We start from the raw sequence: 115,343 nt of genomic DNA on the forward strand, positions 1-115,343 counted from the left end.
GCGGTGGTCAGCTTGTCCTGGATGCCGTTCCACTCCTGGACCTCGTACTTGACGGTGACGCCCTCGTTCGCCCCCTCGAACTCCTTGTTCAGTGCGTCGGTGAGGGTCTCGGGAGCCGAGCCGTTCATCAGCCAGACCGTCAGTGTGCGCGGGCCGCCGCTGCTCTCTTCGCTGCCGCCGCCCCCCGAGCCGGCACAGCCGGCCGTGGCTAACGCGATGGCCGCGGCACCGGCCATCACCTTCGTCAAGCGCTTCACGATCTTGTCCTTCCATGCGCTGGCCGCGCGATCATTCCCAGTGGTTCAGACCTACTGGTATAGACCTAGTGGTTTAGACCAATGGGTGAACTTTGGGCGCACGGCGGCGCTGTGTCAAGACAATCCTGGAAGACGTTGCCGGTCTGTTTTGGTTACGAGGCAACGAGGTGCGCGATTGGTGCGAGAACTACTCACGTATCGGGCGCTGACGAGCGGCGGGGCCGCGTGTGGGAGGCGGCGGACGTAAGTCGCACACCTACCGGGCGGACGGTACGGAAATCGGACACGACTCGGACAGGAAGTCGGGCACGACCCGGGCAGCAAGTCGGGCCCGAATCGGGCGGGAAGTTGGGCCCGGCTCGGGCGGGAAGTCGGGCACGGTCCGGGCACGATGCGGGCAGGGCGAGTGGCCTCCGGCCCCCGGTTCCCAGCCTACGGGCGAGGGCCGACAGGGCCGCCGTGCGCGAGGCCGGGCTGTGGACAACCCACCCGGCTGTGGACAACTCGCCCCGAGGACGATCTCGCTGGTCAGGAGTGTCGGTGCCGTGCCGTAGCGTGGTTCGAGGGGGCCGGCGGCCACGGCCGGTACCCACCCCCGGCGAAGACCCGCCCGGTTCGCCTAGGGTTGGGTCGTGAGTACACATTTCAATGTCGTGGTTCTCGGGGCCGGACCCGGTGGGTACGTGGCCGCGGTGCGGGCGTCGCAGCTGGGACTCTCGACCGCCGTCATCGAGGAGAAGTACTGGGGCGGTGTCTGCCTGAACGTGGGCTGCATCCCGTCCAAGGCGCTCCTGCGCAACGCGGAGCTCGCGCACATCTTCACCACCGAACAGAAGACGTTCGGCATCGAGGTCGACGGCACCGTCCGATTCGACTTCGGGGTGGCGCACGCGCGCAGCCGCACCGTCGCCGACGGGCGGGTCAAGGGTGTGCACTACCTGATGAAGAAGAACGGCATCACGGAGTTCACCGGCCGTGGCACGTTCACCGGGCCGAACGCGATCGAGGTCAACGGCGAGACCGTGACCTTCGACAACTGCATCATCGCCGCGGGTGCGTCGGCCAAGCTGCTGCCCGGCACCTCGCTGTCCGAGCGGGTCGTGACGTACGAGGAGCAGATCCTCACCGACGAGCTGCCCGGCAGCATCATCATCGCCGGCGCGGGCGCGATCGGCGTCGAGTTCGCGTACGTGCTCGCCAACTACGGCGTCGACGTGACGATCGTCGAGTTCCTCGACCGGATGGTGCCGCTCGAGGACGCCGAGGTGTCCAAGGAGCTGGCGCGCCAGTACCGCAAGCTCGGCGTCACCGTGCTGACCGGCACGAAGGTCGAGTCGATCGACGACTCCGGTGACCAGGTCACCGTCGAGGTCTCGACCAAGGGCGAGAAGAAGACGCTCAAGGCCGACAAGGTCATGCAGGCCATCGGGTTCCAGCCGAACATCGAGGGCTACGGCCTGGAGAACACCGGCGTGCGCACCACCGAGCGCGGCGCCATCGACGTGGACGAGTACTGCCGCACCAGCGTCGAGCACATCTTCGCGATCGGTGACGTCACCGCGAAGCTCATGCTCGCCCACAACGCCGAGGCCATGGGCATCGTCGCGGCCGAGACCATCGGCGGCGCCGAGACCATGCCGATCGACTACCGCATGGTCCCGCGGGCCACGTTCTGCCAGCCGCAGATCGCGAGCTTCGGCCTCACCGAGGAGCAGGCCCGCGACGCGGGCTACGACGTGCAGGTCGCGAAGTTCCCGTTCACCGCGAACGGCAAGTCCCACGGCCTCGGCGACACCCGCGGGTTCGTCAAGCTGCTGTCGGACAAGAAGTACGGCGAGCTGCTCGGCGGCCACCTCATCGGCCCGGACGTGACCGAGCTGCTGCCCGAGCTGACCCTGGCCCAGCAGTGGGACCTCACCGTCCACGAGGTCGCGCGCAACATCCACGCGCACCCGACGCTGAGCGAGGCCGTCAAGGAGGCCGTCCACGGCCTCGCCGGCCACATGATCAACCTGTGACACGAGGTCGCCGCCGCGCCGACGCGCGGCGGCGACCGCCGTCCTAGACCGCGCGCCAGGCGTTGGTCGTGCAGTGCACCTCGCCGCCGCCGAGGTGCGCCCAGCCGAGGTCCTCGACCCAGTGCACGTCCACGCCGCGCAGGGCGCGTTCGGTCACCGTTTTGAAGAGGTCGCGGCCGTGCACCACCGGTGCGTGCGGGTCGGGTGCCGCGAACGTGCGGGCGTCGACCGACAGGCCGTTCGGGATGCCCGGGGTCGCGGCCACGAACAGGCCGCCGAGCTGCTCCGGCGCCGTGAACAGCACCGGCACGCGAACCAGTTCGCCCACCCGCAGCCCGGTCTCGGCGAGCAGCACCGACAGCTGGTCGTCGATGTGCCGCGCGGCCGTCTCGTTGTCGGCCAGCGCCTTCGGATCCGCCAGGACCTCGTCGATCGTGCTGTTCTCCCGGGCGCCGGTGAACCGCGCGGCGCCGTGCCCGTCCGCCTTGGCCGACCGCAGCGTCGCCAGCGCCAGCCGAGGGTCGGCGACCATGATCGTCCAGCCGCGTGCGTTGCGGGCCCGCACGACGTGCGTCGTCTCGTCGGCGTGGCCCACCATCAGCCAGGACGTGTCGACCACGACGGGCGGTTGCTGTCCCTGGCTGGTGAGGAGCCCGATGAACGCCGGGTCCGGCGTCATGACGCCGCTCGGGTCCGAGCCGTAGACGAGGCGCCCCTTCGGGTAACCCCGGTACGGCGGCAGCGACTCGATGTTGCCGGTCGCGTTGCGAAGGTCTTCCAGTGCGTCCCGGCCGTCGTCCACCAGCTCCTGCACGACCGCGACATCCGGTCCACGCAGGTCGCGGAACACGGCCCTGGCCGCGGGACGCGGCGTGCGGACCCCGGCGACGTCCCAGATGTTCGCCGAGCGGATCGCGAACCGCATGGTCTGGCCGTCCGCCTTGGCGTAGGCGGGTTCGAACAGGTCCTGCCACCAGACGTCCTGCCACCACGTGCCGGTGCCGGTGACGTACCGCAACGGCGCGCCCGCGGCGTCGAGGCCGCCGCTGAACGACGTCCAGTCGTGCGGTTCCCAGCCACCCGGCCATTCCCAGCCCGCCGGCCGCCCAGGGCCGTCGCCGGGCCGGGCGGCGAACACCGTGGTCGCGCGCTGGAGGTCGTGCTGCAGCAACAGGGGTGCGACGGTGAGCCGGTGGCTGACCGACCGGCCGCCTGCCGTGAGCGTCACGGTCACCCGCCCGTCCCAGTCCGGGCGGCGCACGTCGGTCGCCTCGACACCCAGGTCGACACCGCGCCGCAGCTCGGCCTGCGACAGCTCCGCCGCGGGCTCCCACACACCGCCGCGCCGGACGAACACGTGCGCCCGGCCCTCGACCGTGACCCGGCCGGACGTGGCCGCGTGCGCTCGCAGCCGCGCGAGGTCCTCCTCGTCGGCGCGCCCGTTCACCACCTCGTCCGCCGCGTCGTGGCACGCGGCCAGCTCGGCGTCGGCCGCCGCGCCCAGCGCGTCCATCTGTTCGTCCGTGACGTGGCAGCGCCTGCTGTCGTCGTCCAGGTTCGGCAGGACGACGCTCGCGCCACTCAACGCGGCCGCTGTGGCACTCGCGGCGGGCACGTGGACCAGCCCGCTCGCGAGCGCCAGCAACGCCGCGACCCCCTTGTACCGCAACGGTTCCTCCCCGGGTCGGCGTAGTACCGAACCTAGGGAGGCCGCGCGGATCCGTCGTCCCCCTTTGTGTGGAGGCGGGGTCAGCCCTTCTGGTCATCGGGCGGCCGGTTCGCGACGATGTCCCCGTCGTTCCACAGGCCGGGGCCCTCGGCCCGGTCGGGTCCGCGCCGAACTCGCCGGTGATACCGACGTCGGCGATGATGTCGCCGTCGTGGGTGGAGCGCAGGCCCTCCTGGACCGGTTGAGGTCCGCCGCGGCATCGTTCGGTGCGGGGAGCAAGGGCGGGCTCCAGCGAGTTCGGCGTGTCGTAGCCGAGCCACCCGATGACCGCCGTGTTGCCGGGCCCGGCCGAGTTCCGGGTTCCCGCTGGCGACCACCGCGCCGCGTCCTCGAACCGCTTTCCCGCGGGGGCGATCGGGCGGGCGCTGACCGGTACCTGTCAGTCGACGCCGCGCAGGATCGGGCGCAGCGCGTCCAGCACGCCCGGGTCCTCGATGGTCGACGGGACCGGTTCGTCGCGGCCGTTGGCGATGCCGCGCATGGTCTTGCGCAGGATCTTGCCCGAGCGGGTCTTCGGGAGCCCCTCGACGACCGACACGTCGCGGAACGCCGCCACCGGGCCGATCTCCCTGCGCACCGCGGCGACCAGCTCCGCGCGCAGCGTCTCCTCGTCGATGTCCGCGCCCGCCTTCAGCACCACGAACCCGCGCGGCAGCTGCCCCTTCAGCGAGTCCGCGACGCCGATCACCGCGCACTCCGCCACCGCCGGGTGGGACGCCAGCACCGCCTCCATCGACCCGGTCGACAGGCGGTGGCCGGCCACGTTGATCACGTCGTCGGTGCGGCCCATGACGAACACGTACCCGTCCTCGTCGACGAAGCCGCCGTCGCCGGTGAGGTAGTAGCCGTCGAACCGCGACAGGTACGACTCGACGTAGCGGTCGTCGTCGCCCCACAGGGTCGGCAGCGTGCCGGGCGGCAGCGGCAACCTGATGGCGATCGCGCCCTCCTGGCCGCGCGGCATCTCAGCACCGGAACCATCGAGGATGCGCACGTCGTAGCCAGGGACCGGGACCGAAGGGGAGCCCGGCTTGATCGGCATCGGCTCCAGGCCGCGCAGGTTGCCGACGATCGGCCAGCCCGTCTCCGTCTGCCACCAGTGGTCGACCACCGGCACGCCCAGCTTCTCGCTGGCCCAGTGGTAGGTCTCCGGGTCGAGCCGCTCACCGGCCAGGAACAGGGTCCTGAAGGCGGACAGGTCGTACTTCTCCAGCTCGGCGGCGGACGGGTCGACGCGCTTGATCGCGCGGAACGCCGTCGGCGCGGTGAACAGGGCCTTCGCCCTGTGCTCTGCGATGACCCGCCAGAACGCGCCCGCGTCCGGGGTGCCGACCGGCTTGCCCTCGTACAGCACGGTGGTCGCGCCGATGAGCAGCGGCGCGTACACGATGTAGGAGTGGCCGACCACCCAGCCGACGTCCGAAGCGGTCCACCACACCTCGCCCGGGTGGAGGTCGTAGATGTTCGGCAGTGACCACGCCAGCGCCACCGCGTGCCCGCCGTTGTCGCGGACCACGCCCTTCGGCTTACCGGTCGTGCCGGACGTGTACAGGATGTAGAGCGGGTCGGTCGCCGCCACCGGCACGCACTCGGCAGGCGACGCCTTCGCGACCGCCTCGTCCCAGTCCACGTCCCGGTCGCCGAGCGTGGCCCTGGCCTGTTCCCGCTGCAGGACGACCACCGCGTCCGGCTGGTGCGCGGTCGTCGTCAGGGCCTCGTCGATGATGGGCTTGTACTCGACGACCCTGGTCGGCTCGATGCCGCAGGACGCCGCCACGATCACCTTCGGCGTCGCGTCCTCGACGCGGGTCGCGAGCTCCTTGGGCGCGAACCCGCCGAACACCACCGAATGCACCGCGCCGAGCCGGGCACAGGCGAGCATCGCGACGACCGCCCGTGGGACCATCGGCATGTAGATGATCACGCGGTCGCCCTTGCCGACTCCGAGGTCGCGGAGGGCGCCGGCGAAGACGGCGACCTCGTCGCGCAGCTCACGGTAGGTGAACGACGCTTTGCTGCCTGTCACGGGGGAGTCGTAGATGAGGGCGGTCTGGTCGGCGCGGCCACCGTCGACGTGCCGGTCGAGCGCGTTGTGGCAGGTGTTCAGCACGCCGCCGGGGAACCAGCGGTACAGCGGTGCCGTCTTGTCGTCGAGGGCTCGTTCCGGCGGGGTTTCCCAGTCGATCGACTCGGCGGCCGCCAGCCAGAAGGCTTCCGGGTCCGCGAGGCTCCGTTGGTACGCGTCCTGGTAGCTACCCATGGAATGTGAACTTAGCGCTCTGCGGCAACCTGGTCACTGTCGTCAGCGTCGCTTACCAAGGAGGCCGAAAGTGGGCGAACCTGGCCAGCCTGCGGCCGAACAACGTTTCGCTTTCGGCCGGATTGGTATCTACGGGCGCAGTACAGGTCGACATAGGGTGGATCCACGAACGTGTTCTTCTGGTCTCATGGACGAAGGGGAGGGGAGGGACTGTGAATCTGCTCGTCGAGATGGGTAGTTCGCTGATCTCTCTCGCCCACGACCTCTTCCAGCCCAATTTCTGCCCGGGTGAATGGGTGTGGGCGACGGTCATGGCGGGTTTCCTGGTCGGGCTGCTGCCCGCGCTGGGCGCCGTGCTGATCGCGCTCGTCCGCAAGGGCACGGGCAACACCTACAACCCCGTGACACTGACGGTGTTCGGCCTGATCGGCGGCGTGTTCGCGTTCCTGCTGCCGTGGCTGTACACGATGGGGACGTCCGAGACGTTCCTGACCGTGTACGGCAACGGGCAGGTCGACGTCAGGCGCAACGCGGGCACCGGGCTCACGATCCCCGAGGCCGACTCGATGGGGCGCGGCGTCTGCGGGTGGGTGGACCGGCAGGACTACTTCCTCGGCGGCAGGCCGACGGTGTACGAGGTGCTGTTCCACCCGTTCGAGAGCGGCCCGATGGTGCTGCTGCGGTACGCGATGCTGCTCGTGGTGCCGGGCATCGCGCTGCTGTTCGTGTGGCTGCAGGCGCGCCTGGCGTTCCGGCGCGGCTCGAAGTGGCCCGGCCGGTTCTTCTGGGTGCCGTTCCTGGCCGCGCTGCTGCTGAGCGCCGCGGTGAAGGTCAACGTCGCCACGTACATGTGGATCGGGTTGCTGCTGGCCAGCGTCCTCGGGTTGCTGCCGCTGCTGGTGGTGGGCCCGCCGAGCTGGTCGGTGATCGAGCGGCGGCAGAAGGCCGCCGGCGCGGCCGAGCAGCGGCGAGCGGACCAGCAGCGCGCCGCGCAGCAGCCGCCACCGCCGCAGCAGCAACAGGTGCGGCAGCAGCAGAAGCCGCCGCCGTACGTGCCGCCGTCGCCACCCCCGCCGTACGTGCCGCCCTCGCACGCGCAGCCCGCGCGGACGCCACCGCCGACGAAGGTGGCGCCGCAGCTGCCGGAACCGGAGCCGGACCGGCAGGCGCTCGCCGCGCTGGCCGCCGACCCCGGCCCGCTGCCGTTCGCCTCGGAGAAGCCGACGACGGTGCTCAAGCCGTCCAACGGCCGGTTCCAGCGGCTGCGCCAGCTCGGCACCGGCGGGTTCGGGACGGTCTGGCTGGCGAAGGACACGCAGCTCAACCGCACCGTCGCCATCAAGATGGCGCACGCACCGGACGCCGAGACCGAGGAACGCATGCTGCGGGAGGCGCGGGCGCTGGCCGCCGTGCACCACCCGAACTGCGTGCGCGTGTACGACATCGTGTCCGAGGCCGACGGGCTCGGGCTGATCATGGAGTACATCGAGGGCGACCAGCTCGCGGAGGTCGTGCACGGTCAGGGCACCCTGTCCGACCTGCAGGCCGCCCGGCTGTGGCTGACGATGGCAGGCGCGCTGACGGCGGCGCACGCGAAGGGCGTGCTGCACCGGGACGTGAAGCCGGCGAACGTGATCGTCGACCCGGACGGCAACCCGCACCTGATCGACTTCGGCATCGCGAGGTCCAAGGGCGACCAGACGCTGACCGCCGCCGGGATGATGGTCGGCACGCCGGACTTCCTGGCGCCGGAGACGGCCACTGGCGCGACGGCCACCCCGGCGTCGGACGCGTGGCAGCTCGCGGCGACGGTGAGCTTCGCGCTGGCGGGCAACCCGCCGCGGGGCGTGCGCGAGAACGCGATGGCAGCGCTCATGGCGGCGGCGAAGGCCGAGCCGCTGTCACACCTGCCGCAGCGGAGCACGCACCTGCGGCTGCTGGCCGCGTCCCTGGACAAGGACCCGGCGCGCCGGCCCACACTGGCCGCCGTGCAGCGGGAGATGACCGCGTGGATCGCCCGCGCGGGCCAGGAGACGGCGGGCCCGGTGACGCAGGTGGTGCCCCGCGCCCACATCAACCCGAGCTGACCGGCACCCACGCGAGCGGACCGGCACCCCGCGCGAGTCTCCCGTTCATGGGCTCGCGCGGGGTCAGCGCCAGCTGGGGAGCCACAGCTCGGACTGCCAGCGGCCTTCCGTGATCGAGTCGCCGTTCAGGATGGGCCACAGCCACACGAAGTTGGCCACCACCAAGCCCACGTACAGGGCGACCACGAGCATGCCGGTGCCGCGCCGTTCGTAGCCGTCTCTGACCGTGCCCATGATCTGGCCCAGCACCAGCACGATCCCCAGCACCAGGAAGGCGGCCATCGGGGTCGCGTAGAAGAAGTACATCTGGCGGTCGAGGTTGGTGAACCACGGCAGCAGGCAGGTCAGGTACGCGACCACGACCCCCGCGAAGCGCCAGTCCAGGCGGCCGATCATCCGCCACAGACCCCAGCCCAGCACCGGTAGCGACACCCACCACATCGCGGGGGTGCCGATCAGCATGGTGGCGCTGACGCACCGCTCCTCACCACAGGAGACGGTGCCGCTGTCGTAGTAGTACAGCATCGGGCGCAGGCCCATCGGCCAAGTCCACGGCTTCGACTCCCACGGGTGCTGGCCCGTCGCCGGTGTCTTCAGGTTCTCGTGGAAGTCCAGGACGTTGCCCGAGTACTGCCACAGCGACCGCAGGGCCGTGGGCAGGAAGTCGTACCAGCCGTGGTGGTTCGCCTGGTCCGCGAGATGGCGGTCGACGCCCGTCTCGGACATGAACCAGCCCCACCACGTCGCCAGGTACACCAGCAGCGCCACCCCGACGATCGCCCACAGGCCCGGCAGCACGTCCCGCATGATCGAGCCGGCCCACGGCCGCGCCACCCCCGCCGAGCGGCGGGCCGTCGCGTCCCAGAAGACCATCAGCAGGCCGAACGCCATGATGAAGAAGACGCCGGACCACTTCGACCCGCACGCCAGCCCCAGCGACACCCCGGCCAGGAAGCGCCACCAGCGGAAGCCCAGCCACGGCCCGTAGGCCGTCTCGGTCGCCCAGCCCTCGCGGACCGCCACGGCGAGCCGTTGCCGCACCTGGTCGCGGTCGAGCAGGAGGCAGCCGAACGCGAGCAGGACGAAGAACGCCAGGTAGATGTCGAGCATGCCCATGCGGCTCTGCACGTGGGACACACCGTCGCAGATCAGGAGCACACCCGCGATGCCGCCGAGCAGCGTCGAGCGGGTCAGCCGCCGCGCGATGCGGATGGTCAGCAGGATCATCAGGGCGCCCGCGAGCGCGGCGGTGAACCGCCAGCCCCAGCCGTTGTAGCCGAACAGGAACTCGCCGACCGCGAGCAGCTGCTTGCCGAACGGCGGGTGGACGGTCAGCTCGTAGGCCGGGTTGTCCTCGTACCCGCCGTTGCGCAGCATCTCCCACGCCTGCGGCACGTAGTGCTTCTCGTCGAAGACCGGCGTGCCCTTGTCGGTGGGGAAGCCCAGGTTCTGGAACCGCACGAACCCGCCGAAGATCGCCAGGAAGCCCGCGACCAGCCAGCCACGCAGGCGGTCGGTCGGCATGGGCTTGCCGATCAGGTGGATCTCGGCGATGTCACCTTCGGACAGGGGTCTCCCGCCCGCACCACCCATGTTGGGTGACACCGCTGCCTGGCGGGTGACGGTAAGACTCACGGGCAGAGATCGTAGGCGGCCGGATGTGGCATCCGCGTCGGGATGGCCGAGTCCGGGCGTGTTGACTGTCGGTGATGGCTGAGAACAACGGCAGACTGGTGCTCGCGGCGACCCCGCTGGGGGACTCCCGGGACGCGTCCCCGCGTCTCGTCGAGGCCCTGACGAGCGCGGACGTCATCGCCGCCGAGGACACCCGCAGGACCCGCGCGCTCGCGTCCGCGCTCGGCGCCACGCCCGGCGGCAGGGTGGTGAGCTTCTACGACGCGGTCGAGACGAGCCGGATCGGCGGGCTGGTCGCGGCCGTCGAGCAGGGGCAGACCGTCCTGCTCGTCACCGACGCGGGCATGCCCAGCGTGTCCGACCCGGGATTCCGCCTGGTCGCGGCCTGCGTGGAGAAGGACCTGACCGTTACGTGCCTGCCGGGACCGTCGGCGGTGACGACCGCGCTCGCGTTGTCGGGGCTGCCGTGCGAGCGGTTCTGCTTCGAGGGCTTCGCGCCCCGCAAGGACGGGGAGCGGCGCCGGTTCTTCGCGGCGCTCGCGGAGGAGCCGCGGACCGCTGTGTTCTTCGAGTCGCCGCACCGCATCGCCGCGACCCTGGAGGTCGCCGCCGAGGTGCTGGGCGCGGACCGGCGCGCGGCGGTGTGCCGGGAGCTGACGAAGACGTACGAGGAGGTCCGCCGCGGCGGCCTCGGTGAGCTGGCCGCATGGGCCGCCGACGGCGTGCGCGGCGAGATCACGGTCGTGGTCGAGGGCGCCGCGCCCCGGCGGCGGGAGGTCGGCGACCTGGTCGAGGAGGTCCGCGCGCTCGCCGACGGGGGTATGCGGCTCAAGGACGCCGCCGCGCACGTGGCCACCACGCACGGTGTGAGCAAGAAGGCGCTGTACGACGCGGCGATTTCCGTTTGACCTGGAGTGTGCTCCAGGGTGTTGGGTGGATGCCGAGACCAACACCGAGGAGTGATTCGTGGACAAGCGCATGCTCGGCGACCTGGAGGTTTCGGCGCTCGGGCTCGGCTGCATGGGGATGTCACAGGTCTACGGGCCCGCCGACGACACCGAGTCGATCGGGGTGATCCACCGCGCGATCGAGCTGGGCGTGACCTTCCTGGACACGGCCGACGTCTACGGCCAGGGCCACAACGAGGAGCTGGTGGGCCGCGCCATCGCGGACCGCCGCGACCGGGTGGTCCTCGCCACGAAGTTCGGCATCCGCCGCGTCGTGGGCGGCGGGGTGGTGGAGGTCGACGGCAGCCCCGCGTATGTCCGCGACGCCATCGACCGGTCGCTGAAGCGGCTCGGTGTCGACGTGATCGACCTCTACTACCTGCACCGCCGCGACCCGGACGTGCCGATCGAGGACACGGTCGGCGCGATGGCGGAGCTGGTGACCGCGGGCAAGGTGCGGCACCTCGGCCTGTCCGAGGTGAGTGCCGAGACCCTGCGCGCGGCGCACGCGGTGCACCCGATCAGCGCGCTGCAGTCGGAGTACTCGCTGTTCAACCGCGACCTGGCGAACACGGTCCTGCCGACCGCGCTCGAACTGGGTGTGGGCGTGGTCCCGTACTCGCCGGTGGGCCGCGGCATGCTGACCGGCGACCTCGACACGATGCGCAACCTCCCGGACGACGACTTCCGCCGCGGCCTGCCCCAGTTCCAGGGTGAGAACCTGGGCCGCAACATCGCGCTGGCGGAACGCGTCCACGGCCTGGCGACGACTCTCGGTGTGACGCCGGTGCAAGTGGCGCTCGCGTGGCTGCTCGCGCAGAACGAGCACATCGCCCCGATCCCCGGCACCAAGCGCGTGAAGTACCTGGAGGAGAACGCGGGCGCGGCGGCCGTGCGGCTCACCGAGGACCAGCTGGCGGAGATCACGTCGGCGGTCCCGGCGGAGGCGGTGTCCGGCGCCCGCTACACCCCGGAGGGCCTGCAGGCCGTCAACCGCTGACCAGTCCGCCTCCCCGGAACCAAAGTGTTGGTTCCGACCCAGCGGCACCGGTGGACCGCAGGCGGTTGAGGGGGCACCTCGATGGCAACATCACGAGGTGCCCCTCGTGGCGTCTAGGCGTTCTCCTTCTGGAACGTGCGCGCGCCCCACCACACGGCGAGCACGGTGATCACGAGCAGCACCACGCTCCCCGTCAGCAGCCCGTCCACCGAGAAGTCACCACGGAACGACGCCCGCTCCGCGTCCATGACATGCGCGAACGGGTTGATCCGCGACAGCACGTACAGCCACCGTGGCGCCAGGTCCGTCGTGATCGGGATGAGAATCCCGGTCAACAGCAGCAACGGCACCGAGATAGTGGTCAGCAGCGCCGGGAACGCCTCCTCGCTGCGCACCAGCAACGCCATCGCGTACGACGCCGACGACAGCGTGACCGCCAGCAGCATCACCATGATCAGGCACAGCAGCACCCCGGCGACCGGCGCGCGCATCCCGAACACGAGGTACGCCACCAGCAACAGCAGCAGTGCCTGCACCAGCAGCTGGACGGTGTCGTGCAGGACGCGGCCCAGCAGCAGCGCCAGCCGCGACACCGGCGTCACCCGCAGCCGCTCGACCACCCCGTTGCGCAGGTCGCCGAGCAACGCGAAGCCGGCGAACATGCTGCCGAACAACCCCAGCTGCACCAGCAGCGCGGGCGCGAGGATCTGCCAGCTGTCACCGGGCGGGAAGCCCGGTGTCGACGACACGATCTTCTCCATCAGCGGACCGAACAGCAGCAGGTACAGCAGCGGCTGCATGATCCCGATCAGCACCCACGCCGGGTTGCGCAGTGAGATCGCCATGTGCCGCCGGAACACCAGCCAGGTGTCACGCAACATCGGAGCCCTCCCCAGGAGTCTCGGCGTCCCGCAGGGTTCGTCCCGTCATCGACAGGAACACGTCGTCCAGCGACGGCCGCTGCACCTGCAGCGAGGTCAGCGGGATGCCCTTGCCGTCGAGTGCGCGCAGCAGCTCGGGCAGTGCGGTGTCACCTCTCGGCACGCGGAAGCGCACGGTGTTCTCCACGGTGGTCACGTCGGTGGCGCCGGGCAGCCGGGCCGCGACCTCGGCCGCGTCGCCCACCGACTCCGCGGGCACGTCGACCGTGATCCCGTCGCCGGAGACCTGGGCCTTCAGGTCGTCCGGGGTGCCCTCGGCGACGATCTCGCCGTTGTCGATCACGAGGATGCGGTCGCAGAGCGAGTCGGCCTCCTCGAGGTAGTGCGTGGTCAGGAAGACCGTCACGCCGTGCTCGGCACGCAGCGACCGGATGTGCTCCCACAGGTTCGCGCGGCTCTGCGGGTCGAGACCCGTCGTCGGCTCGTCGAGGAACACCAGACCGGGGGAGTGGATCAGGCCGAGCGCGATGTCGAGGCGCCGCTTCTGGCCGCCGGACAGCGTGCGCACGAGCCGCTGCTCCAGGCCCGCGATGTCGAGCTGCTCGGACAGCTCCGCGCCACGGCGGACCGCGTCGGCCTTGGACAGGCCGTAGAACCGGCCCTGGATCTCGATCTCCTCGATGACCCGGCACTCGGGCGCGGTGCCGCCGCCCTGGGCGACGTAGCCGATCTTCTTGCGCACCCCGACCGGGTCGGCGAGCAGGTCGGCACCGCCGACCGTCGCGGTCCCCGCGGTGGGGCGCAGGAGGGTGGTGAGCATGCGCAGTGTGGTGGTCTTGCCCGCCCCGTTGGGGCCGAGGAACCCGACCAGCTCACCGGCATGGACGTCGAGGTCGACCCCTCGTACGGCCTCGACAGAACGGCCCCGGGACCTGAAGGTCCGCGCGAGACCGCGTGCTTCGATCATGTCCATCCTTTCGTAGTCAAGTTTGACTAGAGCGTGGACAGCATGGCCCTTCGGCTCGGACTAGTCAAACTTGATCAGCGGGGGTGCCGAAGGCGGCCTCGCCGTCGTCGGCCATCACGTAACCGCCGGACTCCAGCCGCGCCACCAGCCCGCGCAACCACCCGTCCGTCGCGTCCATCGACGCCAGCCACAGCCGGTACAGCTCCCCGACGTGCTCCGGCTGACCCCAGTCCGACCCGTTCTCCAGCAGGTCCCGCGCGCTCGCCCGCTGCCCGTCGAGCTGCGTGATGCGGTGGCGCAACAGCGAGAGCGCCTTCGCCCTCGGCAGCGCGGGCAGGAACGTCACGGCCGCGGCGAGCCGGTACGCGCCCGGCGCCGAGTCGTCGCTCTCCGCCAGGTACTTGGCGAGCAGCAGCTGGAACTCGGTCTCCCCGTCCTCGGTGAGCCGGTACGCGGTGCGGTCCGGGCCATGCCCCGCGTCCGACCCGGCCTCGGCGAGCAGCGACTCGGCCGTCATCTTCTTCAGCGCGTGGTAGATCGAGCCGGGCGCGACGTTCGCCCACTTGTCCGCGGACCAGGTCAGCAGCTCGCGCCGCACCTGGTACCCGTGCGCGTGGCCGTACATGCGCACGACCCCGAGCACCAAGAGCCGCGTGGCCGACAACCCTGCCTCCTCGTGAGAACCGGTTCGAATCCGGTGGACCCAGCTCCGTAGGCTATTCCGACATGAGCAACCCCGTGCTGACAGCGGTGGCCTGGCCTTACGCCAACGGCCCCCGCCACATCGGTCATGTGTCCGGATTCGGAGTCCCGTCCGACGTCTTCTCCCGGTACATGCGCATGGCCGGGCACAAGGTGCTCATGGTGTCGGGCACCGACGAGCACGGCACGCCGATCCAGGTCCAGGCGGACAAGGAGAACGCGACGCCGCAGGCGACCGTCGACAAGTACGCCCGCCAGATCGGCGGCGACCTGCAGGGCCTCGGGCTGTCCTACGACCTGTTCACCCGCACCACGACGGGCAACCACTACAAGGTCGTGCAGGACCTGTTCTCCGCGCTGTGGCGCAACGGGTACGTCGTCCCGAAGACGCAGCTGGGCGCCATCAGCCCGTCCACGGGCCGCACGCTGCCGGACCGCTACATCGAGGGCACCTGCCCGATCTGCGGTTACGAGAGCGCCCGCGGCGACCAGTGCGACAACTGCGGCAACCAGCTCGACCCAGCCGACCTGAAGAACCCGCGATCGAAGATCAACGGCGAGGTGCCGGAGTTCGTCGAGACCGAGCACCTGTTCCTCGACCTGCCCTCCTTCGCGGGCGCGCTGGGGACCTTCCTCGGCAGCAGGCAGGAATGGCGGCCGAACGTGCTCAAGTTCAGCCAGAACCTCCTCGACGACCTCAAGCCGCGCGCCATCACCCGCGACCTCGACTGGGGCGTGCCGATCCCGCTCGACGGCTGGCGCGACAAGCCCATGAAGCGGTTCTACGTGTGGTTCGACGCGGTCATCGGCTACCTGTCCGCGTCGGTCGAGTGGGCGCGGCGGTCCGGGAACGACGACGCGTGGCGGGAGTTCTGGACCAACCCGGACGCCCAGGGCTACTACTTCATGGGCAAGGACAACATCGTCTTCCACTCGCTGATCTGGCCGTCGCTGCTGCTCGGCCAGAACGGTGCCGGCGACAAGGGCGGCGAGCCGGGCGCGTTCGGCACGCTGAACCTGCCGACCGAGGTCGTGTCGAGCGAGTTCCTCAAGATGAGCGGCGCGAAGTTCTCGACCTCGCGCGGCACCGTCATCTACGTGCACGACTTCCTGCGCGAGTTCGGGCCGGACAGCCTGCGCTACTTCATCTCGGTGGCCGGCCCCGAGACCCAGGACGTCGACTTCACGTGGGAGGAGTTCGTCCGCCGCACGAACTTCGAGCTGGCCAACGAGTGGGGCAACCTCGTCAACCGGTCGATCTCGATGGCGCACAAGAACGTCGGCGCCATCCCCAACCCGACCGCGCTGACCGCCGACGACGAGGCGCTCAAGGCCCAGTCCCGCGCCGCGTTCGACACGGTCGGCGGCCTCCTGCGCCACTCGCGGTTCAAGCAGGCCGCGTCGGAGGCCATGCGCGTGGTCAGCGCCGCGAACAAGTACATCTCCGACCAGGAGCCGTGGAAGCGCAAGGACGACCCGGCGCGGCGCGACACGATCCTGCACACCGCGCTGCAGGTCGTGCAGGACGCGAACACGATGCTCACGCCGTTCCTGCCGCACGCCTCGCAGAAGATCCACGAGGCGCTCGGCGGCACCGGGGTGTGGGCGGCGCAGCCCGAGCAGCAGGACGTCGAGGACCTCGACCGGCCTGGTCAGATCAACCCGATCCTGACCGGTGACTACGCCGGTGAGCAGGCGAAGTGGGAGTCCACGCCGATCGAGGTCGGGCGACCGATCGAGAAGCCGTCGCCGCTGTTCACCAAGCTCGACCCGAAGCTCGGCGAGACCGGCCCGGAGTGGGCTCCGGTCATCGACTGATGGGCAAGCGTGCAGGGGAGCGTCCTCCGATCCCGGAGGCGCTCCCCGTTCCCATTGTCGACGCGCACACCCACCTCGACGCCTGTGGCGCCAAGGACGCCGCCGGCGTGACCGAGATGGTCGACCGGGCCGCGTCGGCGGGCGTCACGCGGGTCGTGACCGTCGCCGACGACCTCGCCGCCGCCCGCTGGGCCGCCACGGCGGCCACGTGGGACGAGCGGGTCTGGGCGGCGGTCGCGGTCCACCCGACGCGCACCGCGTCGTTCACCGACGCGGACCGTGCCGAGATCGAGGCGCTGGTCCGGCAGCCACGCGTGGTGGCCGTGGGGGAGACCGGTCTCGACTACTACTGGGACTACTCGCCGCCCGTCGCGCAGCAGGAGGCGTTCCGCTGGCACATCGACCTCGCCAAGCGGGTCGGCAAGCCGCTGATGATCCACGACCGGGACGCGCACGAGGACATCTACCGCGTCCTGGAAGAGGAAGGCGCGCCGGAGAAGGTGGTTTTCCACTGCTTCTCCGGGGACGCGGAGTTCGCCCGCCGCTGCGCCGACAAGGGGTACGTGCTGTCGTTCGCCGGAACCGTGACATTTCGCAACGCACACGCCCAACGTGATGCAGCCGCACTCATTCCCAGTTGCCAGATCCTCGTCGAGACCGACGCGCCGTTCCTGACGCCGCATCCCTTCCGCGGCAGGCCGAACGAGCCGTACTGCGCCGCCTACACGCTCCGCGCTCTTGCGCAGCTCAGGAAGGTCGATCCGGCGGAGCTCGCCGCCGAGGTCGGCGCGAACGCGGAGCGCATGTTCGATCTCCCTCGGACTACGCCCCGTGAGGTCGGCGGTAGCGAGCGGTGAGGACTGCGATGATCGGGCGACCCGCGCTACTCCATCCGTGCAGTGGCCAGCATCACAAGACTCGCGGATGTGTTTGCGCAACCTGCCCGTCGCCGTTACTGTCCCGTGACCGTACCCAGGACGAGGTTGTTCAGGGACACCCGCGGTGAGGCCGGACAGGTCGGGGACCGGTGGCCAGCCGAGGGACGTCGTAACAAACGAAAGCGCGTAAGCCGCGCAGTAGATGGGCACGGCTACGGCCTTCTGGAGGTATCGACCCAGTGACTGGATCCGGAAACAGACCGGTTGGTGACAGCTTCGGCGACACCGATTGGTTCACCCCGGTCGAAGCCGGAGCGGCGGTTACCCACACCGCGGTCCTCGACGAGGACTTCCGCGCGTGGCGCTCCGAGTTCCCCGACTTCTACGACCTGCCGGACGCCGACGAGAGCGCCTACTCCGGCACCCTCGCGATCACGGACCACGACGTCCGGGTCGCCCTCGGCCCCCAGGCCGACGAGCTCATGGCGGCGGCGGACGTCGACGTCGACGAGCTCATCCGGCTGATCAACGCCGAGACCACCGTCCTCCCCGTCATCCCGGACGAGACGTCCGGTGGACGTGCGTACGCGCTGCCGCTGACCGAGACCGACGAGGCTCCGCCCGAGGTCGTCACCGGTATCAGGCGCTGGAAGAAGACGGTCCTCAAGGCCACCATCGCCTCGATCCTGGTGTCGCTGATCGGCGGCGGCGCCGCGGCGATCGCGATGAACAAGTCCGTCACGGTCGACATCGACGGTGAGGCCCACCAGGTCAGCACGTACGCCGACACCGTCGGCGAGGTGCTCGAGGACGAGGGCATCGCCGTCGGTGCCCACGACGCGCTCTCCCCGTCCCCCGCGGCCGCGATCAACGACGACGGCAAGATCGTCCTCCAGCGCGGCCGCCAGCTCCACCTGACGATCGACGGCGAGAAGCGGGACCTGTGGGTCCGCTCCACCACGGTCGGCGAGGCGCTGCAGCAGCTGAACCTGTCGACCGAGGGCGCGAAGCTCTCGCACGACGAGAACCACGAGATCCCCCTCAACGGGATGGCGCTCGAGGTCAAGACCCTCAAGAACATCACGCTCTTCGACGGCGGCAACGCCCCGAAGGCGATGAAGACCACCGCCGTCACCGCCGGTGAGCTGCTGGCCGACCTGAAGCTGTCGCTCGGTCCCGAGGACACGATCACCCCGACGTCCGACCTGAAGATCACCGATGGTGCCGAGGTCCGGATCACCCGGAACGGCGTCACGGTCATCAACCAGACCGAGAAGGTCGAGCCGCCGGTCCAGGAGATCGAGGACCCGAACGCCGACGAGGGCACCGAGGTCGTCGTCGAGCCGGGCGTCGCCGGTGAGCGCATCGCCACCTACCGCATCACCGTCAAGAACGGCAAAGAGGTAGGCCGCGAGGAGATCGGCTCCAAGGTCACCAAGGAAGCCAAGCCGAAGGTCGTCCGCGTCGGCACCAAGGAGCCCCCGGTCCCGGTGATTCCGGACGGCGAGGTGTGGGACCGGCTCGCGCAATGCGAGTCGACCGGCAACTGGGCCATCAACACCGGCAACGGCTACTACGGCGGCCTGCAGTTCAGCAAGGGCACGTGGGACTCCAACGGCGGCCAGATGTACGCCGAGTACCCGCACCAGGCCACCCGCGAACAGCAGATCGCGATCGCGACCAAGCTCCGCGACGCCGCCGGTGGCTACGGCGCCTGGCCGCACTGCTCCAGCAAGCTCGGCCTGCCGAAGTAAGCACCCCTGTTCCCTCGGCCGTGGGCCGGTTCCCGTGTGGGACCGGCCCACGGTCGTGTTCGGGGTCTGGCCTGCGGCCCACGGTCGTATTCCGGGTCCGGCCTCCGGCCCCCGGTCACCACGCTACGGCAGGGGGCCGACAGTTTCGGGCCCGCGAACCCGGCGCTGTGGACAACCACCTCGGCTGTGGACAACTCCGCCCTGCCGCCCCTGAAATGTCGGCCCCCACTGGAAGAATGGATACCGGGGGCCGGAGGCCGCCCCCTGCCTGCGACCGCGCGCCTCGGGCCCGCTGACACCGGCGCCGAGGTCGGCTGAGCCGGTCCGCACACGGCGCGCGACCGGGGGATGGCTACGCTCGCCAGGTGACTGAGGCTGACGTGAGTGCCCTCCTCGGCCCCGCCGACATCCGGCGGCTGGCCGCGGAGCTCGACGTCCGCCCCACGAAGAAGCTCGGCCAGAACTTCGTCCACGACCCCAACACCGTGCGCCGCATCGTGGCCGCCGCCGGGGTGGACGACACCGACACCGTCCTCGAGGTCGGCCCGGGCCTCGGGTCGCTCACCCTGGCCCTCCTCCCCGCCGTCCGCGAGGTCGTCGCCGTCGAGATCGACGACGTGCTCGCCGGCCGCCTCCCGAGGACCGTCGCCGAACGCGCGCCCGCGCTCGCCGACCGGCTCACCGTCGTCAACGCCGACGCGCTCCGGGCCACCGGGGACCAGCTCCACGAGCCGACCGCGCTCGTGGCGAACCTGCCCTACAACGTCTCCGTACCCGTCGTGCTGCACCTGCTCGCCGAGCTGCCGACGATGCGGCGCGCGCTGGTCATGGTCCAGGCCGAGGTCGCCGACCGCATGGCCGCCGGGCCTGGCTCCAAGGTCTACGGCATCCCGAGCGTCAAGATCGCCTGGTACGCCGAGGCGCGCCGGGTCGCGACCGTGCCGCGCAGTGTCTTCTGGCCCGTCCCGAACGTCGACTCCGCACTCGTCCTCCTCACCAGGCGCGAGCAGCAGCAGGGCGACCGGAACGCGGTGTTCACCCTGGTGGACGCGGCTTTCGCCCAGCGTCGCAAGACCCTCCGCGCGGCCCTCGCGGGCTGGGCAGGCACGGCCGACCGAGCCGAGGACATCCTCACCCGAGCGGGTGTCGATCCGGCCGCCCGCGGAGAAACGATCACCGTCGGTGACTACGCCGCGATCGCCCGAATGGCCGGTAAGGGACAGCCGTAAGGGATGTGATTCTCCGGATATCGGGACTCAATTCGGGGGCCCGCGGGTTGCAATCACATGGGTTCTTCGGGTCTACTACTTGCGGAGATTCCATCCCGAGCGGCCGAGAGACCTGGCTCTGAGACGCCGCAGCAACCACCCGTCGCGGGCAGGTGCTACCGCCAGGAGCGATGGAGGAGTGAGAACGGTGCAGATCCTCACCACCAGGCGAGTCATCGACCAGTGCAGGCGCACGGTCACGGGCTGTCGTCGCATGTGCTCATCGAACTGAAGCTGATTCGAGCCATCCGACTTCCCTGAGCCTCATCGAACGAGGCCATTCACCACACGCGCGAGGTCCTGACCCGCGCGCGCCTGGACTGGAGCACATCGTGATCACCGTTGAGAACCTGACCAAGTCGTTCCGAAGTACAACCGGCGCCGTTGTCGCGCTGAATGACGTCAGCCTGGACGTGCAAGCCGGTGTGATCGCCGGCGTCGTGGGCCCCGCAAGGGCCGGCAAGTCGACCCTGGCCCGTGTGCTCGCCCTCCGCGAGCGGCCCGACAGCGGCACGTTCCGCCTCGACGGTCTCAACACCGCCGCGCTCGACCAGCGCAGCCTCCGCGCCGCCCGCGCCCGCATCGGCGTCGTGCCTGCCGGCGAGTCGCTCCTCGCGCAGCGCACCGCGGCGGGCAACATCGCGCTCCCGCTCGAGCAGGCCGGTGTGGACGGTCCCCGCCGCCGCGAGAAGGTCGGCAAGCTGCTCGACCTCATCGGCCTCACCAACCAGGCCGCCACCTACCCCGACCAGCTCTCCGCGGGCCAGCGGCAGCGGGTCGCGATCGCGCGTGCGCTCGTCGGCGAGCCGACCGTCGTGCTGGCCGACGACCCGACCGGTGGTCTGGACGCGACCGGTTCCGCCGGTGTGCTGGCGGTGCTCGACCGCGCCCGTGCCGAGCTGGGCGCGACCGTGCTGGTCGCCACCCCGGACGCCAGCGTGGTGCGCAAGATCGCCGACGACGTCGCGTTCCTCGAGGACGGGCGCATCGTCGAGCACGGCAGGCTGCTGGACCTCGTGCAGGACCCGGGAAGCCGGGTCGCGCAGTCGGTGCTGCCCGCGATCGAGACGAGCGCGCCGGGGGTCGCCGACATCGTGCTGGTGGGTTTCGCGTCGATCGGCGGGCTGCTGCCGGAGGCCGCGAGCCGGTTCGGCGCCGAGATCGCGGTGTCGGGCGGCGGTGTGACCAAGATCGGTGAGACGCCGGTGGCGCGGTTCCGGATCGGCATCACCGGTGACCAGGTCGACGTGGTGCTGGGCTGGCTGTCCGTGCGGGGCGCGCACGTGCAGCGTGCGCTCGGCCGCCCGCTGGCGGTGGCGGCCGCGTAACAGCCGGTCCGGGCGTGGGTCGGCGGGGGCCGTACGCTTGGCCGCGTGCTTGCGGTTGTGCCCCGCCCGGTGACCGTCCGGGTGCCGTCGAAGGTGAATCTGCACCTCGCGGTGGGTGATCTGCGCAGGGACGGTTTCCACGAGCTGACGACCGTCTTCCAGTCGCTGTCGCTCACCGACGAGGTGACCGTCGCCGTCGCCGACGATCCCGGTGTCGAGGTCCAGGGCGAGGGCGCGTCGGCCGTGCCGACCAACGGCGCGAACCTGGCGTGGCGCGCGGTGGAGGAGCTGGCCCGCCACGTCGGCCGCGAGGTCGGTGAGCTGAAGGTCCGCGTGCTGATCCGCAAGGGCATCCCGGTGTCCGGCGGCATGGCGGGTGGCAGCGCCGACGCGGCGGCCACCCTGGTGGGCCTCGCGAACCTGTGGAAACTGGAGATCGGCCGCGACGAGCTGGCCGGCGTCGCCGCGAACCTCGGCAGCGACGTCCCGTTCATGCTCCACGGTGGCACCGCACTGGGCACCGGCCGCGGCGAGTCGATCGTGCCGGTCCTGTCACGGCACACCTACCACTGGGTGCTGGCCTTCGCCCGCGGCGGCCTGGCCACCCCCAAGGTCTACGGCGAGCTGGACCGCCTGCGCGCCGAGGGCGACCCGCCGCGGGTGGGCGGGGTCGAGCCGGTGCTGGAGGCGCTGGCGTCGGGTGACCCGCGTCAGCTGGCCCTGTTGCTGGGCAACGACTTGCAGGCGGCGGCGGTCTCGCTGCGTCCGGGGCTGCGGCGCACCCTGCGTGCGGGGGTGGCGGCCGGCGCGCTGGCGGGCACGGTCTCGGGTTCCGGCCCGACGTGTGCCTTCCTGTGCGCGGACGCCGATGACGCCTTGCGGGTGGCGGCGGAACTGTCGGGCGCGGGCGTGTGCCGGACCGTCCGCGTGGTCCACGGCCCGGTCCCGGGCGCGCGGGTGATCGGCGGCGACGACGAACCGAGGTCCGCGCCACCGCAGGTGCACGCCTGAGGGAGGGCGGCCGCCGGCCCCCGGAATCCAGCCTACGGCGGGGGACCGACATTCCGGCGCGCGAGGGCAGTTGTCCACAGCAGGGTGAGTTGTCCACAGATGGGCTTCCCCATCTTGGTTCCGCAGCCCCCACCTGGTAGACTGGCAAGGCGGGACGCCCCCGGGACAGGGTGGGGGTTGCGTTCCGGCCGGGCTCGCGCTTTGAGCGAGCGGTTGGCTGGGTCCGGGTGCTCAGTGGCGGGGTTTCGCGTTGCGGAGGCGGATGCCGCTGAACCCCAGCGTCGTCGACACCACGCCGTCCCAGAAGGGCCACAGGTTGTTCAGCACGCGCAGCTGAATCCCGCACTCCTCGTGCAGCCGCAGCAGGTCGCCGACCGGTTCGGCCGGGCCCAGCGGGGTGACCGCGCGAGTGGACACGTGCGCGTTGGGCACCGGCGTGCCGATCGGCCGGAACGCCGCAGCGGGCAGGCGGTACGCGTACAGCTTCACGGTGCGCATCGCCTCCAGCCAGCCGTACTCGATGGCGTGCACGCGGTCGCCGCCGCCAGGGCCCAGTACCCGGTCGCGGTCGGGGCGGGTGGAGGTCTCGGTCGCCCACGCCATGGCGCGGGGGCAGTCGCGCGGGAACCAGTAGTCGGGTGACCGGGCGGAGTCGACCGCCCACACGTACGGCTCGGACCGGCCCGCGGTCGGGGCCACGTGTGGCTCGAACCGGGTGATCGCCGGGTCCTCGGAGAAGTGCAGCACCTCACCAGTTCGCGGGCGCATGACGGCCAGCCTAGCCGGATCGGTAACGTTCCCGTCGTGGTCAACCTGGTCAACCTCGAGGCGGTCGCCAAGAGCTACGGCGTGAAACCGCTGCTCGACGGCGTCTCCCTCGGCGTCGCGGCTGGTGACCGCATCGGAGTCGTCGGGCTCAACGGGGGCGGCAAGACGACGTTGCTCGAGGTCCTCGCCGGGATCGAGCCCGCCGACACCGGACGGGTGAGCCGCGGGCGCAGCCTCCGGCAGGCCGTCGTCACGCAGCGCACCGAGCTGCCCGCCGGGTCCACCGTTCGCAACGCCGTGCTCGACCCGCTCGGCATCACCGCCGAGCACGAGTGGGCCGCCGACCCCAGGGCCCGGTCGATCCTCGGCGGTATCGGCATCACCGCGTTCGGGCTCGACTCGCCCGTCGGCGACATGTCCGGTGGGGAGCGGCGCCGGGTCGCGCTCGCCGCCGCGCTCGTCCAGGAACTCGACCTGCTGATCCTCGACGAGCCCACCAACCACCTCGACGTCGAGGGCGTGCGCTGGCTCGCCGACCACCTCCTCGAACGCGGCACCGCGCTCGTCGTCGTCACCCACGACCGCTGGTTCCTCGACACCGTCTGCACCCGCACCTGGGAGGTTGTGGGCGGCAAGGTCGAGCAGTACGAGGGCGGGTACGCCGACTGGGTCTTCGCCCGCGCCGAACGTGCCCGGCTCGCCGCGACGCTCGAGGAGAAGCGGCGCAACCTGGCCGCCAAGGAGCTCGCCTGGCTGCGGCGCGGCCCGCCCGCGCGCACGTCCAAGCCGAAGTACCGGATCGAGGCCGCCGAGACCCTGATCGCCGACGTGCCGCCGCCCAGGGACTCCGTCGAGCTGCTGGCGTTCGCCAAGCGGCGGCTCGGCCGCACCGTGCTGGAGCTGGAGGACATCACGCTCCGCGCGGGCGACAAGCTGCTCGTCGAGAACCAGACCTGGCGCATCGGGCCCGGTGACCGCATCGGTCTCGTCGGCGTCAACGGGTCCGGCAAGACGACGTTGCTGCGGCTCCTCGCCGGGGAGAACGAACCGGAGACCGGCAAACGGGTGCAGGGCCAGACCGTGCGGATGGCGTACCTGTCGCAGGAGCTGCACGACCTGCCGGGCGAACTGCGGGTGCTGGAGGCGGTCGAGGAGATCGCGCGGCGCGTGACGCTCGGCAAGCAGGAGATGTCGGCCTCGCAGCTCGCGGAGCGCTTCGGCTTCCCGGCCGCACGGCAGTGGACCCCGGTCGGCGACCTGTCCGGTGGTGAGCGGCGGCGGCTGCAGATCGCGCGGCTGCTCATGGCCGAGCCGAACGTGCTGCTGCTCGACGAGCCGACCAACGACCTCGACATCGACACGCTGCAGCAGCTCGAGGACCTGCTCGACTCGTGGCCGGGCACGCTCGTCGTGGTCTCCCACGATCGGTACCTGGTGGAGCGCGTGTGCGACACGGTCGTCGCGCTGCTCGGCGACGGGCGGATCACCGACCTGCCCGGCGGCATCGAGGAGTACCTGACCCGCAGGGACACGGCGATCGCGGCGCCCCAGCCGAAGGCGCCCGCCACCGGCAAGCCGAAGTCCGGCGCCGCCGAGCGCCGGACCGCGCAGAAGGAGCTGGCGCGGCTGGAACGGCAGCTGGACAAGCTGTCCACCCGCGAGTCCGAGCTGCACGAGGCACTCGCCGCGGCCGCGACCGACGCCGAACGGCTGCTCGCGCTCGACGCGGAGCTGCGCACCGTCCTCGCCGAGAAGACGGATGTCGAGCAACGTTGGCTGGACGTGGCGGACGTGGCCGAATAGCCCCATCTACGCTTGGTCCATGAGTCGTTTCGTCGACAAGTTGGTCGCTACCGCCGGTGCCGGCGGTCAGCGGCGCGGAGTCACCACGGGAGAGCCGGGCGAACCGGTGCACACCACGTGGGCCCAGGTGCACGAGCAGGCCAAGGCGATGGCGGGTGCGCTCGTCTCGCACGGTCTCGCGCGGGGGGACGCGGTGGCCGTGCTGGCCGCGGCACCCGCCGCGATCGGCCCGGCCGTGCAGGCCGTGTGGCTGGCGGGCGGCAGCGTCACGATGCTGCACCAGCCGACGCCGCGGTCGGACCTCGCGATGTGGGCAGAGGACACCGTGCGCGTGCTGAACATGATCGGGTCGAAGCTGGTGCTGCTCGGTGACCCGTTCGACCAGCTCGCGCCCGTGCTGGAGCAGCACGGCATCGGCTACCTGCTGATCTCCGAGCTGGGAGGCGGCACACCGCTGGCGACCTTCGTCGAGGTCGACGAGGACGCGCCCGCCCTGCTGCAGCTGACCAGCGGCTCGACCGCCGACCCGAAGGCCGTGCGGATCACCCACGGCAACCTGCTGGCGAACATCACCGCGATGGCCGACCGCGCCGAGCTCGACCCCGAGCACGACGTGATGGTGTCGTGGCTGCCGATGTTCCACGACATGGGCATGGTCGGCTTCTACACCACCCCCATGGCGTGGGGGATCGAGCTGGTGAAGGTCACGCCGGTCGACTTCCTCACCGCGCCGCTGCTGTGGGCGAAGCTGATCACCGAGTACGGCGGCACGATCACCGCGGCCCCGAACTTCGCGTACGCCCTGCTGGGCCGCCGCCTCGGCGGCGAGGCGGACGACGCCGGGTACGACCTGTCGAAGCTGCGGATCGCGCTGAACGGCGCCGAGCCGATCGACGAGAAGGCGGTCAAGGCGTTCGTCGAGGCGGGCGCCCGCTTCAAGATGCCTGCCGAGTGCGTGTTCCCGGCCTACGGCATGGCGGAGGGCACGCTCGCGATCTCCTTCGCCAGCCCGATGATCGGGCTGCGGCTCGACCACCTGGACGCGGTGGCGCTCGAGGAGGAGAACCGCGCGGTGCCCGTCGATGCCTCCGTCGACGAGTCCGCCCGCCGGACGTTCGCGATCCTGGGCCCGCCGCTGGACGGCTTCGACGCGCGGATCGTGTCGGTGGCGTCGGGTGCGGCGGTGTCCGAACGGGAGGTCGGCGAGATCCAGGTCCGCGGCCCGTCGGTCACCCCCGGCTACCTGACCGTCGACGGTCCACTCGCGACGATGAACGACGAGGGCTGGCTGCCGACCGGCGACCTCGGGTACATAGTGGACGGTGAGATCGTCATCTGCGGCCGCGCGAAGGACGTGATCATCCTGGCCGGCCGCAACATCTACCCGACGGACATCGAACGCGCGGCGACCTCTGTGGACGGTGTCCGCGCAGGCAACGCGGTGGCGGTCCGCCTCGACGCGGGGACGCGGCGGGAACGGTTCGCGGTGGTGGTCGAGTCGCGGTTCGCCGGTGACGCCGAGAAGGCGAAGTCCCTGCGCAAGGAGGTCGGCGCGCGGGTCTTCGAGGCGGTGAACGCCCGGCCGTCCGCGGTGCTGGTGCTGCCCGCCGGGACGCTGCCGAAGACGCCGTCCGGCAAGCTCCGCCGAGCCGCCGCGGGTGAGCAGCTGGCGGAGTCGATCAAGGCTGCTTCGTAGACAGCGCGTCGATCCAGGCCTGACGGAGCGCGTCGACGGTGCCGGTGTGGTAGCCGCCGTTCGTGGTGAGGCCGAAGGTCATGTTGGTGAGCTGCTCACGATCGGGTGCGGTCGTGAGCAGCTTCATCAGGCGTGCCACGTCGGACGGCGCGTAGCCGGGTTCGCCGGGCGGTGCCGGCGGTAGCGGGAACGCTGGTGCGTCGCCGGCGTCCGGGCTCTCCTCGGGCGGCTCGACGGCCGGGGGCTGCTTGCGCGCGTAGTCGGCCAGCGTGCGCACCGGCGCGGCGACCGACTCGGCTGCCGGCTCCTCGGCCAGGTCGTCCGGCACGGCCCCGGCCCGAAGCGCCGACGCGGCCTGCCCGGCCTCCACCGACGGCGCATGCGAACGAACGGGACTCTCGTCCGGCTCCGTCGCCTGAGGATCGCCGGTTTTGTCGGTGGTGGCCCCTACGCTGGAATTCGGGGGGCCGACGGCGTCCCCAGGCTCCCGCTTCAACGGCTGCGTACTCGGCGACGGCCACGACGGCGGCTGCGCGAACAGCATCGGATTCGTCTGCTCGGCGGGCGTCAGCGGCGGGGCCGTCCTCGGCTGAGCGGGCGGGAACGGCAACCACGCGATCGGATCGGGGTACCCGCCCTCGGAGCCGCCACCCGGCGCCCCGGCTCCGGTGGGGACGCCGGGGCCTGCCGGAGGGTTCGTCGCGCCGGCGGTGGGGGCGGTGCCGGGATAGCCGGAGGTTCCGGCCGGAACGCCGCCCGGGGTGGGGTAGGCGGAGCCGGGCATGCCACCGGAGGTGGGGGTGTTGCCGGAGTAGCCCGGAGTTCCGCCTGCGGTGGCGGGCCCGGGTGTGCCGGGCGAGCTGCTGGAGTGGGCCGTGTTGCCGGGGGTGGTGGAGCTGGGGGTGCCGGTTGAGCCGGGAGTGCCGCCGGAGACGGCGGCGTTGCCGGGGTAGCCGGGGGCGGCAGGGCTGGGGGTGTCGGGAGTGCTGCCGGGGACGGGGGGGCTGCCGGGGTAGCCAGATGTTCCGCCGTGGGTGGCGGGGCCGGGGGTGGCGGTGGAACTGGGAGTGCCGCCGGGAGTGGGGGTGTTGCCGGGGTAGCCGGGGGTGGTGGAGTTGGGTGAGCCGGGAGAGCCGCTGGAGGTAGGGGCGTTGCCGGGGTGGCCCGGAGTTCCGCCCGGCGGCGTGTCGGTGCCGGTTGAGCCGGGAGTGCCGTCGGAGACGGCGGTGTTGCGGATGTGGCCGTGGGTGGCGGGTGTGCCGCTTGCGCCGGACGTGTTGCCGGAGGCGGTCGCATTGCCGGAGTAGCGCGGAGTTCCGCCCGGCGGGGTGTTCGTGCCCGGGGCGTTGCCGGAGGCCGGGGTGCCGCCTGGCGGAGTGTTGGTGCCTGGCGGGTTGCCGGGGTAGTTGCCGGAGCCGGGGGCTCCGCCGGGAAGGGCGGTCGTGCCGGGGTGACTGCCGGAGCCGGGCATGCCGCTCAGACCCAGTTTTCCGGGGCCAGTGCCGGGACGGCTGCCGGGTGCGCCGTGGCCGCCGCCCGTGACGGGTGGGCCGCTCGAACCCGGCGTGTGGCGCGACCAAAGGAGCCCGCCCGGTGGGTTGTCCGCCGTCTGGTGGGTGACGCCCGGAGCGGGTGCGTTGCCCTCCCGGCGGTCCAGTTCCTCCACCACGAGGTCGAGGAACTCGTCCACCTGGTCCTCGTGGTAACCGCGGCGGATGAACGGTGCCGGGTCGAACTCGACCGCGCGGACCTCGTGGGACGACAGGGTGTCCTCGCCCGCGAGGGCGGCCTGTATGCGGTCGAGGAAGTCGTCGACCTGGTCCTCGTTGTAGCCGCGGCGGCCGAGCGGAGCCCGGTCGAACGTCACGACGTCGACGACGATCGGGGTCAGTGGCACGTCCATCGGCACTCCCTAGCGGGTGTGGAAGAGGTTCTGCGCCGCTTCCAGGCCCTTGCCCACCAGCGCTTCTGTCGCGTCGGCGCAATGGTCGACGGATAACGCCAGCTCTTTGCGTTCGGTCGCCGAGAAGTCCCGCAGCACGAAGTCGGCTGGGTCCATGCGGCCCGGCGGTCGTCCGATGCCGAACCGTACCCGCAGGTAGTCGCGAGTGCCGAGGCTTTTGGAGATTGACCGCAGACCATTGTGCCCGTTCTCGCCACCGCCTAGCTTCAACCGGATGGTCGCGTACGGGAGGTCCAGCTCGTCGTGGACGACCACGACCTCCGCCGGGTCGATCTTGTAGAACCGGGCCGTGCCCACCACCGGGCCGCCCGAGACGTTCATGAAGGACCTGGGTTTCGCCAGGATGGCGCGGCGGCCGCCGAGGCGGCACTCCAGCACCTCGGCGCCACCCTTGTGCACCTTGAACTTGCCGCCGACGCGGGCCGCCAGCTCGTCGACCACCAGGAACCCCACGTTGTGGCGGTTGGCGACGTAGCGCGGGCCGGGGTTGCCGAGTCCCACGACCAGGACCGGCTCGTCAGTGGCAGCGGAAGTCATGCTGAAACGCTAACCGGGCGGCCCCCGAAGGGAACCGCCCGGTCAGAGAACTCTCACTCCTCGGTGGACTCGGGGGTGGCAGGCGCCTCGGCCGCCTCGCCCTCGGTCTCGCCCTCCATGTCACCCGCGGTCGGGGAGACGTTCACGGCGACGATCAGCGTGTCGGCATCGGTCACCAGCTCGGAGCCCGCCGGAAGCTTGACGTCCTTCGCGAGGATCTGCAGGCCGGCTTCGGTGCCGTCGATGGACACCTCGAACTGCTCCGGGATGTGCAGCGCCTCGACGGACACCTCGATGACGGTCGCGTCCTGGGTGACCAGCGTGCCGGGGGTGGCCTCACCGGTGATGACGACGGGCACCTCGACGTTGACCTTCTCGCCGCGCTGGACGAGGAGCAGGTCGACGTGCTCGATGTAGTTCTTGATCGGGTGGGTGGTGACGGTCTTGGTGAGCGCCAGTTCACTGTTGCTGTCGATCTCCAGCGTCAGTACGGCGTTCTGCCCGTGCTCACGGACGACGCGGGCGAACTCGATCGCCGGCAGCGCCAGGTGCTTCGGGTCGGAACCGTGGCCGTAGAGCACCGCGGGGATCTTGCCTGCGCGGCGGGTGCGGCGCGCGGCGCCCTTGCCGAATTCGGTACGGGCTTCGGCGGCGAGACGGACCTCGGACACGGTGGTGCACTCCTTGCTACAAGAAACCTTGGGGGCGGCGGCGACCTGCGGCGACGGTACATGAGCGCGCGGCAGTCAAGCCGCCGCGTCGATCACGCCGGGCTGGACGCCCGCCCTCGCCGAGGCAACCCGGATAGTCTACGCGGCTTCCTTTGGCAAGGGCACCGGGGGGCGTGCTGCCCTGAAAGACGCTTTCGGGGCATCGAGCGTCCCGAAAGCGTCGTTCAGGGCATTGGGGCCCGCCGGACTACGCGTTGCCGTCGAAGAGGCTCGTCACCGAGCCGTCTTCGAAGACCTCCTGGATGGCGCGGGCCAGCAGCGGCGCGATCGACAGGACCGTCAGCTTCTCGAAGCGCTTCACGTCCGGGATCGGGAGGGTGTTGGCGAACACGACTTCCTTCGCGCCGCACTGGGACAGGCGTTCCGGGGCCGGACCGGACAGCACGCCGTGCGACGCGGCCACGACCACGTCCGCGGCGCCCTCGTCGAGCAGCTGGTCCACGGCCTTCGCGATGGTGCCGCCGGTGTCGACCATGTCGTCGATCACCACGCACAGGCGGTCGCGGACCTCGCCGACCACGCGGTTCGCGACGACCTCGTTGGGGCGCAGCGGGTCGCGGGTCTTGTGGATGAACGCGATCGGCACGCCGCCGAGGTCGTCGGCCCACTTCTCCGCGAGCTTCGTGCGGCCCGCGTCCGGCGACACGACCGTCACGTTGTCGGCGCCGTACTTCTCCTTCACGTACTTCGACAGCAGCGTCTGCGCGAACAGGTGGTCCACCGGGCCGTCGAAGAAGCCCTGGATCTGCGCGGTGTGCAGGTCCACGGTCATGATCCGGTCCGCGCCCGCGGTCTTGAACAGGTCCGCGATGAGCCGCGCGGAGATCGGCTCGCGGCCCTTGTGCTTCTTGTCCTGCCGCGCGTACGGGTAGAACGGCATGATCACGGTGATCCGCTTGGCCGACGCCCGCTTCAGCGCGTCCACCATGATCAGCTGCTCCATGACCCACTGGTTGATGGGCTCGCAGTGGCTCTGGATGACGAACGCGTCGCAGCCGCGGACCGACTCCTCGAACCGGACGAAGATCTCACCGTTCGCGAAGTCGTACGCCGACTGCGGCGTGATCGACACGTTGAGGTGTTTCGCGACCTCCTCGGCGAGTTCGGGGTGTGCCCGTCCGGAGAAGAACATCAGGTTCTTCTTCGGTGTCCCGGACTTGGCGTTCATGCTTGCTCCTCCGAAGCCTCGGACGTGATGCCCAGTGCGCGCCGGGCGGCTTCCGCCGCGGGCGTGCCCGGTCGCTTGCGCAGCACCCAGCCTTCGATGTTGCGCTGCGGTCCGGCCGAAACGGCCAGCGCACCCGGTGGCACGTCGTCCCTCAGCACGGCCCCCGCCCCGCTGTACGCGCCGTCCCCGACGGTGACCGGCGCGACGAACATGTTGTCGCTGCCGGTGCGCGCGTGCGACCCGACGGTCGTGCGGCGCTTGGTCACCCCGTCGTAGTTCACGAACACGCTGGCGGCCCCGATGTTGGAGTACTCGCCGATCGTGGCGTCGCCGACGTAGGACAGGTGCGGCACCTTCGTGCCCGTGCCGATCTCGGAGTTCTTGACCTCGACGAACGTGCCGATCTTGCCCTTGTCGCCCAGCACGGTGCCGGGACGCAGGTAGGCGTACGGGCCCACGTTCGCGCCGTCGCCGATCGACGACTCGCTGCCGTGCACGCGGACCACCTTCGCCTCCGCGCCGACGCGCACGTCGGTCAGCGTGGTGTCCGGGCCGACGGTCGCGCCCTCGCCGACGGAGGTAGTGCCGCGGAGCTGCACGTTCGGCTCCAGCACCACGTCACGGGCCAGTTCGACGCCCGCGTCCAGCCACACCGTGGCCGGGTCGGTCATGGTGACCCCGGCGCGCATCCACTGCTCGGTGAGGCGCCGGTTCATCTCCCTGCCCAGCGCCGCGAGCTGCACGCGGTCGTTGACGCCCTCGACCAGCCACGCGTCGTCGCAGGTCCACGAGCCGCAGCGGTGCCCGTCGTCGCGGGCGATGGCGAGCACGTCGGTGAGGTACTGCTCGCCCTGCGCGTTGTCGGTGGACAGGCGCCCGAGCGCGTCGGCGAGCACGGCGGCGTCGAACGCGTACACACCCGAGTTGATCTCGGTGATGGCCGCCTGCTCCGGCGTGGCGTCCTTCTGCTCGACGATCGCGACGACCGTGCCGTCCGCGTCGCGCACGATGCGGCCGTAGCCGTGCGGGTTCGCGACCCGCGCGGTCAGCACGGTGACCGCGTTGCCCTTCTCGCCGTGCTCGGCGAGCAGCGCGGACAGCGTGGTGGTGTCGAGCAGCGGCACGTCGCCGTAGGTCACGAGAACGGTGCCGGCCAGTTCGGCCGGCAGCACGTCGAGCGCGCAGCGGACCGCGTGCCCGGTGCCGTGCTGCTCCTCCTGCACCGCGACCGTCACGGGCGAGACGATGCTCTTCTCGACCTCGGTGAGGTGTTCGGTGACGGCACCGCGCCCGTGGCCGACGACCACCGCGACCCGCACGGGCCGCAGCCCGGCGGCGGCGCGGACCGCGTGCTCGACCAGCGAGCGGCCCGCGATCCGGTGCAGCACCTTCGGTGTGCGGGACCGCATCCTGGTGCCCTCACCGGCGGCGAGGATGATCGTGCTGACTTCTCCGAGCCCGGTCGAGCTCTCCGGCATATCAGCCGTCTCCCTTGGCGCGAGGTCGATTCCGAGGGCCGGTGATCCGGCCCCGGAGCTCGATCCTACGTGCCCTCCGGGAGCACCCACGCAGGGTCGGCCGAGGGCTCCTCGACGGTTTCCCGCGTGTCCGGTTCGTCCTCGGAGATGGCGACGACATCGTTGCCTCCGCCCCGTTTCGCCTGGTACATGGCGGCGTCCGCGCGGGCGAGCGCACGAGCGGCCGTCTCATCAGGACGGAGGGACACCACACCCACCGAGAGCGTGACGCCGTGCGACAGGTCCTGCGGGAGGCGCTGCACCGCGTCAGCGGCACGGCGCAGCGCGGCGGCCGCGGGCTCCAGCGGCGCGCCGGGCAGCAGCACGATGAACTCGTCGCCGCCGTAGCGGGCGACCATGTCCGAGCCGCGCAACGTGTCGCGGACCGTGCTGGCGATCACGCGCAGCACGTCGTCGCCGTCGGCGTGGGACATGCGGTCGTTGACGCCCTTGAACCCGTCGAGGTCCACCAGCGCGATCGCGAGCGGCTTCTCGCCGACCTGCGTGGACAGCTCCTCGAGCCGCTCGTCCAGCGCACGCCGGTTCGGCAGGCCGGTCAGCGGGTCCTGCAGCGCCTGGCGGGCCATCGTGCCGTGCTTGCGGGACAGCCGTTCGTGCTCGCGGCGGGTGTCCAGTGTGGTCTTGCGGGACAGCCGCTGGTCCGACAGCTGCGCCTCCAGCTCCGCGACGTACAGCTGCAGCGCGCTGGTGGTCCGTTCGCCGCCGTCGTCGGCGCCCGCGAGGCTCGACAGCCGCGCGAACTCGCGGATCAGGCACAGGTACAGCCCCTGCTCCGACTGCGTGCTGTGGAGCCGTTTCTGCACGTCGCTGAGGGTCTCGATGGCTTCCTCGAGGCGGCCGGAGTGCTCGAGGCAGCGGGCGAGCGCGATGCCGACGAAGATCAGCTCGCGCTGCGGGGACTGCTCGAGCAGCCCGTAGAGCCGGTCGAGGTGCTCACCGGAGGGGTTCCCGAGCGCGTGCGCGGCGCCGATGACCGGGACCTGGTCGGCGGCCGACCGGTCGGGCATGCGGCGGAACAGCGACTCGCGGAACGGCAGCTCGATGCCGCCCGCCATGGCCGCGGCCTCGGCGAAGTGCAGCGCCGCCTCGGCGTCCTCGCCAGCGCGCTCCAGGCGCAGTCCCCAGCCGAGCTGCAGGCGGGTGCGGGTGAGCAGGTGCACGGAGATGTCGTGCGAGCCCGCGCCGTTGCGGATGTGCCGGTTGGCCTTCTTCATGACCTGGTCGGCGACCTCGTACACGCCGAGCTGGGCGAGGACGGTGCCGAGGTCCATGAGCGTGGACGTCATCAGCACGTGCCACACGCGGCTGCCGAACATGAGGTCCGGGGTGATCTTCTCGTCGAGCATCGCGAGGCCGACCGCGACCTCGGACAGCGCGTCGTCCTCCTCGCCGATCAGCAGGAGCCGGGTGCCGCGCAGCGCGTGCGCGTCGGCCTCCAGCACGAGGAGCTTGTTGCGGCGGGCGTGGGACAGGAACTCCTCGACCATGTCGCCAGCCGACTCCGCGGACTCGCTGTCGACGACCCGGATCGCGGTCGCGGCGCGCAGCAGCTGACCGACCAGCCGCGGTTCGTCGCGCCTGCGGGCCTGGGCGAGGAGGTGGTCCATCTCGTCGACGTGCCGGGCGAGGCCTGCCCGCTCACCGGCCTGGGTGATCGCGAGCAGCTCCCGGGCGCGGCCGACCAGCCACGCGTCGGAGCGTTCGTCCATCGCGGCCCGGTCAGCTGCGGTTCGGTCAGCGTCGGTTCGGGAGTCGTCCCGCTCGCCGCCATCCACGTGGCTGTCCACCTTCATCGAAGCCCTGAACCCTGTCCGCCGGCTGCGGACAGCTCCGCCGCCAGGGATCGAACCTGGACCATCAGAACCAAAATCTGAGGTGCTGCCTTTACACCACGGCGGATCGCGGACGGAGTAACCGCCCACGGTTGGACATCGTGGCATGCATGTCTTCGCGTGGGCAGTGGTACCCGGCCTATAGACGGGAAGCGCGTCCGAATGGGTGTGACGCGGCTCACGTGCCTGGTGGGTTCGCGGCTTTGCCTGGTTCATTGGGACGCGTAAGTTACGGTTGCGTAGGCGAGGCTCGCCTAACCATCTGGAAGACGGGGTAGCTAGGTATGACGACGACCCTCGACGAGTCAGCAGGCGGTGCCGCGCCACCGAGCAAGGGGCCCAAGCCTGTGACGGTGGGCCGCAGGAAGAACTACGCCCAGCTGGGCGTGTACATCTTCGTCCTCGGACCGTTCGCGGCCCTGATCGCGGCGGTGCCACTGGCGTGGGGCTGGGGTCTCACCTGGGTGGACGTGATCCTCGCGTTCGCGTTCTTCTACTTCACCGGGCACGGCGTCACCGTCGGCTACCACCGGTACTTCACGCACGGGTCGTTCAAGGCCAAGCGGCCGCTGAAGGTCTTCCTCGCGATCGCGGGCAGCATGGCCGTGCAGGGCCCGCCGATCATCTGGGTCGCCGACCACCGGCGCCACCACGCGTTCTCCGACAAGGAGGGTGACCCGCACTCGCCGTGGCTGTACGGCACCGGCCCGATCGCGCTGACCAAGGGTTTCTGGCACGCGCACATGGGCTGGATGTTCGACCGCAGCCTCACCAACAAGGAGCGCTTCGCCCCCGACCTGCTCGCCGACAAGGACATCGTCAAGGTCAACAACACGTTCGTGATCTGGACCGTGCTGACGTTCCTGCTCCCGGCCGTGCTCGGCGGGCTCATCACGTGGTCCTGGTGGGGCGCGCTGACCGCCTTCTTCTGGGCAGGCCTCGTGCGCGTCGCGATCCTGCACCACGTGACCTGGTCGACCAACTCGATCTGCCACATGATCGGCGACCGCCCGTTCGTGTCCCGCGACAAGGCGGCGAACGTCTGGCCGCTCGCGATCCTGTCCTTCGGCGAGTCGTGGCACAACCTGCACCACGCCGACCCGACCTGCGCCCGCCACGGCGTCAAGAAAGGCCAGATCGACACGTCGGCACGCATCATCTGGTTCTTCGAGAAGTTCGGCTGGGTGCACAGCGTCCGCTGGCCGACGCAGGCGCGGCTGGCCAAGATCTCGGCGGGCTCTGACGTCACCTAGGAGCCCAATTACCCCCGGACTGTCGGCGGTTGCCTCTAGGGTGACTGAAATGGCGGTCAGGCGGCGGGATCGTGCCCGTACGGCGCCTCCTCGACGTGGGGAGGCGCGGGTGCCGCGGGTACGCATGACAGGCAAGGAACGGCGGCAGCAGCTGCTGGACGTGGCGCGGTCGCTCTTCGCCGAGAAGGGTTTCGACGGTGCGTCGATCGAGGAGATCGCGCACCGTGCCAACGTGTCGAAGCCGGTGGTCTACGAGCATTTCGGCGGCAAGGAAGGTGTGTACGCGGTCGTCGTCGACCGGGAGATGCACGATCTCCTGTCGTCGATGACCACGGCACTGGCGGAAGAGGCGCATCCCCGGTTGCTGCTCGAACGGGCGGCGGTGGCGCTGCTGGACTACGTCGAGGAGTCGGCCGACGGGTTCCGGATCCTGGTCCGTGCTTCGCCGGTCGCGTCGTCCACCGGGACGTTCTCCTCGCTGTTGAACGACATCGCCTCGCAGGTCGAGAACATCCTCGGGGTGCAGTTCAGCTCGCGGGGGTACGACCCCAAGCTGGCGGCGCTGTACAGCCAGGCGCTGGTCGGGATGGTCGCGCTGACCGGGCAGTGGTGGCTTGACTCACGCAAGCCCAGGAAGGCCGAGGTGGCCGCGCACCTGGTGAACCTCTCGTGGAACGGGTTGTCGCACCTGGAGGACGCACCTGAGCTGCGCGAGTCGCACTGACGGTCCACCAGCGGGTTCTCCAGGTCGGTCAGTGCCTGGTCCGTGATCGCGTCCGTGGCGGGTAGCAGTGCGGACAGGTTCCACACCCGGCCGCGCCGGTGCCGCCAGGTCCTTCGCCCGCAGGTCGCGGACCGGGCCCGTGTCGAGGATGTCCGTCATGCGGTCGACATCCGTCCGGTCAACCGAGGTAGCCGTCCAGGTGCGCGGTCGCCGCCACCATCAGACGGGTTCGCGTCACCAGTGCCGCGCGCCGGGTCTCCACCGCGGCCAGCAGGGCGTCGCTGCTGCCTGATTCCCGCAATCCGTCGAGGATCGGCAGGATCTGGTCCAGGCCGTACCCGTTCTGCCGCAGCATGGTGATCATGCGTGCGTCGCGGATGTCCCCCGGGGTGTAGCGGCGGTAGCCCGTGCCGTGTTCCCGTTCCGGCACCAGCAGGCCCGCCGCCTCCCACACCCGCAGCGCCGACGTCCGCACCCCGAGGACCCGCGCCACCTCACCGATGCGCAGGTCCGAGCGCGGCGTGGGTGCCGCCGACGCGACCGCGGTCAGTGCCTCCGCCGTCGCCGCCAGGTCGCGGGTCTGTTCGTGCACCGCCGCGTGTGCCTCGTTCACCAGTGCCAGGGCCGCCGGCACGTCACCGTCGTGGACCGCGTGCATGATCGTCTTGGCCGCCGCCCAGCCGAAGCCCTTCGCGAGTGCGCGGTAGGTGAGCAGCGCGGCGCGGTGGCGTTCGCCGAGTACGCGGTAGCCCGACTCCGTGCGGGCCGCGGGCGGCAGGACACCCCAGTCCACGTAGTTGCGGACCTGCTGTGTCGAGACACCCGCCTCCCGGGCGAGGTCGATGGGCCTCACGCCGGGGTGACGCGCAACAGCTTGTCGTCCGTGCCGTTGCTGGTCGTCAGGTACAGCGCGCCGTCCGGGCCGGTCCGCGCCGCGCGCAGCCTGCCGAACGTGTCGGTGAACTCCTTCGGCACCGCCACCGTCGTCACGTCACCCTGGTCTTTCATGGACAGCAGAACGACCTTCTCGCCCTTCAGCGCCGTGATCACCAGCGCGCCGTTCAGCGCACCCCACTGGTCGCCGTCGAGGAACGTGGCCGCGCAGACCGCCTCGGTCATGGCGCCGGTCTGCCACTTCGCGGACACGGCGTCCGGGAAGCGCTGCAGGTCGGTCATGTCGACGCCTTCGTCGTAGCCGCCGACCGTGCCGCCCTGCGACGGGTCCCAGCCGTAGTTCTTGCCCGCCTGGACCAGGTTGACCTCGTCGTTCTCGCCGGGCCCGTGCTCGGCGGTGAACACCTGGTCCGAGTCCGGCCGCAGCGCGACGCCCTGGATGTTGCGGTGGCCGTAGGTGTGGACGTACCGCTCGTTGCGGTTCGCCGAGCCGATGAAAGGGTTGTCCGCCTTGGGTTCCCCGGTCTCCAGGTCGAGCCGCAGCACCTTGCCGCCGAGGTTCGTGCGGTCCTGCGGGAAGTTGCCGCGGGCCGTGTCACCGGTACCGACGAGCAGCGCACCGTCGCGGGCGAGCGTGGGGCGGCAGCCGGAGTGGCGGCCGGACGGGTTCAGCGGCAGCCCGGTCAGCAGCTCCTTCTCGCGCGTCGCGATCTGGCCGTCGTCGGCGAGGCGCCACGTGACGAGCCGGATGTCGGTCGGCTGCCCGTTCTCCGTGTGGGTCTGGCAGGTGGTGAAGCGGCGCGTGTCCTCGAAGTCCGGGTGCACGACGAGCCCCATCAGGCCGCCCTCGCCCTGGACGAGCACGTCGGACAGGTCCGCCTTGACGTCCGTGACCGTCGCGCCCGGCTCGCTGCTCGACAGGAGCGCGATCCGCGCGGGCCGCTGTGACACGAGGATCTTGCCGTCGGGCAGGAAGCCGATGTCCCAGCCGTGCGAGAGCCCGCCCGCGACGGTCTCGACCTTCAGCTGCGGGGTCTCGGTGCTGCTGGGCGTGGTCGGTTCGCTCGAACCGCTCCTCGGGACCTGGCCGGTTCCCTCACGCTCCGCTGGGGAGTCGGTGCAGGCGGTGAGCGTGGCGAGAGCCGCTGCGACAACGAGCAAACTCGTCCGGGTTCGCATGGGTCCAGAATGCCCGGACGCGCGTCGTACTGCTGTGTGGTGACGCCTGCCGAGGAGAAGATGGATGAGCGACGACTGGTGGACAGAGCGCCAGCAGAACAAGCGGCTCGCTGGGCTCGAGGAAGACCTGACCTACGTCAGCTCGGCGTTGTCGTCGGCGCGGGCCTCGCAGAACCGGCTGAAAGCCGAGCTGTCGAAGGTCCAGGGGTCGCTCGAACAGCGGCTGAACCGGCTGTCCGCCGCGTTCGACGCGTTCGTGGAGATCAGTGACCTGCGGGTGACGCTCGGGCTCTTCGACTCGCACGGGCGGGTGCGACACCAGGCCAAGCAGCTGCTCGCGGGCGCCGGGCTGCCCGAGGTGTCCGACGTGGACGGCTACTGGCTCGCGCCCGCGCTGCTCGCGCTGTCCGGTGTGACCGACGGTGCCGTCGACGACGACGCGCTCGGCCTGGCGGCGGCCCGGGATCCCTTGCGCACAGCGGCGTTCCACGTGTTGCTCACGTCCGTCGTCGGTGGCCGGTCGACCGTGCCGTCGCTCGCGCCGGCGCTGCCCGCGCTGCCCGCTCTGCCTGTGGAGGTGCCCGCGTACCAGCGTGCCGTGTGGCTGCTCGCCGCCGACGGGTTCTTCGGCACCGAGGGGTGGGAGCTGGCGCGCGAGCGGTGCGCGGAGTTCGTCGCGAGCGTGACCGACGGGTCGCTGGCGGCCGCGCTGCGGGACGTCGCCGCGCCCAAGGCGGTCGTGACCGTGCCGAAGGAGCTGGACGGCGGTGGTTCCCTCGCCACGTCACTGCAGGCCGCCGAGAAGCTCACGGTGCTGCGGACGTGGGTCACCGAGGCACTCGCCGGCTACACGAACGAGCCGGCCGCCGCGCCGGACGAGCTGGCGCGCCGGACGCTGGACCTGCTGATCGACGAGGGCAGCGCGGTCGAGCTGCCCCTGCTCGCGCGGGAACGGGAGCTGCGCGCGGTCATCGAGGGCAAGGAGACCGCGAAGTCCACCTGGGACAGTCCGGCCGGGACCGCGGCGGACCTGCTGCGCGCGGACCTCGCGTCGGAACGCCCCAACCGCAAGGCGCTCGCCGTGCGGGCGAGCGCGCCGGTGCTGGTCACGCTGGCCGAGGAGTTCGCGACCACGGCACGGGAGGAGGCGCCCGCGTCGCTGGACGTCCGCACCAGGTACGGCCGCGTGACGATCACGCCGGCCGGCCAGGACGACACGTCGATGCGGCGGGCGCTGGACTTGGTGGCGCGGACGGCGAACGTGGAGTCCCAGCGCAAGTACGTGGCGATCGGCGCAGGCGCCGTGGGTGTGCTGCTCGTGGTGCTGGCGGTGTTCGCGGGCTGGGGCTGGGTCCTCCCCGGCCTGGTGGCGCTCGCTGTGGCGGGGTACCAGTGGTTCGCGGACGGCAAGGAGCGCAAGAACGCCGCGGAGGAGGCGGAGCGTTCGAGGAAGGCGCTCGTCACCGACGTGGACCAGCGTGTGGAGGCGTTCGCCAAGACCCGCCGCGAGCTGCAGGACCGGCAGGCGACGGTCGACGAGGACCTGACGGCGTTGCGGGCGGCTCTGACGTGAGATCGTGACCGGGTGACGCTGAGGCTGGAGATCGAGGACGCGGTCGCGACGCTGACCATCGACCGCCCGTCGAAGCGCAACGCGATGAGCTTCGAGATGTGGTCGGCCATCCCCGGCCTGCTCGACAAGGTCGCCGAGGACGATGCGGTGCGTGCCCTGGTCATCCGGGGCACGGACCACTTCTCCGCGGGCGCCGACATCAGCGAGTTCGCGACACTGCGGTCCGACGCGGAGGGCGCCGAGCGCTACGGCGCGGCGGTGCTGGCGGGCGAACGCGCCATCGCCGGCCTCCCGAAACCGACGATCGCCGCGATCACGGGCGTGTGCGTCGGCGGCGGCTGCGAGATCGCGCTGGCGTGCGACATGCGCGTCGCGGCGCCGGACGCCCGGTTCGGCATCACCCCGGCGAAGCTGGGCATCGTCTACAACTTCACGTCGACGAAGCAGCTGGTGGACGTGGTGGGCCCGGCGTGGGCGCGGCAGGTCCTGTTCACCGCCGACATCATCGACGCGGACACGGCGTTGCGCATCGGCCTGGTGAACGAGCTGACCGAGGACCCGGTCGCCCGCGCGGTGGAACTGGCTACGACCATGGCCTCCCGCGCGCAGGTCAGCCTCCGCGGCGCGAAGACCATCATCACCAAGATCACCGAGGGCGAACACGAGGACGACGAGGTCCGCGCGCTGTACACGGAGTCGGTGCAGAGCCCGGACTACGCCGAGGGCGTCGCGGCTTTCCTGGAGAAGCGCACGCCGAGGTTCTAGGTGTATGAGGTCATGACGTTGGTGACGCCGGTGTGGAGCCGGGTGACGGGTGGCTGGTTTCCGGCGGTGGTGTGGGGTCGATGGTAGTTGTAGTGGACGTTCCAGACCTGCAGCGCTGCTGACCTGTGTTGTTCGCTGGTCCAGGTGTGGGCGTAGAGGAATTCCTCGGCCAGGATCCGGTGATAGCGCTCGACCTTGCCGTTATGGCGAGGTGTGTAGGGCGTGATGCGCTGGTGGCGCGCTCCGCGGAGCACGGTGGCGAAGTCGCGGGCGCGGTAGCAGGCGCCGTTGTCAGTCACGATCCGGTGGACATGCTGGATGCCGTGGCGGGCGAAGAACGCGCGGGCTCGGTGGGTGAAGGCGATCGCCGTCCGGGCCTGCTCGTCGGGCAGGGCCTCGGTGTAGGCCAGACGGGAGAACCCATCGATCGCGGTGTGCAGGTAGGTGTAGCGGCCGCGGCCGCCGCGTCGGCGGCCTCGGACCGACTGTTTGGCCTGTTCGCTGCCGCGGCCGTGGACCCGCCAGCCACCACCGTCAGGGATGACACCGACCTTCTTCACGTCGAGGTGGACCATGTGACCGGGCCAGCGAGCATGGATGCGGCGCGGCTCGCGGTTGTTCTCGCCGGTCGGGTCGATAAACCGGCGCCGGTTCAACCCGAGGTGGGCCAGGTGCCGGCTGACGGTCCGGACAGCGACCGAGGTTCCTTCGCCAGCCAACTCCAGAGCGATCCGCCGGGCGGACCACTTGCGTTCCCGGCGCATCGCCTCGATCCGCACCACGACCTGCCCGGTCGTGGCCGTCGGCTGGTGGTGCGGGACGCTGGGCCGATCGGCCAGGCCAGCGTCGCCGTACTCGCGGTGACGGTTGACCCACTTCGACGCGCACTGCCGCGAGATCCCCATCTCAGCGGCGACATGCGCGACCGGACGCGACTGGCAGCGCTCGACCAGACGACGACGGCCTTCCACGGACAACGGGGGCATTACGGTGGAGCATCGGACGGGTCTTTCTGCTCGGCGAATGAGTTGGTGGTACTTCTCATCCTGCCGCCGAAAGACCCGTCCCCTCGTCTCAGCCCCTACCAGCCGTCACCAACGTCATGACCCGCAACATCTAGGCGCGAGGCCGTCCCCGCGACACCACCTGGCCGCAAACCCGAACCTGCAGTGATCCGCAACTGCACCGGGTCCACTGTGTGGCGCCCTCGGCGCTCCGATGCCAGGACAGGACCGTGAAGGGGTCGGCGTCAGGCCACCCGCAGTAGGGGCATCGCATGAGTCCAGCAAAGTCGCGCGGATCGTGTACGTCCACGTTGACTTTCCGAACAATACTGTGAAGCCTCGACTACATGATTGACCTCCGCCGACTGAAGGTCCTGCGCGCGGTCGCCCACTACGGCACGATCACCGCCGCCGCGCGTGCCATGCACTTCACCACCTCCGCGGCCTCCCAGCAGATCCGCCAGCTCGGTCGTGAGCTGGGCGTGGCGCTGCTGGAACCCCACGGCCGCAACGTCCGCCTGACGGAAGCGGCCCACACCCTGCTGACCCACGCGGACGCGATAGAAGCGAGGTGGGAACAAGCCGAAACCGACCTGAGAGCGGCAAAAGACGAACCGGCGGGCCTGCTACGCCTGTGCTCCATGCCGACAGCGGTGTCCCGCCTGCTGGCCCCGGTCGTGGCCCCGCTGACCACGAAGTACCCGAAGCTGAAGATCCAACTGAGAGAAGTGGAACAACAACAGGCGTTCGACCTGCTCTTCTCAGGCGAAGCCGACCTGGCGGTCATCGAGGTGACCCCGGCCAACCCGCCCCGGACGGATGCCCGCTTCGACCAACGCCCACTGACCGACGACGTGTTCGACCTGGTGGTGCCCGCGGCACACCCACAGGCCGCCGCCGAGGTGGTCGATCTGGCGGACTTCGCCACGGCGGACTGGATCATCTCGTCGGTGGCGTGCACCTGCCGGGAACACACACTGGCGGCCTGCGGCGCGGCGGGCTTCACCCCACACATAGCCCACGACGCACTCGAGTGGAACGCGATCGGCCACCTGATCGCCCACGGCCTGGGGGTGGCGCTGGTGCCACGCCTCGCGTACCTGGCCCCACACCTACCGGTGAAGCGACTGCACCTGGCGAACCCCCCGACCCGCAAACTGCTGACCACCACCCGCGGCGGCGGGTACACCAACCCAGCCATCGCCGCCGCCCACGACGCCTTGTCCGACGTAGCCGCCTGACCCAGCGCACAGCCCCCGCACTTTTGCGGGAGCGTGCCCACCCTCCCGGTCGAAGATCATGGCGAACCAGCCGGCCGCCGCGGTGATCGCGCGATGATCTCCGCGTCGTCCTCGTCGGGTTGGTGCACGTGCTCCTCGTCCGCCTGCGACAGGGCACCCGCCGTCCGCGTCCGGACCCGAACGGGTTCACGCCCGGCGAGCGTGCATGTATTCGGTGGCCCGGGGCACGTAGGGTGGATGTCGAGAACCCCTCCGCCGGGCTCGTCCGGGGCAGGGGTGTGTCCGCGTGCTTCGAGGGGTATCTCCAGTGTCGTTGTCCGGTCTCCTGCAAGCAGTGCTGCCCGACCCCGCCCTGACCAAGATCACCGAGTCCGCCGGTGCGGCCGGCCTCGAGCTGGAAGGCCCGACCGCTGTCCGGCCGCTGGTCACCGCTGCCCTGGCCGCGCGGAAACCAGTACTCGCGATCACGGCGACCGGTCACGAGGCGGACGACCTCACCGCCGCGCTCCGCGACCTGCTCGGCCGTGACGCCGTGGTCAACTTCCCCTCGTGGGAGACGTTGCCGCATGAGCGCCTCTCGCCGCGCGCCGACACCGTCGGCCGCCGCCTGGAGGTGCTGCACCGGCTCCGCCGCGACGACGCGCCACAGGTCGTGGTCGCCACCGTGCGCAGCCTCATCCAGCCGATGGCGCCCGGCCTCGGCAGCCTCGACCCGGTCCACCTCGTCGTCGGTGAGGAGCACGACTTCGACGGCACCGTCGAACGCCTCGTCGAGCTCGCCTACACCCGCGTCGACATGGTCGAGAAGCGTGGCGAGTTCGCCGTCCGCGGCGGCATCCTCGACATCTTCCCGCCCACGGCGGAGCACCCGGCCCGCGTCGAGTTCTGGGGCGACGAGGTGTCGGAGATCCGCTGCTTCGCCGTCGCCGACCAGCGCTCGCTGCCGACCGAGATCACCGAGGTCAACGCTCCGCCCTGCCGTGAGCTGCTGCTCACCGAGGACATCCGGCAGCGCGCCATGGCCCTCGCCGAGGAGCAGCACGACGCTGGCGCGTCCGACGCCCACCTCGCCGAGATGCTCGTCAAGCTCGCCGACGGCATCCCCACCGAGGGCATGGAGGCCCTGATCCCGGTCCTGTGCGAGGGCGAGCTGGACCTGCTCACCGACGTCCTGCCCGACGGCGCACACGTCCTGGTCATCGACCCCGAGAAGGTCCGCACCCGCGCCCACGACCTCGTGCGCACCGGCCAGGAGTTCCTCGAGGCCGCGTGGATGGCCGCCGCGGGCGGTGGCAAGGCGCCACTCGACCTCGGTGCCTCGGCCTACCGCGGCCTCGGCGAGATCGCCCAGCACGCCCGGGACACCGGGCACCCGTGGTGGACGCTCTCGCAGCTCACCACTCCCGGCGAGCAGGTCGTCCAGCTCGACATCGCGGGCGTCGAGGGCTACCGGGGCGACGTCGCCCGCGCCTTCGCCGACCTCCGCGCCCACATCGCCACCGGCGGCGCCGCCGTGCTCGTCGTCCCCGGCGCCGGTACCGCCCGCCGCGCGGTCGAGCAGCTCTCCGACGCCGACGTCCCGGCCACGTTCGCCGAGGACGGCCTCACCGAGCCGCCGGCGAGCGGCATCGTCACCGTCGTCCGCGGCGCCATCGAGGAAGGCTTCCTCGCGCCGGAGCGCGCCCTGGTGGTGCTCACCGAGACCGACCTGACCGGCGGCAGGCACGGCACGTCCACCAGGGACCTCTCCGCGAAGATGCCCTCCCGGCGGCGCAACGCGGTCGACCCGCTCGCACTGAAGACCGGGGACTACGTCGTCCACGAGCAGCACGGCATCGGCCGCTACGTCGAGATGGTCCAGCGCACCGTCGGTGGTGCGACCCGCGAGTACCTACTGCTCGAATACGCCTCCTCCAAGCGCGGCCAGCCCGGTGACCGCTTGTTCGTGCCCACCGACCAGCTCGACCAGGTGTCCCGGTACGTCGGCGGTGAGCTGCCCACCCTGAACAAGCTGGGTGGCTCCGACTGGAAGAACACGAAGGCCAAGGCCAAGAAGGCCGTCAAGCAGATCGCGGCCGAGCTGGTGCAGCTCTACGCGGCCCGCCAGTCCGCGCCCGGCCACGCGTTCGGTCCCGACACCCCGTGGCAGCGCGAGCTCGAGGACGCGTTCCCGTTCACCGAGACCCCCGACCAGATGGCCGCGATCGACGAGGTCAAGGCCGACATGATGCGCGGTGTCCCGATGGACCGCGTGATCTGTGGCGACGTCGGCTACGGCAAGACCGAGATCGCCGTGCGTGCCGCGTTCAAGGCCGTGCAGGACGGCAAGCAGGTCGTGGTCCTGGTGCCCACCACGCTGCTCGCCCAGCAGCACCTCAACACGTTCATCGAGCGCATGGCCTCCTTCCCGGTCACCGTGAAGGGCCTCTCCCGGTTCACGCACGGCCCGGACGCCGATGCCGTCATCGAAGGTCTCGCCGCGGGTGAGGTCGACGTGGTGATCGGCACGCACCGCCTGCTGCAGACCGGTATCCGCTACAAGGACCTCGGCCTCGTCATCGTCGACGAGGAGCAGCGGTTCGGTGTCGAGCACAAGGAGCACATCAAGGCGCTCCGCACCCACGTCGACGTGCTCACCATGTCCGCCACCCCGATCCCGCGCACCCTCGAGATGTCGCTGGCCGGGATCCGCGAGATGTCGACCATCCTCACCCCGCCGGAGGACCGGCACCCGATCCTCACCTACGTCGGCGGCTACGACGACAAGCAGGTCGGCGCTGCCATCCGCCGCGAGCTGCTGCGCGACGGCCAGGTGTTCTTCGTGCACAACCGGGTCTCGTCCATCGAGAAGGCCGCGCGCAGGCTCCGCGAGCTGGTGCCGGAGGCCAGGATCGTGACCGCGCACGGCCAGATGAACGAGGACCGCCTCGAGAAGATCATCGAGGGCTTCTGGGCCCGCGAGTTCGACGTGCTGGTCTGCACCACGATCGTCGAGACCGGTCTCGACATCGCCAACGCCAACACGCTGATCGTCGAACGCGGCGATCTGCTCGGCCTCGCCCAGCTGCACCAGCTGCGCGGCCGCGTCGGCCGTGGCCGCGAACGCGGCTACGCCTACTTCCTGTACCCGCCGGAGGCGCCGCTCACCGAGACCGCGCACGACCGGCTCGCCACGATCGCGCAGAACACCGAGCTGGGTGCGGGCATGGCGGTGGCCATGAAGGACCTGGAGATCCGCGGCGCGGGCAACATCCTCGGCGCCGAGCAGTCCGGCCACATCGCGGGCGTCGGCTTCGACCTCTACATCCGGCTGGTCGGCGAGGCGGTCGACGCGTTCCGCAAGCACGCGGGCGCCGAACCGGGCGAGGAGGAGGAAGAGCTCGCCGGGGTGCGGGTGGACCTGCCGGTGGACGCCCACATCCCGCACGACTACGTGCCGGGCGAGCGGTTGCGGCTGGAGGCCTACCGCAAGATCGCCGCCGCGGCCGACGCCGACGGGCTCGCCGCCGTCGAGGAGGAACTGAAGGACCGCTACGGCAATCCGCCGTTGCCGGTGCGGCGCCTGTTCGCGGTGGCGGCGTTCCGCCAGACGTGCCGCGAGCACGGCGTCACCGAGGTGACGTTGCAGAGCAGCTCGATCCGGTTCGCGCCGCTCGCGCTCCGCGACTCGCAGATCGTGCGGCTGAAGCGCCTGCACCCCAAGGCGACCTACAAGCCGGTGAGCGAGCTCGTCACCGTGCCGAGGCCGACGGAGGGTGGCGCGGGCGGCCGGATCGGCGCGCCGCCGTTGCGTGACGTCGAGCTGCTGGACTGGTGCCGGAAGCTCCTCGAGTCCCTGGTGATCGCCCCCGCTCCCGTTGGCTAGGGGGCTGTGAGAGGCTTGGCGACCGTGACGAGTGTCCTTCGCCGTGCCGTAGCGCCGTTCGCCGCCGTGACCGCGCTGGTCGCGACGCTGACCGCGTGCGGGACCGGGCCAAGCCAGGTCAACTCCGCCGTCATCATCGACGACCACGTGATCTCGGTCGACGAGGTGCAGGCCCTGATCGACAAGGTCGTCAAGGAACCGGCCGCGCGGCCGCTCGCGCAGCAGCACAAGCTCGACCTCGTCGCGCGCGAGGTCGTGTCGCAGCTGATCACGCACGACCTGCTCACCGAGGTCGCCCGGGAGGAGAACCTCCGGGTCGACCAGGCGCAGCTGTCGATGCTCCGCGAGCAGGACCCGCTGGCCGGGGACCTGCCGACGGACGGCAGCGTGCCCACCGAGCAGCTGGTGCCCGCACTCGTCAACCGGGCCCGCGGGTTCGAGGCGTACGCCAACGACAACCTGCTGCTGGTCGAGCTGGCGAACCGGTACCTCGGCCGTGCCGACGTGAAGTACAACGTCGCCGGTGTCACCGACTACGACGATGCCAAGGCGCTCGCGGAGAAGATCGCCGCCGACCCGGACAGCGGCGCGTCGCTCATGCGGTCCGCCTCGTCCGAGGACCTGCCGCCGCAGCTGAACTCCGAGACGGGACCCGGTCCGCTCGCCCTCCAGCTGATGGTGCCGGACGACTCCGTCCTTCTCATCAACCAGCCGGCCACTGAGCAGAGTGCCGGTGGTTTCTTCGTGGTGCAGGTCCTGTCCAAGGAGGTCGCGTCGAGCGCGTCGCCGGAGCTCGACCCGAGCCAGATCGACCCGAACCAGCTGCCGCAGTACGGCAAGTACCTGCTCCGCGAGCAGGCGCTCGGCAAGAACCTGCGGGTGAGCCCCCGCTACGGCGAGTGGAACCTCGCCGAGCTGAAGGTTCTGCCCAAGGCCGAGGCCGGTGTCGCGGGGCTCCTGCTGGTGCCGGACGCCGACAAGTCGTGACGCCCGCGGCCGAGCCCACGCGGTCGGGAACGGCCGTCGTGCTGCTCGGGCCCGGCGATGCGATCCCGTCGGCCGCGCTGCCGTTGGTGCGTGCCGCGACCGCGGTGTACACGACCGCGGACGCGCCGCCGCCTGCCGCGCTCGCCGAGGAGGCGTCGTCCGGCCGGGTGGTGCTGCTGACCGCGGACCTGGCCGACCCGGCAGCCGCCGCGCTGCTGGCACGCGGCGCGGCGATCGTCCGGCCTGAGCCGGTGTACGGCGCGGGCCTGCTGGCCGCGGTCGCGGTGATGGACCGGCTGCGTTCGCCCGGTGGCTGCCCGTGGGACGCCGAGCAGACCCACGACTCCCTGAAGCAGTACCTCGTCGAGGAGTGCTTCGAGCTGCTGGAAGCCATCGAGGACGGTGACCGGGCGGCGTTGCGTGAGGAGCTCGGCGACGTGCTGCTGCAGGTGCTGTTCCACTCCCGTGTCGCACAGGAGTCGCCGGACGCCCCGTTCTCCATCGACGACGTGGCGAACGAGCTGGTGACCAAGCTCGTCGGCCGCCATCCGCACGTGTTCGCGGGCGGTGATCCGGAGGTGCGGGACGCCCGCACGCAGGAGCACCGCTGGGAACAGCTGAAGCAGCAGGAGAAGAAGCGCGAGTCCAGCGTCGACGGTGTGGCGATGGGGCAGCCGGCGACGGCGTTGGCCGCGAAGCTGGTGCAGCGCACGAAACGGGCCGGCCTGCCCGTCGATCTGCTGCCGGACTCGCCGCTGTTCGCCGCGGCGGCCCGGTCGAAGCTCGCGGGTGAGGATCCGGAGGGTGCGCTGCGCGCGGAGGCACGGAAGTTCGCCGCGGACGTGCGTGCCGCGGAACAGGCGGCCCGCTCCGAGGGCGTTGATCCGGCCGCCATGAACGAGGCGGAGTGGCGCCGCTTCTGGCCGTCCTGACGATCGTGGCTTCGGGCTCGCTGGTTCGTGTCATGTCCCCACGATGCGTGTGATCAGGGCCTTTGTCAGCAAGAAGCCCGAGCGAATGGGACATTCGCTCGGGCTTGTCAGGATCAAGCCGGAGCGCCCTCGGGCTTCCTCGCGCGGACGATGGCGGAGTGCATCCCGTCCGCGACCTGGTGCGTCAGCGTGATGTCCACCTCCGTGAGACCCGCGGCCGCCAGGCCCTTCCGGTACTCGCCGATGGACAGCGCACCCGCGATGCAGCCCACGTAGGACCCGCGTTCGGCGCGCTCGCCAGGGGTCAACGCGTCCTCGGCGACCACGTCGGACACACCGATCCGGCCGCCCGGGTTCAGCACGCGGAAGGTCTCGGCGAACACGGCCCGCTTGTCGACCGACAGGTTGATCACGCAGTTCGAGATCACCACGTCGACGGTGCCCGCGGGCAAGGGAATGTTCTCGATCGTGCCTTTCAGGAACTCGACGTTGGTGGCACCGGCCTTGGCCGCGTTGGCGCGCGCGAGGGCCAGCATCTCCTCGGTCATGTCCACCCCGTACGCCTTGCCTGCCTGCCCGACGCGCCGGGCGGACAGCAGCACGTCGATACCGCCGCCGGACCCGAGGTCGAGCACGACCTCACCCTCACGCAGTTCGGCGACGGCGGTCGGGTTGCCGCGCCCCAGCGACGCGGCGACCGCCTCGGCGGGCAACTCGTCCCGCTCGGCGGTGCCGTACAGGGTGGCCCCGAAGCCGTCGTCCACCTCGACAGCCCGAGGACCGCAACAGTCGCTGTTCGCCCCGCTCACGGTGACCGAGGTCGCGGCTGCGGCGTAGCGGGCGCGGACGGTCTCGCGCAGGTCGTCGGTCGGTGTGCTCATCGTGGCTCTCCTCCGGTAGCTGATTCGACGTTCGTCGATACAAGCTTGCGACCTGATTAGAAGTCCGTCAATATAGAGTTGTGTCGAGTCAAGAGTTGCCACTCGTGTCGCGGGACGCCGCCTGCTGCTCGGACCTGACGTCCGCGCCGCTGTCCGAGGAACGCGCGGCCGAACTCGCGCCGGTGTTCAAGGCGCTGGGGGATCCGGTGCGCCTGCGGCTGCTCTCGATGATCGCGTCGCGCTCGGGCGGAGAGGTCTGCGTGTGCGAGCTGACGCCCGCGTTCGACCTGTCCCAGCCGACGATCTCCCACCACCTCAAGCTCCTGCGGCAGGCCGGGCTGATCGACTGCGAGCGGCGGGGGACCTGGGTCTACTACTGGGTGCTGCCGGAGGCCACCGACAAGCTCGCCGCGCTGCTCACCCGCCCTGCCGAGGTGCCCACGGTGCTCGCCTCCTCGCGGCCGTCGTGAACACGGCCGATGGCTGAAGAACGCAGAGGTTCGTAACGCACCCACCCGGTCCGGGTGTGGCTCACCGACCTGCCGTGCGAATGGACCATTCGCACGCATTGGTTCCGCACACTGCCCCTTCAGGCCGTCAATTCGTCGGTGATCGCGGCTAACGTGGCGGCCGTGAACGACGCCTACCTCCGATTCCCACACCTCCACGGTGAGCTGATCACCTTCGTGGCCGAGGACGACGTGTGGCTCGCGCCGCTCGGCGGCGGCCGGGCCTGGCGGGTCTCCGCCGACCAGGTCACGGTCGGTTCCCCGCGCTTCTCCGCCGACGGCACCCACCTGGCCTGGACCAGCTGGCGTGACGTCGAGCCTGAGGTGCACGTCGCCCCCGCGGACGGTGGCCCGAGCCGCCGCCTCACCCACTGGGCCGACGTGAACACCGAGGTGATCGGCTGGACCGCGGCCGGCGAGGTGCTGGCCGTCAGCACGGTCGGGCAGCCGAGCATCCGCCGCACGTGGGCCTACGAGGTCGACCTGGACGGCGGGACGCGGCAGCTCCCGTACGGGCCGGTGGGCGGGATCGCGACCAGTCCGGACGGTGCCGTGGTCCTGCTGGGCGCCACGTCGCGGGAACCGGCCTGGTGGAAGCGTTATCGCGGCGGCACGGCAGGCAAACTGTGGCTCGACGCGGACGGGTCGGGTGAGTTCACCCGTTTCCTACCGGACATCGGCGGCAACGTGGCGTCGCCGATGTGGGTGGGCGACCGGATCGCGTTCCTGTCCGATCACGAGGGAGTCGGCGACCTCTACTCGTGCCTGCCGGACGGTGCGGACCTGCGCAGGCACGCGGTGGACGCGCCCGGCGAGTTCTACGCGCGCAACGCGACGACCGACGGCAGGCGCGTGGTGTTCCACCGCGCCGGGCGCCTGTGGCTGGTCGACGGGCTCGACAGCGAGCCGAGGGAGCTGGACATCCGGCTGGGCGGCCCCCGGCTCGCGCGGGCGCCGTACCCGGTGCGGGCGGTGGACGAACTCGGTGACCTGGGGCCCGACCACACCGGCCGGGGCAGTGCCATCGAGGTGCGTGGCACCGTGCACTGGCTCACGCACCGGGACGGGCCGGTCCGTGCGTTGTCGGCCGAGCCAGGTGTGCGGGCCAGACATCCGCGCACACTCGGCGACCAGGTCGTGTGGGTGACCGACGCCGATGGCGAGGAGGCGCTGGAGATCGCACCGGTCGGCGGGGCGGCGGGTGCCGCGCCGCACCGGATCGGCGCGGGCAGGCTCGGCCGGGTTCTCGAGCTGGCCGCGTCGCCGGACGGCAGGCGGGTCGCCGTCGCGACACACGACGGCCGGGTGCTGCTCGTCGAGGTGGAGACCGGTGAGCTGCGCGAGCTCGTCCACACCACCGATGGCGACCCGTGCGACCTGGCGTTCTCGCCGGACTCGGCGTGGGTCGCGTGGTCACACCCCGGGCCGAACCCGCTGCGCAACATCAGGATGGCCAACACCACCGATCTGTCCACAGTGGACGTGACGCCGCTGCGGTTCGTGGACTCCGATCCGCAGTTCACGGTGGACGGCAAACACCTCGCGTTCCTGTCGATGCGCAGCTTCGACCCGATCTACGACACGCACGTGTTCGACATGTCCTTCCCGTACGGCACCCGGCCGCACCTGGTGCCGCTCGCGGCGACCACACCGTCGCCGTTCTCGCCGCAGTTGCGGGGCCGCCCGGTGGACGACGAGCCGGACGGCAAGGACAAGGACAAGGACAAGGACGACGACGACGCGCCGCCGCGCACCGCGGTCGACCTGGAGGGCCTCGGTGAGCGGGTGGTCGCGCTGCCGGTGCACGCCGCCCGGTACGGCCACCTCCGCGCGGTGAAGAACGGCCTGGTGTGGCTGCGGTACACGCTGTCCGGCGTGCTCGGCCACGACGGGGACGGTGATGGCGACGACAGCGACAAGACCGTCCTCGAACGCTACGACTTCGTCAAGCGCAAGCACGAGACGCTGGCCGACAGTGTCGACGGTGTGTGGGTGACCGGCGACGGCGAACGGCTCGTCGTGCGTGAGGGCTCGCGGTTGCGGGTGCAGTCGGCGGACGCGAAGTCGGACTCCGACGACAGCGGCGATGACGTGCGGGTGGACCTGTCGCGGGTCCGGGTGCAGGTCGACCCGGCGGCGGAGTGGCGCCAGGCGTTCGACGAGGCCGGCAGGTTGATGCGCGACCACTTCTGGCGCGCGGACATGAGCGGCGTCGACTGGTCCGGGATGCTCGCGCGGTACCGGCCGCTGGTCGAGACCGTCAACTCGCACGACGAGTTGGTTGATCTGTTGTGGGAGGTACAGGGCGAGCTGGGCACCTCCCACGCGTACGTGACGCCGCCCGGCGACGGGGTGGAGTCGGCGCGGCGGCTGGGTCTGCTCGGCGCGGACCTGGTGCGTGACGGTGACGTGTGGCGGATCGAGCGGATCCTGCCTGGCGAGTCGTCCGACCCGCGTGCGCGTTCGCCGTTGCGCGCACCCGGTGTGGCGGTCCGGGCCGGCGACGCGATCGTCGCGGTCGACGGACGCCCGGTCGATCCGGTGACGGGGCCGTTCCCGCTGCTGGCCGGCACCGCGGACAATCCGGTGGAGCTGGTGATCGCCCCGGGCGGTGGGGGTGCGAACCGGAGCGTGGTGGTCGTGCCGCTGCTGGACGACATGCCGCTGCGCTACCACGACTGGGTCGCAGGCCGCCGGGCGTACGTGCACGAGAAGACCGGCGGCAGGCTCGGCTACGTGCACGTGCCGGACATGGTGGCGAACGGCTGGGCCGAACTGCATCGCGACCTGCGCCTGGAGGTACGGCGCGAGGGCCTGATCGTCGACGTCCGCGAGAACCGCGGCGGCCACCTCTCCCAACTGGTGGTGGAGAAGCTCGGCCGCAAGATCATCGGCTGGCAGATCACCCGCGACGCCCACACCGCGGAGAGCTACCCGCACGACGCACCCCGCGGCCCGGTAGTGGCGGTGGCGAACGAGTTCTCGGGCTCGGACGGCGACATCGTCAACGCGGCCATCAAGGCGCTGGGCATCGGCCCCGTGGTCGGGACGCGAACGTGGGGCGGCGTCATCGGGATCGACATGCGCTACCACCTCGTGGACGGCACGTTGGTCACGCAGCCGCGGTATGCCACGTGGCTGGAGGGGCCTGGGTGGGGGGTGGAGAACTACGGCGTCGATCCGGATGTGGAGGTCGTGATGGCACCGCAGGACCACGCCGCCGGCCGGGACCCTCAGCTGGATGCCGCTGTCCGGTTGGCGTTGGAGGCATTGGAGGTGACGCCCGCGGCTGTTCAGCCTGAGTTGCCGCCGTTGGTGTGATGATCGGTTTGGGCTGCGCTGGCGCGGGGCGGAGAGGGGTCGGGGCGGAGGGGGGAGAGGTGCGGGGAGGGGATGGCAATGAGGTGCTTGGCTAGGTTTGCTTGAAGGGCTGTTTGGCGTCTTCGACGTGCGGTTCGGTGCCGGGCTGGGTCGGGGCAGGGGCTGCGGCTGAGGGTGTCTTCAGCGTGTAGTTGTTGGCGCTGCTCATGTTTGGGTGGTTGGCAGGGCTTAGCCGAGGTGGGCTTTGTTGCTGGGCGCCGCTTTCCCTGCTGGCTGCTTTGGCGGCCAGCAAAAGGCGCGAAAAGCGCGCGCGTGGGGGCGTGAGCCCCACACAGCACCACCCAGGCAGACTCACCAAGACCACCCCAACCCGGCCAACGAATGAGGACACAGCACTGCTCTCGGCTGCTGGCCGCTTTCGCTGCTGCGGCTTTGCTGGTGGCTGTTGTGGTCGCTGGTGGGCTGCCGTTCCGGGTGCGTCGGCCTGGCCGGTTGGGAGCTGCCGCAGTCGGTTGTTGCCGGGTCCGTCTGTGGTTGTCGGTGGCGCTGGGTCACGGTTTCGCTGCTGCGTATTGCTTTCTGTGGTTGTGCTCCCACCTCTGGGTTGTTCTCGCATGATTCATACTCGCGTCGGTGGACATCGGTGTTGATTTTGTGGCTCTATGGGGTGTGCGCGGATTTGAGCCTCAGGTTGAGGAGATGATGTTGGCCAACCAGGCCAACTGGGATCAGCGGACCCCCATTCATCTCGCCAGTGCGTTTTACGGGGTGGACGGGTCTCGGGCGCCCGAGACCTGGTTCGCTGAGTACGAGTGGGGGGACCTCGGGTCGCTGGACGGGGTTGACCTGCTGCATCTCCAGTGCCACCTCGGAGTGGAGACCATTGCTCTGGCTCGGCGGGCGGCCCGGGTCGTCGGGCTTGACCTCTCTGGGGAGTCCGTCGTCCAGGCTCGCTCCGTCGCGGCTCGGCATGGGGTCGACATCGAGTATGTCCAGGGGAACGTTTATGACGCCGTCGATGTGCTTGGCGGGCGTCAGTTCGACCTGATATACACCGGGAAGGGGTCGCTCTGTTACCTACCCGACCTATTTCCCTGGGCTGACGTCCTCTCGCGGCTTTTGCGGCCCGGGGGGTCGTTCTACGTGATCGAGTTTCATCCGCTGCTTTACTCGCTGGGGGTCGTGCCGCCTGCTGATGGGAGTCAGGAGTTGTTGTTGCGCAACGACTTCCTCTCCGGGCGGGGTGCTGAGAAGCGAGATGCGACCTACACCTACACCGACGGGCCCGCGCTTGCCGATGCTCGTGTGGCCTACGAATGGCGGCATGAGATCGCCGACGTCGTGAACGCGCTCGTCGCAGCCGGGCTCGTGGTCGAGTTGCTTCGGGAGTCCGACGCGTTGCCCTGGCCTCGGTGGCCGGGGATGGTCCGAGGGGACGACGGGTGGTTTCGGCTGCCCGACGACTCGCCCCGGATTCCCCTGCTCTACGCCCTTCGGGCGCGTAAGCCGGTCACCGGGTGAACAGGGTTTCGCCCCAGTAGCCGTCCTTCGACACTCCGGGGGACCGCGAACAGCCTGAACCCGTGTGTTCCAGGTACTCCATCATGGAGTCCTTCGTCGACAGGGAACCTCGGCAGTGGGGCAAGGGCCGGGGGCAGCCGGTCCGCCAGGCCGAAGCGGTCGTCGAACAGGGACGCTCCGAAACCGATGGTCAGGGTCAGTGCCGACGCCGGGAGGTCCAGGGCCTCGCCCGTGTCCGCCGGGGCCGCTTCCGGGACGCCCCCCGCCCCGTCCGGCGTGGCTTCCAGGCCCTGCGTCATGCGGTCAGGGCACCCGCCGCCGCGCCGGCACCGGCTACCGCCGCGCCGGCACCGGCTACCGCCGCGCCGGCGCCGACCACGCCGAGCAGCCTGCGCCTCGACACCTTCGACGGCCCCGGTCACTGGCCCGCCACCACCTCTGCCACCTGGCTGATCGGCTCACCGAGGGCGTCCATGGTGCGTGCCGCGTTCGGCGGTGCGGACGTTCGCGTAGAAGAACGCCATGGTCTCGAGGCCCTCGCGGCCGACCGCGGGCAGCGCCATCACCGCGACCGCCACCGGCCCGATCGCGAGCGTGGCGGACAGCTTGCCGCGCAGCTCCTTCGCGATCGTGCGGGCCGTCGCCCGCATCCAGAAGATCATCCAGGTGACGAACCCGACCGCGACGATCGACAGCGAGCCGCCGACGATCTCCTGCATAGGTAGCTTGCCTGCGTGTCCAGCGGTCCGCGGCCGCTGCGATCAAAATGCGTTCACGGTCGCCTGGATTAGCCTGTTTGTCCAGGTCAGGCATAGGATTTGGGGGCCAAAACAGGACTATTCGCGGCGCTTTCCGGCCGGGTGAGTCACACCACCCCGCGCGTGTACGTAGCCTGGGATGCGTGTCCTCTCCCGTCCCGACGATCGAACGTCCCGCGCCGGAGCCCCCACCTCGCCGCAAGCTCGGCTGGTTGATCTTGCTGGTGGCCGCTCTCATCGCGGGCGTGACGGTCGTCGTCATCGGGTTCGACCGGCGCGCGCCGCTGACCACGCCCACCACACCGCCCCCGGGCTTCGAGGTGCCGGAGCTGAACGCGGCGCCCGGCGCCGCGGTCCCGACGGTGACCGCGGTCGCGCAGGGCCGGACCGGCACGAGCCTGTCGGCGTGGGCGGACCGGCTGTCGGAGAAGACCCAGATCCCGGCCCGCAGCCTCGTGGCGTACGCGGAGGCGGAGATCGCGGTCCGGACCAGCGACCCGGACTGCGGGATCAACTGGGCGACGCTCGCCGGGGTCGGCCGGGTCGAGTCGCACCACGGGCGGTACGGCGGCTCGGACATCGGCGACGACGGCGTGCTGACCCCGCCGATCATCGGCATCCCGCTCGACGGTTCGCCGGGTGTGCGGGCCATCCAGGACACCGACGGCGGCCGCCTCGACGGCGACACCCGGTGGGACCGCGCGGTCGGCGCCATGCAGTTCCTGCCGACCACCTGGGCGCGCTGGGGTGTGCGGGCGAACGGTGACGGCACACCGCCGGACCCGCAGAACATCGACGACGCGGCGCTGTCCGCGGCCGGTTACCTGTGCGCGTCCGGTGGCGACCTGTCGAGTGCCGCGGGCTGGTGGCAGGCCGTGATGACCTACAACCAGTCGGTGGCCTACGGGCGGAACGTGTTCGACGGCGCGGACGCCTACGCGAAGGCCGCGGCCGGGCTCTAGCGGTCGCGTTCGACCGACAGCCGGGCGCTGACCTCGCCGAGTGCTTCCTGGTAGGCCGGGTCCGGGTGCATCGCGACCGCGAGCCGCAGCTGGGTCTGCGCCTCGGTGAGCCTGCTCATCCGCTGCAGCGTCTTGCCCAGCGCGAACAAGGCGTAGTGGTCGGTCGGGTCCAGCTCGATGACCCGGCGGAACGCCTGCTCGGCGCGGCGGAGCTGCGCGGAGATGAGGTACGCGCGGCCGGCGAGCAGGTGCACGGACGACTTGTCCGGCTCGGCGTCGAGGACCGGTTCGAGCGCGGCGAGGGCGTCCAGAGGCCGGCGTTGTGCCACCAGCGACTCGGCGCGGCGGAACGCCTCGAAGTTGCCCTGGGCGTCTCCGGTCATGGTGCGCACAACGCTACCCGTGAGCGCCCTGTTCCTGAAGATCCACTCGGGTGATCACGCTCCGTTCACCTCGGGGATGCGCGTGCCTCCAACGGGGGAAACCACGGGCTGGGTACTCTCGTGTCGAGGTATCCCTGAACCGGTTGAGGAGCAGCACGTGGCGGTAATCGAGCAGGTCGGCGCGCGGGAGATCCTGGACTCACGTGGTAATCCGACCGTCGAGGTTGAGGTCGCTCTCGACGACGGCACGCTGGCCCGCGCGGCCGTGCCGTCCGGCGCGTCCACGGGTGAGCACGAGGCCGTCGAGTTGCGGGACGGGGACGCGAAGCGCTACTCGGGCAAGGGCGTGGAGAAGGCCGTCGCCGCGGTGCTCGACGAGATCGGGCCGGAGCTCGCCGGTGTCGACGCCGTCGACCAGCGGATCGTGGACCAGAAGCTGGTCGACCTGGACGGCACGCCGGACAAGTCGCGCCTGGGCGCGAACGCGATGCTCGGCGTCTCGCTGGCCGTCGCGAAGGCGGCCGCGGACTCGAGCGGCCTGGAGCTGTTCCGCTACATCGGTGGCCCGAACGCGCACGTCCTGCCGGTGCCGATGCTGAACATCCTCAACGGTGGCGCGCACGCCGACACCGACGTGGACATCCAGGAGTTCATGATCGCGCCGATCGGCGCGGAGTCCTTCCGCGAGGCCCTGCGCTGGGGCGCGGAGGTCTACCACTCGCTGAAGTCGGTGCTCAAGGGCCGCGGCCTCGCCACCGGTCTTGGCGACGAGGGCGGGTTCGCGCCGTCGCTGCCCAGCAACCGCGATGCCCTCGACCTGATCGTCGAGGCCATCGAGAGGGCGGGCTACAAGCCGGGCTCGCAGGTCGCGCTGGCGCTGGACGTGGCCGCGACCGAGTTCTACTCCGACGGCGCGTACGTCTTCGAGGGCACCAAGCGCAGCGCCGAGCAGATGACCGCCTACTACGGCGAGCTGCTCGACGCGTACCCGCTCGTGTCGATCGAGGACCCGCTGTCCGAGGACGACTGGGACGGCTGGGTGCGGATGACCGACGAGGTCGGCGAGCGCGTGCAGATCCTCGGCGACGACCTGTTCGTCACCAACCCGGAGCGGCTCGAGGAGGGCATCGCCCGCCGCGCGGCCAACGCGCTGCTGGTGAAGGTCAACCAGATCGGCACGCTGTCCGAGACGCTGGACGCGGTCAACCTGGCCACCTCCTACGGCTACCGCAGCATGATGAGCCACCGGTCCGGCGAGACCGAGGACACCACGATCGCGGACCTGGCCGTCGCCACCGGCGTCGGGCAGATCAAGTCGGGCGCCCCCGCCCGCGGTGAGCGCACCGCCAAGTACAACCAGCTGCTGCGCATCGAGGAGATCCTCGGCGACGCGGCCCGCTACGCGGGTGACCTCGCCTTCCCCAGGTACAACCCGGAGAGCTGATCGAGGACGATGGCGGACCGTGAGCCCGGACGGGACACCGAACGGCGGCGCACCACTGGTGGCCGGCGCCCGCAGAGCGTGCGCAGGCCACGAGACGGCAGGCCCGCCCGTCCGGTGTCCCCCGGGCGCACGGCACGCAGCAGGACCGTGCGGGCGGCGGCCACGTTCGGCCTCTCGACCACCCGCCGGGCCGCGGTCTTCGCGATCGTGTTCTGCGCGCTCGCACTGTCGGTGGCGGTGCCGTTGCGCACCTACCTCGGGCAGCGCGACGACGTGGCCCGCCAGGAGCAGCTGAAGGCCGAGCTGCGGGAGCAGGTGGACGCGCTCGAGGCACGCAAGGCCGAGCTGGACGACCCGGCGCAGGTCGAGGCGGAGGCGCGGCGGCGGCTGCGGTACGTGATGCCGGGGGAGACCCCGTACATCGTGGAGTTGCCCGACAACGCGCGGGACGGCATCGAGGAACCGGAACAGGGCAAGGTGAGAGAAGAGTCGTGGTACCAGCTGCTGTGGAACGCGGTGTCGGAGGAGTGAGCGGAGCCCGCGGAGCGAACCATCAGCCGCCGACCGTCAGCGAAGCCGACCGGGACGCGGTCGCCGCCCAGCTGGGCAGGGCGCCGAGGGCGATCCGCGAGGTGGCGTACCGCTGTCCCAGCGGTCACCCGGCCGTGATCAAGACGAGCCCGAAGCTCGAGGACGGCACGCCGTTCCCCACGCTCTACTACCTGACCTGCTCCCGGCTGACGTCGCTGACCAGCACGCTCGAGGCGAGCGGGCTGATGAAGGAGATGACCGCGCGGCTCGCCGAAGACGAGGAGCTGGCCGCGGTCTACCTCGCCGCGCACCGCTCCTACCTGGCGGAACGCGACGCGATCGAGCCGCTCGGCACGGACGTGAGTGCGGGCGGCATGCCCGGCCGGGTCAAGTGCCTGCACGTCCACGTCGCGCACGCGCTGGCGGTCGGACCGGGCGTGAACCCGTTCGGTGACGAGACCGTGGCGCTGCTCAAGGCCGACTGGCCCGCTGGTGACTGCGCCTGACCCGGACTCCCGGTAACTGGTAAACGGCAAGTTTCGCCCACAGGTCGTCCGGTGTACCCGAAAGGGCAACCAGGGGGCCCTATATCTACGTCAGAGATGCGGAAGGTTACGGCTTGACCGTCGGTTGACCCCTTTCTTGTGATGATGGTTCGTGAGACGGTGGCAGGCGGAACACAGGCTGCGACGGACGGCGACCTGTCCGTGGGGCACAGCGAAGGGGTTCGGTACAGGTGAGTGCGCGGAACGGAAAAGCGGCCGAGCGGCGCTTACGGAGACGCCGCAGAAAGCTCGCGGCGGCGACCAGCACTGTGTTGCTGGTGGCCGCGGCCGTAGCGGGTGAACCGATCAGCCTGGCCGCCAGTGCCACCCAGGTCGCGGGTGGCGTCGGCGACGGCCTGAACGGCATGACCGATCCCGGCTCGGTGAGCGCCTCCGGGCGCGTGGCCGAGGACGACGAGATCGGCGCCGACCTGCTCGACGGGGTGGACGACCTCGACCGGCTCCTCGAGCTGGGCAACGACGTGCCGAGCGGCAGGCTCGGCATCAACGGCACGATGCTCGCGGCCTACATGCAGGCGGCCGAGGCGCTCGCCGACACCCAGCCCAACTGCCGCCTCCACTGGTCGCTGCTCGCGAGCATCGGCCGGATCGAGTCCAACCACGCACGCGGCGGCAAGCTCGACGCCGAGGGCAACACCACGCCGAAGATCCTCGGGCCGGTGCTGAACGGCGGCGGTTTCGCCGCGATCACCGACACCGACGGCGGCAGGTGGGACGGCGACGTCCGCTGGGACCGCGCGGTCGGCGCGATGCAGTTCATCCCGTCGACGTGGGAGGGCTACGCCGCCGACGGCAACGGCGACGGGGTGCGCAGCCCGCACAACGTGTACGACGCCACTGTCGCGGCGGGCAAGTACCTCTGCTCCGGCGGTATGGACCTGACCAAGCCGCAGGACCGGGCCACGGCCGTCTTCCGCTACAACCACTCGAACAGCTACGTGGCGACCGTGCTCTCCTGGGCCGACGCGTACGCGGGCGGCGTGGACCCGATGCCGTCCGACCCGGTGCTCCCGGACGACACCGACTCGTGGGCCGCCGGGCCGCCGTCGATCGGCCACCAGCCGCCGAAGCCGACGCCGTCCACGAACACGCCGAAGCCGCCGACGAGCACGTCGAACAAGCCGACGACGACCACCGGCCCGACCACGACGACGACGAAGCCGGGGCAGACGCGGCCGCCGATGACGTCGCTGACCAAGCCGCCGCTGCCGTCGTCACCGACGTGCACGACGACGACCACCACGACGACCACAACAACCACCACCACGACGACGACCACTGAGCCGTCGCCGCCGGAGGAGCCGCCGGCCACGACGACCACGACGGAACCGCCGCCGTCGCAGCCGCCCTGCTGACAGTCATATACAAGGAAGCGCGTCCGGGACATCCCGGACGCGCTTCCTTATATATAGGGGGCGCTACGCGGTCTTGTACATCCCGCCGTCGACGATGTGGTCGGCGCCGGTGATCCAGGCGGCTCGGTCCGACGCCAGGAACGCGACCAGGTCCGCGACCTCCTGCGGTTCGCCGACGCGGCCAGCCGAGATGGACATCGTCTCCGGCAGCACCCGGTCCATCACGTCCTCGGCGGTCGTGCCGAGCTGGGCGGCGAAGACGTGCGCGAACCCGTTCTCGCCGGTCCACATCGGGGTGCGGACCGGGCCGGGCGACACGGTGTTGACGCGGATCCGCGGCGCCAGCTCCTCGGACAGCATCGTGCCGAGGTTCGTCAGCGCCGCCTTGGCCGCGCTGTACGGCGCGATCATGCCGGCGGGGAGCCGCGCGTTCAGCGAGCTGATGTTCACGATCGACCCGCCGTCGCGCATGTGCGGCACCGCCGCGCGGACCGTGCGCACCGCGGAGAAGAACGTGGCGTCGAAGATCCGCCGCCACGCGTCGTCATCGAACGCGAGCGCAGAGGCACCGGGTTCGCTGACGCCGACGTTGTTCACGATCACGTCGATGCCGCTGAACAACTCCACCGCGGCCGTGACCAGCGCGGACGGACCGTCCGCCGTGGACAGGTCCACCGGCACGACCGTCACCCCGTCCACGTCGGCCGCCGACCGAGCGCCCGCGACCACCGACATGCCCTCGGCCGCAAGCGTTTGCGCGATCGCCAGGCCGATGCCCTTCGTACCGCCCGTGACCAGGGCGGTCCTGCCCTTCAGGTTGAGATCCATGAGCACCAGGCTCGCCGAGTCGCGGAGCGGAAGCTGGCGGGAAGGCGACCTGGCGTTCCGCCTAGGCTGGCGGGCATGGCACGTGTTGCGGCGATCGACTGCGGGACCAACTCCATCCGGCTGCTGGTCGCCGACCTGACCGAGCACGAAGACGGGACCGTGCACCTCCGCGACGTGCACCGGGAGATGCGCATCGTCCGGCTCGGCGAAGGGGTGGACGCGACCAAGCGGCTGTCCGACGCGGCGCTCAAGCGCACCAGGGACGCGCTCGCCGACTACACGAGGATCTGCCTCCGCAAGGGCGCGGAGCGGGTGCGCATGGTCGCCACCTCCGCCACCCGCGACGCGACCAACCGCGACGAGTTCTTCGCCATGACCGAGGAGCTGCTCGGTGTCGAGGCCGAGGTCATCTCCGGGGACGAGGAGGCGCGGCTGTCGTTCACGGGCGCCGTCGGCGACCTGGAGCCCGAGGACGGCCCGTTCGTGGTGGCCGACCTCGGCGGCGGGTCCACCGAGCTGGTCGTGGGCACGTGGGACGGCAAGCGCGCCGAGATCACGGGTGCCCTGTCCGTCGACATCGGCTGCGTGCGGATCACCGAACGGTGCCTGCACAGCGACCCGCCCACGGCCGACGAGATCGCGACCGCCAGAGAGTTCGCAGGTCAGACGCTCCAGCCCGCGTTCGACACCGTGCCCGTCGCCGACGCGCGGACCTGGGTCGGCGTCGCGGGCACGATCACGACGCTGTCGGCCGTCCACCAGGAGCTGCCGGAGTACGACTCCGAACGCACGCACCTGTCCCGCCTTTCGCGCGACCAGCTCGGCCGAACGGCGCAGCGGCTCCTTGGTGCCACCAGGGACGAGCGGGCCGCGAACCCGGTCATCCACCCGGGACGCGTCGACGTGATCGGTGGCGGTGCCCTGATCACCGAGGTCCTCGCGGAGCGGTTCGAGCAGGTCGCCGGTATCACTGAGCTGCTGGTTTCCGAGCACGACATCCTCGACGGGATCGCCCTTTCCTTGCGGTGAACCATCACCCGAACAGCCCATTCCGCTGTGGCGCAAGGGGTGCGTGGCGACCGGGTGGTCGATCGCTGCGCGTTACCGCGCCACTCCGCAGCGTCCATTTTGGCGTCTTTGCACGGAGATTGTGATTTCTTTGTGACTCCTGTGCGCCTGGGCGCGACAACTCCGGACCGTTAACGTCCTCTCACATTCCGGGAGGATGGCCAGGTTTGAGGAGGAACCCCCCATGCGTAGACCGCGCTGGTTGGCGGCTGGAGTGATACCGCTCACCGCGGCACTCGCCATCACGAGTTGCAGCAGTGGTGACGAAGGCGGTGGTGAAGAACCTGGCGCGGGTGCCGGGGACCCGGCCAAGAACGAGTCGGTCGAGATCACCGTCTTCGGCAGCGAGCCCTCGCGGCCGCTGGTGCCCGGCGACACGAGCGAGACCGGCGGCGGCAAGATCGTCGACGCGTTGTTCACCGGTCTGATGGACTACGACCCGGTGTCCGGCGAGGCCCGGGAAGCCCACGCGGAGTCGTTCGAGCTGACCTCGCCGACCGAGTACACGGTCAAGCTGAAGAAGGGCTGGACGTTCCACGACGGCACGGAAGTCAAGGCGCACAACTACATCGACGCCTGGAACTACACCGCCTACAGCCCGAACGGGCAGCAGCACGCGAGCTTCATGACGCAGATCAAGGGCTTCGCGGACGTGCACACGCCGGACCCGGACGGGCCGGACGCGCCGCAGCAGCCCGCCACCCCGAAGGCCAAGGAGATGTCGGGCCTCGTCGAGGTCAACGACTACGAGTTCAAGATCCAGTTCACCGAGCCGCACGCGATCTTCAAGGTCAAGACGGGCTACGCGGCGTTCATGCCGATGCCGGACTCGTTCTTCGCCGACCCCGAGACGTGGAAGAAGACCCCGGTCGGCAACGGCGCGTTCAAGTACGTCGCGCGGGTGCCCGACCAGGAGCTGCAGATCGAGCGGTTCGACGAGTACGAGGGCGCCGACAAGCCGAAGATCAAGAAGGTGAAGTTCGTCTTCACCGACGCGGACGCGGCCTACGCCGCGGTCAAGGGCAACCAGCTCGACTTCATGGACACCGCGCCGCCGCAGGCGATCGCGGGCAACGTGTGGGAGACCGACTTGCCCGGCCGCGCCAAGGCGTACCCGGTGATGGCGGTCCAGACCATGTCGTTCCCGGTCTACGACCCGAAGTACCAGAACGTCGACTTCCGGCACGCGGTGTCGATGGCGATCGACCGTGAGGCCGTCACCAAGACGATCTTCGAGGGCAATCGCGAACCGCTGTCCGGCTACGGCATGGACCTGGTGCCCGGCTACGAGGACGGTGCCTGCGGCAAGTGGTGCGAGTTCAACCCGGACGAGGCGAAGAAGCTCTTCGCCAAGTCGGGCTGGACCGGTCCGATCCAGATCACCAGCAACGCCGACAACGGCCACAAGGAGTGGATCGAGGCGGTGTGCGGCTCGATCCAGGAGACCCTGGGCGTCGAGTGCACCTTCGAGCCGGTGCCGCAGTTCAGCCAGGTGCGCCAGGCGATCGAGGCGCGGGAGATGGACCAGCTCTACCGGTCCGGCTGGCTCGCGGACTACCCGCTGATCGAGAACTTCCTGAACCCGATCTACCGCACGGGTGGTTCCTCGAACGACAACGGCTACTCCAACCCGGAGGTCGACGCGAAGCTCGCGGCGGCCGACAAGGCGGAGACCGAGGAGGAGGCGTACCAGCTCTACCACGAGGCGGAGGAGCTGATCGCCGAGGACATGCCCGCAGTTCCGCTGTGGAACACCCCGTCCATCAGCTGCTGGTCGGAGCGTCTCACCAACGTGCGGCTGACCCCGAAGCGTGAGCTGGACCTCTCGTATGTCGAGGTCAAGTAACCGCTGAGCGGCCGTGGGCCGGCTCCCCTGGACGGGGGCCGGCCCACTCGGGGGTCTAGGGAGAAAGATCATGGGCCGATATGTCCTTCGCCGTCTGCTGCAGCTGATCCCGGTCTTCGTCGGGACCACGTTCCTCATCTACTTCCTGGTGTGGGCGGTGCCCGGTGACCCGTTCACCGGCATGTGTGGCGAGCGGCCGTGCCCGCCGCAGTTCGTCGCGGCGATGACCGACAAGTACAACCTCGACGACAACGTCGTCGTGCAGTACCTGAAGTACATGGGGACGCTGCTCACCGGCGACTTCGGGCAGACCTACGCCGAGCAGCCCATCGGCGACATGATCGCGAACGCGGCGCCGGTGTCGGTGCGGCTCGCGGTCATCGCGGTGATCATCGAAGCCGTCATCGGTGTCACCGCCGGCATCCTCACCGGGCTGCGCGGCCGCGGCTTCCTCGACAACCTGGTGCTCGTCTCGACGCTGTTCCTGATCGCGATCCCCACGTTCGTCACGGGCTTCGTGATCCAGATCGTGCTGGGCTTCCAGCTGGAGATCCTCACCCCGACCGTCTCGACGGAGGCGAAGTGGAGTGAGCTGATCATCCCCGGCTTCGTGCTCGGCAGCCTGTCCATGGCGTACGTGTCCCGCCTGACCCGGGCGTCGATCTCCGAGAACAGGCGCGCCGACTTCATGCGCACCGCGCTCGCGAAGGGCCAGCCGAAGAGCCGGATCGTCGGCGTGCACCTGCTGCGCAACTCCGCGATCCCGGTGATCACGTTCCTCGGCACCGACATCGGCAACCTGATGGGCGGCGCGATCGTCACCGAGGGCATCTTCGGCATCCACGGCATCGGCAAGCTGATCTTCGACGGGATCAACGACAAGCAGGGCGCGATCGTGACCGGTGTCGTCGTGCTGCTGGTGCTGGTCTTCCTGCTGGTCAACCTGATCATCGACCTGATGTACGCCGTTCTCGACCCGAGGATCCGCTATGACTGACCCGACGACGGCGGCCGCGGGGACCGCCCCGGACCTGGGCGCCTCGGCCTACGTGACGGCGCCTGAGCACCAGATGAGCGGGCCGGGCAAACCACGCAGCCTGTGGTCGGACGCGTGGCGCGACCTGCGCCGCCGCCCGCTGTTCATCATCGCGGGCGCGGTGATCGTGCTGCTCGCGATCATCGCGATCTTCCCGAGCTGGTTCACCTCGGTCGACCCGAACCACAAGGACCTGTCGCACTCCCGCGAGACCCCGTCCGGTGCCGCGTGGTTCGGCTACGACCTGCAGGGCCGCGACGTGTACGCCCGCGTGGTGTACGGCGCGCGGTGGACACTGCTCGTCGGCCTGTCCGCGAGCGTGCTCACGGTGCTGATCGGCGCGTTCTTCGGCATCATCGCCGGCTACTTCGGACGCTGGATCGACGGGTTGATCTCCCGGATCGGCGAGATCTTCTTCGGCCTGCCGTTCGTGCTCGGCGCGATCGTGATCCTGAACCTGGTGCGCAACGCGGAGATCCGCGGCGCGCTGCCGATCGTGTTCGCGGTGGTCGCGTCGATCGCGGTGCTGTCGTGGCCGGTGGCGATGCGGATCATGCGGTCCGCGGCGATCACGGCGAAGCAGCAGGACTACGTGAAGGCGGCGCGGGCGCTCGGCGCGTCGGCACCGCGGATCATCTTCAAGCACCTGCTGCCGAACTGCCTCGCGCCCGTGCTGGTGTACGGCACGATCGCGCTCGGCGCGTTCATCGGTGCCGAGGCCACGCTGTCGTTCCTGGGCATCGGCCTGCGCGACCCCGCGGTGTCCTGGGGCGTGATGATCTCCGACGCGCGCAACTACGTGCGGGTGGCGCCGCACATGCTGTTGTTCCCTGCGGGTTTCCTGACCGCGACCGTCCTGGCGTTCGTGATGCTGGGCGACGCGGTCCGTGAGGCCCTCGACCCGAAGTTGAGGTGAGCATGGCGGACTCCTACGAGCCGGGTGCCGTACCGGACGGGCCGCTGCTCGAGGTCGAGGACCTGTACGTCGAGTTCCGCACCCGCGACGGCGTCGCGAAGGTGCTGAACGGCGTCAGCTACCACGTCGACGCGGGGGAGACGCTCGCCGTGCTCGGCGAGTCGGGTTCCGGTAAGAGCGTGACCGCGCAGGCGATCATGGGCATCCTCGACACCCCGCCGGCGGTCGTCACCGGCGGCGAGATCCGCTTCCACGGCGAGAACCTGCTCGCCGTGGGCGAGGAACGGCGCAACGAGGTGCGTGCCGAGGGCGTCGCGATCATCTTCCAGGACGCGTTGTCCGCGCTGAACCCCGTGTACACGGTGGGGTTCCAGATCGAGGAGCAGCTGCGGGTGCGCCAGGGCATGTCCCGCCGCGACGCCCGCGACCGCGCCGTGGAGCTGCTCGACCTGGTGCGCATCCCCAACGCGGCACGGCGGGTGCGGCAGTACCCGCACGAGTTCTCCGGCGGCATGCGGCAGCGCGCGATGATCGCGATGTCGCTGGCGCTGGACCCGGAGGTGCTGATCGCGGACGAGCCGACGACCGCGCTCGACGTCACCGTGCAGGCCCAGATCATGGACCTGCTGAAGGAGATCCAGGTCGAGCGGCGCATGGGGCTGATCCTCATCACCCACGACCTCGGGGTGGTGGCGGAGGTCGCGGACCGGATCGCGGTGATGTACGCGGGCCGGATCGTGGAGCACGCGGACGCGGTGTCGCTGTACCGCACCCCCGGGCACCCGTACACGGCCGCGCTCATGGACTCGCTGCCCCGCCTCGACCAGAAGGGCTCGACGCTCAACACGATCAAGGGCCTGCCGCCGAGCCTGCTGAACATCCCGCCGGGCTGCCCGTTCCACCCGCGCTGTCCGCGCGCGGAGGACAGGTGCGCGGTGGAGGTGCCGCCGGACCACCGGTTGGGGTTGGGGCGCACGTCGAAGTGCCATTTCGCGGAGGAGCTGGTGAGCCGTGTCTGAGCGGAGCTTGCGGAGCGAAAAGTCCGGCACTGAGCGGAGCTTGCGGAGCGAAAAGTCTGGCACTGAGCGGAGCTTGCGGAGCGAAAAGTCTGGCACTGAGCGGAGCTTGCGGAGCGAAAATCCTGGCACTGAGCCGATTCTCGAGGTTCGCGACCTGGTCAAGCACTTCCCGGTGCGGGTCGGGGTGCTGTTCAAGCACACGGTCGGGCAGGTGCGTGCGGTCGACGGTGTGTCGTTCGACCTGAACAAGGGTGAGACGCTCGGCGTGGTCGGCGAGTCCGGCTGCGGCAAGTCGACGCTCGCGCAGGTGCTGATGCGCCTCGAGCCGCCGACCAGCGGCACGGCCCGGTTCAACGGCCGCGACATCTTCGCGATGCGTGGCGCGGAGCTGCGGAAGCTGCGGCGCAGCATCCAGATCGTGCTGCAGGACCCGTACACGTCGCTCAACCCGCGCATGACCGTCGGCGACATCGTCGGTGAACCGTTCGAAATTCACCCGGAAGTGGCGCCGAAAGGTTCGCGGGCGGGCAAGGTGCGGGAGCTGCTCGACGTGGTCGGGCTCAACCCGGAGCACCTCAACCGGTACCCGCACCAGTTCTCCGGCGGGCAGCGGCAGCGCATCGGCATCGCCCGCGCGCTGGCACTGCGGCCGGACGTGATCATCTGCGACGAGCCGGTGTCCGCTTTGGACGTGTCCATCCAGGCGCAGGTGATGAACCTGTTGGGGGACCTGCAGTCCGAGTTCGGACTGTCCTATGTGTTCATCGCGCACGACCTGTCCGTGGTGCGGCACCTTTCCGACCGGGTGGCGGTGATGTACCTCGGCAAGGTCGTGGAGATCGGCACCGAGGAAGAGATCTACAACCACCCCATGCACCCGTACACGCAGGCGTTGCTGTCGGCGGTGCCGGTGGCCGATCCGACCGTGCGCGGGCAGCGACAGGTCATCCGTCTTGAGGGTGACGTACCGAGCCCGGTCGATCCGCCATCCGGGTGTCGTTTCCGCACCAGGTGCTGGAAAGCGCAGGAGATCTGCGCGCAGGAGGTACCCGAGCTGGAGCCCCGTGGCGGGGGGCATCCGAGCGCGTGTCACTTCGCTGAGGAAAGATCGGTCGTGCCCTGACGATCGTTCTCGGCGAGGAGGAAGTGCGTGAAACGGAAGTGGGTCCTGACGCTGCCGGTGGTGCTCGGCGCGGCGGTGGTCGCCGCACCGACGGCGGCGGCGCAGCCGGAGCTGTCCGGTAGGAACGTCGAGTACAGCGTGCTCGCGGCCGACGGTGTCGGTGTGCGTGCGGTGGAGAGAGCTGTCGAGGCCGCCGGTGGCACGGTGACGCGCAGCAACGCGGCGGCCGGGCTGCTGACCGCGTACGCGCCGGAGAACGGTTTCACCGACCGGCTGGCGTCGGTGCCGGACGTGCTCTACACCAGTCGCACCGTCGCGATCGGACACAGTCCGGACGGGCGCAGGGCCGTCGACCAGGACGAGGTCGAGAAGGAGAACCGCGGCCACGGCCGCCACGGCGAGCGCAAGCCGGCGCCTGCGGGGATGGACCCGCTCGACGGGCAGCTGTGGGGCCTCACCTCGGTCCGGTCGGACCTCGCGCGCACCGAGCAGCCGGGGGACCGGCGGGTGAAGGTCGGCGTCCTCGACACGGGTGTCGACGGCTCCCACCCCGACATCGCGCCGAACTTCGACACGAAGCTGTCCCGCAACTTCACCCACGACATCCCGGCCGACGAGAACGGCAACGCCGTCGACGGCCCGTGCGAGTTCCGCGGCTGCGTCGACCCGGCCAACTGGGACGACGGCGGGCACGGCACCCACGTGGCGGGCACCATCGCCGCCGCCGCGAACGGTTTCGGCATCTCCGGTGTCGCACCGGGAGTGTCCATTGTGAACATCCGTGGTGGACAGGACTCCGGCTACTTCTTCCTGCAGCCGGTGGTCGACGCGCTCACCTACGCCGGTGACGCCGGGCTCGACGTGGTGAACATGTCGTTCTACGTGGACCCGTGGCTGTACAACTGCCAGTCGAACCCGGCGGACACGCCCGAGCAGCAGGTGCAGCAGCGCACGGCGGTCAAGGCGATGACCCGCGCGCTGGACTACGCGCACCGCAAGGGCGTCACCCAGGTGGTGTCGCTCGGCAACAACCACGAGGACAACGGTGCTCCGCACGACGACCCGGGGAGCCCGAACTTCCCGGTGGGCAGCCAGCACGACCGCGTGATCGACAACGAGTCCTGCCTCGTGATGCCGGTCGAGGGCCCGCACACGATCGGCGTGTCCGCGTACGGGCCGACCGGCGCGAAGGCCGACTACTCCAGCTACGGCCTGGAGCAGATCTCGGTGTCCGCTCCGGGTGGCTACTACCGCGACGGTTTCGGTACCGAGCGCTTCATGACGAACGAGAACATGATCCTCTCGACGTACCCGAAGAACGTCGGTGTCGCGGAGGGCACGATCGACCCGGCGACCGGTGAGGTCACGCCGGACGGGGTCGAGCTGGGCGTGCAGAAGGCGTGCCGTGGCGCGGACTGCGGTTACTACCAGTTCCTGCAGGGCACGTCGATGGCGTCCCCCCACGCGACGGGCGTGGCGGCGCTGATCGTGTCGGAGTACGGCAAGTTCCGCGGCGGCAAGGCCGGCATGGACCCGGACGACGTGCAACGCGTGCTCGAGGAGACCGCGTTCGACCGACCGTGCCCGACCCCGCGCACGGTCGACTACTCCGACGAGGGCCGGGACGACTCGTTCACGGCCACGTGCGCGGGTGACGAGCAGTTCAACGGCTTCTACGGCAACGGCAACGTGGACGCCTGGGCCGCGGTGACCCTGGGTCGCCGGTACCTGTAGCTCTGACAGCGGGCCGCCGTGCGTTTCGCGCACGGCGGCCCGTTCTCGTGACCGCGGGGTCCGAAGGTGCCGAGTGGACGGTCGCCATGCGTGACGACCGCTCCTGGGCCTACCGGTTCGACGCCGAGCGGATGAACTCCGCGATGTCGTTCGACTGCTTGATGCGCGACGGTTCGTGGGCGTACATCATGTGCCCCGCCTCGTAGTAGGCGACCTCGATGTTCGACCGCAGGTCAGCAGGCAGCTGCAGGTGGGCCAGCACGTGCTCGGTCGCGAAGTACGGTGTCGCGCCGTCGTGGTAGCCCGACGCCACGTGGACCTTCAGGTGCGGGTTGGCGCGCATCGCGGCGCCGAGCTTGTCGGTCACCGTGACGTGGGAGTTCTCGAACTCCTTGTAGGACCAGCCTTCCGCGGCCGCCATGCTGAGGATCTCGTACGGCAGGTCGTTCGGGTACTCCAGTTCCGTGCGCACGTAGTGGTTGAGCGCGGCCGTGTACGCGCCCTTCAGCGCGGTGAACGACGGGTCGTCCTCCCAGTGCTCGCGGCCGTAGTCGGGGTCCCAGCCGGTGAACCGGCCGTCGAGCCTGCCGACGACCTGCCTGCGGTCGCGCAGCAGCTCTGTGTAGAACCGGACGTGCTCGACGCGCAGGTCGACGCGGTCGACGTAGTCCTCGGAAAGGCCGGTGAGTGCGGCGAACCTGGCCACCGCCGCCGCACGGTCCTCTTCGGACAGCCGGCTGCCCTGTGCGAGCGCCCACGGGTAGTCGCGGTTCGCGAACTCCTCCGCGTCGGCGAGCACGTCGGCGAGCGGACGGTCACCGTGCAGGCCGTGGTAGTGCGCGATCGCGGCGTAGGTCGGCAGGAACGTCACGTACGGCAGGTCGTTGCCGGTGGTGAAGTCCAGCGAACCGAAGTCCAGCACCGCGGAGACGAGGATCAGCCCGTTGAGGTACATGCCGTGCCGCTGCTGCAGGTGCTGCGCGAGCCCGCCCGCGCGGGTGGTCCCGTACGACTCGCCCGCGACGAACTTCGGCGACAGCCACCGGCCGTTGCGCGTCGTCCACAGGCGGATGACCTCGCCGACGGACTCGATGTCGGCCTCGAAACCGTGGTAGTCGGCGGGTTTCTCGCTCTTCGCGGCCCGCGAGTAGCCGGTGCCGACGGGGTCGATGAACACCACGTCGCTGTGCGCCAGCAGGGACTCCGCGTTGTCGACCACGCCGTACGGCGGCGGCTCGAGCGCCCCGGCGTCCCCGGACACGACGCGGCGCGGGCCGAACAGCCCGAGGTGGAGCCAGACGCTGGACGAGCCGGGGCCGCCGTTGAACGCGAACGTCACCGGCCGGGTCGCGGGGTCGGCGTCGTCGAGCGTGTACGCGGTGACGAACACCTCGGCCCCGGGCAGGTGCCCGTCGAACTTGCCGTCGGTGAGCACCTCCTTGCGCAGCACGACGCGGCCGGTCGTGGCCGTGTAGTCGAGCTTGCCGCGGCCGGTGGTGAGCGTGTGTGAAGTGGTGACGAGGTCGTCGGTCGGTTCCGGCGGGGTGCGGTCCTCGTCCTGTGTGTCTGCCATGGCCGCACCCTATGTGGTTTGGCAAGCTTGGCGGGGTGCCCGACCTCGCGGATCTGGATCACCGAGTCACCACCTGCCGCCGCTGTCCCCGCCTCGTCGAATGGCGGGAGGAGGTGGCGCGGGTGAAACGCGCGTCCTTCGCCGACTGGGACTACTGGGGGCGCCCGGTCCCCGGCTTCGGCCCCGCGGACGCGTCGATCGCGATCGTCGGCCTGGCCCCGGCCGCTCACGGCGCGAACCGCACGGGCCGCATGTTCACCGGCGACCGCTCCGGCGATGTCCTGTACGCCGCACTGCACGCGGTGGGCCTCGCGTCGCAGCCGACGTCGACCCACATCGGCGACGGCCTCGAGCTGTACGGCGTGCGGATCACCGCGCCCGTGAAGTGCGCCCCGCCGGAGAACAAGCCAACCCCGTCCGAACGCGACAACTGCAGGCCGTGGCTCGCGGAGGAGCTGTCGCTGCTGGCGCCGACGCTGCGGGTGATCGTGGTGCTCGGCGCGTTCGGCTGGCAGGCACTGCTGCCGGTCCTGTCGGCGGCGGGGTGGCGGATCCCGGTACCGCGGCCGAAGTTCGGGCACGGGGTGACCGTGGCCCTGGCGGGACCCGCGCCGCTGACGCTGCTGGGCTGCTACCACGTGAGCCAGCAGAACACGTTCACCGGCAGACTCACCCCGGCGATGGTGGAAGCCGTCCTGACAGCCGCGAAAGACATCGCGGGCGTGGAGTGAGCCGGACGCAAGTCCACCACACGTCTGCTGTCTGCCATCCCGTCGACCTGGCGAAGCCCGATCACACCGGATCAAGGGGGCACCAGCAACGAGACCGACGCCAACCACCACAGACCAGCGCAACAAATAACGCGACGCGTCCCCCGCCGGAACAGGGTGGGTTGGGTCACCATGCGCGGGAACTGTGCGTTGGGGCCGCCCGTTGTACTGAGTGCAGCCCTTCGACCGTCGGCTTCGTGGCGGAGTAGGGCGTTTGTCCGTTCAGAGCACCGCCAGGTGCTGGACGGAGGTACGAGATGTGGGCAGGATCCTGGCCGTCGGTAATTGGTTTCGGGTTGTTTCTCGCATGGACCGTGGTCGTGGTCCGGGAGTTCACGCGTGGCCAGCTCATCCGCTCAGGCCGACCGTTCACGGTGCGGCTCGGGAGGTTCTCCCTCGAAGTCGGGCACAAGGTGGATGACGCGTGAAACCCCTGCTGTTCCTCGACATCGACGGGGTGCTCAACCCGTGGGCGGCGCCCGCCTGCCCACCGGGCTACGCCGAACACCGGTGGCGGACCAGGAAAGCGTGGTTGTCACCCGCACACGGCCACGCACTCCGAGCGCTGGCCACTTGCGCTGACCTGGTCTGGGCCTCCAGCTGGGCCGACGACGCGAACACCCTCGCAGGCAAGGCCCTCGGCCTGCCGCCACTGCCCACCGTCACCTTCGCGGGGCCGCACGCCGACACCGGCCCGGACTGGAAGTTCCCCGCCGTCGGCCGGTTCGCGTACGGGCGGCCGCTCGTCTGGTTCGACGATGACTTCGAGCTGCGTCCCGGCGCGAAGGACCGGTTCCTCCGCCGCCGTGACCAGCCGACGTTGCTCGTCCCCGTGGATCCGGCCGTGGGACTGACTCCGGCACGTCTCGGCGCTGTCACCGGCTAGACCCGATCCGGGCAAACCTCGCGCGATACACGCGGTGTCCGGCATGCTGTCCTGTCATGGGGGGCAAACGGCCGGTTTTGCTGTTCGCCGCCGCGGCGTTGCTGCTCGTTGTCGTCGCGGCGCGGGGGGCTTCGCCTGTGCCCAGCTCGATCAACGACGTGTCGATCGGTCGGGGGCTGCCCTCGATCTCAAGCGACCGCGGCTCGGTTCCCGGCAACGGGCCGTTGTCCTCGCCGGGGGACCCGGAGACGCTCGCCAAGGTGGTCGTCGCGTTGGTGGTGATCCTCTTCGTGCTGGCCATCGTGATGTCCGTGCTCAGCTGGTGGCGCACGCGCCGCAGGCTGGGTGTCGGCCACGTGGTCGAGGCCGTCGAGGGCACCGTCGACGGCGTGCCGCGCTTCCGGCTCAAGGAGGCCGTCCGGCACGCGCGTGACGTCCTCGCGCGCGAAGGCGGCGCGCCCCGCGACGCCGTGATCGAGGCCTGGGTGATCCTCGAGAACGCGGCCGAGCACAAACGGGCACCGCACGAGACGGCCACCGAGTTCACCGTCGCGTTGCTGGCGGAGGAGAAAGCCGACGAGGCGGCCCTGCGTGAGCTGCGCACCCTCTACCAGCGCGCCAGGTTCGGCACCGGCACCAGCGGCACTGTCGACGACGACGGCGCGACCCGGGCGCGTGCCGCGCTCGACCGGATCCTGGCCACCATCCGATGACCCTCAAACGTGCCGCGCTGTTCGCGGTCGTCGTCGCGGCGGCGGTGGTCGGGGTCGCCATCTACGCCATGTCGGTGCCGTGGGGCTGGGCGCTGCTGATCGCGCTGCCCGCCGCCGTGCTCACGCTCGCGGGCTGTCTCCTCGCGGGCACCTTCGACGCCGACTGGACCGCGGAGCCGGACCCGCCCACCGCGAGCGTCACCCTGCACGCCACGTTCCTGACCGAGCGGCTGGAACGCTCCGCCATCGACCCGTACCGGTTCACGTCCCGTGTGCGGCCGCGCCTGCGCCGGATCGCGCAGTCCACGCTCGGCCAGGACCTGGACACGCCGCACGCGCGGGAACGCCTCGGCACCGACCTGCACCGGCTGCTCACCGCCAAGGACGCCCAACTGCCACCGCCGAAGACGTTCGCCGTGCTGATGCGGCGCCTGGAGGAACTGTGACGACGCTGACCACCACCGACATCCGTACCGAGGCCGACGCGGTCCTGTCCGCCGTCGGCCAGGTCGTCGTCGGCCGGGACCGGACGTTGCGGCTCGCGCTGGCCGCCGTGCTGGCGGGCGGGCACGTGCTGTTCGAGGACGTTCCCGGGCTCGGCAAGACGCTCATGGCGCGCTGCCTCGCGCAGGCGCTCGGCCTGGAGTTCAAGCGCATCCAGTGCACCCCCGACCTGCAGCCGGCGGACATCACCGGCTCGTTCGTCTACGACCCCACCGAGCGCGATTTCAGCTTCCGCGAAGGCCCGGTGTTCGCGGGCCTGCTGCTCGCCGACGAGATCAACCGCACGCCGCCGAAGACGCAGGCCGCGCTGCTGGAGGCCATGCAGGAGAAGCAGGTCACCGTCGAGGGCCGCACGTTCGGCCTGCCGCGCCCGTTCCACGTCCTCGCCACCTCCAACCCGGTCGAGTACGAGGGCACCTACCCGCTGCCGGAAGCCCAGCTCGACCGGTTCCTGCTGCGCCTGGACATCGGCTACCCGCCCGCCGACGAGGAAGCCGAGGTGCTGCGCCGCCGCCTCGCCAGGCAGCGCGAGGAGACCGTGCTGGCGCCGGTCATCGACGCGGCCCGGCTCGCCGAGCTGCAGGCCGCGCTCGAACGGGTCGCCGTCGACGACGACGTGCTGCGCTACTGCGTCGACCTGGCCGGTGCCACCCGCACGCACCGCTCGGTCGAGGTCGGCGCCTCACCCCGTGGTTCGCAGGCGTTGCTGCTGGTGGGACGGGCCATCGCGGTGCTGGACGGCCGCGAGTACGTGCTGCCGGAGGACGTGAAGGAGTGCGCGGTCGCCGCGCTCGCGCACCGGCTGACGCTGCGGCCGGAGACGTGGAGTTCCGGCGTGACCGCCATGCAGGTCGTGACCGAGCTGCTGGGCCAGGTGCCCGGCCCGGCGACCACGCGGCCGGACCGGCCATGACGACCGGGGCGCCGACGCGGATCCGCGAACCCAAGGCCGTCGCCTGGTTCCTGGCCCGCCGCGCGGTCCGCCTCCAGGGCTGGCGGCGCACCGACGCGCTGGTCCGCGCACTGGTCTGCGGGGCAGGGCTGATGCTCGTCGGCCTGGTGATGCACCGCGTCGAGCTCGCGCTGATGGGGCTGCCGCTGGTGGTCGGCCTGCTGCTCACGAAGACCCCGTCCGGCACCCCGTCGGTCACGTCCGCGCGGGGTCCCGACACCGTCGACGCCGGCCTGGACGCGGTGGTCGGCGTGACCGTGAAGCCGGGGGAGGGCGCCGTGCTCAGCGCCCTGCGGATGCCCCTGTCGACGACTCCGGGTGTCGGCCCGGTGCACCTGCTGCCCGCCGCCGACGGCGAGGTGCGGACGAGGCTCGCGTGGAACGCCTGGGGCCAGGGCATCTACCTGCGCCCGGACTACCTGTTCGCGAGCCACGACGGGCTGCACGTGTTCGGCCCGGTCGTCGGCGTCGCCGCGCGGCACACGGTCCTGCCGCCCATCGAGCCGCTCGTGCCGGGGCCGCTGCCGCCGCGCGCGGCCGGGCTCGTCGGCGCGCACCGCTCCACCCGCGCCGGTGACGGCATGGAGCTGCGGGACATCCGCCCGTTCCAGCCAGGAGACCGGCTACGCCGTATCGACTGGCGGGTGACGCTGCGGACCTCCGCCGCCGTGGGCGGCGCGCTCGTGCCCCAGGCTCTGCACGTCCGCGAGCGGCACGCCGAGGCCGACGCGGACCTCATCCTGGCGCTCGACACCCGCCTCGACGTGGCCCGTGAGGTCGCCGAGTGGAACGCCCACCCGGTCGGCACGGACGTGCGGCAGGGCGGCAGCCTCGACCTCGGGGTCCGCGCGGCGGCCTCGATCGCCGCGGCGTACCTGCGCAACGGCGACCGCGTCGGGCTCATCGACCTCGGCCACCCGAGGGGCGGCGTGCCGGCGGGGGCAGGCCACCGGCAGCTCCAGCGGATCCGCCACCAGCTCGTGCACACCGCCCGCCGGGTGGAAGGCAGCGGCGACCCGGTGCTCAACCACGCGCAGGTGCCGCCGGGCGCGACGGTCGTAGTGCTGTCGCCGTTCCTCGACGACCAGCTGGTCGACGTGACCGTGCGGCTCACCCGCCGCGGCAGGGTGGTGCTGGCCGTGGACCTGATGCCCGCCGAGCTGGCGGCGGACCGGACGACACCGTGGGGCGCGGCGGTGGTGTCGATCGTGCGGGCCGAGCACGCGATGCGCCTGCGTGCCATGGCCGGGCACGGTGTGGTCGTGGTCCCGTGGGGCCACGACGGCGCGGGCGGCCAGGTCGCCGCGATCCTGCGCCGGACGAGGGGGCGGCGGCGATGAGACCGGACGCGCTGGAACTCGGCAGGGGAGTACCCGCCGCCCTGCTCCGCGTCGTGATCCTCCTGGCAGGCGCCGCGATCGTGGTCGTGCCGCTGCAGGAGGGCATCACGATCGGCACGCTGTTCCTGCTGCTGCCCGCCGTGCTGGCGTCGGCCTACGCGCCTGCGTCGCCCGCGCCCGCGGCGGTGATCGTCGTGGTCGCGGTGCTGCTCGCGCTCGCGGGAGAGGACCCGCTGCGGGCCGAGGTGCTGGTCATGATCCCGCTCGTGCACCTGTTCCACGTGGCGTGCGGGCTCGCGGGCGTGCTGCCCGCGTCCGGGCGGGTGCACCTGCGTGCGCTGCGGTCGACCGCGCTGCGCTTCCTGCTGGTCCAGGCGGTGACCGCGGCGGTGGTGGTGCTGGTCGCGCTGCTGCCGACCGGGCGGACGCACCCGGTCGTCGAGGTGCTCGGCCTGGCCGGGCTGGCGGGTGTCGTGCTGGTCGTCGTGTGGCGCCAGCGTGTGAAATAGGTGTGTGGGGCACCACAGCGAGGACTGTCACAGGCGGGGCGCTGGGCGTGCGGCAGGTCCGGGTGACACCATGGAGATATGGCGCGAGGACTTTCGCAACCGAAGCGGATCGTGATATTGGGCGGCGGCTACGTCGGCCTGTACGCGGCTCTGGGACTCCAGCGGAAGCTCAAGGGCAACGAGGCGTCCGTGACCGTCATCGACCCGCAGCCCCACATGACCTACCAGCCGTTCCTGCCGGAGGCCGCGGCTGGTGCGATCGAGCCGCGCCACGTGGTCGTGCCGCTGCGCAAGACGCTCAAGCGCTGCCACGTGCTGACCGCGCGCGTCACGAAGATCTCCCACGCCGACAAGTGCGTCGAGATCGAGGCACCCGACGGCCACACGGAGCAGGTCGGGTTCGACATCCTCGTCGTGGCGCTCGGCTCGGTGGCCCGCCTGATGCCGATCCCGGGTCTCGCGGAGCAGGGCATCGCGTTCAAGACCATCGGCGAGGCCATCTTCCTGCGCAACCACGTGATGTCCAAGCTGGACGCCGCGGCGAGCACAGTGGACCAGGAACTGCGCCGCAAGCTGCTGACGTTCACGTTCGTCGGCGGCGGGTTCGCCGGCATCGAGGCGCTGGCCGAGCTCGAGGACATGGCCCGGTTCGCGACCAGGTACTACGAGAACATCGAGCCGTCTGACCTGCGGTGGGTGCTGGTCGAGGCGGCGGGCCGGATCCTGCCGGAGGTCCGCGAGAGCCTCGGCGTCTACACGGTGCTGCAGCTGGAGAAGCGCGGCATCGAGGTCTACCTGTCCACGCTCGCGAAGTCGTTCGAGAACGGGCACGTGATCCTCTCCGACGGCACCGAGTTCGACAGCGACACGATCGTCTGGACCGCAGGCGTGAAGGCCAACCCGGTACTGGCCACTTCGGACCTGCCGCTCGACGAGCGCGGCCGCCTCAAGGCGACGCCCACGCTGCAGGTCGAGGGCCTGCCGGACGTGTGGACCGCCGGTGACAACGCGGCCGTGCCGGACCTGTCGCGCATCGAAGAGGACCCGAGTGCGCTGTGCGCCCCGAACGCGCAGCACGCGGTCCGCCAGGCCAACCAGATGGCCAAGAACATCGTGTCCGTGCTGCGTGACAAGCAGCCACGGGATTACTTCCACAAGAATGTCGGCTCGGTGGCGAGCCTCGGCCTGCACAAGGGCGTCGCGGACGTCTACAACGTCAAGGCCAAGGGCTTCATCGCGTGGGGCATGCACCGCGGCTATCACGTCGCGCGGGTCCCCACGTTCAACCGGAAATTCCGCGTAGTAGCCGACTGGTTACTGAGTGGACTGTTACGCCGCGAGGTCATCTCGATGGGCCAGATCAACAATCCGCGAGCCGAGTTCGATCGCGTGTCGCGAAGCTGACTAGCGCGTTTTCGACAGACACCGCCAGGTAGCCTTACCCAGTCCAGGACGGGTAGAGCCAACTGGCGTATCGCGGATTGGTCCAGCGGCAGGATTTTCCGAAAACCCGTCCGTAGCCACGTGATCACGTCCTAGGCTGCGGCTGCCCCCGTAGCCCAACTGGCAGAGGCAGCCCCCTTAAAAGGGGTGGAGTGCCGGTTCGAATCCGGTCGGGGGCACAGCGATTCTCACCTTTCTCGCCCGTTCTTCGCGACTCCCAGCAATTGCACTGACACGCAGTGTGGTCCCATTTCGCGTGCTTTTTGTGGGAACGTTTGCATCCATGCAGGTGAGAGTGCGTGTGAACACGGTGGACACATGAACGATCGCGTTCCGCGACCAGGAAAGCGCTAACCCGGCGGGTTGACAGCCGCGCTATATTCAACCTGTAGGTTAATTAACCGGACGGTTGAGCACGATGGATCATCTGAGCACGACGTTCGCCGCGCTGGCGGACCCCACCCGCCGCGCCATCCTGGCGCGGCTCGCGGACGGCGAGGCGACGGTCACCGAGCTGGCCGAGCCGTTCGCGATGAGCCTCCCGGCGGTCTCGAAGCACCTGAAGGTCCTCGAGCACGCCGGGCTGATCACGCGGACGCGCACCGCGCAGTGGCGGCCGTGCCGGCTGGACGCCGCTCCGCTGAAGGAGGTGACCGGCTGGCTGGCCGAGTACCGCCGGTTCTGGGAGGACAGTTTCGACCGGATGGACGACCACCTCCGCGAACTGCAGAACAAGAGGAAGAACTCATGACCGACCTGACCATCACCCGGTTGTTCGACGCGCCGCGTGAGCTCGTCTTCGAGGTCTGGACGAACCCCGACCACCTCGCGAAGTGGTGGGGCCCCAAGGGCTTCCACGCCTCGTCGTGCACGGTCCGGCTCGAGGAGGGGGGCAGGTGGCGGACCTGTATCACCGACGGTGCGGTCGAGTACTGGTCCAGTGGCGTCTACCAGGAGATCGTGCCGCCGGAACGGCTGGTGTTCAGCTTCTCGTGGGAGGAGCCGAAGGGCACCCGCGAGCACGACACCCTCGTCACCGTCACGTTCACCGACCGCGACGGCAAGACCGAGATGACCTTCCACCAGGCGATCTTCCGCACGGTCGCCGAACGCGACAGCCACGTCGGCGGCTGGCAGGAGTGCTTCGCCGACCTCGCCGCACACCTCAAGGAGAGCACACCATGAACACTGTGACGGACACAGTGCACAGCCGGCTGGACGACCGGCTGGCGCAAGGCGACATCCGCTTGCTCAGCACCGACGTCGCCCAGCGGAGGCTGGCGGCCCTGAGCCCGCTGCGGCTCGCGTACGTGGCGCAGGACGGCACCCCGAGGGTCGTGCCGGTCTCGTTCCACTGGACCGGCGAGGAGATCGTGATGGGCGGCTTCGCGCCGTCCGCCCGCGGCCGCGCGCTGCGCGCCAACCCGAGGGTGGCGCTCACCATCGACACCGACGAGCAGCAGCCCGAGGTGCTGTCCGTCCGCGGCGACGCGGTGGTCACCGAGGTCCGCGGCATGGTGCCGGAGTACGAGACGTACATGCGTGCGGGCATGCCCGCCGAGGCGGCGGACGCGTACTTCGCCGAACTGCGGGCGCGGGACGTGCTCATGGAGCGCATCGCGGTCCGCCCCGACTGGGTCGGCGTCGTCGACTTCACGACGCGGTACCCGGCCGCCATGCCCGAGTGGTTGCGGTCATGAGCGCCGCGCTGCCCGAGGTCGTGTCGCAGGAGGAGTGGGCGGCGGCACGGGAGAGCCTGCTGGTCGAGGAGAAGGCCGCGCTGCGGGCGCTGGACAAGGTGAACGCGCAGCGCCGCCGCCTGCCGATGGTCCGGTGGGACACGTCGTACGTGTTCCGGTCGGTCGACGGCGAGGCGAGCCTGCTGGACCTGTTCGACGGCCGCCGCCAGCTGATCACGTACCACTACATGATGTTCCCGGGCGACCCGCACCGGTGCTCCGGCTGCGCGTTCCTGGTGGACAACATGCCGGTGCGCCACGAGGCCCTGAACAACCGCGACGTGACACTCGTGGTGACCGCACCGGCGCCGCTCGAGGAGAGCGAGCCGTTCCGGCAGCGGATGGGCTGGACCATGCCCTGGTACTCGACGCACGGGTCGACGTTCACGGCCGACTGCGGCGCCGGGCACGGCTTCGGTGTGAGCGTGTTCCTGCGCGACGGTGACGACGTGTACCGGACGTACTACACGACCGGGCGCGGCGGTGACCTGCTGGTCGGCACCCTCCGTTACCTGGACCTGACCCCGATGGGCAGGCATGAGGAGTGGGAGGAGTCGGGCCGGGGCACCGACGCCCCGGGAAGTTGGTGGCGACTTCACGACGAGTACTGAGTTACTGTTAATCGCGGTAACACTCAACGTGGAGGTGACGGATGGCCCGGCAGCCCATCGAGGTCGCGTTCGAGCGGCGGGGGAACGGCAGCCCGCTGGTGCTGCTCCACGGCATCGGGCACCGCTGGCAGGCCTGGGAGCCGGTGCTCGACGCGCTGACGGCCCAGCACGACGTCATCGCGGTGGACCTGCCCGGCTTCGGCAGGTCGCCGCTGCTGCCGGACGGCCGCGGCTACGACATGGCGAGCGCGGTGCAGGCGTGCGCCGACATCTTCGAGGACATGGGGCTCGGCCGTCCGCACGTGGCGGGGAACTCGCTGGGGGCGGTGATCGGTCTCGAGCTGGCGTCGCGGGGCCTGGTGACCTCGGCGACGGCCCTGGCTCCCGCGGGGTTCTGGACTCCCCGGGACCGGGCGTGGGCGCTGCGGGTGCTGTCGATGATCAGGATGTCGGGGCGGTCGCCGTCGTGGCTGCTCGCGCCGCTCCTCCGCAACCGGCTCTTCCGGATGGCCGCCGGTTGCCTGCTGTACGGGCACCCGTCGCGGATGACGGCGGAGATCATGCTGGCCGACCTGGCGTCGATGGTGGGCGCGTCGGCGTTCGACCTGGTCGCGGCGGCGGGGCGGGACTACGTGTACGCGTCGCCACCGCCGACCGTGCCGGTGACGGTGGCGTGGGGGACGCGGGACCGGATCCTGTGGCCGCGCCAGGCCAGGCGGGCCGCCGAGCTGCTGCCGAGGGCCCGGCACGTGTGGCTGCCGGGCGCCGGCCACGTGCCGATGATCGACTCGCCGTCGGAGGTGGCGTCGCTGATCTTGCAGACGTGTGCGTCGGAGTCCGCGCGGGCCGCTTGATCTCAGGTTTGGTCGAGGTTGCACGATGGCGGTATGGAAGAGCGACTGCTTGCGCTGCTCGGGGAGCGGCATCAGGGTGTGCTGACCACGGTGAAGCGGGACGGACGGCCGCAGCTGTCCAACGTGAGTTACGCCTTCGCCGACGGGGTGGTCCGGGTGTCGGTGACCGCGGGCCGGGCGAAGACGAAGAACCTGCAACGGGATCCCCGGGCCAGTTTCTACGTCTGTGCGCCGGATTTCCGGTCCTACGTCGTGGCTGAGGGCGTGGCTTCGTTGTCGGCGGTGGCCGCTGCCGCGGACGACCCCGCGGTGGACGAGCTGGTGGAGTTGTACCGGGCTGTCGCGGGGGAACACCCGGACTGGGACGAGTACCGGGCCGCGATGGTGGCGGATCAGCGGTTGGTGGTCCGGATCCCGGTGGACCGGGTCTACGGGATGGCCTGAGCCCGCGCGGACAGACCCGCCTCCGCGGGTCTGTCCGCCGACAGCGTCAGCGTTTCGCGGGTTGCCGTTGCGGGGGAACGGCTTCCTTGCCCTTCTCCTCGGCAGCAGCGGGCGGAGCGGACGTGGTGGGCTCCTCCGCCTCGCCCTCCACGGGTTCCATCAGCGACGTGCTCACGTCCAGCAGCTTCTTCGTCTCGCGGAGGCGGTTGCTCAGCTGCTCACGCACGGCCGTCAGCTTCCGCACCTCCGCCGTCACCGAGTCGACCCGGCGGCGGGCCTCCTCGTCGGCGGCGGTCAGGCGGGCGGTGACCTCCCGGTCGCAGTCCGACCTGGCCTTGTCCAGTTCTCGGCGGAGGGCATCGCGTTTGGCGGCCATCGACTCGGAGAACTCCCGGTCGATCCGGATGCGGTCGCGTTCCGCGGCCTTGTCGATGGCCTCCTGGCGGCGTTCCGCCTCGGTGGTCATCTCCTCCACCTTCGCCTTCGCCGACGCCATCATCGACTTGCGCGTGCGCGTCAGTTCCACGTGTTGCTCGTCCAGGGAGCGGAGCAGGGCGCGGTAGTGGTCGCGCAGTTCCGACGATGCCTTCTCCGTCGCCGACCAGGTCTGTTCCGCCGCGACCTTCGCCCTGGCGGTCACCTCGGCTGCCTGCGCCTTCGCGATCGCCAGCATCCGCGCGCCGCTCTGCTCGTCGCCCTGGTTGTCGAGGCGGTCTCCCAGTGCGGCTATCTCGCGGCGGGCGATCTCCAGCTCACCGCGCAACTCCGCCGCCTGTGCCGCCGCCTCTTCGCGTTCCGATGCGACGCGTTCCAGCGCCGCGGCCAGCTCGTCCATGCGCTGTCTGACCTGTTCACGGTCGAAACCGTGGCGCACCACGGTGAAGCCTGCCGGGTCGCGGTCATCGACAGCTGCCATGGTGGAACCGTACTCGGATGACCACGTCCCGCAACAGATCTGGTTGTCGTCAGTCCTATGTAGACAAGGTCACCAGTGGAAGCCCCTCGTCAGGCGGGCCAGTGCCATGGCCGCCGCGCCGAGGTGGCGGTCACCCTTGCCGATCTTCATCCGGCCGGAGCCGCCTGCGGCCGTCGAGTCGGGGAAGATCCGGTAGCCCTGGTAGGCGATCGCGTCGACCAGGCCCGGGGCCACCGTGTACGCGGCGGAGATCATCCTGCCCGTCGGCGTGCCGATGTGCTTCGGGCGCTCGAGCAGTGCCTCCATCACCATGTCCGCCGCCTGTTCCGCGGACTTCGTCGGGAACGCGTCGTAGATCTTGGTCGGGCGGATCATCGGGGTCCTGACCAGCGGCATGTGCACGGTGGTGAACGTGATGCCCGCGCCGTGGGTCTCCGTCGCGACGATCTTGGAGAAGTAGTCCAGCGCCGCCTTCGACGCCACGTACGCGGAGAACCTCGGCGCGATGCCCTGCACGCCGATCGACGACACGTTCACGACGTGCCCGAACCGGCGCTCGATCATGTGCGGCATCAGCGCGAGGATCAGCCGCACGGCACCGAAGTAGTTGATCGCCATCGCGCGCTCGTAGTCGTGCATGCGGTCGTAGGACAACTGGACGGACCGGCGGATCGACCGGCCCGCGTTGTTCACCAGCATGTCGATGCCCGGCTGCTCCACCAGCATCCGCTCGACGGTCTTCGCCACCGACTCGTCGTCGGTGAGGTCGCACGGGTACACGTACGCGTGCCCGCCCGCCGCGGCGATCTCGGCGCGGACCTCCTCCAGCTCGGTCTGCCTGCGCGCCACCAGCAGCGGCACGCCACCGGCCTCGGCGACCTTCAGCGCGGTGGCCCGCCCGATGCCCGACGAGGCACCCGTGATCACCACGCGCCTGCCGTCCAGCTCACCGCGCTGGCCGTGCCTGCGCGCCCGGAAGGGGTCGAGGTGCTCACGCCAGTACCGCCACAGGACGTCCGCGTAGTCCGCCAGCGGCGGCACGTCCACACCAGAGCTCGCGAGCGCGAGCCGGGTCTCGGTCGAGTCGAAGACCGGTTCGAACGTGAGCGTGGTCAGCAGCACCGGGGGGATCCCGAGCCGGTCGAGCACCGCGTCCCGCGCGATCGTCACGCCCGGCACGTGCTCGGCCAGCTTCACGAGGTTGACCAGCGGCTTCGCCAGGCCCTTGCCCAGCGCCACGGTCGAGACCGGTGCGCCCGCCGCCTTCGCGAACGCGTCGTAGACCTCGCGTGCGGACTGCGGCGACGGGTTGACCAGGTGGAACGCGTGCCCGTCCAGCCCCGGCGCGGTCACCAGGTGCGCCATGGCCTTCGCCACGTAGTCGACCGGCACGATGTTGGTGCCGCCGATGTCCGGGAACACCACCGGCACGCTCGGCACCGCCGACAGCCGCTGCAGCGCGGGGAAGAAGTAGTACGGCCCGTCGATCTTGTCCATCTCGCCGGTGACCGAGTTGCCGACCACGATCGCGGGCCGGTAGATCCGCCACGGCACCTCGGTTTGCGACCGCACCAGGCGCTCGGACTCGAACTTCGTGCGGTGGTACGGGGTGACGAGCCGCTGGCCCGCGTCGAACATCTCCTCGGTGAACCGGCCGCGGTAGTCACCGGCGACGGCCACCGACGACACGTGGTGCAGGCAGCCGACGGCGAGCGCGCAGGCCAGGTCGAGCACGTGCCTGGTGCCGTCGACGTTCGCGGCGATGCTCGCGTCGTCGTCGGCCGCGATGTCGTACAGCGCGGCGAGGTGCACGAGGTGGTCGACGGTGCCGGTCAGCTCGGCGATCTGCTCGTCGGCGATGCCGAGCCGCTCCGCCCGCACGTCACCGATCAGGTTGCGCGCCTTCTCCGCGGCAGGCCAGTCGCGTGCCACGTCGGCGAGGCGGTCCTGGGAGCGCTCGCGCACCAGCACCCACACCCGTTCGGTGTCGGGCCTGGCCAGGATCTCCGCGACGTAGTGCCGTCCGATCAGGCCGGTCGCACCGGTCACCAGGTAGGTCGCCATCGAGAAGCTCCTTCCGCTACGACACCTGAGCGTGCGGCTTCGTCCGGTAGGTGTCCAGGACCTCGGGGTCCTGCAGTTTCATCCACGCGATCACTTCGGAGTACGTGGCGCACACCGTCTGGGGGCGCACGCACACCTCGTTCATGAACTGTTCCGTCGCCCGGCTGAACGCGCCACCCGACCAGTCGTTGAAGTGGTTCCCGACCGTCAGCGGCGCGCGGTTGGTGTTGTACGCGGCCTGGTAGGCGGCCCGGTACGTGTCGAGGGTGACCGAGGTGAACTCCGCGTCGCGGCCGGGCTCCTCCTTCGCGCCGTTCAGCGAGTACCAGAGGTTGTAGTCCATCATGATCACCCGCTTGCCCGACAGCGCGGGCACCCGGATCACCGGCACCCAGAACTCCCACACGCCGTCGCGCAGCTCCGGCCACGCGATGCCCTCGCTGGTGACGCTGGTGTCGTAGGTCATGGCGCGCTCGCCGACCGCGGGGAGGAACTCGTCCGGGTCGCCCTCGAGGCAGGGCACGCGGCCGCCCTTGAACGCGTTCTCCGGCACCGCGAGCCCCCTGGCAGCCGCGCCGCGCACGATCGAGAAGAACTGGTCGAGCTCGGAGGTCCAGTCGGCCGTCGTCCACCGGCCGCCGCTTGGCTCGTTGCCCGCGCAGAAGTGCCCGTTGTAATGGGTGCCGATCTCGTGGCCCCGCTGGTACGCGGTGTTGAGGTCGTCGATGCGGGTCGCGACCTCGGCGTCGGTGCCGCCGAAGCTGATCGACGCGCGCCCGCGCCCGTGGCCGGGACCCGCGTACTCGCCGCGCAGGTGGTCCGGCAGCAGGTAGATGCCCGACAGGAAGCCGGTGACGTGCGCGTTCACCTTCTCCGCGAGCGGGAGGACGCGCTGCCAGTGCGCGTGCGACCCGGCGCCGTCGAAGGAGAAGAGGACGAACTGCGGCGGCTTCTCACCGTCACGGAGCTTGCGCATCCAGTCCGGCGGCGCGGCCTTGCCCTGCGCGACCGGGACCTCCCCGGTCCGTGAGGGACGGTCCGGGCCGAGCGTGCCGAGGACCAGCAGGATCAGGAAGGTCAGTGCGAGCGCGACTCCGGTGACGATCGGCCCCCAGCGCCGGCTCATGGCGTCCTCCCGTGATCCTCCGTAAGGCTAACGGAGAGTAGCCCGCCAGCCGGGGGACGCTGGGCCGGGTGAGTCGTTGGCGGTTAGTGTTCCCCCAGGGTTGGGCATAACGATCACGCATAACCGAGTAAAGTCACTTTTACTCGCCGGGAACGGACCGGCATGGTTGTGCGTTGAACCCGGTGCAGGACCAGAACAGGCCCAGGAGGAACAGGTGCGTTCTACCAGTAATCCCGCGTTCCGGAACTTGCCTCAGGGCGGGTTCGGCGGCGGCTACGCGGGCTTCCAGACCCAGCCGCAGGCGAACATGCCGGGATACGGCGGCTACCAGGCGCCGCCGACCACGGGTGAGCGCCCGATGACGGTCGACGACGTGGTCACCAAGACCGCGTTGACGCTCGGCCTCGCGCTGATCACCGGCGTCATCACGGCCGTGGCGGTGCTGAGCGAGACCATCAGCCCGTTCCCGCCGATGATCGGCGGCCTGATCGTCGGCCTCGTGCTGGCGTTGGTCATCATCTTCAAGCAGATGCCGAAGCCGGGCCTCGTGCTCGGGTACTCGGCGGCGGAGGGTGTGTTCCTCGGCGCCATCACCGGTGTCTTCGAGGCGCTCGTCCCCGGCATCGCGCTGCAGGCCATCCTCGGTACGGGGCTGGTGTTCATCGTGATGCTCGTCGTCTACAAGACGGGCGCGGTGCGCGTCACGCCGAAGCTGACCAAGTGGATCATCGGTGCCACGGTCGCGGCCGCCGGCCTCATGCTGATCAACCTGATCATGTCGCTGTTGGGCGTCAACATGGGTCTGCGTGACGGCAGCACCATGGCGATCATCTTCTCGATCATCGTGATCGGCATCGCGGCGTTCAACTTCCTGTTGGACTTCGACATGGCGGACCAGATGATCCGTACGGGCATGCCGTCCAAGTACGCGTGGCTGGCCGCGTTCGGCCTGATGACCACGCTGGTGTGGCTGTACCTGGAGATCCTGCGCCTGCTGTACTACTTGAACTCCGACTAGACCTTTCCCGGGAAGGGGCGTTCCGTCGTGCGGGCGGGACGCCCCTTCTGTCATGTCCGGGACAGTCGGGTCCGGACAGTCATACCCGGAACAGTCAGGTCCCGAACAGCTGCTCGGCCACCGAGGTCCGCGAGTAGAGGACGAACCGCCCGACCCGGTGTGCCGACACCAGCCCGGCCGCCTTCAGCGCGGTGAGGTGCTGGCTGACCCCGCCTGCCGTGAGCCCGGTCCGCGCGGCGAGCTCGGTGGTGGACGCGGGGTTGTCCAGCTCGGCGAGCAGCCGCGCACGGCTCGCGCCGAACACGCCGACCAGCGCGGAGGACGGCGAGGTCGTCCGGGTCCAGAGCTCCCCGATCCCGCGCGGCGGGTACCGCAGCGTCGGCTGCCAGCCGGGCACGGTGATCGAGAAGACCCTCGGCCACACGAACGCCGACGGCACCAGCAGCAGGCCCTTGCCGCGCAGCCCCCGCCGGGCCGACACCCGCGGGTGGTCGATGACAAGGCGCTCGTCCCGCCACCTCACGGCGGGGTTGAGGTCGCCGAACAGGGCGGACGCGCCCCCGGTGGTCAGTCTCCTGGCCCGGTACTGGACGTCGGCTTCGAGCAGCGCCCGCACCCTCGGCCAGAAGGGCGCCAGCGCCCGGTCCCAGTACTCCTGGATCACGTCGGCCAGTTCCCCGGCGTCCGGCACGGTGGTGATCTCGGGAATCGCGGCCACCTCCCGCGCGACCTGCTCGGCAGGCGTCGCGCGCACGGTCGCCAGCTCGTCCGCCAGCTCTGGCAGGGGAGCGGTGGGCGGCGGGCAGATGAACCCGGGGATCACCCGCGTCGGCACGAGGTCGTGGAGCAGCCGCCAGTCGAACCCCGTGAGCCGCTCGCGCGCCTGACCTGCCCACGGCGCGTGCAGGTCGTGCCCGGCGCCGCCTTTGAGCACCCAGACGGACGCGACGACCTCCCACAGCGGCGAGAAGGCGAACCGCGTGTACGCCACGTCGGCGGCGGTGAACGACAGCTCCAGCATTGAGCCCAGGCTAAATCAATCGGCACCCACGACGCTGGTGACCAGGCTCGTTCCGTGAACAGAGACTTCCGCCTGCTCTTCACCGCGGCCGCCGTGAGCCGCCTCGGCACCTCGATCACCTACGTGGCGATGCCCCTGATCGCCGTGACCGCGCTCGACGCGTCCCCTGGCGAGGTGGGCCTGCTGGCGACACTGAGCACGATCGCGTTCCTGGTCATCGGCCTGCCCGCGGGCGCGTGGACCGACCGCGTCCGGCGGCGCGGCGTGTTGATCGCCGCGGACCTGGCCCGCGCGGCGATCCTGCTGTCGGTCCCGGTCGCGTGGTGGCTGGACGCGCTGACGATGGGCCAGCTGTACGCGGTGGTGTCGGCGGCAGGCGTCGGCACGGTGTTCTTCGACGTGGCGAACCAGTCGTACCTGCCACAGGTGGTCGGCCGCCCGGCCCTGCTGGCGGCGAACACCCGCCTGGTGAGCATGGACGCGCTGAACGACATCGCGGGCCGGGGCGTGGCCGGTTTCGTGGTGGCGCTGGTGACGGCCCCGGCGGCACTGCTGCTGGACGCGGCGAGCTACGTCGTGTCGGCGTGGTGCGTGCTCCGCATCCACCACCGCGAGCCGCGCCCGTCCCGGGTGAGCGGCCGCGGCCACATCCGCGAGGGCGTGCGGTTCGTGGTGTCGCACCCGGTGCTGCGCGCGCTGGCGGTGGCGGGTGCGCTGAGCAACCTGGGCATCGTGCTGGTGCTGACGATGCTGCCGGTGGTCCTGGTCGACGAGCTGGGTCTTGGCGCGGGGGTGCTCGGCCTGTTCCTGGCCTCGGGCGGCGTGGGGATGCTGGCGGGTTCGCTGCTGGCCAGGGGGCTGGCGGCCAGGTTCGGCGCGGGCCGGGTGGTGCTGCTGGCGAGCGCGGCGATCGCCCCGTTCGGCTTCGGCATGGCCTTCGTCGACCGCGGTCCTGGCCTGTGGCTGGCGGGCGCGACGTGGCTGGTGGTGACGACGAAGATCGGTGCGGACAACGTGCTGAGCGTGAGCTTCCGCCAGCAGATCACCCCGGACGCCTTGCTGGGCCGCGTGATGGCGACGTTCCGGTTCCTGCTGACGGGCGCGGTCGCCGTCGCGGGCGGGCTGGCCGGTGGGCTGGGGCAGGTGTGGGGCCCGAGGGCGGCGCTGGTGGCGGGCGGGTGCGCGCTGGCGTGCGTGTGGGTCCCGGTACTGCTCTCACCACTGCGCCACACGAAGGAGCTGGCGACGGCGGCGCCACCGAGCTGAACGAAGAGCGACCCCGGCCACCGGGAGACACCGGCCCGACGGGACCCGCGAAACCAGATCCCGTGTTACAGCAGGAATTTACGAGTTCTACACTGAGCCCCGGTCTTGTGAAGCGCTTCCCAACAGGCACGCGGGAGCTTGTGAAGATTTTCACAAGGCAGGGGTTAGGCATGCCTAACCCGTGGTGCCGTCGGAGAGCCCCATAGGGTGCCCGACGAGCGGTGCCGATGGTGAGCTCCGCAAGCTCCGCTCACGGGGAAAGGACGGCAAGGTGTCACTCGTAGCTGTCAGCACATCTGTAGCACAGAACGAGAACGTCTCAGCGGGGTTGGGAAGCTATCTCCCGTTGCTCCTGCTCTTCGTTCTGGCGGCCGGCTTCGCCGTGTTCTCCGCCCTGCTCGGACCGCTGGTCGGGCCGAAGCGCTACAACCGCGCGAAGTTCGAGGCCTACGAGTGCGGGATCGAGCCGTCGCCGCAGCCGGTGGTCGGTGGCGGCCGCGTTCCGGTCGCCTACTACCTCACGGCGATGCTCTTCATCCTGTTCGACATCGAAATGGTGTTCCTCTACCCGTTCGCCGTGTCCGCGGACGCGCTCGGGCTGTTCGGGCTGGTGGAGATCTTCTTGTTCATCGCGACGCTCGGCTTCGCCTACGCCTACGTGTGGCGGCGCGGCGGGCTCGACTGGAACTGACGGGAGGCGGACATGGGACTCGAAGAGCGGCTCCCGAACGGCATCCTCCTGGCCAGCTTGGAGAAGCTGGTCAACTGGGGCCGTAAGAACTCGCTGTGGCCGGCGACCTTCGGTCTGGCCTGCTGCGCGATCGAGATGATGACGACCGGTGCCCCGCGCTACGACCTCGCGCGGTTCGGCATGGAACGCTTCAGCGCGACGCCGCGCCAGGCCGACCTGATGATCGTCGCGGGCCGGGTGACCAACAAGATGGCGCCGGTCCTGCGCCAGATCTACGACCAGATGGCCGAGCCGAAGTGGGTGCTCGCCATGGGCGTGTGCGCCTCCTCCGGCGGGATGTTCAACAACTACGCGGTCGTCCAGGGCGTCGACCACGTGGTGCCGGTCGACATGTACCTGCCCGGCTGCCCGCCCCGCCCCGAGATGCTGCTGGACGCGATCCTCAAGCTGCACGCGAAGATCCAGGACGAGCCGCTGAACGCGCGCCGTGCCGCGCTGCGCGAGGCCGAGGGCAAGCGCACCGAGCTGATCGCCTCCTCCGTCAAGTACGCGAAGAAGTGAATCGACATGGCTGACGAACCCACCACACCAGACAACCCGCCGGAGGGCTCGCCCGCACAGGGCGAACCGTTGTCCGACGCCGAGCGGCCCGCCTCCGAGGAACTGCGCCCCACCACCGAGGACGCGCTGCCGAAGCCGAGCGCCCCGCTCGTCTCCGGCAAGTCCCGCGCGGGCATGTTCAACGTCTCCGGCTCCGGTGACACCTCCGGCTTCGGCGGCCTGCGCCTGCCGAGGCACGTCGCGGCGCCCGCCGAGCGGCCCTACGGCGGCTGGTTCGACGAGTTCACCGACCAGCTGCTCGCGTCCATGCGGGAGCGGAGCATCCCGGTCGAGGCCATCCTGCAGGTGACCGTCGACCGCGGCGAGATCACCTACTACGTCGCCCCGGCGCACCTCGTGGCCCTGTGCCGGACGCTGCGGGACGACCCGGCGCTGCGCTTCGAGCTGTGCAGCTCGGTGTCCGGTGTGGACTACGGCGTGGACGTGCCGCAGCGCCTCCACTCCGTCTACCACCTGACCTCGATGACCTACCGCCGCCGCATCCGGCTCGAGGTGGCCATCGACTGGAACGGCGACCAGGACGGCCAGCCGCACTGCCCGTCGGTCGTGGCCGTCTACCCGACCGCGGACTGGCAGGAACGCGAGACCTGGGACATGTTCGGGATCGTCTACGACGGCCACCCGGCGCTGACCCGGATCCTCATGCCGGACGACTGGGACGGCCACCCGCAGCGGAAGGACTACCCGCTGGGCGGCATCCCCGTGGAGTACAAGGGTGCGGAGATCCCGCCGCCGGACCAGAGGAGGTCGTACTCATGACCGCCGACGTACTTTTTCCCACGGAGGCGGCATCATGACCGAGAACCTCAGTGACGTCACCACCGGCACCAAGCCCGACTCCGGCCGGCCGCACGGCTCCGACGAGCCGTACGCCGCGCCGCGGGAGACGACCGAGGGTCGGATCTACAACGTCACCGGCGGCGACTGGGACACCGCGCTCGACGACGCCATCAACGACGAGCGGATCATCATCAACATGGGTCCGCAGCACCCGTCCACGCACGGCGTGCTGCGGCTGGTGCTGGAGCTCGAGGGCGAGACGGTCACGCAGGCCCGGTCGGTCATCGGCTACCTGCACACCGGCATCGAGAAGAACACCGAGTACCGCACCTGGACCCAGGGCGTCACGTTCGTGACGCGCATGGACTACCTCGCGCCGCTGTCCAACGAGGCCGCCTACTGCCTCGCGGTCGAGAAGCTGCTCGGCGTCGAGGCACCGCCCCGCGCACAGACCATCCGGGTCCTGCTCCTGGAGATCAACCGCATCTCCTCGCACCTGGTCGCGCTCGCGACCGGCGGCATGGAGCTGGGTGCGCTGACCGCCATGACCGCGGGCTTCCGCGAGCGTGAGGAAGCGCTGCACCTGCTGGAGTTCCTGACCGGCCTGCGCATGAACCACGCGTTCATCCGCCCCGGCGGCGTCGCGCAGGACCTGCCGGAGGGCTACGAGGTCAAGGTCCGCGAGTTCCTCAAGACCATGAACGAGCGGCTGCCCCAGTACGACAAGCTGCTCACCGGCCAGCCGATCTGGAAGAACCGGCTCAAGGGCATCGGCTACCTGCCCGTCGACGCGTGCCTCGCGCTCGGCGTCACCGGGCCGATCCTGCGCTCCGCGGGCCTGCCGTGGGACCTGCGCAAGACCGAGCCGTACCTGGGCTACGAGGACTACACCTTCGAGGTGCCGACCTCGACCGCGGCCGACTCGTACGCGCGCTACCTGCTGCGCGTCGAGGAGATGCACCAGTCGCTGCGGATCATCAACCAGTGCCTGAAGAAGCTCGAGCCGGGCCCGGTGATGGTCGCCGACGAGAAGATCGCGTGGCCGGCGAAGCTGTCGATCGGCGCGGACGGCATGGGCAACTCGCTCGACCACGTCCGCAAGATCATGGGCCAGTCGATGGAGGCCCTGATCCACCACTTCAAGCTGGTGACCGAGGGCTTCCAGGTGCCCGCGGGGCAGGTGTACGTGCCGGTCGAGTCGCCGCGCGGCGAGCTGGGCTACCACCTCGTCTCCGACGGCGGCACCCGGCCGATGCGCGTCCACGTGCGGGAGCCCAGCTTCATCAACCTGCAGTCGATGCCGGCCATGTCCGAGGGCGGGCTGGTCGCGGACGTCATCGCGGCCATCGCGTCGATCGACCCGGTGATGGGAGGGGTAGACCGGTGAACGGAGCTTGCGGAGTGAACCAGCGACACCGGGACCACTCGGAGCCTGCGAGGAGCGGTCATGCCTGAGCCATTGAGCACCGGTTCGACGTACGGCGGTTCGAGTGTCGGCGCGGGCGAGACCCACGCCGCGGCGGGCCCGGACGTGGACGTCAACGCCGCGTCCCCGTTGAGCCGTGCGGAGAACGAGGCGCTGACCGTCGAGTCCACCCCGGACCTGTCGGTCTTCGGGCCGGACATCGTCGCCAAGGCGCAGGTGCAGAAGGCGACCTACCCGGAGACCCGGTCCGCGCTGCTGCCGATGCTGCACCTCGTGCAGTCGGTCGAGGGCTACGTCAGCCAGGCGGGCATCGAGTTCTGCGCCCGGCAGCTGAACCTCAGCAACGCCGAGGTCTCCGCGGTCGCGACGTTCTACACCATGTACAAGCGCAAGCCGTGCGGCGAGCACCTCGTGAGCGTCTGCACCAACACGCTGTGCGCGGTGCTGGGCGGCGACGCGATCTACAAGAAGCTGACCGAGCACCTGTCCGAGGACGGGACCCCGCTCAAGCACGAGGACACCGCGGGCGAGCCGGGCACGCCGGGCTCGATCACCATCGAGCACGCCGAGTGCCTCGCGGCCTGCGACCTCGGCCCCGTGCTGCAGGTCAACTACGAGTTCTACGACAACCAGACCGTCGACTCCGCGGTGGAGCTCGTCGACGCGCTGCGGCGGGGCGAGAAGCCCGCGCCGACGCGGGGCGCGCCGCTGTCGGACCTGCGCACGGTCGAGCTGGAGCTGGCCGGGTTCTACCCAGAGGACGAGGCGGAGTTCCGCGCCCGCATCGACGGCCCGTCGGCCGCGGTCGAGACGCTGCGCGGCGCACAGCTCGCCGCCGACAGCGGCTGGACCGCACCGGCGATGCCCGAGAAGGCACCGGCGCTTCCGGAGGTCGAGAAGAAATGACATCCACCGAGACGACCAGCCCCGACCCGGTGACCCCGGTGCTCACGAAGCGCTGGCTGTCGCCGAACTCGTGGCAGCTCGAGACCTACGAGCGGCTCGAGGGGTACACCGCACTGCGCACCGCACTGCGCGGCACCCCGGAGCAGCTGGTCCAGCTGGTGAAGGACTCGGGTCTGCGTGGCCGTGGCGGCGCGGGCTTCCCGGCGGGCGTGAAGTGGTCCTTCATGCCTCCGAATGAGGACAAGCCGCACTACCTCGTCATCAACGCGGACGAGGGCGAGCCGGGCACCTGCAAGGACATCCCGCTGATGATGGCGGACCCGCACTCGCTGATCGAGGGCATCGTCATCGCCTCGTACGCGATGCGCTCCCACCACGCCTTCATCTACGTGCGCGGCGAGGTCCCGCACTGCATCCGCCGCCTCAACGCGGCGGTGCGCGAGGCGAAGGCCGCGGGTTACGTCGGCAAGGACATCCTCGGCTCCGGCTTCGACCTGGAGATCACCGTCCACGCCGGTGCCGGCGCGTACATCTGCGGTGAGGAGACCGCGCTCCTCGACTCGCTCGAGGGCCGCCGCGGCCAGCCCCGCCTCAAGCCGCCGTTCCCGGCGGCCGCGGGCCTCTACGCCGCGCCCACCACGGTGAACAACGTCGAGACCATCGCGTCGGTGCCGTTCATCGTCAACGGTGGCGCGGACTGGTTCCGCACCATGGGGTCCGAGCGCTCGCCGGGGCCGAAGATCTACTCGATCTCCGGCCACGTCGAGAAGCCCGGCCAGTACGAGGCGCCCCTGGGCACCACGCTGCGCCAGCTGCTGGACATGGCGGGCGGCATGAAGGACGGCATCCCGCTGAAGTTCTGGACGCCGGGCGGGTCCTCCACGCCGATGTTCACCGCCGAGCACCTGGACGTGCCGCTGGACTTCGAGGGCGCCGTCGAGGCGGGCTCGATCCTCGGCACCACCGCCGTGATGGTGTTCAACGAGACGGTGTCCGTGCCGTGGGCCGTGATGAAGTGGACGCAGTTCTACGAGCACGAGTCCTGCGGCAAGTGCACGCCGTGCCGCGAGGGCACCTACTGGCTCGCCGGGATCCTCGAGCGGATGGTCGACGGCCACGGCACCGAGGCCGACATCGAGACGCTGCTCGACATCTGCGACAACATCCTCGGCCGCTCGTTCTGCGCCCTGGGTGACGGTGCGGTGAGCCCGATCCAGAGCGGCATCAAGTACTTCCGGGACGAGTTCCTCGCGCTCTGCGAGAAGAACAAGACCCCTGCGCTCGCTGGAGCCAACTCATGACAGCGATTGAAGAAAAGCCGGAGACAGCGCCCGTACCCGAGGGGCACGTGCGGCTGACCATCGACGGGGTCGAGGTCATCGCGCCCAAGGGTGAGCTGCTCATCCGCACGGCGGAGCGCCTCGGCACCGTGATCCCGCGGTTCTGCGACCACCCCCTCCTCGACCCGGCCGGCGCCTGCCGCCAGTGCCTCGTCGAGGTGGAGATGGGCGGGCGGCCGATGCCGAAGCCGCAGGCCTCGTGCACCATCACGGTCGCCGACGGCATGGTCGTGAAGACGCAGGTGACCTCGCCGGTCGCGGACAAGGCCCAGCAGGGTGTGATGGAGCTGCTGCTCATCAACCACCCGCTGGACTGCCCGGTCTGCGACAAGGGCGGCGAGTGCCCGCTGCAGAACCAGGCGCTGGCCCACGGCCGCTCGGACTCCCGCTTCGTCGAGACCAAGCGGACGTTCCCGAAGCCGATCCCGGTGTCCACGCAGGTGCTGCTGGACCGCGAGCGGTGCGTGCTCTGCCAGCGCTGCACCCGGTTCTCCGACCAGATCGCGGGCGACCCGTTCATCGACCTGCTGGAGCGCGGCGTGCACCAGCAGATCGGCATCGCGCAGAACAAGCCGTTCCAGTCGTACTTCTCGGGCAACACCATCCAGATCTGCCCGGTGGGCGCGCTGACCAGCGCCGCGTACCGGTTCCGGTCGCGCCCGTTCGACCTGGTGTCCACGCCGAGCGTGTGCGAGCACTGCTCGTCGGGCTGCGCGGAGCGCACGGACTTCCGCCGCGGCAAGGTGATGCGCAAGCTCGCCGGCGAGGACATGGACGTCAACGAGGAGTGGATCTGCGACAAGGGCCGCTTCGCGTTCCGGTACGTCACCGCGGGCGACCGGGTCACCCGGCCGCTGGTGCGGGACGCCAAGACCGGTGAGCTGGTCCCGGCTTCGTGGACCGACGCGCTGCGGATCGCGGCCGAGGGCCTCGCGAAGGCCCGTGACGGCAAGGGTGCCGCGGTCCTCACCGGCGGTCGCCTGACCGTCGAGGACTCCTACGCGTACGCCAAGTTCGCCCGGGTCGCGTTGCGCACCAACGACATCGACTTCCGCGCCCGTGCGCACTCGGCGGAGGAGCTGGACTTCCTGGCCTCCCGCGTCGTGGGCACCACGCCGGCGGACGGGGTCACGTTCGCGGCCATCGAGGCCGCGCCGTCGGTGCTGTGCGTCGCGTTCGACCCGGAGGAAGAGGCGCCGATCGTGTTCCTGCGGCTGCGCAAGGCGGCCCGCAAGAACCGCGCCAAGATCTTCCACATCGGACAGTGGACGACACCGGGCGTCGAGAAGACGATCCGGCCGGTCAGCGTCGACAAGGGCACGATCGGCACGCTCCTCGCGTGCCAGCCCGGCGGCGAGACCGCCGCGGTCGAGGGCCTCGTCACGCACGCGCCGGACGTCAGCGAGGCGCTGAGCACGCCCGGTTCGGTGATCCTCGCCGGCGAGCGGGCCGCGCAGGTCCCCGGGCTGCTGACCGAACTGGTCAAGCTGGCCGAGGTCACCGGCGCCCGGATCGCCTGGATCCCGCGCCGCGCCGGTGAGCGCGGTGCGCTGGACGCCGGTGCGGCCCCGACGCTGCTGCCCGGTGGCCGCCTGGTCACCGACGCGGGCGCGCGGGCCGAGGTGGAGCAGGCATGGGGCCTGGCCGAGGGTTCGCTCCCGGCCGGCCCGGGCCGCGACACGACCGGCATCCTCGCCGCGGCCGCGGCCGGGGAGCTGGACGGCCTGATCGTCGGCGGCGTCGAGATCGACGACCTGCCCGACCCGGCGCTCGCCGAGGAGGCGTTCGCGAAGGCGGGCTTCGTCGTCAGCCTCGAGCTGCGGGCCTCCGCGGTCACCGAGTTCGCCGACGTGGTCCTGCCGGTCGCCCCGGCCGTCGAGAAGTCCGGCACCTTCCTCAACTGGGAGGGCCGCCGCCGCGAGTTCGGCGCCACCCTCGAGGCCACCGGCTCGCTGCCGGACTGCCGGGTGCTCGACACGCTCGGCGTCGAGATGGACGTCGACCTGTTCACCCAGACCCCGACGGCCGCCGCGGGCGACCTGGCGAAGCTGCCGACGGTGCTGCGCAAGGCCGCGCTGCCGGTCGCGGTCGCCGCGGCCGCCCCGTCGGTCGGCGAGGGCCAGGCGGTCCTCGCGACCTGGCGCCAGCTGCTGGACAACGGCTCGCTGCAGTCCGACGAACCACACCTGGCCGGCACCCAGCGCCCGGCCGTGGTCCGGCTGGGCGCCGCTACCGCCGCCAGACTCGGCGTCAACGGCCAGGCGACCGTCAAGACCGAGCACGGGTCGATCACCCTGCCGGTCGAGCACGCGGACCTGCCGGACGGTGTCGTGTGGCTGCCGGCCAACTCGGGTCCGTCGAAGGTCCGCCGCGTGCTGCGCGCCGGGCACGGCGACGTGGTCAGCGTTACCGCCGAGAATTTCCTCACCGGTAGTACTGGAGGCGAGTGAGCCATGGACAGGGCCGCACTCCTTGCCGACGACCCCGTCTGGCTGATCCTGATCAAGGCCGTGGTCATTCTCCTCATCGGCCCGATCATGACCGTCGTCCTGATCGTGGCCGAGCGGAAGATCATCGGTCGCATGCAGCAGCGGCCCGGCCCCAACCGGGTCGGCCCCTTCGGTCTGTTGCAGTCCGTGGCGGACGCGATCAAGCTCCCGTTCAAGGAGCAGATCATCCCCGCGACGGCCGACCGCAAGATCTACTTCCTCGCCCCCGTCATCGCCACGATCCCCGCGCTGATCGCGCTGTCGGTGATGCCGATCGGCCCGGAGGTCTCGATCTTCGGTGAGCGGACGGTGCTCCAGCTGGTCGAGCTGCCGGTCGGCGCCCTGGTCGTGCTGGCCTGCTCCTCGGTCGGCGTGTACGGCATCGTGCTGGCGGGCTGGTCGTCCGGGTCGCCGTACCCGCTGCTCGGCGGGCTCCGCTCGGCCGCGCAGGTGATCTCCTACGAGATCGCGCTCGGCCTCTCGATCGTGGCGGTCGTGCTGTACACGGGGTCGCTGTCCACCAGCGCCATCGTCGAGGCACAACACAGTGGCTGGTACTTCTACCTGCTGATCCCGAGCTTCCTGATCTTCCTCGTCTCGATGGTCGGCGAGACCAACCGCGCGCCGTTCGACCTCCCCGAGGCGGAGTCGGAGCTGGTCGGCGGTTTCCACACCGAGTACAGCTCGATGAAGTTCGCGCTGTTCTTCCTCGCCGAGTACGCCAACATGGTGGTCCTCACGGCGTTCGCCACCACGCTGTTCCTCGGCGGGTACATGGCCCCGTGGCCGATCTCGCTGATCGGCGACAACTACCTCAACACGGGGTGGTGGCCGGTCCTCTGGTTCTTCGGCAAGATGTTCGTGCTGCTGTTCGGGTTCATCTGGCTGCGCGCCACGCTCCCGAGGTTCCGCTACGACCAGTTCATGAAGCTCGGCTGGAAGGTGCTGGTCCCCGCCAACCTGGTGTGGATCGTCGCGGTCGTCGCCGTGCGCGCGTTCCGCAACGAGCAGGACATCTCCACGGGCCAGTGGGTGTTCTGGATCGGCGCCGGTGTGCTCGTGCTGATCCTGCTCGCGCTCCTGCTGCCTGACCGCAAGGTCGAGGACGACGAGGAGCGCGTGCCGATCACCGGCGGCGGCTACCCGGTACCGCCGCTGGACCTGGAGATCCCCCAGCCGCCCAAGCGCAAGGCCGTCCGCGGCCGGGAGCGCCGCCGCCAGCGGGCCACCGTCGCGGCGGTCGCGCAGGAGAAGGAGTCCACCAATGGGGATGTTTGATCCGTTCAAGGGCTTCGGCGTCACCTTCGGGACGATGTTCAAGAAGGTCGTCACCGAGCAGTACCCGGAGGACTTCCGGCCGACCGCGCCGCGCTACCACGGCCGCCACCAGCTCAACCGGCACCCGGACGGGCTGGAGAAGTGCGTCGGCTGCGAGCTGTGCGCGTGGGCCTGCCCCGCGGACGCGATCTTCGTCGAGGGTGGCGACAACACCGAGGACGAGCGCTACTCGCCCGGTGAGCGGTACGGCAAGGACTACCAGATCAACTACCTGCGGTGCATCGGCTGCGGCCTGTGCGTCGAGGCCTGCCCGACCAGGTCGCTGACGATGCTCAACGACTACGAGCTGGCCAACGACAACCGCCAGGACCTGATCTGGACCAAGGAAGAGCTGATGGCGCCGCTCATGAAGGGCATGGAGCAGCCGCCGCACCCGATGCGCCTCGGTGACGACGAGAAGGACTACTACGTCGACGCGCCGCGCCTGGCTCGCAAGTGGGGCTACCCCGACCCGACCAAGGAGGCCGCCAAGTGAACGCGGCGCTGGTCCTCGCGCAGGGTGTCCAGAACCAGATGTCGACCGGTGAGTCGATCTCGTTCTGGGTGCTCGGGCCGCTGGCACTGTTCGGCGCACTCGGCATGATCTTCGCGCGCAACGCGGTGCACTCGGCGCTGTTCCTGGTGCTGACGATGCTGTCGCTCGGTGTGCTGTACATGGTCCAGCAGGCGCCGTTCCTCGGCTTCGTGCAGATCATCGTCTACACCGGCGCGATCATGATGCTGTTCCTGTTCGTGCTGATGCTGGTGGGCAGGGACTCGTCCGACTCGGTCGTCGAGGTGCTGCGCGGCCAGCGGCTGTTCGGCACGATCCTCGGCATCGGGCTCGCGGTGCTGATCGTCGCCGCGGTCGCCAGGTCGCTGTCCGAGGTCACGCCGACCGGCCTGCAGGGCCAGGAAGCCAACGGCGGGGTCGGCAACGTCGAGAACATCGGCCGGTCGATCTTCACCGACTGGCTGTTCCCGTTCGAGCTCACCTCCGCGCTGCTGATCACCGCGGCCGTCGGCGCCATGGTGCTCGGCTACGTCGACCGGCACACCAGGGGCCGCAAGACGCAGAAGGAGATGGTCGAGGCCCGCTTCCGCGGCGAGCACGACCGTCCGTCGCCGCTGCCCGGTCCCGGCGTGTTCGCCACGTCGTCGTCCGTCGCGACGCCCGCGCTCCTGCCGGACGGTTCGATCGCACCGGAGTCGCTGTCGAGGCTCATCGAGTCGGCGGCCGCCGACTCGTTCGACGACGAGCGCAAGGCTGTCGCGGGCGGTGCCCACGCGGCCGAGGCCCGTGCACTCAACCCGACGAGTGAAGGGGAGACCAAGTGACTCCCACCGTCTACCTGCTGCTCTCCGCGCTGCTGTTCACCATCGGCGCGGTCGGGGTGCTGGTCCGGCGCAACGCGATCGTCGTGTTCATGTGCATCGAGCTGATGCTGAACGCGGTGAACCTGTCGCTGGTCACGTTCGCGCGGATCAACGGTTCGCTCGACGGGCAGATCATGGCCTTCTTCGTGATGGTGGTGGCCGCGGCCGAAGTGGTCGTCGGGCTCGCGATCATCATGTCGATCTTCCGTACCCGCCGGTCGGCCTCCGTGGACGACGCCAACCTGCTGAAGTACTGAGGGGTATTCCGTGTCGTCTACATTCCTGCTGGCCAAGGCCCAGGAGGTCCAAGAAGCGAGCGGGGCCGCGGGCAGCGCCTGGCTGCTGATCGCGTTCCCGCTGCTCGGCGCCGCCGTGCTGCTGTTCGGCGGCAAGGCGACCAACGCATGGGGCCACCTGCTCGGCTGCGCGACGGTCATCGCGTCCTTCGTGTACGGCGCCATCCTGTTCTTCGCCTCCACCGGGCTGCCGGAGGAGGAGCGGGTGCAGAACCTGCACGTGTTCGACTGGATCCCGGTCGGACAGCTGCAGGTCGACTTCGGACTGCGCATCGACCCGCTGTCGATCAGCTTCGTCCTGCTGATCACCGGCGTCGGCGCGCTGATCCACATCTACTCGATCGGCTACATGGCCGACGACCCCGACCGGCGGCGCTTCTTCGGGTACTTCAACCTGTTCGTCGCGGCCATGCTCATTCTTGTCCTCGGCAACAGCTTCGTGTCGCTGTACCTCGGCTGGGAGGGCGTGGGTCTCGCCTCGTACCTGCTGATCGGCTGGTACACGAACCGCCCGTCCGCGGCCACCGCGGCCAAGAAGGCGTTCCTGATGAACCGGGTCGGCGACGTCGGCCTCGCCATCGCGATCTTCATCCTGTTCGCGGAGCTCGGGACCACGCAGTACACCGAGGTGTTCGCGAACCTCGACCAGCTCTCGCCGGCGTCGATCACCGCGATCACGATCCTGTTGCTGCTGGGTGCCTGCGGCAAGTCCGGCCAGGTTCCGCTCCAGGCGTGGTTGCCCGATGCCATGGAGGGCCCGACCCCGGTCTCCGCCCTCATCCACGCGGCGACGATGGTCACCGCGGGCGTCTACCTGGTGGCCCGCGCCAACCCGATCTACATGATGTCCGAGGACGGCCGGCTGGTCGTGACGCTCGTCGGTGCGGTGACGTTGCTGGTCGGGTCGATCATCGGCTGCGCCTACGACGACATCAAGAAGGTCCTGGCGTACTCCACGGTCAGCCAGATCGGCTACATGATGCTGGCCGTCGGCCTCGGCCCCTTCGGGTTCGCGCTCGGCATCATGCACCTGCTGACGCACGGTTTCTTCAAGGCCGGGCTGTTCCTCGGCGCCGGGTCGGTCATGCACGCCATGAACGACGACGTCGACATGCGCCGGTACGGCGGGCTGTGGCGGGTCATGCCGATCACCTTCGCCACGTTCGGCCTCGGCTACCTCGCGCTGATCGGCATCCCGCCGTTCTCCGGCTTCTTCTCCAAGGACGCGATCATCGAGGCCGCGTTCGGCGCGGAGGGCTGGCGCGGCTGGGTCTTCGGCGGCGCGGCCCTGCTGGGCGCGTTCCTGACGGCGTTCTACATGACGCGCCTGATGTTCATGACCTTCTTCGGCAAGAAGCGCTGGGAGGAGCTGAAGTCCGAGGACGGGCGCGACTACCACCCGCACGAGGCGAAGCCGGTCATGTGGGTGCCGATGGCGGTCCTGGCGATCGGTTCGATCGGCGCGGGCTGGTTCTTCTCCTCCGGTGAGCGGCTCGCCGCCTGGCTGTCCCCGACGCTGGGCGAGCTGCAGGAGGCAGAGCACACGGCCATCCCGCACTCGCTGGTGCCGATCCTGACGGTCGTGCTGTCGGTGCTGGGTGTCCTGCTCGCCTGGCTGGTCGTCGGCCGCCGTGACGTGCCGGTGGTCAAGCCGGAGCCGGTCAGCTTCCCGGTCCGCGCGGCGCGCAGGGACCTGTACGGCAACGCCCTCAACGAAGCTCTGGTCGCCCGTCCGGGCACCTGGCTCACGCGGGCGCTGGTGTACGTCGACAACAAGGGTGTCGACGGGCTCGTGAACGGGATCGCCGCCGGGTTCGGCGGCAGCTCCGGCCGGCTGCGCAGAATGCAGACCGGGTTCGTCCGCTCCTATGCGGCGTCGATGCTCGCCGGTTCGATTCTGGTACTGATTGCCTTCCTGGCGGTGAGGTACGCGTGAGCACTTCCTCCTCTGTACAAATGCTCGAGCCTGCAAGCAGCTCTTCGGCACAGATGCTCGAGCCTGCAAGCAGCTCTTCGGGAGGCGCGGCCCTGCTGGTCGCACTGCTCCTGATCCCGCTCGTGGGCGCCATCGTGGTGGCGTTCCTGCGGGACAACGACCGCCTCGCCAAGCAGGTGGCGCTGGGCTTCTCGATCGTCGAGTTCGTGGTCATGGTGATCTCCTGGATCTCCTACGACCCGAGCGGCGCGCGGATGCAGCAGGCCTTCTCGGTCGACTGGATCCCGACGCTGGGCGTGCACCTGTCGTTCGGCATCGACGGCATCGCGCTGGTGATGATCGCGGCGCTGGCGCTGCTGGTGCCGGTCATCATCGGTGCCGGGTGGACCGACAAGCTGCCCGCCGACCGCAGCGCTGGCGCGTTCCTGTCGCTGATCCTGCTGCAGCAGGCGATCACGGTGGGCGCGTTCGCCGCGACCGACGTGTTCGTGTTCTACGTGCTGTTCGAGGTCATGCTGATCCCGATGTACTTCCTCATCGGGCAGTACGGCGGCGCCCGGCGGCAGTACGCGGCGGTCAAGTTCTTCCTGTACTCGTTCCTCGGCGGCATGATCATGCTGGCCTCGGCGATCGGCGCCTACGTACAGGCCGCCGACACGCTGGGCGAGGGCACGTTCGACTGGGCCACGCTGGTCCAGGTCGTCTCGAACGCGCCACTGGAGAACCAGATCTGGATCTTCCTGGGCTTCTTCCTCGCGTTCGCGGTGAAGGCGCCGCTGGTGCCGCTGCACACCTGGCTACCGGACGCGGCCGCCGAAGCGCCGATCACGGTCTCGGTGATCCTGATCGGCGTCCTCGACAAGGTCGGCACGTTCGGCTTCCTGCGCTACCTGCTGCCGATGACCCCGGACGCCAGCAAGACCCTCGCGCCGCTGGTGCTGATCATGGGTGTCGCCGGCGTCATCTACGGTGCGCTGCTCGCCACCGGGCAGCGGGACATGAAACGGTTGCTCGCGTACGTGTCGATCGCGCACTTCGGCTTCATCGCGCTCGGCATCTTCGCGTTCTCGGCGCAGTCCGAGACCGGCGCGGTGTCCTACATGCTCAACCACTCGATCTCGACCGGCATGCTGATCCTGGTGGTCGGCATGGTGATCGCGCGCGGCGGCTCGTCGCTCATCGCGGACTACGGCGGCCTCGCCAAGATCACCCCGGCACTCGCGGGCGTGTTCCTGGTCGCCGGTCTCGCGTCGCTGTCGCTGCCCGGCACGAACTCGTTCATCTCCGAGTTCCTGGTGCTGGTCGGGTCGTACGGCAACGAGCCGGTGTACACGATCATCGCGACGGTCGGCATGATCTTCGCCGCGCTGTACATCCTCTGGCTGTACCAGCGGATCTTCCACGGGCCGGTGCGCGGCAACGCCCTCGTCGACGTGACGGGCGGCCCTGGCACCGCGATCGCGCCGGAGGTCGGCGCCCGCAAGGCCATCCTCGACCTGAGCGGCCGGGAGAAACTCGTGCTCGCCCCGCTCCTGGTCCTGGTGCTCGGCATCGGGTTCTACCCGAAGCCCGTGCTCGACGTGATCACGCCGACGGTTGACGCCACGTTGTCGTCGGTCGGTATCTCGGACGGAGGCAACTGAGTTGTCCGCACTGCTGTTCCTGGCTCAGGACTCTCCGGCCAAGGAGACACTGCCCCAGATCAACTACCCGGCGATCCTGCCGGTGCTGATCATCTTGGGCGCGGCGTGCGTCGGGGTGCTGGTCGAGGCGTTCCTGCCGAAGCACCAGCGGTGGTCGGCGCAGGTGTTCCTGACGCTGCTGGCACTGGTCGCCGCCGGGGTGGCGCTGGCGTTCTACATGACCGACGCGCCTGCCGACGGTGCGACGACGCTGGCAGGCAGCGTGGCCGTCGACGGTCCGGCGCTGTTCCTGTGGGGCACGCTGCTGGCGCTGTCGCTGGGTGCGGTGCTGATGATCGCGGACCGCTCGGTGGAGCCCGGTGGTGCGTTCGTGGCCACCGCGGCGATCCGCCCGGGCACCATCCAGGACCGTGAGCAGCGCCTCGGCGCCCACCCGGCCCGCCGCGACGCCGCCCGCTTCGGCATGCAGACCGAGGTCTTCCCGCTGACCCTGTTCGCCCTGGGCGGCATGATGGTCTTCTGCGCGGCGAACGACCTGTTGACCATGTTCATCGCGCTCGAGGTGCTGAGCCTGCCGCTGTACCTGATGTGCGGTCTCGCCCGCAGGCGCAGGCTCCTGTCGCAGGAAGCGGCGGTCAAGTACTTCCTGCTCGGCGCCTTCGCGTCGGCGTTCTTCCTGTACGGCCTCGCGCTGCTGTACGGCTACGCGGGTTCCGTGCGGCTGGAGGCCATCGCGAACGCGGCCGCCGGCTCGGACCGCTCCGACACCCTCCTGTTCGCCGGCATGGCGCTGCTCATCGTCGGCCTGCTGTTCAAGGGTTCCGTCGGCCCGTTCCACGCGTGGACGCCGGACGTGTACCAGGGCGCCCCGACACCGATCACCGCGTTCATGGCGGCGTGCACGAAGGTCGCCGCGTTCGGCGGCATCCTGCGCGTCCTCTCGGTCGGCCTGGAGTCGACGCAGTGGGAGTGGCGCGGCGTCATGTGGGGCGTCGCGATCGTCTCGATGATCATCGGCGCGGTACTCGGCCTGACGCAGACCGACATCAAGCGGATGATCGCGTACTCGTCGATCGCCCACGCGGGGTTCCTGTTGATCGGCGCGATCGTCCTGTCGCCGGCCGGCGTCTCGTCGACGCTGTTCTACCTGCTGGCGTACGGCTTCACGACGATCGCCGCGTTCGGCGTGATCTCACTGGTCCGCGACGCGGACGGCGAGGCCACGCACCTGTCGCAGTGGGCAGGCCTGGCGAAACGCTCGCCACTGGTGGCCGCGGTGTTCACGTTCTTGTTGCTCGCGCTGGCGGGCATCCCGCTGACGTCCGGCTTCATCGGCAAGTTCGTGGTGTTCTCGGCGGCGCTGTCGTCCGGGATGGCGCCGCTGGTGGTGATCGCACTGGTCGCGTCGGCGATCGCGGCGTTCTTCTACCTGCGGGTGATCGTGCTGATGTACTTCAGCGAGCCCGCCCCCGACGGTCCGTCGGTGACCGTGCCCGGCGCGTTCACCACCGCCGCCATCACGCTGGGCGTGGTGATCACGTTGCTGCTCGGCATCGTTCCCGCGTTCGCGCTGGACTGGGCCGGGACCGGGACGTTCGCCGTGCGGTGAATGTCGGTTGTGCTTGACGGCGCCCACCTGTTGAGGTGGGCGCCGTTTCTATTGTGCGGAGGTTGGGATGAGGGTTCAGCACATCACTGTGGACTGTGCGTCGCCGTACGAGCTGGCGAGCTTCTGGAGCGTGGTGACCGGGTGGCCGATCAGTGCGGAGGACTCGCCTGGCGATGACGAGGTGCTGCTGGAGCCGCCGGACCCTGCGATGGCCGAGCTGCTCTTCATCCGCGTACCGGAGCCGAAGGCGGTGAAGAACCGGGTGCACCTGGACCTGGTGCCGACCGAGCGGACCCGGGACGAGGAGGTGGACCGGCTGACCGCGGCGGGCGCTTCCGTGGTCGCCGACCAGCGCACGCCGGAGGGACGTGGGTGGGTGGTGCTGGCGGACCCGGAGGGCAACGAGTTCTGCGTGGAGAAGGAGCGCTGAGGTTGTCCACAGGGTGGCCGCGACGGTCCCGGTTTGGTCGGTGTCCGCCGTTACGCTGGATTCCGGGGGGCCGGAGGCGCCCGCCTGTGGACAACTCGCGGCTCGTTGTCGGTGGTCGCCGCCAGGCTGGCTCTCGGGGGGCGACGGCCGCGGTTGATCTTGCCGGCCGGATTCCTCGCATGGGGTGTCGTCCTGCCGGACGGGGCTCCTCGCCGCAGGGGCAGGTCTCCGGGATGGCAGGCAGACGGCTCGTGGTGTGGGCTTGGCGTCCCAGTGCTCCACGTGCGTCGGGTGTGTCACACGTACTTCGTGGCGTGCGGGAAAAGGCTGGACATTAGGCTGTAGCCAGGGATTTCGAGGTTGGGGAGCGATGCCGACGTGACTGCAGACCAGACCGTGCCGCGGCTACCGGCGTCGCTTGGGCTCGATCAGGCCGATCCGGTGCTCGTCGACACCATCACCGAGGGCCTCGCGAGGGTCGAGGGCGTGCTCCTGGACGTCGTCCAGAGCGATGTCGACTTCGTGGAGCAGGCGGCGTTGCACCTGGTCAAGGCCGGTGGCAAACGCTTTCGCCCCCTGTTCACCTTGCTCAGTGCGCAGTTCGCCGACGGGAACACCGACGAGGTGATCACGGCGGCCGCCGCCGTCGAGCTGGTGCATCTCGCCACGCTGTACCACGACGACGTGATGGACGAGGCCACCATGCGGCGCGGCGCCAAGAGCGTCAACGCGCGCTGGGACAACACCATCGCGATCCTCACCGGTGACTTCCTCTTCGCGCACGCGTCCGGGCTCGTCGCCGAGCTCGGCAGCGATGCCGCGCGGATCATCGCCCAGACCATGGGAAAGCTCGTCACCGGGCAGATGCGGGAGACCGTCGGGCCCGGCGAGGACGACGACGCCGTGCAGCACTACCTCGGCGTGATCGGGCAGAAGACCGGGTCGCTGATCGCCACGTCCGGCCGGTACGGCGGGATGTTCTCCAACGCGGCACCCGAGCACACCGAAACACTGCACCGGTTCGGCGACCTGATCGGCACCGCCTTCCAGATCTCCGACGACATCATCGACATCGCCTCGCCCGCGGACGAGTCCGGCAAGACCCCGGGCACCGACCTGCGTGAAGGCGTCAAGACCCTGCCGGTGCTGTACGCGCTCGCGCAGGACCCCGACCCACGCCTCGCCGAGCTGCTCGCCGGTCCGATCACCGACGACGACCTCGTGGACGAGGCGCTGACCCTGCTCCGGAAGTCCTCGGGTCTCGAGCAGGCGGTGCGTACACTGAGTGACTACGCGGATCGAGCCCGCGTCGAGCTCGCCACGCTTCCGTCCTGCTCAGCGCGCGATGCGCTGGACATGCTGGCACGTTACGTGGTTGCCCGTACACGGTAAGCGATCGACCAGCCGAACTCAGCGTGTCGGGCCTGCCAAATCGACCGGGTGGTTCTTGTGGCTGGTCCAGCCGCAGTAGCCTGATTACCGCCCTGCTATGCGTTCGCGCGGTGCGCGGAGGGAGTTCGATCGATGCCGATCTTTGGCCAGGTCTGGTTGTGGAGTTCACTGGCCTTCCTGCTCGGCGCAGTGCTCTGCTGGTTGCTGGTGGCCCGCCCGGCCCGCAGCCGCGTCGGTGAGCTGGAGGCCCAGCTCGCCACGCGAGCGCGCCGTCAGTCGGCCCCCGAGCGCCCGGAGCAGGCCCGGCGGAGGGACGACGAGGCCGAGTTCTCCCGGTCCTTGGTGCCCGGACTCGGTGACCGCGCCGTCGGTGAGGACTCCGAGTACCTCACGCGTTCCTACGCGCTGCGCGACACCCCGCCGCTGCCGCCGGAGCGGGACCGGCTCGCCGCCTACGCCGAGCCGGAGCCGTACGAACACGGCGGCCCCGGCCGGGACTTCGCGCCGCCGCACGAGCAGGAGACCTCGTACTCGCCCGCCGGCGGCGGGCTGAACGGTCCGCCCGTGCAGAGCACGGAACTGATCCAGGGTGGGCCGAGCGCCGCCGCGACGCAGTACCTCGACGTGTCGGCCGGTTCGCTGACCGCGCCGCCCGAGGTGCCGCAGATGTCGCCGCCGCCGTCCGACCGCGGCTGGTTCGACGACGAGCTGCACGGTGACGCCGCCAACCAGGGGCCGGAGGAGCAGCCCGCGCTGCCCCGCAACCGCCACCAGCTCGACGAGTCGCTCGAGCTGCAGGACGCCCGGCTCGTCGACGACGACATCGACGACATCGACGACATCGACGACATCGATACCATCGACGGGGACATCGACAGCCGCATCGACAGGCGCCCCGAGGATGACGTCGACGGCGACATCCACGACCTCGACAGCGGCGCGGACGGCATCGCCAGCGCGCTCGACGCCGACGAGCAGGAGGAGCGGCCGCGCTCGGCGATCGAGGACGACGACGGCGGCACCGTCTTCACCCAGCGCACGCACCCGATCCCCGGCGAGCTGATCCGGCAGATCGACGAGGCGGGCAAGGCCGAACGCGAGCAGGCGCAGAGCGTCGAGCTCGCCGACGGTTTCGTCGACGACCTGGCCGACGAGCCGGGCGACGAGGTCGCCAAGCACGAGCGGACCGTCGAGGCCGAGCCCGTGGAGCCGGTCGTCCCGGCTGTGGCGCAGGAAGCGGATTCCGGCGCGTCGCACGCCATGATCGAGCCGGAGCCCGAGGTGGTCTCGCCCCCGGAGCTCCCGCAGGAGCAGACGGAGGTGGTCGCGGCCGTCACCGAGAAGCCCGCGAACGATCTCCCGCGACGGGTGCCGAAGCAGAACAGGATGACGCCGGGGGTGGCGGTGCGCGTCGAACCCACGCCCAACGCGCTGCCCAAGCGCGTGCCGGGGAAGCCGAGGCACCAGATTCCGTTCGGCGTGCAGCCATCGCAGACCTCCGAGCCCGCGCCCGCCGCGCCTGCCGCCGCCGTCGCCGCGGTCGCCGAGGAGGTGCCGGACACGCCGAGGTCGCTGTTCGAACCGATCGTCCCGGCCGCCGACGAAGGCACGTCGACCCCGCCGCCCCCGCACCGCCTGCGGCAGGGGAGTGGCGGTGGCCGCGGCCCGTTCGGTCCCGGCTCGGCGATGCCGCTCCCCGGCGGGGCTTCCCCGTCGCCGGAGTTCACGATCAAGGCGAGCGTCGCCGCGCTGCGGTACTGCACCCCGGAGTCTCCGCAGTTCGGCCGCACTGTCGCCGAAGTCTGGTTCCGCACCGCCGCCGACGCCGAACGGGTGGGTTTCCGACCCGTCGGATGAGTTTTGACAGCGACTTGACAGCCGGTCATCGACCGGATTGGCGGTTGCCCTATTGTTCTCGCCTAATCGGTGATCGTTACCGCGTCATCCGCGAGGAGGCAGACGCCGTGAAGTGGTTGCAACAGCTCATCGGGAAGCTGAAGTCGATCGGCGGCCGCAAGCAGGCCAAGGACACCACGGCGACGACGGCAGCAGCCGAGTCTGCCAAGCAGGCCGAGGCCGCCAAGGAGGCAGCCGAAAACGCCGCGGCGGACGCGAAAGCCGCGGCCGCCAACGCGGAACAGTTCGAAGCCGCGACCGAGAAGGCCACGGCGGAAGCGATGGACACCGCCGATTCGGCGAAGGTGGACGCGGAAGCCGCGAAGGCCGACGCCGAGACCGCGGCGAAAGCCGCGAAGAGCGACGCCGAAACCGCCACCGCGGCAGCGGACACCGCGAAGACCGCCGCCGATTCCGCCGCCGGCGAGGCGGCCGAATCCGCGAAGTCGGATGCCAAGTCCGCCAAGGCGAGCGACGAAGCGGCGACGAAAGCGGCCGCCGAGTCCGCCACGGCGAGCGACAAAGCCGCTGCGAAGGCGGCCGCGGCTTCCGCCGGTTCTGATTCCGCGAAGGCCGATGCCGAAGTGGCGAAGACGAGCAGCAAAGCCGCCAAGCCCGCGAAATCAGCGAAGAGTGCCGCCGATTCCACTGCCGCCGCCGGCGAAACCGTCGCCAAGCCCGTGAAAGCGGAAGCCAAGGCGAAGCCGGAGCCTGCCAACCCGGCCATCAGCACCCTCGACGAGGGTGCACTGACCGCCGAGCTGAAAGCCGCGGGTCCCTACGGTCCTGGCTCCGCGAAGCCCGCCGCCGACGGCTCCGCCCCCGCCGCCGAGTTCACGGTGAAGGCCAAGGAGTCCTCGAGGCTGTTCCACACCGAGAAGTCCCCGTACTTCTCCCGCACCAAGGCCGATGTCTGGTTCAAGACCGAGGCCGACGCGGAGGGCGCCGGTTTCCAGGCCTGGGACCACAAGAAGCGCGCGGCAGCGAAGAAGTAAAGCGAAAGGCCCCGGAGGATCCGGGGCCTTTCCACTATCCGACCGTCCAGGTGTCGTTGCCGTTCAGCAACGCCTGCAGGTTCGGCGGTTTCGTCTCGGCGGCCGCGGCGACCTGCTGGCGGGCCTGGTCGTCGTACGTCGGCCGCTGCACGTTCCGGTACACGCCCGTCACCGTGTGAGCCAGGTCCTGCGTCGACAGCCGCGACAGCGCGAACGCGTACGACGGGTCGTTGATCGTCGGGTCGTGCACGACGACCCGGTCCTCGCCGACCTCACTGACCTTCGCGACCTCGAACCCGCCGAAGTCGGTCCGCACCACGCCGAACTCGCTCTCGGGCCCGAACCGGATCGGCTTGCCCTCCTCGAGGGGGATCAGGCGCTGTTCCTTCTCGCCCGGTTCCTTGAGCACGTCGAAGGCGCCGTCGTTGAAGATGGGGCAGTTCTGGTAGATCTCCACCAGCGCGGACCCGCGGTGCTGGGCGGCGGCGGTGAGGATCGACGTCAGCTGCGCGCGGTCGTTGTCCAACGTCCGCGCGACAAACGTGGCCTCCGCGCCGATCGCCAGCGACAGCGGGTTGAACGGGTGGTCCAGCGACCCCATCGGCGTCGACTTGGTCAGCTTCCCCGTCTCGGACGTCGGCGAGTACTGGCCCTTGGTGAGCCCGTAGATCCGGTTGTTGAACAGCAGGATCTTGAGGTTCACGTTGCGGCGCAGCGCGTGGATCAGGTGGTTGCCGCCGATGGACAACGCGTCGCCGTCACCGGTCACCACCCACACCGACAGATCCGGCCGCGACACCGCGAGACCCGTCGCGATGGCCGGCGCACGCCCGTGGATGGAGTGCATGCCGTAGGTGTTCATGTAGTACGGGAACCGCGACGAGCACCCGATACCGGAGATGAACACGATGTTCTCGCGCTTGAGCCCCAGCGACGGCAGGAACGACTGCATGGCGTTGAGCACCACGTAGTCCCCGCAGCCCGGGCACCAGCGCACTTCCTGGTCGGACTTGAAGTCCTTCGCCTTCTGCGGCGCGTCGTCGGTGGGGACCAGGTCGAGCCCCCCGAGCGACGGAAGCCCCAGATCGACCGCAGTCATGCTCGAACCCCTTCAACGTGTTCGGTGAAGACGTGCTGCAGCTCCTCGGCCTTGAACGGCAGCCCGGCGACCTTCGTGTACGACCGCACGTCCACCAGGTACTTGCCGCGCAACAGGAGCGCCAGCTGTCCCATGTTCATCTCGGGTACGACGACCCGGTCGTAACGGTTCAGCACCTCGCCGAGGTTGGCCGGGAACGGGTTCAGGTGCCGCAGGTGTGCCTGCGCGATCGCCATGCCCTCCGCGCGCACCCGCCTGCAGCCCGCGCCGATCGGGCCGTAGCTGGAACCCCAGCCCAGCACCAGCACCCGCGCGTCACCCGACGGGTCCTCGACCACGAGGTCGGGCACGTCGATGCCGTCGATCTTGGCCTGGCGCAGCCGGACCATCCGGTCGTGGTTGTCCGGGTCGTAGGAGATGCTGCCCTTGCCGTCGGCCTTCTCCAGCCCGCCGATGCGGTGCTGCAGACCCGGCGTACCCGGGATGGCCCACTCGCGGGCGAGCGTCTCGGTGTCGCGGACGTACGGCCAGTGCTCGTCACTGCCGTCCAGTGCGTTCGGCTCGGACGCGAACGTCACGCTCAGGTCCGGCAGGTTCTCGGCCCTCGGGATGAGCCACGGCTCCGACCCGTTCGCGATCGCGCCGTCCGACAGCAGCATCACCGGCGTCCGGTACTTCAACGCGATCCGCGTCGCATCGATGACCGCGTCGAAGCAGTCGCCGGGGGAGTTGGGCGCGACGATCGGCACCGGCGACTCGCCGTTGCGGCCGAACATGGCCAGCAGCAGGTCCGCCTGCTCGGTCTTGGTCGGCAGGCCGGTCGACGGCCCACCGCGCTGCACGTCGATGATGAGCAGCGGCAGCTCGGCCATGACCGCGAGCCCGATCGTCTCGGACTTGAGCGCGATGCCAGGGCCGGACGTGGTGGTGACGCCGAGCGAACCGCCGTAGGAGGCGCCGAGCGCCGCGCCGATGCCCGCGATCTCGTCCTCGGCCTGCACGGTCGTGATGCCGAAGTTCTTGTGCTTCGACAGCTCGTGCAGGATGTCCGAGGCCGGCGTGATCGGGTAGGCGCCCAGCAGCACCGGCAGCTTCGAGCACTGGCCCGCCGCGACGATCCCGTAGGCCAGCGCCGCGTTGCCGGTGATCTGCCGGTAGGTGCCCGGGGGGAACTCGGCGGGCGGCACCTCGTAGGTGACCGCGAACGCCTCGGTGGTCTCGCCGTAGTTCCAGCCGGCGCGGAACGCGAGGATGTTGGCCTCGGCGATGTCGGGCTTGCGGGCGAACTTCTCCCGCAGGAACCGCTCCGTGCCCTCGGAGGGCCGGTGGTACATCCACGACAGCAGCCCGAGCGCGAACATGTTCTTGCAGCGCTCGGCGTCCTTCTTCGACAGGCCGGTGTCGGCGAGCGCGCCCTGCGTGAGGGTGGCCATCGCGACGCGGTGGACCTGGAAGTTGGACAGCGAGTCGTCCTCGAGCGGGTCGGCGTCGTAGCCGACCTTCGTGAGGTTGCGCTTGGAGAACTCGTCGGTGTTGACGATCAGCATGCCGCCGACGGGCAGCTCCCCGATGTTCGCCTTCAGCGCGGCCGGGTTCATCGCGACGAGCACGTCCGGCCGGTCACCCGGCGTCAGGATGTCATAGTCGGCGAAGTGGATCTGGAAGGACGAGACACCCGGCAGCGTGCCTGCTGGTGCGCGGATCTCGGCGGGGAAGTTGGGCAGCGTGGCGAGGTCGTTCCCGAAGGCGGCGGCCTCGGAGGTGAACCGGTCACCGGTGAGCTGCATCCCGTCACCGGAGTCACCGGCGAACCTGATCACGACCCGGTCGAGCTTGGTGACCTGGGTGGCCCGACCGCCCCCGTTGACGCTGGTGCTCATGCTCTGGTGGTCCCTCTCTCGCACGATTACGTGCCTCGTTTGTGAGGGTAGTCGTGCCTAACTAAAGCTTTCCCTGGTGCACAGGGTATTCGCGTTGGACATCACAGTGCGGTTTCCCACATGCTGGAAGTTGTGTCACGCCTGGCGGGATATCCGCTCCCGCATCGCGGCCAGCAGCTCGGCGAACGCAGGGGTCTCCATCGACGCCACCTGTGCGACGAGCTCGGTTTCCACGGCGTCGTCATGTCGATGGTAGGTGGCCGTGGTGCGCAGGGTGCGCTTGGTGGTGACCACGAGGTCCCGGGGAGCCTTGGCGGCGGCCTGGCAGAACTCGAGCGCCGCGGCCACGACGTCATCGGCCTTCCGGAACGCGAGCCCGGTCCGCACGGCCTCGTCCGCGTCGAGAACCTGTCCGAAGAGCGTCATCGCGGCGGCCGTCTGGGGTCCGACGAGCCGCTGGGACAGCCAGGTCATGCCGCCCCCGGGGTGCAGCCCGAGCTGGAGGAAGCGGGCGTCGAACCGGGCCTTGGGCCCGACGAGCCGAACGTCACAGGCGAGGGCGAGGTTCAACCCGGCCCCGACCGCGGCCCCGTTCACGGCGGCGACGGTGGGCAGCTCCGACCCGGCGACGGCGAGGAACCCGGCGTAAATGGCCCGAAGCCCCTCCTCGCGGGCCT

Annotated in this window: 96 protein-coding genes, 2 tRNA genes, 3 pseudogenes and 1 riboswitch (2 of these 102 cut by a window edge); of the genes and pseudogenes, 70 read left to right on the top strand and 31 right to left on the bottom strand. The window is 70.3% G+C overall.

What is annotated here, in order from left to right; all coding sequences use genetic code 11:
- Positions 1-257 carry the beginning of an extracellular solute-binding protein gene (locus FHR82_RS36545; protein WP_184815213.1) on the bottom strand. The gene continues 1,030 nt to the left of window position 1, outside the view, so only the first 257 of its 1,287 coding nucleotides appear in the window; its start codon is at positions 255-257; the stop codon falls past the left edge of the window.
- A 632-nt stretch (positions 258-889) separates the two neighbouring features.
- On the opposite strand from FHR82_RS36545, the gene lpdA reads away from it, so the two are divergent.
- On the top strand, positions 890-2,275 hold the full coding sequence (gene lpdA, locus FHR82_RS36550; protein ID WP_184815214.1) for a dihydrolipoyl dehydrogenase: 1,386 nt from the start codon (positions 890-892) through the stop codon (positions 2,273-2,275).
- Positions 2,276-2,318: 43 nt separating this feature from the next.
- On the opposite strand, the gene FHR82_RS36555 is transcribed toward lpdA, so the two are convergent.
- Both FHR82_RS36555 and FHR82_RS36560 read right to left on the bottom strand, forming a co-directional pair.
- A complete protein-coding gene (locus FHR82_RS36555) occupies positions 2,319-3,944 on the bottom strand; it encodes a protein-arginine deiminase family protein (protein ID WP_184815215.1) in 1,626 nt (541 codons plus the stop codon).
- Positions 3,945-4,383: 439 nt separating this feature from the next.
- The gene (locus FHR82_RS36560; RefSeq protein ID WP_184815216.1) at positions 4,384-6,264 is read right to left on the bottom strand and encodes a propionyl-CoA synthetase; all 1,881 of its coding nucleotides are present in this window, start codon (positions 6,262-6,264) and stop codon (positions 4,384-4,386) included.
- A 212-nt stretch (positions 6,265-6,476) separates the two neighbouring features.
- Between FHR82_RS36560 and FHR82_RS36565 the strand changes: the two genes are divergently transcribed.
- Positions 6,477-8,351, top strand: a complete 1,875-nt coding sequence (locus tag FHR82_RS36565; protein ID WP_311771449.1) for a serine/threonine-protein kinase — start codon at positions 6,477-6,479, stop codon at positions 8,349-8,351.
- A 63-nt stretch (positions 8,352-8,414) separates the two neighbouring features.
- On the opposite strand, the gene FHR82_RS36570 is transcribed toward FHR82_RS36565, so the two are convergent.
- Entirely contained in the window at positions 8,415-9,944 is a 1,530-nt protein-coding gene (locus tag FHR82_RS36570) for a dolichyl-phosphate-mannose--protein mannosyltransferase (protein WP_184815476.1), read from the bottom strand.
- A gap of 116 nt (positions 9,945-10,060) precedes the next feature.
- On the opposite strand from FHR82_RS36570, the gene rsmI reads away from it, so the two are divergent.
- Positions 10,061-10,894, top strand: a complete 834-nt coding sequence (rsmI, locus tag FHR82_RS36575; protein ID WP_184815217.1) for a 16S rRNA (cytidine(1402)-2'-O)-methyltransferase — start codon at positions 10,061-10,063, stop codon at positions 10,892-10,894.
- A 58-nt stretch (positions 10,895-10,952) separates the two neighbouring features.
- On the top strand, positions 10,953-11,933 hold the full coding sequence (locus tag FHR82_RS36580) for an aldo/keto reductase (protein WP_184815218.1): 981 nt from the start codon (positions 10,953-10,955) through the stop codon (positions 11,931-11,933).
- 113 nt (positions 11,934-12,046) lie between these two features.
- Here FHR82_RS36580 and FHR82_RS36585 read toward each other — a convergent pair whose 3' ends face one another.
- The 3 genes from FHR82_RS36585 to FHR82_RS36595 all read right to left on the bottom strand — a co-directional run bounded on the left by FHR82_RS36585 (position 12,047) and on the right by FHR82_RS36595 (position 14,445).
- Positions 12,047-12,814 (bottom strand): ABC transporter permease, encoded by a 768-nt coding sequence (locus FHR82_RS36585; protein WP_184815219.1) that lies wholly within the window; start codon positions 12,812-12,814, stop codon positions 12,047-12,049.
- Positions 12,804-13,781, bottom strand: a complete 978-nt coding sequence (locus tag FHR82_RS36590; RefSeq protein WP_184815220.1) for an ATP-binding cassette domain-containing protein — start codon at positions 13,779-13,781, stop codon at positions 12,804-12,806. The genes FHR82_RS36585 and FHR82_RS36590 overlap by 11 nt, the downstream gene beginning before the upstream one ends.
- Before the next feature lie 64 nt (positions 13,782-13,845).
- A complete protein-coding gene (locus FHR82_RS36595; protein WP_184815221.1) occupies positions 13,846-14,445 on the bottom strand; it encodes a PadR family transcriptional regulator in 600 nt (199 codons plus the stop codon).
- A gap of 62 nt (positions 14,446-14,507) precedes the next feature.
- Between FHR82_RS36595 and metG the strand changes: the two genes are divergently transcribed.
- The 6 genes from metG to FHR82_RS36625 all read left to right on the top strand — a co-directional run bounded on the left by metG (position 14,508) and on the right by FHR82_RS36625 (position 22,540).
- Positions 14,508-16,301, top strand: a complete 1,794-nt coding sequence (gene metG, locus FHR82_RS36600; protein WP_184815222.1) for a methionine--tRNA ligase — start codon at positions 14,508-14,510, stop codon at positions 16,299-16,301.
- Positions 16,301-17,158 (top strand): TatD family hydrolase, encoded by an 858-nt coding sequence (locus tag FHR82_RS36605; RefSeq protein ID WP_184815223.1) that lies wholly within the window; start codon positions 16,301-16,303, stop codon positions 17,156-17,158. The genes metG and FHR82_RS36605 overlap by 1 nt, the downstream gene beginning before the upstream one ends.
- A 260-nt stretch (positions 17,159-17,418) precedes the next feature.
- Positions 17,419-18,933, top strand: a complete 1,515-nt coding sequence (locus FHR82_RS36610; protein WP_376706468.1) for a resuscitation-promoting factor — start codon at positions 17,419-17,421, stop codon at positions 18,931-18,933.
- A gap of 365 nt (positions 18,934-19,298) precedes the next feature.
- Positions 19,299-20,162: a 16S rRNA (adenine(1518)-N(6)/adenine(1519)-N(6))-dimethyltransferase RsmA gene (rsmA, locus tag FHR82_RS36615; RefSeq protein ID WP_376706469.1), complete on the top strand. Its 864-nt coding sequence runs from the start codon at positions 19,299-19,301 to the stop codon at positions 20,160-20,162.
- Positions 20,163-20,249: 87 nt separating this feature from the next.
- Positions 20,250-20,339, top strand: a riboswitch (SAM riboswitch).
- Between the two features lie 194 nt (positions 20,340-20,533).
- Positions 20,534-21,529: a methionine ABC transporter ATP-binding protein gene (locus FHR82_RS36620; RefSeq protein WP_184815224.1), complete on the top strand. Its 996-nt coding sequence runs from the start codon at positions 20,534-20,536 to the stop codon at positions 21,527-21,529.
- Positions 21,530-21,574: 45 nt separating this feature from the next.
- Positions 21,575-22,540, top strand: coding sequence for a 4-(cytidine 5'-diphospho)-2-C-methyl-D-erythritol kinase (locus tag FHR82_RS36625; protein WP_184815225.1), 966 nt, complete (start codon positions 21,575-21,577; stop codon positions 22,538-22,540).
- A gap of 231 nt (positions 22,541-22,771) precedes the next feature.
- Here FHR82_RS36625 and FHR82_RS36630 read toward each other — a convergent pair whose 3' ends face one another.
- Positions 22,772-23,308, bottom strand: a complete 537-nt coding sequence (locus tag FHR82_RS36630; protein WP_184815226.1) for a DUF6886 family protein — start codon at positions 23,306-23,308, stop codon at positions 22,772-22,774.
- A gap of 36 nt (positions 23,309-23,344) precedes the next feature.
- Here FHR82_RS36630 and FHR82_RS36635 point away from each other — a divergent pair, with 36 nt between their 5' ends.
- Both FHR82_RS36635 and FHR82_RS36640 read left to right on the top strand, forming a co-directional pair.
- Complete coding sequence (locus FHR82_RS36635; protein WP_184815227.1) at positions 23,345-25,111, top strand: ABC-F family ATP-binding cassette domain-containing protein; 1,767 nt, start codon at positions 23,345-23,347, stop codon at positions 25,109-25,111.
- 19 nt (positions 25,112-25,130) lie between these two features.
- Complete coding sequence (locus tag FHR82_RS36640; protein WP_184815228.1) at positions 25,131-26,807, top strand: fatty acyl-AMP ligase; 1,677 nt, start codon at positions 25,131-25,133, stop codon at positions 26,805-26,807.
- Here FHR82_RS36640 and FHR82_RS47770 read toward each other — a convergent pair.
- From FHR82_RS47770 to FHR82_RS36675, 7 genes are all read right to left on the bottom strand, one after another.
- Positions 26,791-28,710, bottom strand: coding sequence for a DivIVA domain-containing protein (locus FHR82_RS47770; protein ID WP_184815229.1), 1,920 nt, complete (start codon positions 28,708-28,710; stop codon positions 26,791-26,793). The genes FHR82_RS36640 and FHR82_RS47770 overlap by 17 nt on opposite strands.
- Positions 28,711-28,719: 9 nt before the next feature.
- Positions 28,720-29,307 carry an aminoacyl-tRNA hydrolase gene (pth, locus tag FHR82_RS36650; RefSeq protein WP_184815230.1) on the bottom strand — a complete coding sequence of 196 codons (588 nt, stop codon included), beginning with the start codon at positions 29,305-29,307 and terminating at the stop codon, positions 28,720-28,722.
- 53 nt (positions 29,308-29,360) lie between these two features.
- Positions 29,361-29,978 (bottom strand): 50S ribosomal protein L25/general stress protein Ctc, encoded by a 618-nt coding sequence (locus FHR82_RS36655; protein WP_184815231.1) that lies wholly within the window; start codon positions 29,976-29,978, stop codon positions 29,361-29,363.
- A gap of 247 nt (positions 29,979-30,225) precedes the next feature.
- Positions 30,226-31,206 (bottom strand): ribose-phosphate diphosphokinase, encoded by a 981-nt coding sequence (locus tag FHR82_RS36660; RefSeq protein WP_184815232.1) that lies wholly within the window; start codon positions 31,204-31,206, stop codon positions 30,226-30,228.
- Positions 31,203-32,684 (bottom strand): bifunctional UDP-N-acetylglucosamine diphosphorylase/glucosamine-1-phosphate N-acetyltransferase GlmU, encoded by a 1,482-nt coding sequence (gene glmU, locus FHR82_RS36665; RefSeq protein ID WP_184815233.1) that lies wholly within the window; start codon positions 32,682-32,684, stop codon positions 31,203-31,205. Before glmU ends, FHR82_RS36660 begins: the two co-directional genes overlap by 4 nt.
- Before the next feature lie 65 nt (positions 32,685-32,749).
- Entirely contained in the window at positions 32,750-34,453 is a 1,704-nt protein-coding gene (locus tag FHR82_RS36670) for a GGDEF domain-containing protein (protein WP_225944056.1), read from the bottom strand.
- 119 nt (positions 34,454-34,572) lie between these two features.
- Positions 34,573-34,643, bottom strand: a tRNA-Gln gene (locus tag FHR82_RS36675).
- A gap of 217 nt (positions 34,644-34,860) precedes the next feature.
- Between FHR82_RS36675 and FHR82_RS36680 the strand changes: the two genes are divergently transcribed.
- Both FHR82_RS36680 and FHR82_RS36685 read left to right on the top strand, forming a co-directional pair.
- Positions 34,861-35,829: an acyl-CoA desaturase gene (locus FHR82_RS36680; RefSeq protein WP_184815235.1), complete on the top strand. Its 969-nt coding sequence runs from the start codon at positions 34,861-34,863 to the stop codon at positions 35,827-35,829.
- 124 nt (positions 35,830-35,953) lie between these two features.
- Positions 35,954-36,553, top strand: a complete 600-nt coding sequence (locus FHR82_RS36685; protein ID WP_184815236.1) for a TetR/AcrR family transcriptional regulator — start codon at positions 35,954-35,956, stop codon at positions 36,551-36,553.
- 178 nt (positions 36,554-36,731) lie between these two features.
- Here the strand turns inward: FHR82_RS36685 and FHR82_RS36690 are convergent, their stop codons facing one another.
- Both FHR82_RS36690 and FHR82_RS36695 read right to left on the bottom strand, forming a co-directional pair.
- The gene (locus FHR82_RS36690) at positions 36,732-37,406 is read right to left on the bottom strand and encodes a MerR family transcriptional regulator (protein WP_311771450.1); all 675 of its coding nucleotides are present in this window, start codon (positions 37,404-37,406) and stop codon (positions 36,732-36,734) included.
- Positions 37,403-38,626, bottom strand: a complete 1,224-nt coding sequence (locus FHR82_RS36695; protein ID WP_184815237.1) for a PQQ-dependent sugar dehydrogenase — start codon at positions 38,624-38,626, stop codon at positions 37,403-37,405. The genes FHR82_RS36690 and FHR82_RS36695 overlap by 4 nt, the downstream gene beginning before the upstream one ends.
- A gap of 64 nt (positions 38,627-38,690) precedes the next feature.
- Here FHR82_RS36695 and FHR82_RS36700 point away from each other — a divergent pair, with 64 nt between their 5' ends.
- Together FHR82_RS36700 and FHR82_RS36705 are read left to right on the top strand one after the other, a co-directional pair.
- A complete protein-coding gene (locus FHR82_RS36700; protein ID WP_184815238.1) occupies positions 38,691-40,199 on the top strand; it encodes a hypothetical protein in 1,509 nt (502 codons plus the stop codon).
- A 12-nt stretch (positions 40,200-40,211) separates the two neighbouring features.
- Positions 40,212-40,964, top strand: coding sequence for an enoyl-CoA hydratase/isomerase family protein (locus FHR82_RS36705; RefSeq protein WP_184815239.1), 753 nt, complete (start codon positions 40,212-40,214; stop codon positions 40,962-40,964).
- Here FHR82_RS36705 and FHR82_RS36710 read toward each other — a convergent pair.
- A pseudogene (locus FHR82_RS36710) lies at positions 40,961-41,963 on the bottom strand (IS481 family transposase). The gene FHR82_RS36705 and the pseudogene FHR82_RS36710 overlap by 4 nt on opposite strands.
- A gap of 352 nt (positions 41,964-42,315) precedes the next feature.
- Between FHR82_RS36710 and FHR82_RS36715 the strand changes: the two are divergent.
- The 4 genes from FHR82_RS36715 to FHR82_RS36730 all read left to right on the top strand — a co-directional run bounded on the left by FHR82_RS36715 (position 42,316) and on the right by FHR82_RS36730 (position 48,993).
- The gene (locus FHR82_RS36715; RefSeq protein WP_184815241.1) at positions 42,316-43,209 is read left to right on the top strand and encodes a LysR family transcriptional regulator; all 894 of its coding nucleotides are present in this window, start codon (positions 42,316-42,318) and stop codon (positions 43,207-43,209) included.
- Positions 43,210-43,522: 313 nt separating this feature from the next.
- Complete coding sequence (gene mfd, locus FHR82_RS36720) at positions 43,523-47,074, top strand: transcription-repair coupling factor (RefSeq protein WP_184815480.1); 3,552 nt, start codon at positions 43,523-43,525, stop codon at positions 47,072-47,074.
- A 24-nt stretch (positions 47,075-47,098) separates the two neighbouring features.
- Positions 47,099-48,061, top strand: coding sequence for a hypothetical protein (locus tag FHR82_RS36725; protein ID WP_184815242.1), 963 nt, complete (start codon positions 47,099-47,101; stop codon positions 48,059-48,061).
- The gene (locus tag FHR82_RS36730; RefSeq protein ID WP_184815243.1) at positions 48,058-48,993 is read left to right on the top strand and encodes a nucleoside triphosphate pyrophosphohydrolase; all 936 of its coding nucleotides are present in this window, start codon (positions 48,058-48,060) and stop codon (positions 48,991-48,993) included. The genes FHR82_RS36725 and FHR82_RS36730 overlap by 4 nt, the downstream gene beginning before the upstream one ends.
- Before the next feature lie 113 nt (positions 48,994-49,106).
- Here FHR82_RS36730 and arsM read toward each other — a convergent pair whose 3' ends face one another.
- A complete protein-coding gene (gene arsM / locus FHR82_RS36735; RefSeq protein WP_184815244.1) occupies positions 49,107-49,874 on the bottom strand; it encodes an arsenite methyltransferase in 768 nt (255 codons plus the stop codon).
- 80 nt (positions 49,875-49,954) lie between these two features.
- Here arsM and FHR82_RS36740 point away from each other — a divergent pair, with 80 nt between their 5' ends.
- The 3 genes from FHR82_RS36740 (at position 49,955) to FHR82_RS36750 (ending at position 55,225) form a co-directional block, all read left to right on the top strand.
- The gene (locus FHR82_RS36740) at positions 49,955-50,344 is read left to right on the top strand and encodes an ArsR/SmtB family transcription factor (RefSeq protein ID WP_184815245.1); all 390 of its coding nucleotides are present in this window, start codon (positions 49,955-49,957) and stop codon (positions 50,342-50,344) included.
- A gap of 162 nt (positions 50,345-50,506) precedes the next feature.
- The gene (locus FHR82_RS36745) at positions 50,507-53,704 is read left to right on the top strand and encodes a S41 family peptidase (protein WP_184815246.1); all 3,198 of its coding nucleotides are present in this window, start codon (positions 50,507-50,509) and stop codon (positions 53,702-53,704) included.
- A 633-nt stretch (positions 53,705-54,337) separates the two neighbouring features.
- Entirely contained in the window at positions 54,338-55,225 is an 888-nt protein-coding gene (locus FHR82_RS36750) for a class I SAM-dependent methyltransferase (RefSeq protein ID WP_311771451.1), read from the top strand.
- 92 nt (positions 55,226-55,317) lie between these two features.
- On the opposite strand, the pseudogene FHR82_RS36755 reads toward FHR82_RS36750, so the two are convergent.
- Together FHR82_RS36755 and FHR82_RS36760 are read right to left on the bottom strand one after the other, a co-directional pair.
- Positions 55,318-55,628 (bottom strand): annotated as a pseudogene (locus FHR82_RS36755) (Dyp-type peroxidase domain-containing protein); the annotation flags it as partial.
- Between the two features lie 76 nt (positions 55,629-55,704).
- Positions 55,705-55,941, bottom strand: a pseudogene (locus tag FHR82_RS36760) (FTR1 family protein); the annotation flags it as partial.
- A gap of 185 nt (positions 55,942-56,126) precedes the next feature.
- Here FHR82_RS36760 and FHR82_RS36765 point away from each other — a divergent pair.
- Positions 56,127-56,945 carry a lytic transglycosylase domain-containing protein gene (locus tag FHR82_RS36765; RefSeq protein ID WP_311771452.1) on the top strand — a complete coding sequence of 273 codons (819 nt, stop codon included), beginning with the start codon at positions 56,127-56,129 and terminating at the stop codon, positions 56,943-56,945.
- On the opposite strand, the gene FHR82_RS36770 is transcribed toward FHR82_RS36765, so the two are convergent.
- Entirely contained in the window at positions 56,942-57,328 is a 387-nt protein-coding gene (locus FHR82_RS36770; RefSeq protein WP_184815249.1) for a tetratricopeptide repeat protein, read from the bottom strand. The two genes, FHR82_RS36765 and FHR82_RS36770, sit on opposite strands and share 4 nt — an antisense overlap.
- Before the next feature lie 157 nt (positions 57,329-57,485).
- Here FHR82_RS36770 and eno point away from each other — a divergent pair, with 157 nt between their 5' ends.
- From eno to FHR82_RS47775, 4 genes are all read left to right on the top strand, one after another.
- A complete protein-coding gene (gene eno / locus FHR82_RS36775; protein ID WP_184815250.1) occupies positions 57,486-58,772 on the top strand; it encodes a phosphopyruvate hydratase in 1,287 nt (428 codons plus the stop codon).
- 9 nt (positions 58,773-58,781) lie between these two features.
- Positions 58,782-59,303 (top strand): FtsB family cell division protein, encoded by a 522-nt coding sequence (locus FHR82_RS36780; RefSeq protein ID WP_184815251.1) that lies wholly within the window; start codon positions 58,782-58,784, stop codon positions 59,301-59,303.
- Complete coding sequence (locus FHR82_RS36785) at positions 59,300-59,809, top strand: DUF501 domain-containing protein (RefSeq protein ID WP_184815252.1); 510 nt, start codon at positions 59,300-59,302, stop codon at positions 59,807-59,809. Before FHR82_RS36780 ends, FHR82_RS36785 begins: the two co-directional genes overlap by 4 nt.
- Before the next feature lie 317 nt (positions 59,810-60,126).
- The gene (locus tag FHR82_RS47775; protein WP_311771453.1) at positions 60,127-61,224 is read left to right on the top strand and encodes a lytic transglycosylase domain-containing protein; all 1,098 of its coding nucleotides are present in this window, start codon (positions 60,127-60,129) and stop codon (positions 61,222-61,224) included.
- Between the two features lie 63 nt (positions 61,225-61,287).
- Here FHR82_RS47775 and FHR82_RS36795 read toward each other — a convergent pair whose 3' ends face one another.
- Positions 61,288-62,052: an SDR family oxidoreductase gene (locus FHR82_RS36795; protein ID WP_184815253.1), complete on the bottom strand. Its 765-nt coding sequence runs from the start codon at positions 62,050-62,052 to the stop codon at positions 61,288-61,290.
- Between the two features lie 75 nt (positions 62,053-62,127).
- Here FHR82_RS36795 and FHR82_RS36800 point away from each other — a divergent pair, with 75 nt between their 5' ends.
- From FHR82_RS36800 to FHR82_RS36830, 7 genes are all read left to right on the top strand, one after another.
- A complete protein-coding gene (locus FHR82_RS36800; RefSeq protein ID WP_184815254.1) occupies positions 62,128-63,081 on the top strand; it encodes a Ppx/GppA phosphatase family protein in 954 nt (317 codons plus the stop codon).
- Between the two features lie 223 nt (positions 63,082-63,304).
- Complete coding sequence (locus FHR82_RS36805) at positions 63,305-64,966, top strand: peptide ABC transporter substrate-binding protein (RefSeq protein ID WP_184815255.1); 1,662 nt, start codon at positions 63,305-63,307, stop codon at positions 64,964-64,966.
- A gap of 70 nt (positions 64,967-65,036) precedes the next feature.
- Positions 65,037-65,963 carry an ABC transporter permease gene (locus FHR82_RS36810; RefSeq protein WP_184815256.1) on the top strand — a complete coding sequence of 309 codons (927 nt, stop codon included), beginning with the start codon at positions 65,037-65,039 and terminating at the stop codon, positions 65,961-65,963.
- Entirely contained in the window at positions 65,956-66,918 is a 963-nt protein-coding gene (locus FHR82_RS36815; protein ID WP_184815257.1) for an ABC transporter permease, read from the top strand. Before FHR82_RS36810 ends, FHR82_RS36815 begins: the two co-directional genes overlap by 8 nt.
- Positions 66,919-66,920: 2 nt before the next feature.
- On the top strand, positions 66,921-67,937 hold the full coding sequence (locus FHR82_RS36820; protein ID WP_184815258.1) for an ABC transporter ATP-binding protein: 1,017 nt from the start codon (positions 66,921-66,923) through the stop codon (positions 67,935-67,937).
- Between the two features lie 106 nt (positions 67,938-68,043).
- Complete coding sequence (locus FHR82_RS36825; protein ID WP_184815259.1) at positions 68,044-69,060, top strand: ABC transporter ATP-binding protein; 1,017 nt, start codon at positions 68,044-68,046, stop codon at positions 69,058-69,060.
- Positions 69,061-69,087: 27 nt separating this feature from the next.
- Entirely contained in the window at positions 69,088-70,794 is a 1,707-nt protein-coding gene (locus tag FHR82_RS36830) for a S8 family peptidase (protein ID WP_184815260.1), read from the top strand.
- Between the two features lie 109 nt (positions 70,795-70,903).
- Here the strand turns inward: FHR82_RS36830 and FHR82_RS36835 are convergent, their stop codons facing one another.
- Positions 70,904-72,367, bottom strand: a complete 1,464-nt coding sequence (locus FHR82_RS36835; RefSeq protein ID WP_184815261.1) for a S10 family peptidase — start codon at positions 72,365-72,367, stop codon at positions 70,904-70,906.
- An 11-nt stretch (positions 72,368-72,378) separates the two neighbouring features.
- Between FHR82_RS36835 and FHR82_RS36840 the strand changes: the two genes are divergently transcribed.
- From FHR82_RS36840 to FHR82_RS36910, 15 genes are all read left to right on the top strand, one after another.
- On the top strand, positions 72,379-73,098 hold the full coding sequence (locus FHR82_RS36840; RefSeq protein ID WP_184815262.1) for a uracil-DNA glycosylase: 720 nt from the start codon (positions 72,379-72,381) through the stop codon (positions 73,096-73,098).
- 463 nt (positions 73,099-73,561) lie between these two features.
- The gene (locus FHR82_RS36845; protein ID WP_184815263.1) at positions 73,562-74,023 is read left to right on the top strand and encodes an HAD domain-containing protein; all 462 of its coding nucleotides are present in this window, start codon (positions 73,562-73,564) and stop codon (positions 74,021-74,023) included.
- Between the two features lie 56 nt (positions 74,024-74,079).
- Positions 74,080-74,736, top strand: coding sequence for a DUF4129 domain-containing protein (locus tag FHR82_RS36850; RefSeq protein WP_184815264.1), 657 nt, complete (start codon positions 74,080-74,082; stop codon positions 74,734-74,736).
- Positions 74,733-75,182: a hypothetical protein gene (locus FHR82_RS36855; RefSeq protein ID WP_184815265.1), complete on the top strand. Its 450-nt coding sequence runs from the start codon at positions 74,733-74,735 to the stop codon at positions 75,180-75,182. Before FHR82_RS36850 ends, FHR82_RS36855 begins: the two co-directional genes overlap by 4 nt.
- The gene (locus FHR82_RS36860; protein ID WP_184815266.1) at positions 75,179-76,153 is read left to right on the top strand and encodes an AAA family ATPase; all 975 of its coding nucleotides are present in this window, start codon (positions 75,179-75,181) and stop codon (positions 76,151-76,153) included. Before FHR82_RS36855 ends, FHR82_RS36860 begins: the two co-directional genes overlap by 4 nt.
- On the top strand, positions 76,150-77,532 hold the full coding sequence (locus FHR82_RS36865; RefSeq protein WP_184815267.1) for a DUF58 domain-containing protein: 1,383 nt from the start codon (positions 76,150-76,152) through the stop codon (positions 77,530-77,532). The genes FHR82_RS36860 and FHR82_RS36865 overlap by 4 nt, the downstream gene beginning before the upstream one ends.
- A complete protein-coding gene (locus FHR82_RS36870) occupies positions 77,529-78,041 on the top strand; it encodes a hypothetical protein (protein WP_184815268.1) in 513 nt (170 codons plus the stop codon). The genes FHR82_RS36865 and FHR82_RS36870 overlap by 4 nt, the downstream gene beginning before the upstream one ends.
- Before the next feature lie 78 nt (positions 78,042-78,119).
- Positions 78,120-79,445, top strand: a complete 1,326-nt coding sequence (locus FHR82_RS36875) for an NAD(P)/FAD-dependent oxidoreductase (protein WP_184815269.1) — start codon at positions 78,120-78,122, stop codon at positions 79,443-79,445.
- A 144-nt stretch (positions 79,446-79,589) separates the two neighbouring features.
- Positions 79,590-79,663 (top strand) — tRNA-Leu (locus FHR82_RS36880).
- A 239-nt stretch (positions 79,664-79,902) separates the two neighbouring features.
- Positions 79,903-80,235: an ArsR/SmtB family transcription factor gene (locus tag FHR82_RS36885; RefSeq protein WP_184815270.1), complete on the top strand. Its 333-nt coding sequence runs from the start codon at positions 79,903-79,905 to the stop codon at positions 80,233-80,235.
- Positions 80,232-80,669 (top strand): SRPBCC domain-containing protein, encoded by a 438-nt coding sequence (locus FHR82_RS36890; protein WP_184815271.1) that lies wholly within the window; start codon positions 80,232-80,234, stop codon positions 80,667-80,669. The genes FHR82_RS36885 and FHR82_RS36890 overlap by 4 nt, the downstream gene beginning before the upstream one ends.
- Positions 80,666-81,184 carry a pyridoxamine 5'-phosphate oxidase family protein gene (locus FHR82_RS36895; RefSeq protein ID WP_184815272.1) on the top strand — a complete coding sequence of 173 codons (519 nt, stop codon included), beginning with the start codon at positions 80,666-80,668 and terminating at the stop codon, positions 81,182-81,184. Before FHR82_RS36890 ends, FHR82_RS36895 begins: the two co-directional genes overlap by 4 nt.
- The gene (locus FHR82_RS36900) at positions 81,181-81,834 is read left to right on the top strand and encodes a DUF899 domain-containing protein (protein ID WP_184815273.1); all 654 of its coding nucleotides are present in this window, start codon (positions 81,181-81,183) and stop codon (positions 81,832-81,834) included. The genes FHR82_RS36895 and FHR82_RS36900 overlap by 4 nt, the downstream gene beginning before the upstream one ends.
- Before the next feature lie 41 nt (positions 81,835-81,875).
- Entirely contained in the window at positions 81,876-82,688 is an 813-nt protein-coding gene (locus FHR82_RS36905; protein WP_184815274.1) for an alpha/beta fold hydrolase, read from the top strand.
- A gap of 33 nt (positions 82,689-82,721) precedes the next feature.
- On the top strand, positions 82,722-83,132 hold the full coding sequence (locus FHR82_RS36910) for a PPOX class F420-dependent oxidoreductase (protein ID WP_184815275.1): 411 nt from the start codon (positions 82,722-82,724) through the stop codon (positions 83,130-83,132).
- 46 nt (positions 83,133-83,178) lie between these two features.
- Here the strand turns inward: FHR82_RS36910 and FHR82_RS36915 are convergent, their stop codons facing one another.
- From FHR82_RS36915 to FHR82_RS36925, 3 genes are all read right to left on the bottom strand, one after another.
- Positions 83,179-84,048, bottom strand: coding sequence for a coiled-coil domain-containing protein (locus FHR82_RS36915; protein ID WP_184815276.1), 870 nt, complete (start codon positions 84,046-84,048; stop codon positions 83,179-83,181).
- Between the two features lie 69 nt (positions 84,049-84,117).
- The gene (locus tag FHR82_RS36920) at positions 84,118-86,112 is read right to left on the bottom strand and encodes an SDR family oxidoreductase (protein ID WP_184815277.1); all 1,995 of its coding nucleotides are present in this window, start codon (positions 86,110-86,112) and stop codon (positions 84,118-84,120) included.
- A gap of 16 nt (positions 86,113-86,128) precedes the next feature.
- Positions 86,129-87,238 carry a polysaccharide deacetylase family protein gene (locus FHR82_RS36925; RefSeq protein WP_184815278.1) on the bottom strand — a complete coding sequence of 370 codons (1,110 nt, stop codon included), beginning with the start codon at positions 87,236-87,238 and terminating at the stop codon, positions 86,129-86,131.
- 214 nt (positions 87,239-87,452) lie between these two features.
- Between FHR82_RS36925 and FHR82_RS36930 the strand changes: the two genes are divergently transcribed.
- Positions 87,453-88,256 (top strand): Bax inhibitor-1/YccA family protein, encoded by an 804-nt coding sequence (locus FHR82_RS36930; RefSeq protein ID WP_184815279.1) that lies wholly within the window; start codon positions 87,453-87,455, stop codon positions 88,254-88,256.
- 94 nt (positions 88,257-88,350) lie between these two features.
- Here FHR82_RS36930 and FHR82_RS36935 read toward each other — a convergent pair whose 3' ends face one another.
- Positions 88,351-89,277, bottom strand: a complete 927-nt coding sequence (locus FHR82_RS36935) for an ArsR/SmtB family transcription factor (protein ID WP_184815280.1) — start codon at positions 89,275-89,277, stop codon at positions 88,351-88,353.
- Positions 89,278-89,331: 54 nt separating this feature from the next.
- Between FHR82_RS36935 and FHR82_RS36940 the strand changes: the two genes are divergently transcribed.
- The 19 genes from FHR82_RS36940 (at position 89,332) to FHR82_RS37030 (ending at position 111,687) form a co-directional block, all read left to right on the top strand.
- On the top strand, positions 89,332-90,543 hold the full coding sequence (locus tag FHR82_RS36940; RefSeq protein ID WP_184815281.1) for an MFS transporter: 1,212 nt from the start codon (positions 89,332-89,334) through the stop codon (positions 90,541-90,543).
- Positions 90,544-90,814: 271 nt separating this feature from the next.
- Positions 90,815-91,234: an NADH-quinone oxidoreductase subunit A gene (locus FHR82_RS36945; protein ID WP_376706470.1), complete on the top strand. Its 420-nt coding sequence runs from the start codon at positions 90,815-90,817 to the stop codon at positions 91,232-91,234.
- Positions 91,235-91,246: 12 nt separating this feature from the next.
- Positions 91,247-91,795, top strand: a complete 549-nt coding sequence (locus FHR82_RS36950; RefSeq protein WP_184815283.1) for a NuoB/complex I 20 kDa subunit family protein — start codon at positions 91,247-91,249, stop codon at positions 91,793-91,795.
- A 6-nt stretch (positions 91,796-91,801) separates the two neighbouring features.
- Positions 91,802-92,614, top strand: a complete 813-nt coding sequence (locus FHR82_RS36955; protein WP_184815284.1) for an NADH-quinone oxidoreductase subunit C — start codon at positions 91,802-91,804, stop codon at positions 92,612-92,614.
- 34 nt (positions 92,615-92,648) lie between these two features.
- A complete protein-coding gene (locus FHR82_RS36960; protein ID WP_184815285.1) occupies positions 92,649-94,022 on the top strand; it encodes an NADH-quinone oxidoreductase subunit D in 1,374 nt (457 codons plus the stop codon).
- Between the two features lie 60 nt (positions 94,023-94,082).
- Positions 94,083-94,967 carry an NADH-quinone oxidoreductase subunit NuoE family protein gene (locus FHR82_RS36965; RefSeq protein WP_184815286.1) on the top strand — a complete coding sequence of 295 codons (885 nt, stop codon included), beginning with the start codon at positions 94,083-94,085 and terminating at the stop codon, positions 94,965-94,967.
- Positions 94,964-96,268, top strand: coding sequence for an NADH-quinone oxidoreductase subunit NuoF (nuoF, locus tag FHR82_RS36970; RefSeq protein ID WP_184815287.1), 1,305 nt, complete (start codon positions 94,964-94,966; stop codon positions 96,266-96,268). Before FHR82_RS36965 ends, nuoF begins: the two co-directional genes overlap by 4 nt.
- Complete coding sequence (locus FHR82_RS36975; RefSeq protein WP_184815288.1) at positions 96,265-98,757, top strand: NADH-quinone oxidoreductase subunit G; 2,493 nt, start codon at positions 96,265-96,267, stop codon at positions 98,755-98,757. Before nuoF ends, FHR82_RS36975 begins: the two co-directional genes overlap by 4 nt.
- A 3-nt stretch (positions 98,758-98,760) precedes the next feature.
- Positions 98,761-100,074 carry an NADH-quinone oxidoreductase subunit NuoH gene (gene nuoH, locus FHR82_RS36980; protein ID WP_184815289.1) on the top strand — a complete coding sequence of 438 codons (1,314 nt, stop codon included), beginning with the start codon at positions 98,761-98,763 and terminating at the stop codon, positions 100,072-100,074.
- Positions 100,061-100,609: an NADH-quinone oxidoreductase subunit NuoI gene (gene nuoI, locus FHR82_RS36985; RefSeq protein ID WP_184815290.1), complete on the top strand. Its 549-nt coding sequence runs from the start codon at positions 100,061-100,063 to the stop codon at positions 100,607-100,609. Before nuoH ends, nuoI begins: the two co-directional genes overlap by 14 nt.
- Positions 100,606-101,451, top strand: coding sequence for an NADH-quinone oxidoreductase subunit J (locus FHR82_RS36990; RefSeq protein WP_311771454.1), 846 nt, complete (start codon positions 100,606-100,608; stop codon positions 101,449-101,451). Before nuoI ends, FHR82_RS36990 begins: the two co-directional genes overlap by 4 nt.
- A complete protein-coding gene (gene nuoK, locus FHR82_RS36995; RefSeq protein ID WP_075127779.1) occupies positions 101,448-101,747 on the top strand; it encodes an NADH-quinone oxidoreductase subunit NuoK in 300 nt (99 codons plus the stop codon). The genes FHR82_RS36990 and nuoK overlap by 4 nt, the downstream gene beginning before the upstream one ends.
- A gap of 28 nt (positions 101,748-101,775) precedes the next feature.
- Positions 101,776-103,722 carry an NADH-quinone oxidoreductase subunit L gene (gene nuoL, locus FHR82_RS37000; RefSeq protein ID WP_184815484.1) on the top strand — a complete coding sequence of 649 codons (1,947 nt, stop codon included), beginning with the start codon at positions 101,776-101,778 and terminating at the stop codon, positions 103,720-103,722.
- A gap of 53 nt (positions 103,723-103,775) precedes the next feature.
- Positions 103,776-105,365 carry an NADH-quinone oxidoreductase subunit M gene (locus tag FHR82_RS37005; RefSeq protein ID WP_184815291.1) on the top strand — a complete coding sequence of 530 codons (1,590 nt, stop codon included), beginning with the start codon at positions 103,776-103,778 and terminating at the stop codon, positions 105,363-105,365.
- 10 nt (positions 105,366-105,375) lie between these two features.
- Positions 105,376-106,974, top strand: coding sequence for an NADH-quinone oxidoreductase subunit NuoN (gene nuoN / locus FHR82_RS37010; protein ID WP_184815485.1), 1,599 nt, complete (start codon positions 105,376-105,378; stop codon positions 106,972-106,974).
- Positions 106,975-107,041: 67 nt separating this feature from the next.
- Positions 107,042-107,404 (top strand): VOC family protein, encoded by a 363-nt coding sequence (locus tag FHR82_RS37015; protein ID WP_184815292.1) that lies wholly within the window; start codon positions 107,042-107,044, stop codon positions 107,402-107,404.
- A gap of 378 nt (positions 107,405-107,782) precedes the next feature.
- Complete coding sequence (locus FHR82_RS37020) at positions 107,783-108,796, top strand: polyprenyl synthetase family protein (protein WP_184815293.1); 1,014 nt, start codon at positions 107,783-107,785, stop codon at positions 108,794-108,796.
- 132 nt (positions 108,797-108,928) lie between these two features.
- Positions 108,929-110,653 carry a sunset domain-containing protein gene (locus tag FHR82_RS46830; protein ID WP_225944057.1) on the top strand — a complete coding sequence of 575 codons (1,725 nt, stop codon included), beginning with the start codon at positions 108,929-108,931 and terminating at the stop codon, positions 110,651-110,653.
- A 107-nt stretch (positions 110,654-110,760) separates the two neighbouring features.
- A complete protein-coding gene (locus FHR82_RS37030) occupies positions 110,761-111,687 on the top strand; it encodes a sunset domain-containing protein (protein WP_184815294.1) in 927 nt (308 codons plus the stop codon).
- Positions 111,688-111,721: 34 nt separating this feature from the next.
- On the opposite strand, the gene FHR82_RS37035 is transcribed toward FHR82_RS37030, so the two are convergent.
- From FHR82_RS37035 to FHR82_RS37045, 3 genes are all read right to left on the bottom strand, one after another.
- Positions 111,722-112,786 carry a 2-oxoacid:ferredoxin oxidoreductase subunit beta gene (locus tag FHR82_RS37035; RefSeq protein ID WP_184815295.1) on the bottom strand — a complete coding sequence of 355 codons (1,065 nt, stop codon included), beginning with the start codon at positions 112,784-112,786 and terminating at the stop codon, positions 111,722-111,724.
- Positions 112,783-114,666: a 2-oxoacid:acceptor oxidoreductase subunit alpha gene (locus FHR82_RS37040; protein ID WP_184815296.1), complete on the bottom strand. Its 1,884-nt coding sequence runs from the start codon at positions 114,664-114,666 to the stop codon at positions 112,783-112,785. The genes FHR82_RS37035 and FHR82_RS37040 overlap by 4 nt, the downstream gene beginning before the upstream one ends.
- Before the next feature lie 135 nt (positions 114,667-114,801).
- On the bottom strand, positions 114,802-115,343 hold the 3' portion of the coding sequence (locus FHR82_RS37045) for an enoyl-CoA hydratase (RefSeq protein ID WP_184815297.1). Its footprint extends 205 nt past the window's final position; only the last 542 of its 747 coding nucleotides appear in the window; its start codon lies beyond the right edge, outside the window — the gene reads right to left on this strand; it ends in the stop codon at positions 114,802-114,804.

Source organism: Actinophytocola algeriensis (assembly GCF_014203735.1).
GTDB classification, from domain to species: domain Bacteria; phylum Actinomycetota; class Actinomycetes; order Mycobacteriales; family Pseudonocardiaceae; genus Actinophytocola; species Actinophytocola algeriensis.

Bases quoted from the DNA above. Each gene is read 5' to 3' on its own strand.
- FHR82_RS36780 (WP_184815251.1), top strand. From the start codon at position 58,782: ATGGCGGACCGTGAGCCCGGACGGGACACCGAACGGCGGCGCACCACT.
- FHR82_RS36770 (WP_184815249.1), bottom strand. From the start codon at position 57,328: ATGACCGGAGACGCCCAGGGCAACTTCGAGGCGTTCCGCCGCGCCGAG.
- FHR82_RS36915 (WP_184815276.1), bottom strand. From the start codon at position 84,048: ATGGCAGCTGTCGATGACCGCGACCCGGCAGGCTTCACCGTGGTGCGC.
- FHR82_RS36885 (WP_184815270.1), top strand. From the start codon at position 79,903: ATGGATCATCTGAGCACGACGTTCGCCGCGCTGGCGGACCCCACCCGC.
- FHR82_RS36935 (WP_184815280.1), bottom strand. From the start codon at position 89,277: ATGCTGGAGCTGTCGTTCACCGCCGCCGACGTGGCGTACACGCGGTTC.
- FHR82_RS36850 (WP_184815264.1), top strand. From the start codon at position 74,080: ATGGGGGGCAAACGGCCGGTTTTGCTGTTCGCCGCCGCGGCGTTGCTG.
- FHR82_RS36805 (WP_184815255.1), top strand. From the start codon at position 63,305: ATGCGTAGACCGCGCTGGTTGGCGGCTGGAGTGATACCGCTCACCGCG.
- FHR82_RS36685 (WP_184815236.1), top strand. From the start codon at position 35,954: ATGACAGGCAAGGAACGGCGGCAGCAGCTGCTGGACGTGGCGCGGTCG.
- FHR82_RS36670 (WP_225944056.1), bottom strand. From the start codon at position 34,453: ATGGACGAACGCTCCGACGCGTGGCTGGTCGGCCGCGCCCGGGAGCTG.
- FHR82_RS36820 (WP_184815258.1), top strand. From the start codon at position 66,921: ATGGCGGACTCCTACGAGCCGGGTGCCGTACCGGACGGGCCGCTGCTC.
- FHR82_RS36855 (WP_184815265.1), top strand. From the start codon at position 74,733: ATGACCCTCAAACGTGCCGCGCTGTTCGCGGTCGTCGTCGCGGCGGCG.
- FHR82_RS36715 (WP_184815241.1), top strand. From the start codon at position 42,316: ATGATTGACCTCCGCCGACTGAAGGTCCTGCGCGCGGTCGCCCACTAC.
- glmU (WP_184815233.1), bottom strand. From the start codon at position 32,684: ATGCCGGAGAGCTCGACCGGGCTCGGAGAAGTCAGCACGATCATCCTC.
- arsM (WP_184815244.1), bottom strand. From the start codon at position 49,874: ATGAGCACACCGACCGACGACCTGCGCGAGACCGTCCGCGCCCGCTAC.
- FHR82_RS36890 (WP_184815271.1), top strand. From the start codon at position 80,232: ATGACCGACCTGACCATCACCCGGTTGTTCGACGCGCCGCGTGAGCTC.
- FHR82_RS36660 (WP_184815232.1), bottom strand. From the start codon at position 31,206: ATGAACGCCAAGTCCGGGACACCGAAGAAGAACCTGATGTTCTTCTCC.
- FHR82_RS36925 (WP_184815278.1), bottom strand. From the start codon at position 87,238: ATGAGCCGGCGCTGGGGGCCGATCGTCACCGGAGTCGCGCTCGCACTG.
- FHR82_RS37015 (WP_184815292.1), top strand. From the start codon at position 107,042: ATGAGGGTTCAGCACATCACTGTGGACTGTGCGTCGCCGTACGAGCTG.
- FHR82_RS36800 (WP_184815254.1), top strand. From the start codon at position 62,128: ATGGCACGTGTTGCGGCGATCGACTGCGGGACCAACTCCATCCGGCTG.
- rsmI (WP_184815217.1), top strand. From the start codon at position 10,061: ATGGCTGAGAACAACGGCAGACTGGTGCTCGCGGCGACCCCGCTGGGG.
- FHR82_RS36905 (WP_184815274.1), top strand. From the start codon at position 81,876: ATGGCCCGGCAGCCCATCGAGGTCGCGTTCGAGCGGCGGGGGAACGGC.
- FHR82_RS47770 (WP_184815229.1), bottom strand. From the start codon at position 28,710: ATGGACGTGCCACTGACCCCGATCGTCGTCGACGTCGTGACGTTCGAC.
- FHR82_RS37005 (WP_184815291.1), top strand. From the start codon at position 103,776: ATGCTCGAGCCTGCAAGCAGCTCTTCGGGAGGCGCGGCCCTGCTGGTC.
- FHR82_RS36695 (WP_184815237.1), bottom strand. From the start codon at position 38,626: ATGCGAACCCGGACGAGTTTGCTCGTTGTCGCAGCGGCTCTCGCCACG.
- FHR82_RS36950 (WP_184815283.1), top strand. From the start codon at position 91,247: ATGGGACTCGAAGAGCGGCTCCCGAACGGCATCCTCCTGGCCAGCTTG.
- FHR82_RS36570 (WP_184815476.1), bottom strand. From the start codon at position 9,944: ATGGGTGGTGCGGGCGGGAGACCCCTGTCCGAAGGTGACATCGCCGAG.
- FHR82_RS37040 (WP_184815296.1), bottom strand. From the start codon at position 114,666: ATGAGCACCAGCGTCAACGGGGGCGGTCGGGCCACCCAGGTCACCAAG.
- FHR82_RS36975 (WP_184815288.1), top strand. From the start codon at position 96,265: ATGACAGCGATTGAAGAAAAGCCGGAGACAGCGCCCGTACCCGAGGGG.
- FHR82_RS36590 (WP_184815220.1), bottom strand. From the start codon at position 13,781: ATGATCGAAGCACGCGGTCTCGCGCGGACCTTCAGGTCCCGGGGCCGT.
- FHR82_RS36810 (WP_184815256.1), top strand. From the start codon at position 65,037: ATGGGCCGATATGTCCTTCGCCGTCTGCTGCAGCTGATCCCGGTCTTC.
- FHR82_RS36895 (WP_184815272.1), top strand. From the start codon at position 80,666: ATGAACACTGTGACGGACACAGTGCACAGCCGGCTGGACGACCGGCTG.
- FHR82_RS36680 (WP_184815235.1), top strand. From the start codon at position 34,861: ATGACGACGACCCTCGACGAGTCAGCAGGCGGTGCCGCGCCACCGAGC.
- FHR82_RS36640 (WP_184815228.1), top strand. From the start codon at position 25,131: ATGAGTCGTTTCGTCGACAAGTTGGTCGCTACCGCCGGTGCCGGCGGT.
- nuoI (WP_184815290.1), top strand. From the start codon at position 100,061: ATGGGGATGTTTGATCCGTTCAAGGGCTTCGGCGTCACCTTCGGGACG.
- metG (WP_184815222.1), top strand. From the start codon at position 14,508: ATGAGCAACCCCGTGCTGACAGCGGTGGCCTGGCCTTACGCCAACGGC.
- FHR82_RS36875 (WP_184815269.1), top strand. From the start codon at position 78,120: ATGGCGCGAGGACTTTCGCAACCGAAGCGGATCGTGATATTGGGCGGC.
- FHR82_RS36870 (WP_184815268.1), top strand. From the start codon at position 77,529: ATGAGACCGGACGCGCTGGAACTCGGCAGGGGAGTACCCGCCGCCCTG.
- FHR82_RS46830 (WP_225944057.1), top strand. From the start codon at position 108,929: ATGCCGATCTTTGGCCAGGTCTGGTTGTGGAGTTCACTGGCCTTCCTG.
- FHR82_RS36630 (WP_184815226.1), bottom strand. From the start codon at position 23,308: ATGCGCCCGCGAACTGGTGAGGTGCTGCACTTCTCCGAGGACCCGGCG.
- FHR82_RS36605 (WP_184815223.1), top strand. From the start codon at position 16,301: ATGGGCAAGCGTGCAGGGGAGCGTCCTCCGATCCCGGAGGCGCTCCCC.
- FHR82_RS36835 (WP_184815261.1), bottom strand. From the start codon at position 72,367: ATGGCAGACACACAGGACGAGGACCGCACCCCGCCGGAACCGACCGAC.
- FHR82_RS36920 (WP_184815277.1), bottom strand. From the start codon at position 86,112: ATGGCGACCTACCTGGTGACCGGTGCGACCGGCCTGATCGGACGGCAC.
- FHR82_RS36795 (WP_184815253.1), bottom strand. From the start codon at position 62,052: ATGGATCTCAACCTGAAGGGCAGGACCGCCCTGGTCACGGGCGGTACG.
- FHR82_RS36815 (WP_184815257.1), top strand. From the start codon at position 65,956: ATGACTGACCCGACGACGGCGGCCGCGGGGACCGCCCCGGACCTGGGC.
- FHR82_RS36700 (WP_184815238.1), top strand. From the start codon at position 38,691: ATGAGCGACGACTGGTGGACAGAGCGCCAGCAGAACAAGCGGCTCGCT.
- FHR82_RS36840 (WP_184815262.1), top strand. From the start codon at position 72,379: ATGTGGTTTGGCAAGCTTGGCGGGGTGCCCGACCTCGCGGATCTGGAT.
- FHR82_RS36960 (WP_184815285.1), top strand. From the start codon at position 92,649: ATGACCGAGAACCTCAGTGACGTCACCACCGGCACCAAGCCCGACTCC.
- FHR82_RS36910 (WP_184815275.1), top strand. From the start codon at position 82,722: ATGGAAGAGCGACTGCTTGCGCTGCTCGGGGAGCGGCATCAGGGTGTG.
- FHR82_RS36955 (WP_184815284.1), top strand. From the start codon at position 91,802: ATGGCTGACGAACCCACCACACCAGACAACCCGCCGGAGGGCTCGCCC.
- nuoH (WP_184815289.1), top strand. From the start codon at position 98,761: ATGGACAGGGCCGCACTCCTTGCCGACGACCCCGTCTGGCTGATCCTG.
- FHR82_RS36585 (WP_184815219.1), bottom strand. From the start codon at position 12,814: ATGTTGCGTGACACCTGGCTGGTGTTCCGGCGGCACATGGCGATCTCA.
- FHR82_RS36965 (WP_184815286.1), top strand. From the start codon at position 94,083: ATGCCTGAGCCATTGAGCACCGGTTCGACGTACGGCGGTTCGAGTGTC.
- FHR82_RS36560 (WP_184815216.1), bottom strand. From the start codon at position 6,264: ATGGGTAGCTACCAGGACGCGTACCAACGGAGCCTCGCGGACCCGGAA.
- pth (WP_184815230.1), bottom strand. From the start codon at position 29,307: ATGACTTCCGCTGCCACTGACGAGCCGGTCCTGGTCGTGGGACTCGGC.
- FHR82_RS36900 (WP_184815273.1), top strand. From the start codon at position 81,181: ATGAGCGCCGCGCTGCCCGAGGTCGTGTCGCAGGAGGAGTGGGCGGCG.
- FHR82_RS37035 (WP_184815295.1), bottom strand. From the start codon at position 112,786: ATGACTGCGGTCGATCTGGGGCTTCCGTCGCTCGGGGGGCTCGACCTG.
- nuoF (WP_184815287.1), top strand. From the start codon at position 94,964: ATGACATCCACCGAGACGACCAGCCCCGACCCGGTGACCCCGGTGCTC.
- FHR82_RS36865 (WP_184815267.1), top strand. From the start codon at position 76,150: ATGACGACCGGGGCGCCGACGCGGATCCGCGAACCCAAGGCCGTCGCC.